Here is a 100,418-nt window from a genome sequence, read left to right on the forward strand (position 1 = left end):
ACATGGTAGCGATGCTTTCCATCGTTTCAACCTTTTGCTTCAATGATTCCGCATTGAGCGTCTGGACGTAGTCACCCGTCGTGAATGGGATCGCGTCCTGGATATACTTCATCGAATTCTCGATGTATTGGATCCGATTGACTTTGTTAACGGTCGATGCATCCATCATTTCTTCGAACACTTTGTCGGCATGCGGCTTCGTATTCGGGATCATGCCCATGTAATAGATGTAGGCACCGAGACACGCGACGATGACGAGCGCGATGCTCGTGAAATACAATTTGTTGTTTTTCAAATAAACCCCTCACAATTCCAAAATATACTTTAATTATATCAAAATATAGTGAAAAATTGTCACATATAGACTTTTTTCATTTCAGAGAGGAGCACCAATATGTTGAACGAACGCTATCAACACGGTGATTGGCTCTAAGGAACGTCTTTAAGCGGGTGGAGTCGGGTCGGTGAGGCTCGGGAACACAAAAATACGGATTTTTTATTTCATCTGCTGTAATTACTCCTGATCTCAGTGGGTAGGGCAAGGGACGTCCCTTTCGGAACCACCTATTCTTCCTTTTCAAGATCATGACCGCATCGTTCACATTCGAAGCTCAGCGGATTATGATGGATGATTTTGATGCTATTCTTGCTGCAACAGTTCATCGTAGTCCGCGCCTCACATCTTTCGAAAGTTGTTGGCGCCTGCTTCACTAATGAAGTCCTGTTCTGATAGATGAAAATAGGCATCGCGTCGGTGAAGCGATGCGAATCGGATCTTATTTGCGTGTCCCTCTCGCAGTTCTCGTTGGAACTGTGTCCAGTTCTTCTTATCTGCCGTAAGACCGAGTTCCTCATTCATTCCGTCCATTTGACCACGGATGGCGTTGCTTTGTGCCTGACTATACCAATAACGAATATTACGATCCTTCGCATCCAAACACTCACGTTCGTTAACGGCGTTCAGGTGATTCGCTCGATCGATTTCATTTTTGACGACGGGATAACCAGCAATCCCGGCTCCGGCGATAGCGCTGGTTACACCGCGATTCCGGTTGAAATAGGACTCAGGTTTTCTTTTTTCCTCTTTTGACGCCAATCGCTCGAATATTTTCCGATTTACCCATGCGAATCGCCCTTTCTTTGATTTCGCTCTCAGTTGCATCGATATACGTTCCCATGGCCACTCACCCGACTCGATGTAACTGAGCGGAAATATGAAAAGTTGTTTTAGTTATACTAATAAGTTTACATAACTTTATTATTCAAAACTTCACATACCTTGTACTAGGGGTCTTACCAACAAAACGCGGAAAACATACGCTAAGAGAATTTTGGGAGGAAAAAAGCCGATTTTCCCTACCTAAGGAATCATCGGCCTTTAGTATTATTGAATAAGAGGGCGTAGTGAATATAAACTTGCTACTTTCTTCATATCAAATGTGTATTCGCCAAGAAAATTAATATGTTCCCATCCCAATGGAGAAATATGTTTTAGCAGGTCTTCTCGTAAACTTATATTTGTACACAGCTGCCCTATCTTTTTCAATCCCTAGTCGTACGAGGGAACATCCGCAAGCAGGACAGATTAATGTTTGCATATTTTTCCCTCCTAGAATGATGAATTTTTTTATTCAATACCTCCATGATTTATGGATTTTAACTGTATTTTTGTACTGTTTTTCCGTCTTTAAAGCCTTCAATCGTAGCATCGAATAAATACTCCGGTACCATGGCATATACGGATCGGCTCCTTAGTACAGAAATACCGGGTATTTTTGTAGGTTTTACCACCTTTGCATACTTCGCGTAGTTAGCGGTCAGAGATATAAGAAATCAGGTATAAAAGAGGGAAACCTGTCCTGAGCTGGCCCTGGGTTTCATCTTTCAGACCTGTGGCTCCTTCTGGTATCGTGGTTACTTGCGACTAAATATCACAGCATGACCCATTGGCAGGTCTAGATTCCTCGTAACGCGTCCCCATTAGGCGACCCAGTTCAAAGGCATCTTCTACAGATAACACTTTTCCCCCTGGATGTTGGTCAAGCCAGTCTTCGGCTGCATTCGGTGAGCTGAAGAAATGGACTTCGTTGCAGAATGCCGTACGAATCGAGGACATATCATCTGGCGTCACGATTGAGACAACGGCAGTGGAAGGTTCCACGCTTACAATGTGGTCCGGTTCCACATTCAACCGTATAGGTTCTCCGGTGCTGTGACAGGGTGACTCGATGTTGACCGAACGACCGATGAGTGCTGGAAATATAAGTGTGTCAAGGGCGCACCAGGCATATAGTTGCTTCCCATCAACCGTAAAGTGGTGAGGGGTAGGGATAAGGGTAAGACCTAAACCAACGACACGGCCTTGTTCGTCGATTTCCACGCTTGGCAGAGACTGGAGAACTTTCTTCACCTCTTCAACAGGTTTTCCGGTCGTTGTCGCCATATCTTCAATGGTGACAGACTCCCCCCCTGCTAGCATTTGTAACAACGGGCGAAACAGCCACTTCATGGATTCTCCTCCCTCTCCCTTGTTCGACTGTTGGTCAAGTCGGGTTACGATTTCCTGAATTTCAGTTTTCATGTCTTTTTCCTCCTTTGTTATTTTTTGTTCCTATTATTATTTTCGATATTACTTTTCATTACCTAAAAACTCCATTTGTTGGACTAATTGACCGATAAAAGCATCCTTTTCATAGCTTGTCTGATTTTTGAAACTTCATGGGCTCTACCCTATGATAAAAATTTTTTCAATTCGTTTCCAAAAGAGAGAGCTTGTTCCAAAGTCATAATTTCCCCTTGCAATTTTGGATGTTCTTCTTTCCACTTGTTTGCATGCTCAACTGAGCTAAAATAGTGAATTTGTTTACATGTTCCTCCGGCCCATGGAGCCTCAGAATCAAACGGCACTGTCCAGATTACTGTTGAATCAGGAGTTGTTTTTGCTAATTTTCCATTTCGGACAGTTACCTCAATCGGTTCACCTGTGTACGCACAACGGGAATGTATATCGACATCAGCAACCAGAGCAGTTGACAGCTCCAATGTCGATATTGCACACCAGGCAAATAAAGTTCGTCCTCCTAAATGAATCTGGTTAGTAGTCGGTATAATCGATAAGCCCAATGCCCCTACTATTTTTTGATCCGCCTCCCGAACGATCATCTGCCGTTGGGCTAATATCTTCACTACTGACTGAACTGTTTTTGTATTAATTCCCGTTTGATTTATTAAAGAACTTTCTGTAACTGCCTGCCCATCACGAATGGAGAAAAAAATTGTCCGAAGAATAGGCACTGATTCTTTAGGCAGCTTAGCTAACAATAGTTCATAAAATTTTTTGAGTTCTGTTTTATTCTTCATTGTTTAAATCCCTCCATTTGATTGAATACCTCTTTCGGGGAATCAAGGTACGATTCAATGTGTTTACGCAACTTTTGTAGTTCGTTGATTTGTTCGTCTATCTTGGTCAGTTTATCTTTTAACAAATGTTGTAGATGCGGTTCTATCTCCACCGTATTTTTTTCGAAAATCACTATTAAATCTTTCATTTCCTCCAGTGATACGCCTAATGATCGGAGTTGTTTAATACCATTGATACAAAACACATGCTCTTGGTTATAAACGCGGTAATTACCTTCGCTACGCTTTATAGAAGGCAGTATCAATTCCTTTTCTTCATACAGTCGAATGGCTTTTCGACTGACTCCTGTTTGTTGGGCTAGTTGACCAATCGTTAAATCCTCCATTATCTCCCCCCTTTTCGTTAACTGGAAGACCATCACTGAATTAACTAGAGTTTACAACGTTCACCTTAGGGGAAGGTCAAGTGCAATTTTATAATTTAAATACAAAGTTTAATCAGGAGATAGAAGTAACATCATCTTTAAAATGGTGTTATTGCAACATTTCTATAATAAACTCGACATGAAAACCGTTTCCTTGATACTAGCGAGTATTATATGGTAACCCAAGGCTACCTTCGCGAATGGGTTTGCTTGGGGTAATGTAATTTATACATTCAGATTTTAAAGAATCTTCAATTAAAACAACTTATGGAAATCTATCGTCGGGATGTATGCGAACCCAATCTAACAGAGTTATATCAAATTTTAATTCGTCTTGGTTACACTGTTCCAGCTCCATATAATGCTATTTCGGAATCAAAAACAGTTAAGGAACTAGGAGATATTCAAACGCCTGTTTATAGATGACCAGAAGATACTCATTGGACATTATTTCGCCGTACAGGGATTTATGGACTTTGGAATACTGGGGCAATTTCGAGCCATCGAGCAGACGTAAGTGATGCATTTATTCGTAATTATCATCGTGCAAATCGTTGCACCTAGCCACTGACTCAATGGCTGTTAAAAAGGGATTTATTCCTCTGCCACCATTAGTCATTCCTCGATAATTTGTAGAGAAACTCAATCCTTTTTATTAAGTAAGTTTTATAGATTTCAATAGCAAGAAGACTTAACCAAAGTGCACAGATTGTTGACATAATAAACCGTGTAAAACAAATATGCTATATAAATATTTCATTTCCTTAAACAGTTTAAAGTTAATTTGGCAAAGTACGGAAAACCTTATTCATAAAACAGAAAAAAGATTCCTGAGCAATAATCAGGAATCTTTTTTCTAACTTATCCAGCACAGCAAGATAATTTCGAAACATCTTTATCAAAAGTTAGGACAGCCAGCTTCAATCCTTCTGCCATTGTTAGATATGGAGCCATCGTTTCTCTCAGATCTCCAACAGTTAAACCGAATTTCACAGCTAATGTTGCTGCATAAATTACGTCTCCTGCGTTTTCTGCCACTACATGCGCCCCTAACACTTTCAATGTTTTCGCGTCTGCCACTAATTTGAAAACACCTGTTGTTTCCCGATTAACGAGCGCTCTTGGAACAGCATCCAACGGCAATACCGATGTTTTCACTTCATATCCTTTTTCTTTTGCCTGTTGCTCCGTTAAACCAACCGTTGCAATCGATGGAGAAGTAAACGTAACGCCTGGAACCACTTCTAAATTGACCTTTTGATTTAGTCCTCCGATTGCATTACGAGCAGCAAGTCCACCTTCATAAGCAGCTACATAAACAAATTGGGGACCGAGAGTGACATCTCCAGCTGAATAAATTCGGGAATTGGTCGTTTTAAGATAATCATCAATGACAATTTCACCACGGGAACCAACTTCAACGCCTGCTGCATGTAAGTTTAATGATTCTGTATTTGGTTTTCTTCCAGTGGCAATTAGCAATTGTTCTGCTTCAATAATTCGCTTTTTACCATTTATCTCAACATGAACTTTTTTAATGTCTCCATCTTGCTCAACTCGTTCATAGGTTGCACCTGTTACTAAATTAATTCCCTGTTCTGTTAAGGCCTTAGTAATGGCTTCTGAAATTTCAGGATCGTATTCTTTTAATAGACGCTCGCTTCTTTGAATCAAAGTGACTTCTGACCCGAGGTTATGAAATAGTTGTCCTAATTCCATGCCGATATATCCTGAACCAATTACGGTAAGACGATTTGGAACCTTCTTTAATTCCAATAAGCTAGTGCTTGTTAAATAATCTACTTCATCTAATCCGGGAATATTAGGTGCAGTTGAAGAAGCACCTGTAGCTATTAAAAATCTTTTGGCTGTGATTTGATTGCCATTTACTTCAACTGTATTTTCATTTACGAATTTTGCTTCACCTTTTATTAATTCAAAACCATAATCATCAATTAAATTCACATATTTTTCATTTCGCATCTCGGTTACTAAATCATTCTTTTGTTTTACTAATGGCGCTAAATCAACATTTGAAGCCGAAGTGTGTAATCCCACAAATGGATTATTTTTTGCTAGATGATTGATTTCCCCTGCTCTTAATAAGGTCTTAGAAGGAACGCATCCGACATTAACGCAAGTTCCACCCACCGTTCCACGCTCAATCATAGCCACTTTTGCGTTCAAAGCAACGGCTTCAATGGCAGATGAAAAGGCAGCTCCACCAGAACCGATGATGATGTAATCATAATCATAGTTACCTTCATCATTTAAACTTACATCTGTCCTTTTTTCCGATTGCACTTGTATTTCTTCTGCTTCGCCCGGTTGATATTGTGCGTCAGTAATCGCTGTTTTCGCGATATCAATGTCTACATCATACGGTAGTTCAAACAGTGCTTCTCCGCGACGAAAGTCTACTTCAATCCCTTTTGCACCTGCATTTTCAAGAGCAACCGCAATATGTTCTTCACAACCAGTGCAGGTCATTCCTTCAACGTTTAGCCGATATTTTTTCAATAAATTCGTCTTTTGTTCCGATTGAAATTCTTCTGCTTCGCCCGGGTGATAGTTTGCGTCAGCAATCGCATTTTTCGCGTCTTCAACTTTCACGTCATCAGGAAGCTCAAATACAGCTTCTCCACGGCGAAAATCTACTTCAATCGCTTTTGCACCCATGTTTTCAAGAGCGACAGCTACATGCTGTTCACAACCCGAACATGTCATTCCTTGCACGTTCACTCGATATTTTTTCATGGTAAAAATATCCTCCTTTTATTCGACGGGGAGACCCAAGTCTGAAACCTCCGTCTTAATTGCATCTAAATTGGTTTTCGTATCATCAAAAGAAACCGTTACTTCCGCGGTGCTTCCATTAACTTTAATGGCTGTTTTGCCAGCACCTTCAACCTGTGCAATGGCATCTTCCACAACTGATGGCGGGCAGCAATCCATCCCTGCTATAACCATGAATGTCCCCGTCTTCTCAGCTTCAGTAATAGCTTTTACATCCTTCTCTGAATTCATAGCAGTTGTTTTCACTTCACTCTTAGATACTTCAGTTTTTTGGACTTCTTGTTCGTTACTGCATGCACTAACCACTAGCATAAGGGATAGCAACATCATAATCCTGATTATTTGTACTTTCACATAATACACCCCATTTTTTATAGTCAACTTTCAACTGAAAATAAGAAAAGAAACATGGTAAAAACAAGGAACGTTGTAATCCATAAGCCAATGACAGAACTTTTCCTTTTACCCTTTCTTCCATAAACCATATAAAAGGAGTACGCAAGAAGGACAATGGTAACGATGCTGAACAATAACCGATACTTCAACGAGTAGAATGCGATTGCGCCTGCAAACCCAGTGAGTCCAAGGGGAATCAAGATTAGTGGACCCAGGCAACAACCCGCCATAACAAAAGCTGAAAATACAGTGGCTACTTGTGAAACTTTTTCTTTCATGACTTGAACTTCTCCATGCTGCAACAATCATGTGTGGTTGTATCTTTCTTTGTTTCCTCTTTTTTTTCTGGATCAAGTTTTCTCCAGCCCTTGAAAAGAGCGAAAACGAATAACAGACCCATCATGATGAAAATAACATTTTTAAATTCCGTGAAGTATGATCCCAGTGCTGTTCCTGCAATCAACGGAAGTAGTAAAAACAGATGACACGGGCATGTGATGAGTGCGACAAGAAACCAACCTGAACTTTTTATTATGTTTTTCATTTCTGTTTCACCTCTTATTTCTTCATCAGTGTTTCAATAATGGAGCATTCGTAAATATCTTTGTTTTCGGGACATCTTTCTTTAAGATCCATCAGCATTCGTTCAATCCTTTTAAGATCTTCAATTTTACGTTGAATGTCCTCTATCTTCAAAATAGTGAAATCATACATATCACGACACTTCGCTTCATCGCGATCGACAACCCCTAGCAATTTATCAATTTCATTTAAGGTAAATCCTAATTCCTGCATTCGTTTTATGAAATGCAATCGATCGACCGTTTGTTGGGAATACATTCGGTATCCTTTTTCCGTACGTTCAGGCTCTGGAATTAAGCCTAAACGCTCATAATATCGAATGGTCTCCTTGTTAACACCGCACTTGTCAGCCAGTTCTCCGATACGAAATTTCATACGTCTCACCTCACTTACAGCATAAACCACGTACCTTAGTACAGGGTAAATATATAGTTTACTTCATTCATGAGATTTTACTTACCCTTAGAGCCAGATAACGTGCCGCCAAAAACAGCAGCCCCAACCTCAAAGGCTTCCGCAAGAGTCAGCTTGTCCTTCGCCGTTGTTGAATTCTTTTCATTCGCTTTTTGCCAATGTTCCTCAGAACAATAAAATTGAATGGCTGGGCAACAGCTGGTAGAAATGGACGTTGGCTCATTCGATTCGCAAGAAGAATCGCAGCATGCGTTGGTATCGGCAGCATCCGTTGTTCCCAAGCCTACAACCACGGTATCAGGATTGGCAACGGGCATGTTGTTTTTCACATCGATGGTAATCTTTTCACCGCAAAATGCACATTCCGATTCAATAACGGCATCTGTAAACATCGATGGAATGCCAAGGGCATCAATCGCACACATGGAATAAGCTGGCAACATTCCAGCCAATGTAACACGGTGTGGAGTCGGAACTCCTGAAAAAGGATACGCCACGTTCACATCCCCAGAGTTTTGGTCCCAGTGAATTAAATCCAATTCCCTTAAACGTTGAAGAGCAGATTGGACATCAATTTGTTCCTCTGTTGCAGTTAAATCATTGATGTTGACGATTTTTCCCTCAGCCATGAAAAGAAGAATGTCTAAACGGATACTATTTTCTGAAGGAGACAATAAACGGATTTTTCCCTCAAATCCTTCTTCTGGCAAACCAAGTGATTGTAACACCTTGTCCTTTAACGAAGTATTCAAATGATTTTGATTCATGTTGCTGCCTCCTCTATTTGATCTGCAATTATTTACAGGAATTTTTCTTCCTAGTACAGAATAAACCCTGTACCATAGTACAGGGTCAAGTATGATTTATTATTTTATCTTCTAAAACTAAACTATCCCATTAGTTAAGTATAACCTTACCATCTATTCTGAAATTTAACATAGATATCCAATTTTCTTTAAAAGTGTTGTTCCACAATCTGGCCCGATTATTGAACAAAATTAAAAAAGCCATTTAATTCATTAGTTCATGGACAAATCACCATAAACGACCGTTTTTGGTTATGAATAGAGAACTTCTCTAAAAACCTTAAAAACTACTTAAATACATAACCAAAAATATAACCAAAATCAAAAGACCAATATATCTATTTAAAACCCCTTTTTGGTATAGTTAACATATTAGAAAAGGGGAGATTTGTGTTGAAATTTGGATATGCACGCGTAAGTACACAAGATCAATCATTATCATTACAACTCGATGCATTAGCTCACTACGGAGTGGATCAGATTTTTGAAGAAAAAGAATCAGGAAAAATGAAAAATCGACCTCAATTAGATGAACTACTTAAAGTTTTACGTAAAGATGACACGGTCATTGTTTATAAATTAGATCGTATCAGTCGTAGTACCAAACATTTAATTGAGCTTATGGAATATTTCGAATCAAAGGAAATTCATTTTGTTTCCATACAAGACAAGATCGATACCACAACTGCTATGGGACGGTTCTTTTTCAGAATGTTAGCCAGCATAGCAGAATTAGAACGAGATATTATTAGTGAACGAACGAAGGATGGATTGACGGCTGCTAGAGCTAGGGGAAGAAACGGAGGCAGACCGAAGGTTGATTTAAAGAAAATAGAACTTGCTATAAAAATGTATGAAAGCAAAGATTACTCTTTATCTCAAATTAAGACGGCAACAGGCATTGGAGCGACAACCTTATATCGTTATCTAGAAAAGAAAAAAGATATCTAGCAAGGAGTTGTAGCATGAGAGGGAAAGAATTACTAACAGAAGATCAAAGAACGGAATTTGTACGAATTCCAGCTGATATGAGCGAAAGTGAACTAGAAACTTATTATACTTTTTCACAATATGACCTTGAAATTATTAAACGACACAGAAGAGATCATAATCGATTAGGCTTTGCTGTTCAATTATGTGTTCTACGCTATCCTGGATGGTCCCTTTCAGATGTTGGACCTATTCCAGATTACATAATCGAATACATAGCTAGCCAAATAGATGTTAATCCTAATTCATTTTCTTTATATGCCCAACGAGAGCCAACTAAACATGAGCATATGGAAGAAATCCGTCAAGTTTATGGTTATCAAAATTTTTCCTTAGGGAACTATCGCAAGGCAGCTCAGTTTCTTTTGAATCATGCCCTTCAAAATGGAAATTCAATGTATCTTCTTCGTACAGCACAAGAAGAACTACGTAATCAGAAAATTATTCTCCCTGGCATGACTACTATAGAAAGGCTTGTTTGGGAAACTCGTCAACGAGCAGAGGAAAGGATTTTTAAATCATTAACTTGTACTCTTTCCAAATGGCAAAAACAAAAGTTAGATAAACTTATAGATCCATTTGTAGACAATAGAAAAACCCCTTTAGCATGGCTGAGGGAGCTTCCCGGCCAATCTTCACCTGAAGCCTTTTTAAAAGTCATAAAGCGCTTAGAATATATTCGAGAATTAAAATTAGAAATAAATACAGAACAAATCCATCCCAATCGGTTACTTCAATTATCTCGTATTGGAGCACGGTATGAACCACACTCATTTCGAAGATTTAAAGAAATGAAGAAATATGCAATTCTTGTTGCCTATCTAGTAACACTAAGCCAAGATCTAATTGACCAAGCAATTGAAATTCATGATAGACAAATGATGATTTTACAATCAAAGGGTCGTAAAACACAAGAGGAAATGCAAAAAGAAAATGGAAAAGCAGTGAATGAAAAAGTCGTGCATTTTGCAGATATTGGTGCTGCACTTATTCAAGCACGAAATGAAGGGCTTGATCCATTTAATGCTATTGAAATGATTATGCCGTGGGATAAAATTGTTTCTTCCGTTGAAGAAGCCCAAAAATTAGCCCGACCGATGGATTACGATTATCTAGATTTGTTAGAAAATCGGTTTTCTTATCTAAGAAAATATACTCCTACTTTTCTTAAATCTCTTGAATTTCGTTCTACACAAGGTACAGAGCCATTATTGCAAGCCCTAAAAACGCTAAATGAAATAAATGAATCTGGTAAAAGAAAAATTCCAAATGATGCCCCGGTAGATTTTATTCCTAAACGTTGGAAGAAGCATGTTTATGGTGATGATGGAATAATTAACCGGCACTATTATGAGATGGCTGCACTAACAGAGTTGAAAAATCATATTCGTTCAGGCGACATATCCGTAGTCGGTAGTAGACTTCATAAAGATTTTGAAGAGTATCTTGTTCCTAAAAAAGATTGGACAACAACTCGTCTTACGAAAACTAAACTAGCCGTTCGTTCATCGGCAGATGAATATATTGAGGAAAGAAGAAAGTCACTAGCTCAACGCCTTACATGGGTTTCAAATAATCTTGATTCTCTAGAAGGAGTAAATATCGAAAAGGCTAAGATCCGAGTGGACCGTTTGGAGAAGAATACACCCGAAGAAGCGAGAGCTTTTAGCCTGTCTTTATATAATATGTTGCCAAGAATAAAGCTCACTGATCTTTTAATGGAGGTAGCACACTGGACAGGATTTGATGAAATGTTGATACATGCCTCAACCAATCGCCCACCAAAGGGAGAGGAAAAAGTAGTTCTCATGGCTGCTCTCATGGCGATGGGAACTAACATAGGTCTTACTAAAATGGCAGAAGCGACACCAGGAGTTACCTATCATCAAATGGCTAATGCAGCGCAATGGCGTTTATTCGATGATGCTATAAGTCGTGCACAAGCGACATTAGTAAATTTTCAACATAAGCTTAAACTAGCTTCCTATGGGGAGATGGAAGTACTTCTTCCTCTGATGGAATGCGCGTACAGGTTGGTGTTTCATCGTTACATGCCGATGCCAATCCACACTATGGGTCTGGAAAAGGGGCAACCATTTATCGATTTACCAGTGATCAATTTTCAAGTTTTTATACGAAAGTCATTAATACCAATGCTCGTGATGCTGTACACGTTATCGATGGATTACTTCATCATGAGACAGATTTAAATATTGAAGAGCATTTTACAGATACAGCTGGCTACGCCGACTCAGTATTTGGATTGAGTCATTTACTAGGATTTCGTTTTGCACCAAGGCTACGTGATTTAGCTGACTCTAAGCTATTCACCATCCAAACGCCGAATGAATTCCCAAAACTAGAAAATATACTCCGTGGTCGTATTAATACTAAAATTATTCAAGAGAATTTTGATGACGTATTACGTGTAGCTCATTCTATTCGAGAAGGAAAAGTGTCTGGTTCACTTATTATGGGGAAATTAGGGTCATATGCGAGACAAAATAAACTTGCAACTACTTTGCGAGAAATGGGGAGAATCGAAAAGACCATTTTTATTTTGGATTACATATCTAACGAAACACTACGCCGTCGAATTCAGCGAGGACTAAATAAAGGGGAAGCCATGAATGGGTTAGCAAGAGCCTTATTCTTTGGAAAACGAGGTGAGTTACGAGAACGAGGAATACAAGACCAACTACAACGTGCAAGTGCTTTAAATATTCTAATAAATGCTATTAGCGTATGGAATACCGTTTATCTTACAGAAGCAACAAAATTATTGAAGGAAAAGGGGAATTTGAGAGAAGATTTACTTAAACATGTTTCTCCGTTAGGATGGGAACACATTAATTTTCTTGGTGAATACAACTTTGATGCAAGTAAAGTAGCAAGTCTACATTCACTACGCCCTCTTATTCAATAATACTAAAAGCCGATGATTCCTTAGCGTAGGAAAAATCGGCTTTCTTTATGTCGAAATTTGCTTAGCGTATGTTTTCCGCGTTTTGTTGGTAGGACCCCTACTATAAAGCATTTAATTTTGATTGAGAAAATTTAATATAAATGTTTTTTTGTAATCTTCGCTATAAAAATACCAGTACTAAAAAAGCGTCATTCAAGACGCTTTTTTAGCTTATAGACAATATAAATATATTGGATATTTGAAACAAAAAAAATTCAAAAGTAATATTAAAAAAGTGAATTCGAAATTTTAGAATAAACTAAGTTGTTGACCGTCTTTATAAATTGATTGTAAAGCATAGTCCTTATTTTCTTCGGAATCGGAGTTAGTTAATGAAATCATATTGTATTCTTTTTGCTTGTTTTCTAACTTACTTAAAAAATACCAGAACTCGTTCGGATTTTTTAATAGATCAGGTATATACGTTAAATAATCTAAATTGTTAGGTTGTCGTGACAACACTAACTTATCTTTATATAAGTATTGACAGAAAAACAGAACAAAACTTTTTGAAAAGCAGTATTCGAAAGATCTATTGTTATAGTAAAATTTAGACAAATTTGTTTTAAAATTAATTTGTTTCCCCGGACTTAAACAATGACTTTTTTTAATTACACTTGTTCGCTCTATGATAGTAGAAAATTCTATATAACTTGAGAATACTTTTACTAAATAACCTGCTGCTTTATAAAGTTCTAATTCATTTGCTTTTACTATTGCCAAATAAATACCATCTATTGTTTTCGTATTTAGTACAAATGCTTCTTCTTCAATTTCAATAATAGGCTTTACTGATAAAACAGAAGACGGTATTGATTTGTCCTTAGAAAATTTAAATACAGTACTGCTCTTTTGAGAGTTAAATTGTTGATTTTTGTTCGAATCAATTATTAATGTTGTTATAAGAGACAGATGATCAATTTTATTAATTTCTATTAAATTAAATAAGACTGTAATCCATAAATCTTCATAGTCTTTATTGATTTCTAAATTGAATCTTTGATTAAAGATGCCTTCTGTTTCTTCTTCTATCATTCGTAAAATATTTTTTAAAATCGTCGTTTCATCCTGTTTGATGGAATCAATAACTAACTTTTTTAGTTCTTCAAAGTATATATTTTTGAAGTAATTAATGTTTTTGTTGTAAACTGAAAAATCAGTTGTTGAATTTTCTAATTTTGGAGGTAAAGCATTTAAAAAAGATTCGATTAACTTATCTTGCACTTCGGAGTGTTCATAATTTTTTGAAGTATTTATAATTAATTTCGCATGGAGGGACAAAGCATCCTTATACAAATCATTAATCAAATTTAATTTAATCTCATCAATATTCTCATCTTTAGAATAATCGGTATGAAATAAATGTAAATATAATTCTGTTATAGTGTCATTCCAATTTCTGAAGTAAGAATTTATACTATCCTTAGAATTTTGTGAAATTAAAAAATCTAGTTGTTGAGCATAAATTTCAATATCTATTTTTAAATTTTGATACTTACGTTTCTTAAGCGGTTTTAATATAAAAAAATTATTTTTGAATACAACTTTTAATAGAATGAAAAGTATAATGTTTTTGCGAAATCCACTCCCTCTTATTATATAGAAAATATAATAACCGATTACTGGAATATTAAAGACTTTAAAAAATTTTTTTGATAGTCCTTCTACTAAACTATCTACTTCTTTTGAGAGTAATTTTTGATTAGAAAATATCATGTCTAGTGGATTTCTTAAATATAGAGATCTTTTTATTCTTTTGGAATGTTTTCGTATATCTTTATTTATGTTAAATATTTCAACAAACTTAAATAAAGTAACTAGGTATATAGGTAATGAAATCATAAAGACAGAAAAATGAATTCTAGACCACATCATTAGATTATCTTTAGAAACGTCGATTCCATATGTGAAGCTTATATTTTTCAAAATAAATGCACTAAGAACTAGTAAGATATTTATGAAAACGCTTAAGTAAAGCCATAAAATCTGATCAGAGTATAGCTGAGAAGAAGAAGATATTTTATTTTTCATATTATATAGATATACATTCGCAGTGACTGTACTACCGAAAATAAAAATACTTAGACGGTTTGCCTCAACGATAACACTTCTCATATTCTCTAAAATCAATAAATTGGGTTTTTTATATGGAAAAGCGTAATAAATAGACACACACAGTAATATTGCGAATAAAACAACGTATAAAAATTTTCGAAAAAAAGTAGAGGGCATTTAAAAAGCACCCTCCACTTCGAAATTACTGTTGAAAAAATCTTTTATAGAAATTTCATCAATAAAAAGTTGATTATTTAGCATTGAATTTCTCCAAGGGGCCTCTTGATGTGTTTTGTCTACAAGTTCATATGCAGAAAGTGATTTTAGTTGGTTCCATACAGCTTCAATTGTCTCCCTGATATTTTGATCTAGTCTTTGAAATCTGCCTATATCAGAGAAAGTATCGATATAAATATCATTTTGGCCAAATTTTTTATACTTATGATATACGCTTCTGATAACAGGACCATAATCCCAAGCCTCAAATACATTATCAGTTATTAGTTGCTCATCATCCCAAATATAATGTGCACCTTGACAATAATATAGTATCTTTTGAAGTTTTAAATTAGATAAAGAAAAATCTTCTCCTGCACTTTTATTAAGATTTTTCAAATGTATTAAATATTCAGCTACTAGAGTTGCTTGTGCCATAAATGTCCTCCTTGTTAGTTTTTATATTTCCTATTTTAATTGTACAACAATATCTGCATACATTTCATACCTTAAACAAAAAAATAAATCAATACTTGATTATTTCATATTTCCATCGAGATTTTTTCGAGGAATATAAGTAATGTGTTAAAAATTACGGGGGAGTTTTCTCAACTATTGAAATATGCATTGTAATAATTGATAAAACTGAGTTTGAATTTTTGAGCAGAATGTATGATTGAGATTCTGTCGATTATCAATTAGAATTTGCCTTTGATTTAGAAAGTTTTTAGTTTTGAATCCCGAGAGTTAATCAGAACACACACTCTTCCTCTAGGCGTTACAATCACCTTGATAGCAAAAAGACTTTCACCGTCTTCAATCGTAATCCTTGAAACAGTACTAGGTAGATTTTTCATCGTAGTCAATCATCACTTCAAACATGCTCTCGAATGCTTCCTCAGCATGTTTGAAGGATTCTAACAGTATCTCCCTAAGTGTAAACATTCTTTAAATCAAGAAATTGAACTGAATAGCCATCACCCTCCAAGTCATGAGTGGTGACTGCATGATATTTAAATTTTTGCATGGATATTCCTACTCTATCAAAATTTTAAATCGCTTTAGTCATAAAACGTGTAGCTGATCTTTTACAATCTTCTAAAATATCTATTTTACAGTTTGAAGACACAATTCCCTTTGCGTCGATATATTACATCCACGAAGGTATTGCTATCACCTGTATCGTCAAAATTCGACACTCGTAACATGTTTGACACATCAAAATAACGATTGAATTGACAGAATAATCTGCTATATTCTAACTATCACCAGGAAAACATTGTCATACTAAGGTTCTCGAAGGAAAGGAGCATGTATATGTACCGATTCGGAGAGTGGTTACGACGAGAGCGTCTAGAACATGGTTGGAGTCAGATAGAGTTGGCCGAAAAGACGTATGGAGAAATCTCACAGGCAGCAATCAGCGCCTATGAGCGGAATCGTTCACTTCCTTCTATTCTAGATGTCCAAATCCTTGCGACAGCCTGTGAGCAGACGCTAGGATCCATTCCTTGGGATGAATTCGACTTAAGGACGGAGAAGAAACGGAACTGGTCGAACCTGAAGCAAGAACGCTTCGATATAGCAGAACTTCCGCTAGCGGATTCTGTGCGCACGTTCGACGGTAAGATCTATCAACTACATGGTCGTATTGCCATCGAACAAGAAAGCAAGAAGACACAAGAAATCTCGCAGATCTATTACCGTATTCGGACCGTCGTCGGAGAGAATCAAGTCATTGCAAAACGGAAGCACCCGAATGATGAGCTGATTCATGTCTCACGCCGTAAACTGGTTCATCAATGAATTATCTATGAATACGTATCTACTTATGGATTAACATTAATTAATGACAAGAGGAATTGATGACCGTAGCAGCATATCGCTAAGGACAGTCCTTCAATCACATAGTGGCGTGTCCCTCACGAGTGACCGGGTGAGCGGGATATACGCAGAAATGGTTTGGCGAGAGTCGCCTAAAACTCGCCCACAGGTCACGCATTCGTTGAGGGTCATCGAAAAACCCTAGACAGACGTCCAGTACCGGATGCCAGAGTTCGTGGGGGAACGCGCTTTAAACCCACCGTCTTGCTCGACTCCGACTGTCCTTAAGGATGTGCTGCTGCGCATCGACCTCAAGGAAGGAGTGTATGTTATGCCGACACGTGAACAGAAGCAGAACAAGAATTTTGCCGAGAAATTGCTCCGGATCCAAGGGAAAGACTATGAAGAGTGGCTCGACGCCCAACATCAGCTCGTCATCCAGGAGAACCAGGAACTGATTTTAGAAGCGCTCGACTCGAAACTGAACTTCACATCACCTGCATCCGCGTCACGGGATTGAGAGGAGGAAAACAGATGGGATTGAATGAGACAGGACTCAGCTTACTCCAGTTCTTCCAAGGACTCGCTGTCATCGCGGCAGCCATCGCCTTCGCAGTTGGTGGCTTCTACTTCATCTTCGGGGGAGATCGTGGACGCTCGAAGGCAGTCGGTTGGCTCGTCGGTGGTGCCGTCGGTCTGATCATCGTCATGGGTGCCTTTACATTGGCTGAGATGGTCAACGACAACATCAAATTCTAATTGAAAAAGTGATTGCACAGACCGTCATTCCAAATTGGATGGCTTTTTTTATTGCCCTCGTTACGATGTCTCGCTTCAAAGGAGGAGAATGTATGCTCTTCGTCCGTTTCACGGATATACCGAAAGAAGCCTTTCCGAACTATGAGCGTCTCCCTTATGAGGAGGCGCTTTTATTATCGACGCAAGTTCATCAAGAAGCCCAGCAAGCGAACGAACGGTTTGCGAGTGAGTTCCGGATTTTTGATGATGCGGACCAACTTGTATACAAAGGAATGTTCCAGTTTGGTGATCCGACCTATCCCAATCTTTATCTGCAGCTGAAGGATCGGATCCCGCGTATTCGGATCCGAAAGGAGGATGCGACGAAGAAGATCCTATTACTCGAGAACCTAGAACGTTTGACGCCGGAATCCTACAAGACGATGACGGCGTCAGCGATTCAGCAACAGCCGGATGCGACACACATCTCCCGCCTTCGTCGCGGACAACGTCGTCTCGTCTATGGTGTCAGTGGTGTGAGTCTCTTGCTCCTCGGTGCGTTGTCCGTTGTGCAACTTGTTCAGCCGGATCCACCAAGCGGTGTTCAAGCGGAAACATCCGATTGGCAACCGATCTATGAAGCAGCGTTGATAGGACAAACGGATTCACTCGTCGAGCGCCTGGAAAAACAAAAATCGCTGAACGATGAACAACAGCAATTCCTGATTACGCAGTATGTCGAAAAACAGGACCACAACCAAGCGGTCTCCGTGACGAAGGATCCAATCGATGTCGAGACAATCATCATGCAGTCGAAACGATTCGCGACCAATCGTCAGGATACGCTACAAGCCTTCCAAGCCGTTTATCCGACGGACGAAGGAACGTTCGACCTTGCCATCCTACAGAAAGACTATAAACGTGCCGTCTCGCTTACGGGCGTCGAGATGACGACAGCCCGTCAAGAAGCCAAAACACGCGCTTATATCGCATTGAAAGAGGTGACGAAGGCTCAAGAAAGTGTCAAGACGGTCCATAACGAAGAATTGAAGGAGCAAGTGGCAACACTCGTCCAACTGGACGAAGAGATTCAAGCACTCGAGGATCAAAAGCGCCAGTTATCCGAGAAGAAAGACAAGAAAGAACTCGAAAAGCTGAATGCGTCGCTCGAAGCGAAGCAACGACAAGCTTCTTCACTTCTTTAATGAAAGTGTGGTGACTGAAATAATGATGAACTTCTCACTTCGTTCTCTCGTTACCTCCGCTTGGCTGTGGCGATGTCTCACCTTTTTGATCGCTTTACCCATTGTATTGTTCTTAGTACTCAATGTGGCGTTTCAGTTCCTGCAGCAGACAATCCAAAATCTCTTCCAGAATGGGAAGTTAACGACGACCGGATCCCCGCTACAATACGATCCGAATTGGTGGACGACGCTTGCCTGGTCGACCTCCTTCGCTTTCGCTTTGTTCGGTGTCTGCTTCCTCTCAGGAGGATTTCTCTTATTGAAGTATTGGCTCAATTTCCGCGATCTCAAAGCAGCACAAAAAGGAAGTGCCCGCTTCACGACATTTCAAGAGCTGAAACAGCAGTATCGGGACGTGCCGGATCGTAAGGAGACTTATAGTGGATCTGGCGGTGTTCCGGTCGGGCGCTATCGTGATCGTCTCTACATCGACGACAGTGCCGTCAATAACCTCGTCATTGGGACGACCCGATCCGGGAAAGGCGAGACGTTCGTCTTCTCGACAATCGACCTCTACAGTCGTGCCGAACGCCAAGCGAGCCTGATCATCAATGATCCGAAGGGTGAATTGTTCGCCGCCTCCAAAGAGACACTCGAAGCACGCGGCTATCAGGTCGAGGTCCTGAACCTGATGAACCCGTCACAATCGATGTCCTATAACCTGTTGCAGCTGACGATTGACGCGTATCTGGACGAGAACTATTCGCTCGCCCAGCAATATGCGCGCTCGGTCGCCTACATGCTTTACCATGATCCGAAGGCAAAGGATCCGTTCTGGAGCAACTCTTCGACGGACCTTTGCACCGCTCTGATTCTCGGATTATGCGAACAAGCCAAACATGAACCGGAGAAGATCACGATGTATAACGTCGCTTTGATGTTGTCCGATCTCGGCTCACGGACGATCATCGATGAAATGGGACAGGAACAATCGGCACTCGATGCCTTCTTCGCATCGTTTCCGGAGAATCATCCGGCACGTATGCAGTACGCGACGCTTCATTTCTCCGGTGGGCAGACGCGCGCGAGCATCCTCGCTAATACCAACGCCAAGCTCGGGATCTTTACGCTTGATGCGACGGCACGTTTGACGGCACAGAACTCACTTGATATGAAACTGATCGGTTTCAATCGCTGGATTCGTGGACGTGCCCTTCCCTTGTCACGGTTGACGTTCTACTTTCCAAGTGGGAAACAACTCGCCTTGACGACGGACGACGATGGGAGTTTTGTACTCCATCACGAAGAAAACCTCGAAGTGGATACCAATATCACCGTAGAAAGTGAGGGACAGCAGTATACCGTGTCACTCTCAGGTTGGAGAGACGAGACGGTCGGTCTCTTCGACTGGACGACGGATGCACCGATCGACATCCGGGAGATTCGTCAGCATCCGCGTCCGGTAGCTGTCTTCCTGATCGTTCCGGACTATGATCCAACACTGAATGTCATCGCCTCACTGTACGTCAAACAAGTCTATACCTCCCTCGCTCGCGTCGCCTCACAAGCGACGAGCGGACGTTGTGAACGCCAGGTTATCTTCCTCCTCGACGAATTTGGGAACATGCCAGCGATTGAAGGGATGGCGAACATCATCACCGTCTGTCTCGGTCGGAACATCCGCTTCAACCTCGTCATCCAGTCCTACGCACAACTCGAGAACCTCTACGGGGAGGATTGGAAGACGATCGACGGGAACTGCGGGAACACGCACTACCTATTGACAGCAGATGAGTCGACGGCAGAATTGATTTCGAAGAAGCTCGGGGAGCAAACAATCGTCACGAAATCACGTTCCGGACAGACGTTCTCTCTCTCGAAGTCGAAGACGGAGAGTGTCGATGGTCGGCGCTTGCTGACAGCAACGGAAGTGATGGGACTGAAGGAAGGCGAGATGTTGATCATCCGCGTCATCAAGCGACAAGACAAACAACAGAAACGAATACAGTCCTATCCCCTCTTCCTGACCGGACGAACGGCGATGAAATACCGCTATGAATACTTGGCGGATGACTTTAACACAGATCGTTCCATCAATGATCTCGTCATTCCCTGCGCGCATGCCCATCTCGACCTGAATACGCTTCGTGTCTCCTTTCATCTCGGTGCCTCAGTTGCATCGAAAACGGTTGAGACGGAGGAGGAGACACCTGACGCAACAGAATGGCGCGTCTGCGATGTCCTGCAGCCGAAAATCCTGCGCTCGATCTTCGAGACGACAGAATACGATACGTTACCGATTGATCTGTTCGAACAAGGCATCCTAGATAAGACAATTCCTGTGACCGACAACCAGCGCCATTTCTTGAAGACAATCATCAGCAAACGACTCGAGAAACTTCGTCATGGCGTCTAAGGAGGGCATCAAATGACAGAACTGACACGCACGGAACGCGTCCAACGTGAACTTCGCGTCATCGCAACCATCATCAAGGAGAATAAAAAGCGTCTCCGCCGCGGTGAAGTCTTGAATATCCAGACCCGGGACGGATTCCTCGTCGTATTTGAGGAAGAAGACCCAGACTCAGGCGACCGAAAAACTGTTACGCTTATAGACACATTCGATTTTCGGGTTCACGTCAGTAATGGCGATTTAACGGATCCGGAACAGGTGTTATAAACGGAAAAGGGGTGGAGGCATGCAAGCGAAACGAGTACTCTCCGGACTATTGATTTCCTCTGCGTTACTTTTAGTCGGTTGTAGTGAAACTGAAGACTCTAGTCAGGCGAATCAAGTAAAGTTATCCAAGGTAGAAAATCTAATGGATGGAAAACAGGAAGGATTTCTACTAATTTTAAAAGAGGAAGACGGAGATATTGGCTCATATCAAAATAAACTCGATTCCATAGCGAAAAAAACGAAGTACCTATCAACATCTATAATACTTTTCAACCTGATACTAAAAAAATAGTGGATAGAGCAAACTTTGAATACACATCTACGCTACAAGGTGAACGTTTATATTACGTGTCGAAAGGAAAAATCAAAGATAAATTAAATATTAATCGCCTTACTGATGAGACTTTTACTAATACAGTCAATGAGTTTGTAACTAATAATAAATAGAATGAAACGGAGGTCTGGATAGATATGTCTGATGCTCAGGTTATCCAGAAACTTACCGAATTCGAACGTCTTTTCAATTTAAGTAATCTAGTTAACGACGCTTTACGAACTGTAGGGTGGATTTTTGTCAGAGGGCTTTCTTTATTGATTGATTCTCTCGAAAGTCTTACAGATGATATTTTGATGATCAAAACATTCTTTAATAATCCTCAAGTGGTTGAATTCGTTCAGACGATTCAACCTTTTTTGTATGTACTATTAGCCGGCAGCTTTATTTTTACAGGCTATCTCATCATTTTTCAAAAGAAATTCGATCGAGAAGGGCTTCTTATCAATATTTTCATTTCATTGATGATTTTAGGACTTCTCTCACCTACGATGAAACAACTAAATGAATTCACAGATCAGGCAGTCAATCAAGTCAAGAGTAGTAGTATATATGGTTCTGAAAAGGAAACTATATCTGAAACAATACTCAAAGAAAATTTAAATGATTTAGTAGCATATGATAAAAATGGTTTTGAAAACTATACAGAAACCGTCGTAAAAAATAATGTTCCGACCAAATTAATCAAAGGATTACAGATAAATGAGGTGTTCGATAGCAATAAACTAGACATCTCCACTACTGGATCAAAACTTTCAAAATCATTTATTGTTTGGGACGGTAGTGAGGAAGTACTAGGCGAACTCGATCAAAGCGGACTTGATTGGAATAACCAGTACTACTATCGCTATCATCCGAACTGGCTGACGATTCTTGTCACCCTTGGCGTGATGGGCTTCACCCTCTTCTCGATTGCCTACAAGCTAGCTCGACTTTCGTTCGAGTTGGCTTTTAATTATGTTCTAGCGATTTTAGTCGCCCCCGCTGACCTACACAGCGGACAAAAGACGAAGAAAGTCATTCAAAGCATCCTGAACACGTTCCTCGTCATCATCTTGATTTTCGTCTCGATCAAGCTCTACACGATTGGGACGGCTTATCTGGCTGATACACTCGACGGTCTTGCCTATTTGATCGCGTTGATTGCTTTCTCCGCTGCCTTGATTGATGGACCCAACATGGTCGAACGCCTCTTCGGGATCGATGCGGGTCTGAAACGCGGGTGGGGTGTCGCACTTGGTGCGTATGCTGTAGGGAAAGGAACGGCAAAAGTAGGGGCTCGTGTCGCTGGACAGACGATGAAGAGGACATCACAACCAACTACCCCATCCGCCTCAGAAGCTGCCAGTACAAAGTTACCACCGAACCCACCACATAATGGTGGCACACCGACGGGTCGTCCGGATCGTTCGTCTGACAGTTTGCCAGTTCGTTCGCAAGTACAAGAGCGCACTTCACGATCAACCGGACAAGAGAACCAGCGCATTGAATCCACTGATTTATCGACGCACGACACGAATTCGGAGAGTCCGACTGCAACAACATCAAAAGAGTCCATGCCAAGCCGTTCGAACTCCGTCTCACCACAATCACCTGCGACTACTCCGTCATCATCGCAAATACCTGTTTCACAACCGAAGATGCCCGATGGATCGATGAAGGCACAACCAACTACTTCATCTGATGCGTTCAATACCTCTGAAACAACTGTCGCATCGCAACCTACTTCACCGTCGGAACAACCTATTGGAACACGTGCACCTAATCCATCTTCTATTCACTCAGGATCAACATCTAACACGACACCTAAAGAGACAGCACATACTCTACCCTCTTCAGGCGCGAGCAATTCTTCACCTTCTATCACTGAGTCGCAAGAGATATCATCCGGAACACAGCGGCAACGAAAGTCGATCTATCAGACACTGGAGACGACGACACAAAAAGAACTCAAGCATGTCGAACAAACGCAGACACGTGTGACGTCAGAATCGTCCCGGATGTACTCGACCGATGTCCCGCGTCTAGACCCGAAAAAGGAGTGAGACCATGCAACAGCGCCAGTACCGGATTCCGAACGAAGTCACGACCGAGCTGAAGATCAATAAGATGCTCTATCTCTATGATTTACTGTTTCTCGTCGCTTTGATCATCGTCCGGTTGATTGCCCTGCCGTTCATCCCGGACGCCTTACATCTGCCATTCACATTCTTCCTCGTCGCGTTCGGACTCTTCCTCGTCATCCGCCCAACGACGAATCCAGAGAAACGGATGATTCACGTGCTCTATTACGCGCTGATGAAGAAGAAAGACACGTATATCGCATTGACAGACGGTAAGGACGGATCGAAAGGAGCGTGATGGCATGAGTTTATCGGAAGAGAAACGATCTAAAACAATTCCGACGACAGACATTACTTGGCTCGATGAGATGCAATTGACGACACCTCCAACACGGAAGGAAAAACGCATCCGGATCCCGCCTTCTGTCGCCTCTCTGCTACCAATCATTGATGCCACGGCGCTCGATGGGTTCGAGATGCAGGACGGGACATTCTGCGACATCATTCAGCTGACTTCAAAGGATATCTACGGGTTGTCCGAGACGGAGAAGGACCATGATATCTTCTCCCTCGCCTATCTGTTGCAGGCATATATTCATCCGTTGAAGGTGATTCCGCTCAATACACCGCTTAATTTGGAGAAACAGAAACAGCGCATCGAACGACAGCTTCGGCAAAATCAAAACGCCGCCTATCATCCGTTTTTGCAAAAGAAGAAACAGGAACTGATCTACCTCGAGGAGCATCGCACGAATCGCGATTATCTCCTCTTTTTTTATGCACCGGATGAGGCGATGCTCCGGGAACGAAAGCATCAATTGACGAAACTGCTTCGACGCAGCAATCCGATGGTCGAACTGACACTAGAACAAAAAATGCATGTGTTATTCCAGCTACACAACCCAAATACGAAACCGACTCAGGAAGGAAAGGAGTGATGGCGTCATGTGGCGTACGCGTTTTCTACGGAAGCAGGACCCGGAGACAATCAAACAACAAGACGGCTATAATCCGACATTCGTTCAAGCGATCCAGCCGCAAGGCGGACTCCGCTTCGAGCCGAACTATGTCCGGACCGGTGACGGGTATCTCGCCTGTCTCCATGTCTATAAGTATCAATCGACCGTCTACGACTTCTGGCTCGAACCGATCCTCAATCTCCCTGGCGTCCTGACGACGCTCGACATCGGGACGGCAGACAAACGGGAGATGATCCGGACGATCAACAAGTCGATGGCCGAGCAGAATACGCGCTTCGAGAATGCGAAGGATAACGTCGACCGGATTGATGCGCGGGAAACGTATAAGGAATTGAATGAACTCTACGAACAGATCACGCAAGGCGAAACGATGAAGTACCTGCATCTCCGTCTCTACGTTAAAGCGAAGACACTCGACGTACTCGAACACCAAGTTCAGGACGTAATGGAAGAACTCGAAGCACGGAATTTCCGTGCAACCGTCTTCCTGAACGAACAGGAATGGGAATGGCGAAGCCTGTTCCTTAACTATGAGCAACAGCAAAAGCTACCGAACCGTCGTCGCGGGAAAGAGATTCCGTCGCTCTCAATCGCAGGAGGTTATCCGTTTCATTTCACGTCGCTACAGGATCCGACTGGGACCTATTACGGGACGACCGATACGAACGGAAGCGTCATCTTCGACTTATTCCACAAGGACAAGCAGCGGAAGTTCTACAACGCCTTGATGATCGGTAAGATGGGCTCCGGGAAGTCGACTTTGCTCAAGAAGACGGTCCTCGATCAAGCGATCAAAGGGAATCACGTTCGCATCTTAGACGTGACGGGCGAGTTCTCCGACCTCGTACGACAGCTCGGTGGAAAGGAGATCGCACTTGACGGTTCTGCCGGACGGATCAATCCGCTCCATGTCTATAAGACGGTCACACATGCCGACGGCTCGGCGGATGAGGCACTCTCGTTCATGCAACATCTATCGAAGATTGCGGTCTTCTATCACTACATCAATCCAGCAGCTACACAAGAAGAAGCGAACGAGTTCGAAATCCTGCTCCGGCAACTCTACCTTGAGAAAGGGCTCTGGAATGAGGACGGTGACGCGCCAATCACGACGCACCCTGCAAACACCTATCCGGTCTTCTCTGACTTCTTAGCGCTCGTCCGCTCTGAATTGTATGCGGACGATTCGCGGACGACGATCCGCGAGACGATCAGTACGAACCGTGTCCGCCGTCTTGAGAATATCGAGCTCGCGATTACGAACCTCGTTCACAACTACGGCAACATCTTCGACGGACATTCCTCGATCGAGCGATTTGACGAGGAAGCGATTGTCTCATTCCCGCTACGCAACCTGACCAATCTGAAAGACGAAATCTTTCAGGCACAGGTCTTCAACCTGATGAACATGCTGTGGGACGGGATGATCCTCAACGGTGCCGGACAACTCCGTAGCTACAACCAGGGTGAGCTATTGATTGAGGATGCTTTCAAATATCTGATTGTCATCGATGAGGCACATCACCTAATCAATACGCGTGACATCGCCCAACCGGCGATCCTTTATCTACAACAGTTCATGCGGGAAGCACGGAAATACTTCGGTGGCATCTTCTTCGCCTCCCACTTGATCACGGACTTCGTCCCGACCGGTTCGAAGTCGGAGAACGCAGAGAACGTCAAGACGTTGTTCCAGCTGACACAGTATAAGTTCATCGGCGAGCAGGATGCCGAGAGCATCCCGACGATCCAGACCGTCTTCGACGGACAGTTGACGGAGAGTGAGACGCGGTTGATCCCGTCGCTCGAGACGGGACGAATCGTCCTCAGTATCTCCGGTGTGAAGACGCTGATCTTCGATGTCGATGTCTCACCTGAGGAGCTGACCTTGTTCGGAGGTGGTGCCTGATGTGGAGTACGGTCCGGCAGTCGGCACGCGTCGCCGTCCGGATGAAATGGCGGCTCCTGACCTTAAAGTATCGTCTGATCGCTCTCGGAATCGCGCTTCTTATTCTCCTACTGATCATCATCGTCGCAGGGATTCTCGATACGTTGACCGGGATCGAGAACGAACAAGCAACGGAGACACCGATCGCTTACTCGGACGCAAGCCTACAAGTCAGTGATGATGTTCTACAATACCGGGAAGCGATTTCGCGTGAATTGAAGAAGGAGCAACTCGAGGGACAGACGAACGTCGTCCTTGCGTTGATGATGCAAGAAAGCGGTGGACGCGGGAACGATCCAATGCAAGCGAGTGAATCGAAGTGCGGACGGATTGGTTGCATCACCTCTCCTGACGAGAGCATTCGTTACGGCGTGAAGCACTTCGCATCTGTCTTCCGGCAAGCGAACAAGGACGTCAAGCTGACACTCCAGAGTTACAACTTCGGGGGTGGCTTCATCGATTACGTCAAAGAAAATGGAGGACGCTATACGAAACAACTCGCGATTTCTTTTTCACAGATGATGTACCAACGCGTCAAGAAGAGCGGCATCTATCAGTGTCATCGTCCGAGCGCGATCGAGCATCAAGCCTGCTACGGTGACATCGAATATGTCGATGCTGTCCTCCGTTATCTGACACCGACCGTACTAGCGGAAGGCAAGACAGGACCGATTAAAGGGAAACTTCATGCTCCGCTCGACATCCCACTGCAGATGACATCGGGTTTCGGGTCACGGATCGTTTTCGGAAAGACGGATATCCATACGGGCATCGATTTCAGTTGCCACGATACGGATACCGTCCACGCCGTTCGCTCCGGTACCGTCACCTATAGCGGTTTACGCGGACCGTATGGGCAACTGATTCAGATCAAACAAGGCGACTGGATCACCGCTTACGCCCACCTTTCTGCACGCCAGGTTAAGACGGGGCAAAAGATCGAAGCTGGACAAGCGATCGGGATGTGTGGGTCGACCGGACGTTCGACCGGGAATCATCTGCACATCGAATTTAAGACGAGTGATTGGTCCGGTCACATTGATCCGGCACCACTGTTTTCGCTATAGGGAGGGATGAACTATGGCATTGACGAGTCGTCATCTCCTATGGCTCGTGTTGTTCTGTCTGTTGCTGTCGATCAGTGCCAATGTCTATCAATATCGTTCGATGGCAGCAGATGAATCGCATCGAATCGTCGAGAAAGACGAGAAAAGTGTGTTACCAAAAACGACGGTGTCAGATCCGTCCATCTCAACTAATGAACAAGAGCAAGAACAAAATTCAATCATTTCGAAGAGCGCGGAACGCTTTATCACGTTCGCCTTCACATGGGAGGATGGGACCTATCCAACACGCAAACGACAAGCCGATCAGTATATGTCGGAGTCCATTAAACGGACGCTGTTTGCGAGTAGCGGAAGCGATAACAAGTTCACCGCCTCCGTCTCGGACATCGAAGTCTTTCCAAATCGGGACGATCCAGAGCATTGTCTCGTCCGCTTCCAACGGACATTGACGATTGATGCCAATGGTTATGAAGAGACGTCTGAAGAATTAGTTGAACTGACCTTTACGCATCAAGATAAACGTTACGTTGTCGATCAGATGAAGAGCCTTCAAACGTCAGGAGGTGTCTAAATGCATCCAGGAAAACGAAAGACGCTGACCCGTGATTGGTCGCGACTGTGTCTCGGAACAGGACTGTTCTTCTTGATTGGTTTTCTGTTTTTCGGCTTCTCTTCCCTTTTCTTTGCCGAGGAACAACCGATCAATGCGACACCCATCGGCGAAGAACAACGGTTAACGAATGGACAGACCGTCACGCTTCTCGATTGGTCCCATGATGTGCAGCGAAAACAAATGCGCATCCGTCTCCAGTTCGATCAACCTCAAGATTACGCGACGAGACTTGTTACGCGTATCGCTTATAAGGAACGCCCGACGGATGAGCAACGCGTCCGTGTCGTCTATCAGCAGGACGAGCACTACATCTTTGAAATCGAAGATGTACCGCGTGACTTTGATCAACTAGCACTCCGCTTGTATGTCATTAAACCTGAACAGTCACTCGAGAAGCTGAGTGTGACGAAGCGAGAAGATGCGCTCGTCGAATCACTCTATATGGATCAACGACGTGTACTAAAGACGTCACTTTCTAAACAACAAGCGGACGATTATGCACAACTTTTTCTCGCTGACGAGCACCTACAAAGTCAAAAACGGATCAAGAACATGAAGCGCGAACAGACGGAACTAGCTTCTCTCATCCAACAGATTGAACAAGACATTGAGATGAAACAAGCCACCTTACCCGACCTGACACTCGATGAACAAGTCGAACGTGAGGATGAAATCTTCAATCTGAAGCAAGACAAAGAAGACGCACTGTTACGACAAATAGAATTGAAAAAACAACTCACGCAAGAAGAAAAAAGACAAGATCAGCTGCGCATTAAAGCACGTGAAATGAAATGGTAAGGTGGCAAACACCGTGCCAAAATGCGGTTTTTAGTGGCACGCGGTGTGACCTTTTGGCGATTTTGATGATATCAGGGAAACACTAGGCTCCGCCTAGGCTAGCACGCTGAGTGATAGCAGTTTCCCCTTATGCTCTTTTCACGATTTTAGATCCACTTTGCTTTTTACTGCTTTTGATTTTTGGTTGGAAAACTTGATCGTTCTTCTATCGAGTTCAATAAAAAAACGAGCATCTCGGCTCGTTGAATGTGTTCTAGGATTATCTTTTTAACGACTCAAATACTTTCAACATGACATAAAACGAACCAAAACTAAAAGCTAATCCGAACAACGCGAGCACCCAAACCGACATCTTCCATCCCCTCCTCTCATCCTTATACAGCATTCGGAAGCGTGCGGTTTCAACAAATGGAAAATTTATTAATTCATACCGATTGATTCTTTCATTGCACTAGAAGCGTCACTCATATCAACTGAGAGAGAGTCACGTGTGCGTGTCTTCGCATACAGGACTTTTAAAAGTTCCACAATCAAGGAGACGCTCACGGCTTCTCCAAGTGCGTAACTCTGTTCGATGATGAATTGCATATGTTTCCTCCGTTCTTTGTCTAAGTAGGATTGCCTTTCTCACTTCTAATGACAGGAGGAACGAGTGAATTGTTCGGAAAACTTTTTATTTTTTTAATCATTAAGACTGACTTTCCTGATGGAAGGAGGAAGACGAATGGATCTCTTGATACGCGACATTGATCCCTTATTCGTCAAACAACTCGACGAACAGGCGGAGAAACAAATGTGTTCCCGACAGGAATTATTAAAAGGATTGTTGACAACCTGGTGCGCGGACGGTATCCAGTCAACACAGATCGCACGCCTTGAACGACAGCTCGAAGCGAACACCTTGCACCTGAAGCGAAGTGCAACCGAACTCGAACGATTGACTACACTCTTCCGTGAGGTGATGCAGGATGAGTAACATTCCCGGCGTCATCATCAAGTCGAAGTTCAAGTTGCCGCAAGCAACACGACGTGCGCGTCGTTACACGACCTACCTCAGCTACATCGATCGTCCGGAGACAAAAGCGCGGTCGCATCAATTCGAAAACTACCACGACTATATGGAAGATGAACTGAAATCAAGTGGTCTCTTCACAGCGACGCAAGACCGATTAAATGCGAGGGAACGAGAGCAGTTACGCGATATCTTCCGACGGGCACAAGAGAACGGCAGCATCCTCTGGCAAGATGTCATCTCGTTCGATGAAGTGTGGTTACAGGAAGTCGGTGTCAAAGAAAATCGTTACATCGATGAACAACGGTTGATGCAGGCGACACGGAATGCGACCGCGCTGATGATTGAAAGGGAACAGATGTTGCACGCAACATGGACCGCTGCGATTCATTACAACACGGATAACATCCACGTCCATATCGCGACAGTCGAGACGATGCATCCACGCGAACGTGGTAAACGGAAACCAAAAACGATTGAGAAGATGAAGGCACAAGTCGTCCAAACACTCGCCGATCGGACACGGGAACAGGAGAAGTTGAATGCCTTCATCCGTGATGAAGTCCTCGCGCACAAACGAAATCATGCAACACTATCCGTTTCAAATCGCGTGCTACATCCGGAACTCGTACGCCAGTATAAAGCGATTCAGAAACAATTACCGGACGACAAGCGGCAACGGTATTACAACATGAACAGCATGCACGAACTGCGTCCTTCACTCAACCAGTTCACCGACACATATCTTGCGACACACTTCGAGAAAGAACACGCCGCGTTCAAGCAACGACTTGATACGGAGGTCGCATTCTACGAGCGAAGTTACGGATCGGCATCGCAAGCATCGGCTTATCGGAAGACGAAAGAACAGGATCTCTACACGCGCATGGGAAACGCCATCCTGTCCGAAATGCGTGAATCGTCTAAGTCACCTCAGGAGCTTGCAAAGATGAAGACATCCTCACCTAAACAAAAAATCCAAGCAGCGTTTCGACGTGAACGGATCATGCAAGAGACACTCTATCGAATCGGACGACACATGAACGATGAGTGGGAACACATACAAAATCAAAAAGCGTTTGAACTTCTGCAGCAAGAAATCGATCACGATCGGTAAAAGAAAAAGTCATCCTTACGACAAAAGGATGACAACTAGCAATTTATTTATCGACGATTCATTTGGATCGCATAGTCACTCAAACGCTGAAATTCTTCATTGTACATTCGATTCAATCTTGATCTGGAGAGTTTGTAAAGAATAGCATAAGCCCATTTCGGTGTATCCACTATTAAATCGATTTGTAGCTCTGTTTGATTCTGTTTCGATTGCAAATGATATTGACCAATCATCGTTCCGATCTCATTCGCAGTTCTGAGATCAATGAAGGAAGGTGCTTCGATTTTCTCGATCCAAGCATCAGCGGAATACCTTTTTCCACGATGCTCTTGGATGACTTGAAGCTTCTGACCCGCGTATGAATATTGCAATGGTTCTCCGTTTGCATAGATATGATCCTTAGTCATATTACTCCAACTCAGAATGTGTTCATTCTTCGTCAGGTAATCGTATACCTCTTCAATAGGGGCATCAATCAATAAAAAATAGAATCGTAAAAATGAACTTTTGACATGTTTGTACCTCGCTTTAACTAATTTATCTGTTCATCATACCATTCAAACGAAATCCTGTTTCTTTGGCAGCCGTTTTTATAGTTCATGATTATAGGAGGGAGCATACAGATGGAGGAAACAAAACAAGTCCGGATCAAGATGAGTGCCGTGACCGCTGAATTTTTAGAGGAATACCGGGAAATAGAACGGTTGTCTGGGATCGGTCCGGCAATCGATCACATCATCCGCGACTATCAAGAAATGATCAAAAAGCAATGGGACTTGAACTATGTCAGTCGCTCCGTCTCGAAACAGATTGAACAAGAGTTGACGACGTTCTGGGAAGAACAGATTTCAAAAAGTCTCTCTCCTTTACGAAAGAGTGTCCAACAAACAGACCTCCAAACACAGATATTGATCGAACTGGTACAAGCTTTGATGCAGACGGAGAGCATCGAGGACATCATCCCGACGACCGAATACCGTCCCTCTTTCCTCGAGACAGCAGAGACGGCTGTTAAAAAGCGAATCGATCAACGAAAGCAACATAAACATTCGGATGAAGAAAGGATGATCCACAAATGAAACGAATCGAAGCCTTCACACTCGCAACGCTTCTCGAATTGCATCCGACCCACGTCACCGTCATGATTCATCAAGCGCATTATGATATTCCGGTTTCTCGGGATGAACGAGCGTTCCTTCAGCTCTTGCAGGAAGAACCCTTGATATTACTTCCGGTATCACGTGATCGCCGTCAGTTACTACTCGATCGACTGGTTAGCGACCCGATGGTATCAGAAGAGTTGAACGATTTTGAAGGTGCTGCTGATTCGTCCGTTTCGTCGGAAGGAGCGTGATTGACATGGCATACAAGAAGAAAACGCGTGAGGATTACCAGAAGGAAGTCCAAGCGTTGACCGATAAGATGGAGACGCAGCTCGCCTCCCATTTCGTCAGTCAGGAGAGCATCAAGGAACACCTCGACTTCATGAGCCGGTTTCATCGCTACTCGACACGGAACATGCTGTTGATCGAGGAACAGTTCCAAGGCGCCCGTGCCGTCGGTTCCTATGCGTACTGGGAGAAGCAAGGTGTCCAGGTCCAAAAAGGAGAGAAAGGAATCAAGATCTTCGTTCCCTCTCCCGTTACATTCATCAAACGAGAGACGGATTGGGTGGCTTGGAAGGACGCGACGAAGACGGAGCAAAAACGCGCCAAGGAAGGGGCTCTTCCGAAGCGGAAAGCAATGTACTACAAGATTGGTCATGTCTTCGAGTACACACAGACCGATGCACGGGAAAAGGGACTTGAAGTCTCTGAGCTCTTCGCTTCCTATCATCGGAATGGATCGCTTCGTGAGGCGGAAGCGTTTCGGCGCGCGTTGAACGGGATTGCTGAGACACAAGACGTAAAAATACTCGATCAGCCGTTAAGCGAACTTGGTACGGCGAAAGGATGCTTCTATCCGGAACTGAACGCGATCGCCCTCAATCCGCGGAACTCGGATATTGAGAACGTGACCATCCTGATTCATGAACTCGCGCATGCCAATCTGCACAATATGAAACGGAATGAAGAACGCGGAATCGAGTTGAATCCGCACGAGAAGGAATTCCAAGCGGAGATGGTCGCCTACACGGTCGCGGCGCACTTTGGTTTTCCGACGGACGAATTTTCATTGTCGTATCTCGCCAACTGGACGCAAGGGAGAGACTTGCGCGATAAAGAAGACCTGTTGCACGAAGTCCATCAGACATCCGGTCATTTCATCCGTGAGATTCATACTTCGCTCGAGCAGGAGCAAGTCTTGGAACGCGAAGCATCACCTCTGAAGATGATTGAGTATATCGAACAGAAAACACAGATCACAGAACACGGATTACCGTTAGCTGAACGGTTAGAACGAATCATGCAACATTCACCGGAGGACGTCGGTGCTTACCTGACGAGCATCGCTAAGCAGGATACGCAACAAGACCTGTCATCGTTTGACGAACCGATGATGCTCGTTCATGGGGCGACAGACTTCTTCGAACCGTTCGCGAAAGCCAACGACCGTGACTTTGACGAACATGAGACTGTCGCCTATACGCTCGTCATCCCAGGCGAAGAAACGATTAGCCAACACTTCCGCATCCTCGACGATGCGATGGGTCCATACCATCATATACTAAACACAGAGGTCGTCAGTAAGGAGACTGAACAAGTCCTCGAAAAGGCATGGTATGACGAGATGATTTCGACAGAAGATCGTGACTTAGAGAAGGTCCGACAAATCGTAACGCGTCACTTCAATGTACCCGAGCAAGATTTCCGTAGCCGTTAAAAACATGTCCTCTCCTCTTTTAAAATCAAGTACTATAAAAAAGTAGGATAAAACTGACAATACACAGACAAGACGGAGGATTGACCATGACTAACAATCAAGCAATTGCTTATGCTGTTATCGCAATGGAGCAACTTGGCTATACGCATGAACAAATCGAAAAGGTTCAAGCAAGTATGTTGTCTGAGATGGACTGGACAGATGAGAAGACAGCTGAGAAAAAAGCTAGCGAAATCCTTAGTATCTAAATAGAAGGAAGCTCACTAATTTGAAAGTGAGCTTCCTTCTTAAATTATCTGTATTAATTTATCTAGTAACTTCAATTTTTTCGTCGTTAGCATTAAACACTTCATATTCCTCACCATTTATTACCTTTGAAACTAGAACAAATGCTTCTTTAGAGTATCGGTGAAGAGGAGAAACTACTCCTAAGTCAACATGATAACGATTGCTTGAATCTTTGATAGAGAAACCTGTCTCTTCTTCAATTTTCACTAAAGCCTTATTAACTTTATGCCATGAACTGAAGCCGAGCTTTGTTCCTAGATCACTTAGTCTGTAAGGATAAGTAGCTTTCAATTGCTCTGGATCACTTATTGTTCCTAACCCAAGAATTGTTTGTTCAATTGTAGATTGAGTTTCTTCTTCGTCATGACTTTTTATGCCTAACATATTAGCCAAAGAATTTTCATCTTCAACTCTACTCATAGTGATCAAGTCAACTTCAAGATCAGTAATAGACTTACTTTTAATGATGTTGTAAACTTTTTCTTCAAGTATTTTCAAAGCAGATATATCTGATACGTCTTTCTGATTTAGATTCTCAAATAATTCTTCGTATGAATGCACTATTAAGTAGTTTACTCTAATACTTTTTCCTGATCCTAGGTCGATACTTTTTTCTGTTAATGGCTTTTGGTCATAACCAATAGGAACTTCGCTCCATTCAACAAACCAAATGTTCTCTACAATTTCTGAATCTGATTCAGCTACAACTTCAGAAATATCAGCCAGTATTTTTTTTACGTTAGGATCAGAAATAGAATACCCTAAAAATATTATTGGATGCTCCATAAAGAAAGTTAAAAGCTTAGCTACTAAATACTTACGCTTTTCATGGAAATGTATATAATCTTCTGAAGAAATTACTATTTCTTGTGGAGTATTAACACATCCATGTATTTTTAAAATTTGTCCAATATCTAAAGCTTTTTTAGATTTGATAACCTGTTGTCCTACAATAACTGAATGCTTAGGAAATAACGATTCAATTAACATGTCATAATTGGTCGTTATAATAGCATGTGGTTGCAATTTTCTAAGTAATTCTATTTCTGTTGCATATTCATGGTTTTCTAAATCAATTGAATGGCTTAGGTTTTTGAAAAAAGAACTGATTTCATGTTTTAAAAACATACTGGATGAAGTGTCTGCTTCAAATAGTTCATCTGGAAATATTGATTCTTTGTAATTGTCCCAAGCATATGTTTTGTACTCTTCAACTAGTAAACTTGCAATTTCTGGATTATCAGCTGTATTTTGAATATAGTATGCAACTGGGTACTTACAATTCGGATTTTTTTCGATTAAATGTTCTAGCAAACCAATCCATGATGGAGCCCCAATGTATCTTCTTGAAATTCCAGTACCTACGAATAATATCGGTCTAGTTCCACTGTCATCAATTATACTTTTTAATCTTCGATATGAATCTTCTAAATATTGTTCATACACAGCAGTTCACCCCCATTAATTTTTCTTTGACGATCATTAATCACTATTTTATTCGTATATGCTCCGAAATTATTTATTCTGTTAGTCTTCCCATAGTTCTTCCATCAACTCATCGATTTCACTGGAGAGTCGTTCCCGTTCGCGATCATCCTTCTCGATATGACCGTATTCATCCATCCAGATGACATCGCCGGATTCTACCGTCATCGGGAAGCGGGAAATCAGGATGTCGCGCATCCCATCGTCGAACTCGACGACGACCCACTTCCCCTCAATCCGGTCGATGATTCCTTTTCGTTTCGTCATTTCGACTTCTTGATCGTGTAGGACGACCCGTTCCCTTCAAAGACAATCGTGCCGCTCTTATCGGTCCGCAGCATCGTCGCCTTCGCTCGCTTCAGGTTCGTCACGACCTCCTTCGTCGGATGACCATACGCATTCTTTCCGACACTGATAACGGCATACTTCGGTTTGACATACTTGAGGAACGTCGCGCTCGTTGATGTCTTCGCCCCATGATGCCCAACCTTGAGGACGTCTGCACGTAGCGTCTTCTTCTTCGCAATCATGTCCTGTTCTGATTTCAGTTCCGCGTCTCCCGTGAACAGGAACGTGTTCTTCTTATAGGCGACATGTAGTACAGCACTCCAGTTGTTCAAATCACTCTTCGCATAGTCTTTGACCGGTCCGACGAATTGCGCCTTTACGCCTCCTTTGACCGGAAGCGAGACGCCAGCCTTTGCTGTCTTAATTGTCAGCTTCTCGCGCTTAACCGCCAACAAGAAGTCCTTGTAGGCTTGCGTCGTATGCTTGACCTTCGGTGCATAGACGCTCTTGACTTTGAACGAGTCGAGGACTTCATCAAGCCCCCCGATGTGATCAGCATCCGGATGCGTCGAGATCAACACCTCAATGTCACCGACCTTCTGTTTCTTCAGATAGGCGACGAGCTCATCGCCTTTCCCTTTGTTGCCACCATCGATGACGATGTCTTCACCGCTCGGCATCTTGATGTAGATTGCGTCGCCCTGACCGACATCGATATAGTGGACCTTGATTTTCGGTGTCGCTGCCTCTGCGCCTTGCAGTGGTCCAACGAGCAATCCAATACTTGCGAGCGCTAAACTAGCACCCATCCATTTACGTTGCATCTTTCATCGCTCCATTCCTGATTTGTAAGTTATCTTCAGTATACAGGGAATACTAGGAGATAGTTGGTTATTTTTTCTACCTAATCATTTTTCTTAATAGGTTAACCGGTGTATAGATCGATACACAAAAAACAGACCTCAAAGGGTCTGCTTAGTAAAGTGATTCTGCATAAAGTGTGTCAATCGATCGACATCGATAAACCACGTCACGTGCTCAACCGAACCATCCACTTCTCGCACGAAACGAAGCTGGGCATCGATCAATGTCACCTTATCTGGTATCTGTTTTCCCTTCGACAAATCCATGACCTCAAACATCTCAATTATACTCATATACTCCACCCCTAACCGATTTGTTAAGCACAGCATAGAATGATTTAAAAAGCTGTACGAATTACCTTAGATAAGATAAGCGAAGTAATATGTAAAATAACCGAGTCGTTACGAAACAATGCACGATTAATTTTTCACGCAAAAAAAAAGAAACGACCTTTTTAAGATCGTTTCTGCCATAAAAATAATCATTCTTCCTACGCACATCGAATCAATAGAGATAAATGAGGACACCTACGATCAGAATGAGCGGAACCAAAAGCATTTTACCTGTCCTGCTCAAAAAGTTCTTCTTTTCTTTTGTAAACAAGAAATCGATCAATAAGAAAAGTCCGAATGCAATCGAAACGAGGTAAAGTAGATTGACATTTGTAAGTGCTGCACCTAATACATCAGTCGATCCATCAAAGTTCATATGTAGTTTCTCCTTTTTAGATATCCTCGCATACGATACATCATTCACGATCGAAGAACTAACGACGATCTCATACGTGGACAAGCCTCTTTCCTTTAGTATGCCATTCCTTCGACTAAATCCTAACCTTTTATTTTTCTTTTTAGAATTCTATGGAACGCTCCGTGCCTTCCGTCGTAAGGAACAGGAACATAGAGATGCCTCGCGCAAGCGATGTGCAGCTCTCGTTATCGGTCCGGCAGGAGGGCAGCGGTGCGATGAGGGTGTCGCTGCGTGCAGCCTACAGCCTCACGCATGAGCCCGAAAATTCTTCTTCTGTTGTACATCCAGTAGAAAGAGCATCACTACCTATCTACAAGAGGATCGATTCACTTCAATCAGCTATCTCTCCTCGAACCTTCGTACACTCCACTACTGTCTCACTACTGCATCCTCCATAACACCCTTCTACATAGAACAGACCAGATGTACGTTCTCACCCGCAGTGGATCATCCGTCCACTGCGGGTCTCTCATTGCCCTTGGATTCGGGACGAATCCATTCCTTACTCGCTTGCGCTCTCTCAAAAGAAAAACGACGTCGTTTTTCGTCCATACTCTTGCGCGCGCGGACAGGACGGAGGTATCCCGTCCGTCTACGCTCTATCGTCTCTTTACAGCACACCTTGTGCTTTCAAGCTGACGTATTCGTCTCCGGCACCGACGATGATGTGGTCAAGAAGCTGAATACCGACGATGCGTCCGACCTCGACGAGCCGTTCGGTCACCTCGATATCTTCCCTCGATGGATGCGGGTCACCGCTCGGATGCTGATGGCTGACGATGAGCGACGTCGCATTGTTGAGGATGGCGGACTTGAAAATTTCTCTAGGGTGGACGACGCTCGAGTTGATGCTACCGACGTGTGCCCGATGGACGGCAATGACGCGGTTCTTCGTATTGAGTAGGATGACGAGGAACACCTCACGGTCATCGTCCTGGATGAAGCGTCTCGCGACACAGAACGCGTCCTCTGGGGACGTGATGTGTGTCGTCTCGAGCGCGACGTCCGGTTCACGGACCTCTTGGCGGATACGGGTGATTTCAACGAGTGTAGTCAGTTTCATGGAAAAGCTCCTTTCGCGAGTGGGATGCAGTCCGACACGGCGCCGTCCTGTTGACGGGAACGTAGCGAGCGTCGCGAGACGGCGCAAGGGTGACCGCAGGGAAAGATCAAAAAAAGCGGACAGCGCACCGGGACGAAGGCTTCCGAAGCCCGCGAGCGAAAAGCTTTGCTTTGAGCCAAAACGCGGAGGAAGACAAGGAACGGCAGCGGCTTTTTTTGATGACCCTTGCGCCGACGAGGAGCGAGCTAGAGTACGGAAACAGGACGGCTTGCGGTCTCTTTCCATCAGACAGAGCGGGGCCGCTCTGTTCCATGCTTTTATCTATGGGATCCTATCTGATTGAAAAAAAGAACACACCCTAACTCATGAAGTGAGATAGGGTGTGTTCATACACAAAAAAGAAAAATATACCAAACTTCTATTAAATTCTTAATGTTTTCGCATTGATAGCTACGATGACCGTACTCAAACTCATCAAAACTGCTCCAATCGCTGGTGAAAGAATAATGCCGTATGGTGCTAAAATACCTGCAGCTAAAGGAATCGTAATGATATTGTAACCAGCTGCCCACCATAGATTCTGAATCATTTTATTATATGTTTTTTGCGATAGTTCGATGACAGATAAGACGTCCTTTGGATTACTTTTGACAAGGACAATATCAGCCGTTTCTACAGCTACATCTGTTCCACTACCAATCGCAATCCCTACATCCGCTTGTGCGAGAGCTGGTGCATCGTTAATTCCATCCCCTACCATCCCTACTTTTTTTCCTTCTGCTTGCACCTGTCTCACTTGACGTGACTTATCATCCGGTAATACTTCTGCGTACACTTGATCGATCTCAAGTTGGGAAGCGACCCACGAAGCGACTTTTTGATTATCCCCAGTCAGCATGATGGATTGAATCCCTTTCTCCTTTAATTCCTGTACAGTCTTCTTAGCTTCCTCGCGAACGAGGTCGGCAAGGGCGATCATACCGATTAATTCTGTGTCCTTTAAGACAAAGACGACCGTTTTCCCTTCTTCAGACAAATCTTCGAATGTCACTTCGTCGATTTCGAGTTGTTTGTCCCGTACGTATCGCGGACTAACGACGCGGACTTGCTTTCCTTCGACTGTTCCTTCCAATCCTATGCCTGTCATCGATCCAAATCCTGCGACCGATGGTAAATCAAGCTTTCGTCTTTGAACTTCAGTCAAGATCCCGCGAGCAAGTGGATGTTGCGACGACTGTTCGATGGCTCCTGCGAGTCGTAATACTTCTTCCTCACTTATACCTGTACTTGCCATCACATCCGTTACTCCAAAATTACCTTGCGTTAAAGTACCAGTCTTATCAAAGATAACCGCATCTAGTTTTCGTGCCTCTTCGAATTGTGTTCGATTTCGAATCAAAAGACCTCTTTTAGCGGAAAGTGCTGTAGAAACGGATACGACAAGAGGGGCTGCTAAACCAAGAGCGTGTGGACAAGAGATAACCATAACCGTTACCATGCGCTCGATTGCTGTACTAACCGAATATCCAAGTACAATCCAAATCGCGAAAGTCAGAACACCTGCTCCCACCGCGAGATAAAAAAGAATTTTTGCTGCTCGATCAGCTAAGTTTTGAGTCCGTGATTTGGAAGATTGCGCTTCACTTACTAAGCCGATGACTTTTGAAAGGTAGGTGCCTTCACCAGTACCTGTCGTCTCGACTGTCAGACCACCTTCTTGATTGATAGAGCCAGCAATCACGGTGTCATTCTCCTGTTTATCTACCGGAAGTGATTCACCGGTAAGCATTGATTCGTCAATCGTTGTTGTTCCTTCGACGATTTTTCCGTCTACCGGTACCTGTTCTCCCGGCTTGATCCGAATGAGATCTCCTGCCTCTAATTCATTGACCGGCACCTCTTCAACCTTCCCATCCTTCACTCGATGCGCCACACTCGGAAGTAACTTTACTAATTCCTGCAACGCATTTGAGGCACCCATGATTGATTTCATTTCAATCCAATGCCCTAATAACATGATGTCGATCAAGGTCGCTAACTCCCAAAAGAAATCATGTCCTTGTCCGAAACCGAATATGATAGCGACACTATAGAAATAGGCTACACTAATCGCTAATGCAATCAACATCATCATTCCAGGATTTTTTTGGCGTATTTCATTAATACTACCTTTTAGGAAGGGCCATCCACCGTAGAAGTAGACAATTGTGGATAGCAAAAGCAAAACAACGTCGTCATATGGAAAGCTAATGTTGATACCCGACCATTCTTGAATCATTTTGGAAAGTAGCAGGATTGGAATGGTCAACATTAACGATACGAGAAATCTTTTCTTGAAGTCTCCGATCATTCCTTCATGTTCATGATGTGAAGCACTCATTTGTTGGTCTTCATGATGAGTATGTTCGTGATGGATATGGTGATTCATAAGAAAACCTCCTTTTACGTACTATATACCTGTATGGTGTATATAGAGAGATCATGACTATATAGAGCTACATCTCGTTTTTACTTCCAGTTAAACTTATATATATAAATATAAAATGTATTTTGACACACTAAAAAATAAAAATTATCATACAAGTATAGGATATATTTTAAAAAATGAGACCATTTGTTTGAATAGGACTATTTAGCGCCAAAATCACAAGTACTGAAACTTTAAAAAGAATTAAAGGACAAGTTCGAGGTAGACATCAAATGATTGATGACAATTCATGAATTAACTGAACTGATGAAGACTATGGTCAAATGAACGAATAGGTACTATCGTGAACAGACAAATGAGCTAATACAAAAAACGCAATTAAAAAGCTTTGTTTTATGCACCTACAAAATTATCTCTAAGGAGAATCCAATCGTGAAACTTAACATACTCTTAAAAAGCGTAAGTCTTATTAGCCTATCCCTAATTGCGGTCGGCTGTGCTCAATCCCCGATGAAGTCTTCTACTCCCAATCATTCAAAGGAGGTAGATCATGCGAAACATATGAGCGGTGACAAGATTGAAGAAACATCATCATCGTTGATACTTCCCACGTTTTTAAAAACTCAACCTGAAGATGTACGAAATGTTTATCAAGCTGTAGGGAAAAATCGTAAACTACTAGAGAAAATACCTTGCTATTGCGGTTGCGGTGAAACAGTCAATCATAAAAATAATTATGATTGCTTTATAGAAGAAAACGCGACGAATGGATCGGTGAAATGGACAAGTCACGGAACGACATGCAGCACCTGTCTCGAGATTGCTGTAAAGTCTATTTTGAAGCAACGGGACGGAGAATCGGTTAAAGATATTCGTTCTGCAATCGATTCTTCATATAAAGATGGATACTCGAAGCCGACACCGACTCCCTTATGATTTTTATGATGACACTTTTGCTCCTATAGTAAGAGTGTCATTTCGTTTCATTCTCACTCCAACGATATCCTCTCCCCCCAAATTGTTTTCAGATGCCTATCGATCGGGTAATCTAACTCTCTTAACTTTTCTCTAATCATCTTAATATGAGAATCAACTGTCCTCGGATCCGATTCTGACGTATAAGACCAAACGAATTCATAAAGCTCTAGTCTGTTGAACAGCCTTCCAGGATGTTGAAGGAATAGTCGCAGTAATGCATGTGCTTTTGGTGTAAAGTCAATCGACTTGCCATCTAGTAAAATTAAATTGTTGCTCTCATCGAACGTAAGTCCGTGGTAGATAACGGGTTCTTTTGCTTTCCTTCTCATGACAGACCGAACTCTTGCTAAAAGTACGTCCCCGTTAAACGGCTTTGTGACATAATCTGTAGCTCCAGCATCTAGTCCTTTGACGATGGATTCAGCATCATTTAGAGCCGTTATCATGATGATAGGGACTTCCGGGTGAGAATCCGTTATTTTCTTACATACTTCGAATCCATCGTACATTGGCATCATTACATCCAATAAAATCAAATCGAAGGTTTCTTTTTTCACTTTCTCTAAAGCTTCGATCCCATCATTCGCCATACTACATTCATATCCTATTGGTTCTAGATAGAGTCTTAATAATTGCCTCATTCTTATTTCATCATCAACAATTAATATTTTATCCATCCTAGTCACCACCTCTTACATTAAAATTTTTTAATAATAAATGATTGTTAGTCTATTTCCTCATAAATTTCACGAACTTTCTATATAATCAATTCAACCTATAGAATGGAGTTGATTTTCATGAAAGTGTTTATGAAGAGTTTGATCGTTATCCTCTATGTATCCTTATTTTCTCTCACCATACTACTGGTCTATAAGGGTTATGAACTTTTTCATAACTAAGTATCTTAGTGCTTATAAATAATGAAAGAGCATCAGCTTTTTAGCTCATACCTTTTTCGGCATGGCGACATAGATGCTCCTTCATTTTTAACACTTCGCTTTAAGCAATTAATTTACGACAGACTTTTGCACATTCATTACAGGCCTCAGCGCACTTTTTACAATGATCATGATCATGTTTCGAACATTCTTCGGCACATCTTTCACAAATTTCAACACAGCTTCTTGCAAGAACATCAATATTGCTGCTGTTTCGAGAAATAGCTTGTACTAAAAGACTACAAATTTCAGAACAATCTCTGTCTAGACGTATACACTCTGCCATCGAAGAAACATGATGTTCACTCAAACACGCATCAAAGCATTCATTACAAGTCACTATACAGTTGTGTAGGGCACCTAAGATTTCTTGTTGTCCAGTATTCATTCTAAAATACCTCCATTTTCCGTCTTTTTTGACTTACACAAAGCCTATTTCCTTAGTTTGTGAAAAAAAGATGAAAACATTCACCTATTTTTTAGTCCACTTTCAACTGACCCATCATTCCGTTCTCTTCATGTTCAAGAATATGGCAATGGTACATGAATACCCCTTTTTCCTTGAAAGTCATCTGAATCTTAACTCGTTCATCTGGTTTTATAGCGATAGTGTCTTTTAGACCTGCTTCTTGATTATCCAGTTTCTGTCCGTTTCGCTCTAATACTTTGAATTGGACTCCATGAATGTGGAAGGGATGAGTCATTCCACCCATCATGTCTTTTTTATTATAGACCTCCCAAATTTCGGTTTCTCCTTGTTTCGCTTTAATATCGATTCTCTTCTCATCAAACTTTTTCCCATTGATTTCAACATTTTTGCCCATCCCGAAAAGAGTTAACTTTTGATTCACTGTAGACAAGGTCTTTAGCGGCTTTTCATATCCACTTTTCGGCGCCAATGCACTTAGGTTCGTCCCTTGTTTATCCTTCAGCTTGAAGTTAACGACCCTTACTCCATTCGTCTCAAATGAAACAGTCTCACCAATTTTTCTTTTTGAAAAGTCTACCAATACCTCTATACGTTCGCCTGGACTTAATTCAATTTTCTTTACGTTTTTCGGTTTTGAGATGTAACCACCATCATCAGCAATTTTTTTAAAGGATGAACCGTCAGATAGCTTCACTACGTAGTTACGTGCATTGGAGCCATTTATCAATCTGACTCTAAGTTGCGAATATTTTACGTTGAAATATGGATTAATCGTACCGTTTACGAGGAGGGTATCACCTAAAGCCCCATCTGTTTTTTCTACATCAGCATATCCAAGGACATTCCTGTTTTTAACTTTTCGATCTTGAAGAATTAATGGAATATCATTTTCACCATATTTTTGAGGTAGCATCGTCTCTTTATTTTTTTCATCTTTTACGTACAACAATCCTGCTAACCCCTTGTATACTTGTTCAGCAGTTTTCCCCATTGGATGTGGATGAAACCACAATGTCGATTCATCTTGCTTCACTTTAAACTTTACTACCTTCGTTTCACCAGCTTTCACGACTTGATGTGGTCCGCCATCTACGGATGATGGTACAACAAGACCGTGCCAATGGAATGTAGTCGCTTCTGATAAGCGATTCACCGTACGGATTGTTACCATTTTTCCTTTTTTCAATTCCACTACAGGACCTAAATAATTTCCGTTATATCCTAGAGTTTCAGTTTTTTTACTATCTCGGAAGAACTGTGTCTCCCCTTGTTTAGCGACAATCGTGTATTGAATGGAATTCTTGGTTTCACGATCGGATTTTAGCATCTTAGGGATGTTCAATCGTCGCTCTTTTTCTTCAGTTGATTTTAAATCGACACTCGCGCCATGTCCCATACCTTCCATCATAGTCTGATTTGTAGTAGTGTTCCCTCCATTCATCATAGATTTCATGTGCTGTTTGTTATTTGGCATAGTACCTCGGATAAAAAGTAAATACGAACCGCCCACTATAATCATGAGAGTAAAGATACCGATAGTTGCGATTAACCATCTTTTCTTCACATGGATCATTCCCTTCAATTAATTATTATCTTTAACTTAAAGAATGATTGTGAAAAAAATATGTCTTTCCACCCATGAATTTTATAGTTTTTTTCAATGTGTTACTTTTCTGCTCTCTGCAATGTTTCTGCAAATTTATGTGATAGAGTTTATGGAAAGCATAAAAAAATAATTGGAGGTAATTTTTATGAAATTAAAGAAAAAGATTTTTATGACAACTATGGCTGCTTCGCTTTCTTTAGCACTCGCTGCGTGCGGAAGCAATGGTGATGATTCTAAATCAACAGGAAGCATGGATAAAAATATGGACGGTATGGATCATTCGACGATGGACATGTCTGGATCGAAAGAGGTTCCGAAAGGGCTCCAAGAGGCTAAAAACCCTAAATTTAAAGTTGGCGACATGGCGATGATCAAAGAAGCACATATGGAAGGCATGAAAGGGGCCGAGGCTAAAATTGTAGGAGCTTATGATACTACTGCTTATAGCATTTCTTATGACCCTACAAATGGCGGGAAACGCGTCACGAATCATAAATGGATTATTCAAGAAGAGATTGTAGATGCCAAGTCATCTCCTTATGAAGTAGGCGATGAAGTAAAAGTAGACGCGGATCATATGAAAGGAATGAAGGATGCTACGGCCACTATCGACTCAGCTAAGCAAACAACAGTGTATATGATTGATTTCGAATCGACTACAGGTGAAGAAGTGAAAAATCATAAATGGGTGACTGAAGACGAACTATCTGCAGAATAAACGATAAACAAGAGAGGAACGGTTTTTTAACCGTTCCTCTCTTGTCTTATTTCTCCTTATTTAAGGAACCCACTTGTAACCAATTCCCCATACTGTGCGAAAGTGTTCTTCAATAGGAAACTCGAGTTTCCTAAGTTTTTCTCTTAAGTTTCTTACATGAGAGTCGACCGTTCGTTCATCTGTCCACTCATTTGCTAACCATAAACTTGAGAGCAGTTCCTCTCTTGAATAGACACGTTCTGGATTTTTTAATAACTTAGCAAGTAATGAAAATTCCTTTGGCGTGACTTTGACTAAATGATTATCATAATACAGCTCATGGGCGTCTTCATTTAAGATTAGACCCGACGATTCGATTTTTGATCCTGAAGAAACTGTAGTTCGTCTGAAAATCGATTGAATTCTTGCCTTCAATTCCGCCTCGTCGAACGGTTTCACAATGTAATCATCTGCTCCCAGTTGTAATCCTTTTACGATTTCTTCTTTTCCGTCGAGTGCTGTCAATAAAATGATTGGTACATTCGAAACTTCCCTTATCCTTTGACAGGTCTCAAAACCATCCATTAAAGGCATCATCACATCCAATATGATTAAGTCAGGCTCATCTACATCAATCAAGTTCAATATCTCTCTTCCGCTGTTCAGCTTAATACAGGTATAACTGTCTTGCAGATAGAGTTCAATCAGTTCTAACATTCGATTCTCATCATCTACCAAAGCAATGGTTCTCATCCTGGAATCCCCCTCAAGTCAATGACAACTTTCAGCCCGTTTTCTACATTCATAGCTACGATGGTCCCTTTGTGCGCTTCAACTATTTCTTTCGTGATAGCCAAACCGAGCCCAGTACCTCCTGTTTCACGATTTCGTGAAGAATCTACTCGATAAAAACGATCAAAAAGATACGGGAGTGATTGCTCATCCACACCACCACCTTCATCCGTAACTTCAATAAAGTTTTCATCAAGTTTTAAAAATACGCGTTTGTTCGCATGTGTATATTTTAGCGCGTTATCCAGTAAATTTAAGAGAACCTGATCAAATCTAGCTTGGTCTATCTCTTTGTAGATGGGAGTTTTATTAATTTGAAGAATTAATTTCACTTGTTTCTCCTCAAATTTAAAAATTATTCTTTCACTGATTTTTTTTAAGAAATCATTCATCTCTGTGATCTGAGGATCTATTTGAAAATGTGGCTCTTCCAATCTAGCAAGTTCAAACAAATCCTCAATCAGTTCTTGAAGTCTTTCGGATTCCTCATAGATAATATCTCCAAATCTCGATTCGTCTTTTTTGAGGAGTCCTGCATATCCCTTAATGTAGGTAATCGGCGTACGCAATTCATGTGTGATTGAAGTCAGAAATTGCTTTCTTGTATTTTGAATGTGACGTAAATCAACAGATAACTTAGTGATCGCTCGTGCTAAATCTCCTACTTCGTCGCTTCTCTCAGCTTCTCTGATTTTCAGCACCTCGCCTTTACTTAACTTTACCGTTGCCTCTTTCATTGATAAAAGTGGCTTTATAATGATATAACTCAAAAAATAAACACTTACTAATAGAAAAAGTACTAACAAGAATAGAGAGAACACTACTTGTTGTTTCAATTCCCCCATCAAATGCTGTATATACTTCGTCGGCTCTAACATAATTATTTGACCGCCATCTTCAATATTACTCACCGTCACTAAAAATTTGCCCTCTCTCCAATTACCTTCTACGATTCCATCCTTTTTTGAATCCAATCCGGGTTCAAAAATTGTTCAGCGTCGTTAGATGAATCGACGACTTGATTATTTTTGTCTAAGATAATCACATCAGTCATCGCCTTTTCCTCCATTAAAACAACGTGTTCAACTGTTTGCTTGTCGAAGTTAGTGGAAAGAACATCTCGATGACTATTGCCTCTCTCTTGAAGGCTCTCCAGTTCACTTTCTACTTGTTGATGCTCAAGAATGTTGTATACAATAGCAGATGAGAGAATGAAAATCATGAGAATCCCGAAAAAATAAAATAACGTTATTTTAAATGAAAGTTTATTCATAAAGTACCTTTCTCATTTAAGATGATTACATATAAAAACAAACTGTTGAGATTTAGAAAAGAAAGTATTCTTCATTTAGGCGATACACAAAAGAGCTTTTATCATTTGATTCTTTTAAAAGGACAATTCCTTGAATATTGCTCCACAAATAATTAGCGAAATCATAATCACTAAAAATAGCCTCACGAGTAGAATGCGTCATGAAACATTCTATTTTTGTAATCGTATACATTCCCTCCGAATCACGTTGATAATCGAAAGAAAAAGAACCCTTTATATTAAGCCTTTGAGCAATTATTGCTACGCACTCCTCTAAAATTGAGTTGGCAAACACCTCGTATGAAAGAACAGTATCTTGGTACCGTTCATACTCTTCTCTCATAAAACAGCAAATCACTTCACTAGATCGATAATCGACATATGCATCAATTTTCCCCACCTTTACACCTTCAGGCGCATTCTTTATCTGGTCAAAAGAATAAGTGAAAGTATTACCTTGAACCGAAAATGAATCATGAAGTACTGTTTTATCCCAGTCAAAGGATGTTATAAACGCTACGTTATTTTTTCTCATTTTCAACTTATGTTTTGATAACGTAGATGCTTCTTGTTCGCTTAAAGGGATAATCCAGCCTATTTCTTGAGAAGTACAATATTCAATCAGATTACTAATATACCCTTCTTCTGATTCTTTTTTTGAAAATGAATCAAAATATTTAAAATCAGGAAATAGCTTTCGAACCCATCCTTCTTTTGAAGAAATATGAATATCTATACTTACAAGTTTAAGTTGTTTTATGTTCTCCATCACTTTCCAGTTTTCCTCTACTCCCATTATCAGGACATTTTCACGAGACATTTACGATGCATCTCCTTTCGAAATAGAAAATAGAGCGTCAGAACCCTCTAAACCCTGTAAAATCAATCAATATTGTAGTTAGTTTCGTCAGACCATCGAAATACAATATGATACCTAATAAAATCATAAACCAGCCACCTATTTTCATAACCTTTGAAGAATAATTCATTAAGTATCTGGATTTCCCGACCAAAAACGACATCAAGAAAAATGGAATAGAAAAACCTAGTACATAAAAGAGCATATATAAAAATCCATTACTAGGATTCGTGGCGATCAAAGCAATAACTCCAGCGAGGATTGGTCCTGTACAAGGAGTCCATCCAGCAGCCGATCCGACTCCGACAATAAACGTTCCGATATAACCACGCTTTCTTTTTCCTAAGTTCATTCTTCGCTCTTTAAGTAAAAATATTGGGGTCCACAGACCAGTTAAAATAACACCGAATATGAATAAAATAAGTGCACCGCTCATCCGTAGAACATCTTTATACACTATAAAAAAATCAGCCAAATATGACGTTGAAAAACCCATCACTAAAAATACGCTCGAAAATCCAAGTAAGAAAACGAATGTATGGGGAACACCATTCCAGTTCCACTTTTTATTTTCTTTTAACTCTGTAACTGAAATTCCTGTAATGTAAGATAGAAAAACAGGATACAAAGCTAGGCAACATGGCGAGATAAAAGATAAAAACCCTGCTCCAAAAGCTAACAAAAAAGATAACTCCATCAAATTCCTCCCGAACTCTAAAAAATAAATCTTTTTTTAAGATGTATAAAAAAGAAATGTGTTTAATTTTAAACATAAAATCTGTTTGTGAAAAAAACTATGCATTTTTTGATTAAATCTCGTATCAATTTTTGAAATGAATTTGATACACTTTTTTGTAATATAGTGATGCTATACTCCTTTTAACAAATCGTTTGTCACCGTATCTTTATCTTTAAAGGAGTACAACTAATGAAAAACAAGGTAATACTTATCGCTTCTAGCGTCTTACTCACAACAACTTTTTCAATGCATAGCCCAAAAGTTGAAGCAAGTAGTGCATATAAAGTAAAAGTAAAGACAGACAATCTCCGTGTTCGGACTGGTCCTTCTCTCAATTACAATATAGTCGGCGTGACTAACACTGGTCAGACTTTTTCTTATTTAGGAAAAAAAGGAGCTTGGACAAAAGTACTTTACAAAGGGAACACACGGTATATCTATAGTTCTTACCTAAAAAAATATAAGAGCCACGTTGCAAAAAAAATGACGTATAATGAGTCTCTTTTTGCTTCTCCTACTAAAGGGAGGCTGACCCAAGGATACGGAAAATCTAATGGCGCTTACGGTTATACATTCCATAATGGCGTTGATCTAGCTGCAACAAAAGGCACACCTGTCTATGCTTCTGCGAGTGGAAAAGTCACTACCTCTAAAAACAGCGGTGCATATGGTAAACACGTTATGATTTCACATAGTCTAAAGAATCAAAAATACGTAACCGTTTATGCTCATATGAATAGTCTTTCGGTAAAAAGTGGTCAGACAGTCTCTAAAGGTATGAAGATTGGAACAGTTGGGAATACAGGAAACTCGTTCGGAAATCATTTACACTTTGAGATTCATAAAAACAGTTATAAATACAGCAGTTATTCTGCAGCGAATAGTGTCAACCCATTGAACTATTTGTAACCTAAAAAAAGAAGAGAGGATGTCCTAAGACAGCATCTTTTCAGATCATAGAAAAACCCTCATTTCGACGTCGAAATGAGGGTTTTTCTATGATCTGAAGCGACTTCATCAAGTCATTTATTTTGAAGTGGATTGCTGTGATCTAGCGTCTCATAAGACTTGTCTCAAAAGTGAGGTGATATTTTGCGGAAAATTGGTTATGTACGTGTCAGTTCAACTAGTCAAAACCCTTCAAGACAATTTCAGCAGCTAAGCGAATTCGGAATGGATATTATATACGAAGAAAAAGTTTCTGGGGCAACGAAGGAACGTGAGCAACTTCAAAAAATGTTAGAGGACTTACAAGATGGTGACACCATTTATGTTACAGATTTAACTCGAATTACTCGTAGTACACAAGATTTATTTGAATTGATCGATTACATACGAAGGAAAAAAGCCAGCTTAAAATCACTCAAGGATACATGGCTAGATTTATCAGAGGATAATCCATACAGCCAATTCTTAATTACAGTAATGGCTGGTGTTAACCAGTTAGAGAGAGATCTTATCCGTATGCGTCAACGTGAAGGGATTGAGCTGGCTAAGAAAGAAGGAAAGTTTAAAGGTCGGATAAAGAAATATCATAAAAATCATGCGGGAATGAATTATGCAGTAAAGCTATATAAAGAAGGAAATATGACTGTAAATCAAATTTGTGAAATTACAAATGTGTCTAGGGCTTCATTATATAGAAAGCTATCGGAAGAGAACAAATAGTTCAGTCCTATTCCATTAATTGGCCAGATAATGTTATGTACTTAAAGTCTTATGCAGTTTGGTTATTTTGTTATTAGAATTGGGTACTCCAATTCTTTTTTTATGAATTTTTTTACTCATTCAAATAAACACTTGAATGAATTATTAAAAATGGTTATACTATATTCAAATAAACACTTGAATGATATTGGGGTGAGAATGTGATTAAGAAAGATACTTGTGAAATTTATTGTTATGACGAAGAAAAGGTCAATCGAATACAAGGTAATTTACAGACAGTAGATATTTCTAGTGTTGCCCAAATGTTAAAAGCTATTGCAGATGAAAATAGAGCAAAAATTACCTATGCTTTATGTCAAGATGACGAACTGTGTGTGTGTGATATAGCAAATATTATAGGTGTTACGGTTGCAAATGCCTCTCATCACCTGCGAACGCTCCATAAGCAAGGGATTGTTAAGTTTCGAAAAGAGGGAAAACTTGCATTTTATTCATTAGATGATGAGCATATCAGACAAATTATGATGATTGCATTGGCACATAAGAAAGAGGTGAAGATCAATGTCTAGTGGGAAAGCAAAACTGTCTGAAGAAGAAATGAAAGCCTATCGTGTTCAAGGATTTACTTGTACTAACTGTGCAGCCATTTTTGAAAATAATGTTAAAGAACTTCCCGGTGTTCAGGATGCGAAAGTAAATTTCGGAGCATCTAAAGTTTATGTTAAAGGGACGACAACCATTGAAGAATTAGAAAAAGCAGGAGCATTTGAAAATTTAAAAATTCGAGATGAAAAAGAACAAAGGGTAGAACGAGAACCTTTTTGGAAGCAGAAAGAAAACATTAAGGTATATATATCAGCTCTTTTACTTGTAGTTAGCTGGTTCTTAGGAGAGCAGTATGGTGAAGAGCATGTTCTACCGACAATTGGTTATGCAGCGTCCATTTTAATCGGTGGATATTCGTTATTCATTAAAGGTCTCAAAAATCTAAGCAGATTAAATTTCGATATGAATACGCTTATGACTATTGCAATTATAGGAGCTGCAATCATTGGTGAATGGGGTGAAGGGGCAACCGTTGTTATCCTATTTGCGATTAGTGAAGCATTAGAGCGTTATTCAATGGATAAAGCACGTCAATCTATTGAATCTTTAATGGATATTGCCCCAAAAGAAGCGTTAATTCGACGAGGCAATGAAGAAATGATGATTCATGTTGATGATATTCAAGTTGGAGACATCATGATTGTTAAGCCCGGTCAAAAGTTAGCAATGGATGGAATAGTGGTTAAAGGTACATCGACATTAAATCAGGCTGCGATTACAGGTGAAAGTGTTCCAGTAACGAAAACCACAAATGATGAAGTATTTGCAGGAACCTTGAATGAAGAAGGGTTACTTGAGGTTAAAGTAACAAAACGAGTTGAAGATACTACTCTTTCAAAAATCATTCACTTGGTAGAAGAAGCCCAAGCAGAACGGGCCCCTTCTCAAGCGTTTGTCGATAAATTTGCAAAATACTATACACCAGCTATTGTCATACTTGCTCTTTTAATTGCGGTAGTTCCACCATTATTTGGCGGAGACTGGAGCCAATGGATTTATCAAGGCTTAGCTGTATTAGTGGTTGGTTGTCCTTGTGCCTTAGTAGTCTCAACTCCAGTTGCTGTGGTTACAGCAATAGGAAATGCAGCGAAAAATGGTGTTTTAATTAAAGGTGGTATCCATTTAGAAGAAGCAGGACACTTAAAAGCGATAGCCTTTGATAAAACAGGAACATTAACCAAAGGGATTCCTGCTGTAACAGACATTGTGACATATGGTAGAAATGAAAATGAATTAATGACCATAACAGCAGCCATTGAAAAAGGATCACAGCACCCTCTTGCTTCAGCGATTATGCGAAAAGCAGAAGAAAATGGATTAAAATTCAACGAAGTAACAGTAGAGGATTTTCAATCCATTACAGGTAAAGGCGTTAAAGCCAAAATAAATAATGAAATGTATTATGTGGGAAGTCCAAATCTTTTTGAGGAATTACACGGAAGCATTTCAAGCGATAGGAAAGAAAAAATTGCCGATATGCAAACTCAAGGTAAAACGGTGATGGTGTTAGGAACAGAAAAAGAAATTCTTTCGTTTATTGCCGTAGCCGATGAAATGAGGGAATCGTCTAAAGAAGTTATCGGCAAGTTGAACAATATGGGAATCGAAACAGTGATGCTAACAGGCGATAACCAAAGAACGGCAACAGCCATCGGAAAACAAGTTGGTGTTTCGGATATTAAAGCTGACTTACTTCCAGAAGATAAGCTAAATTTTATTAAAGAACTTCGAGAAAAACATCAAAGTGTGGGGATGGTCGGAGATGGCGTGAATGATGCTCCAGCCCTTGCGGCATCTACCGTTGGTGTAGCAATGGGTGGTGCTGGAACTGATACAGCTTTAGAAACGGCTGACATCGCCTTAATGTCTGATGATTTGAGTAAATTGCCATATACAATAAAATTAAGCCGTAAGGCTTTAGCAATCATCAAGCAAAACATTACCTTCTCTTTGGCGATTAAATTAGTGGCATTACTTTTGGTCATGCCCGGTTGGTTAACACTTTGGATAGCTATATTTGCTGATATGGGAGCAACTTTACTTGTAACATTAAACAGTTTACGCTTATTGAAAATCAAAGAATAGGTTCTAAAATGGGCGTCAACTATCGGGTGCGATCATTGAAAACAATGTTATGCTTCAAAAGGGATATTAACAGGAAATATACAACTAAAGGACGCTTTAACTGAGCAACGGAAAAAGCCAAATTTCTCAATTGATGTTGAGAAATTTGGCTTTTTAGTATGGGAATTTCCTTAGCATTGTAAATCCGCATTTTCCTGACGCTACCCCTTATAGAACCACTCTCCCCAACTACCAAGTTGGAGTAAAGGTGGGACGATCATCAGCAACAATGCACCTAGGAAGACGAACGGTGTATACACTTTCGCGAAACGATCAATGAACGCTTCACTCGGTGCTTTATTATCCTGCGCTTCCTCGACCAGTTCAATGATGTGCGCAAGCGTCGTCTCTTGATACGTCTTCTCGACGATCATGTCGAACGAACGATCCATGTTGAGCGTTCCGGCAAATACGTGATCGCCTTCCTTCTTATCGACAGGAATCGATTCGCCCGTGATCGGTGCTTGATTGATGGTCGTCGTCCCGTTCAAGATCGTGCCGTCCAGTGCAACCTGATCACCTGGTCGAATCCGGAGGATTTCTCCGACTCGCACCGCTTCCACCGGTTTACGTCTAACGTCCCCGTCCGTCAGCACGAAGGCTTCCTTCGGAGACAGTTCGATCAGTTTCTGAATGGAATTGCGCGTCCGCGCAAGGGAGCGATTCTGAAGCAAATTGCCGATGGCAAAGAGGAAGACGACGGTCGCTCCCTCGAGCCACTCCCCGATACATGCGGCACCGATGGCTGCTACGCTCATCAATACTTTCATGTCGAGTGAGCGGGCACGGACGGCATAATAGGCACTCCGGAAAACTCTCCCCCCACTGAGGATCAAGGCGATACCGTACAAAACATTCGGAAGATACGCCACTCCGCTCGTTTGGATGAGCAATCCCAGACCAATCAAAATCCCGGACAGGATCAAGGAGATCCCCTCGAACGACCGGACCGGTGCCTCGGACGTTTTCTTTCCCTTGACGTATCCATCGAAACCGATCTTGTTCAGCTCGCTTTGGACTTGTCGAGCATCCAGCTGATGGTCGATTTCCATCTCCCCACGGGCAAACGAAACTGTGACGGTCTGGACATTTTGCATCTTTTGAAAGTGTTGTTCGATCGTCTTAGCACAGCTACTACAGTCCATCCCGGAAACGGTGAATGTTTGGACGAGCTGATCTGATTTATCGGGAAGGGGCGGAAGCGATGACCGCGCTCTATCTGATCGGCGATACGCTCCTCTACGGTTGTCTTGCGCTGTTGATCGGTTTCTTTTCCGTCCATCTCATCCCTCGTTCTTACCGACCTGACGTATCGCTTTCAATCCGCTGGGTTCGCATGCTCATCGTGCTGATGCTGTTATCCTTTTCCCTGTCCGTCTTACGAATCGTACTGTATTTATATGAAGAGATCGGTTTTTGGATAACACTGCAATCCGTGTTACTTACATTCGAGGCAGGGAACGCTTGGATTCTGATGGCTCTCTGGAGTGTACTCCTTCTCATCGTCATCAATCGTGCATCACTCAGTCCTGGACGTATAAAACTAGGAGTATTCCTTGTTATGGCGATGGTCGTTACGTTCGCGTGGTCCGGGCACGCCTCTAGCATCAAAGGGGCAGAAGGCATGCTCGTACATTCTATTCACGCACTCGCCGTCTTCATCTGGACCGGTGGATTGCTCATGCTCGGCTTTTGGAGTCCATCAGACCGTAACTGGGGCATCTTCCTCGAATGGTTCAAACCACTCGTGACGCTATGTTTCTTACTAATCGTCGGTTCCGGCATCTATCTGATGTCTGTCGTCGTGCAGGTAGAGGAGTATTCCGATTCCTGGATTTTACCGTATGGACAAGCCTTACTCTGGAAACACGTCCTGATTCTACCCGTGCTGATCATCGGTATCATGAACGGGAAGTGGAGTTACGCGTCTCCTGAACGATCGTTTGAAGTCCGACGGATGCGGATGCGCATGGAAGGCATCTTGATCCTGCTTCTCTTCACAGCGACTGCGTGGCTCGGTCAACAGGAACCCCCTCACTCGATCAAGGATACTCTTCAATCCAGCGGGGCTGGTCCACTGTCAGGGTTTCTTTTCCCTAGCTTGCGTTTCACCTATTCTGATATCCGGTTCGAGCCGACCATGATATCCCTCTTCTTGATGGCAATCAGCCTCCTTTTCGTGGGATTGTTGGTGTACGTCATCCGATCAACCCAAGACTCCATCAAGACCCTCTATCTTGGATTAGGCGTCTCGATCTCATTATTTTTCGCAGCGTTGTATAGTATTTCCGTGTATTTATGATCCTCCACATGAGCATTTCAGCGTGTGCGACGTCTTATACAAAAAGAAAGGCATGCGATACAGCAGTCTTTCTTTTTTCATACTTATTCATCATTTTCATACTAGTTATAACAGGTTCAATCCTATTTTAAATCGGTGCCATTTCTAGACTACTACTGGAATATGTATTACAATGTATTACAAAGGAGCTGATAATCATGAGTACCATTTCCGTACGTCTGGATGACCAGGATACACGACTCATCAAAGAATATGCGAAGGCAAAAAACATCACGATTTCTACACTCGTTCGCGATGCCGTCCTCGACCGCATCGAAGACGAAATCGATTTACAACTCTATCATGATTCGATGGCAGCACACCGTAAAAAATCAGAAGCGATCTCTTTCGACGATATGATGAAGGAACTTGATTTAGAATGACAGCATTTACGGTAGAGTTTGAGCGCGGAGCTCAAAAGTCTCTCAAGAAGATGGATCCTCAACAAGCGCGGATCATCATGTCCTGGATCAAGAAGAATCTGGTCGGGACGGATGATCCGCGTCGTCATGGTAAAGGACTCGTCTCGAATCGCTCGGGTGAATGGCGGTATCGCATCGGTGATTATCGTCTGATTACTGACATTCAAGATGAAAAAGTCGTGATTTTGATTCTCGAGATCGGGCATCGTCGTGATATCTATAAATAAGACAGGTAGAACTCACATCTGAGGAAATATGTGAGTTTTCTTTTTTTTGTTTTTAAAACGACCGTTATGTATACAAAAATGATTATTCTCTCACAATGATGTATCTAGCTGATTAATTGTGCTATTAAGAGTTCTATAAACTCATCTTTTTATCAATGTGCTTTAAATAACCTAGAATACGTATTTACGATAAAAATTTATTTTTTGAATAGTGTTTCGTCCAACCGTTGTTAGTCAAAAAATATAAAAGTCTTTTCAGAGCTCCAATCAGTCTTTTTCAAACAACTGTATGAAAAAGACTGATTGGAGCTCTGCATTAATCTTCTGATTAATATCGCTTAAAGTAGATTTCTTTTTATCTATCTAGTTATCCTCAATTATGTTCGTAAAGACAGCTCTAAAAATCATAGAGAAAGGCGTATACATTTCGATGTCGAAATATGTATACGCCTTTCTTATTAATCATCATCGAACGCTCTAATAGCATCTTTCAAGTTCAACCAGAACGAAAAAGTTCATCTACTTGCCCATCATCCTTCATCGACCGATGTGAACGGAAGTGAAGACGAACTTATCGTAACGGTTCCTCGAGAACGAGTACTCGAACGGCTTCCCGTTCCCGAGGAAGACGACTTGCTCGACCTCGATGATTGGATCGGTATCCTCGTTCCCGAGATAATCGCGGTCCCACTGGTTCGGTTTATCCGCGCGAATCATCTTGTGTGAGCTCGTAATCGTGTAACCGAGGTCTTCCTGGATGTATCGATAGATTGAACTATCGAGGACCTCCTTCGTCACACCAGTGATCAACGAGGAGGGCATGAACGTATGCTCGATCACGTAAGGTTCGTCATCAACATAACGGACGCGCCGGATTTCATAGACGGGATCGGTCTTCTCGATCATCAGGTGACGGGCGACCTCCGTATCCGGGAAGCGCACCTCGAACTGGAGGACCTCACTCCTGACGGTCCGCTCACCGAGCAGCTTCGTCAACCCTTGGAATTCTTTGTTCAACACGTTGATTCTACCCTGTGAGAAGCTCGAAGGCAGGATGAAGGTCCCCTGTCCTCGCTGGCGATAGATGATGCCTTCCGATACTAGGATTTCGAGGGCCCGCTTCATCGTCATCCGGCTGACTGCGAACTCCTCCGCGAGTTGGATCTCGTCCGGCATTGCTTCCTCGACATCATAACCTCCGTTAAGGATTCGTCCGCGCAGTTCATCTGCGATTTTCTCATACTTTGGTTTCTTTTTAGTAGACATGATTACACCCCATGTATAGACATATACGTATAATATAACAAAAAAGGATGACCAGGGCTAGATATACCCTGATCATCCTTCCTCATCTCACGAACCCCTTCTCTTCGATCACGCGCTTGAACCAATGACCACTCTTCTTGACCGTCCGGCCCTGACTCGTAAGGTCCACGCCGACGAAGCCGTAGCGATTCTTGTAGGCGTTACTCCAAGACCAGTTGTCCATGAAGGTCCAGAGGTGATAGCCCTTGACGTTCGAACCTTCCTCCATGGCCAGATGCACCCACTTCAGGTGCTCCGCGATGAAGTCAATCCGGTAATCGTCCTGGATGCTGCCGTCCGCATCACGATAGCGTTCCTCCCCTTCGACCCCCATCCCGTTCTCCGAGATGAAGCACTCGATGTTCCCGTAGTTCTCACGAAGGTTCGTCAGGATGTCATAGACGCCCTTCTCGTAGATCTCCCAGCCACGATGACGGTTCATCTTCCGCCCTGGCATCTCATAGTAGTCGAACAGGTGCTCCGGCATGAACGGTGCCTTCGGGTTCGGAAGATGTTCCTTCACCTTGATCCGTCTCGGCTGATAATAGTTGATGCCGAGCAGGTCGACCGTGTGGGTCGCGATCTTCTGTCGATCCAGTTCCTCCATCAGAGGAAGCGCATCCTGTTCCTTCAACAGGTCTATCAACTCTGACGGGAATGTCCCGAGGACGGACGGGTCCAGGAAGGAACGGTTGAACAAGATGTCCGCCAGATGAGCGGCATGAAGGTCCGCCTCGTTCCGGCTTCTCGGATAAGACGGCGTCAGGTTGAGGATGATGCCGATCTTACCAGCCTGGCCCGACTCCTTATACGCCTCGATGGCCAAGGCACTCGACAAGATCGAATGATAGGCGACCTGGACGGCGCGCTTGAAATCCACCACGTTCGGATAATGGAAGTCGTACAGATAGCCCCCCTCGACCGGGACGATCGGTTCGTTGTGCGTGAACCATTTCGTCACGCGGTCCCCGAACAGCTCGAAGCAGACCTTGGCATAGTCGACGTAACGTGCGACGACGTCCCGGCTCTCCCAGCCACCTTGATGCTGCAACGCGAGCGGCATGTCGAAGTGGTACAGGTTGACGAAGGGCTCGATGCCGGACTGGATCAGCTCGTCAATCACGCGATTGTAGAAGTCGACTGCCTGGGGATTGACCTCCCCTTCCCCGGTCGGGAACAGACGGGACCAGGAGATCGACATCCGGAACGAGTTGTGACCGAGTTCCTTCATCAGGGCGATGTCCTCTTTGTACTGGTGATAGAAGTCGGATGCCACCGTCGCACCGACTCCGTCGAAGAAACGATTCGGCTCCTGCTCGTACCAGTGGTCCCAGATATTCGGTCCCTTCCCTCCCTCATACGCAGCGCCTTCCATCTGCGTCGCGGATGCGGCCGTCCCCCACCAGAAGTCGGTCGGGAAGGTATACTTCTTCTCCTGCACGGTCGTGTTCTCTGTCTGATTCATCCTATGCACATCCTATCTATAGTTGTTTTTCACTCAACCGACGTCGTTCAGCCGATTTGTTCCTTCTTTTCCTGTGTGGCGTTCGCCTCCTCGCGCTCCTTCTTCAGGTTCAGGCGATCGATGAAGACGAGGAACGGGAACCATACCGCCATGATGATGGCGAAGTTGACGAGCTGTAACAGACCTCCGGCGAGAGAGTTGGTCGCCATCATGCCGCTGATGAACATCGGCACGGTCCACGGCACGGCTACGCCGGTCGGAGGCGGGACGATGCCCGTCGACATGGCGAAGTATGTCACGGTAACCGTGATCAATGGTGCGACGATCCATGGAATCATGATCAACGGGTTCATGACGATCGGGAGCCCGAAAATCATCGGCTCATTGACGTTGAAGACGCCCGGTCCGATCGATAGTTTCCCGATTTGCTTCAATTGCTTGGAGCGCATGAACAACAGGATGGCGACGACCACCGCCAGTGTAGAACCCGAACCTCCGATTCCGACGGTGTAGATTTCGATGAATTGTTTGCTAATGATGTTCGGGATTTCCCCGTTCGCGGTATAGGCGTTCAGGTTCTCGAGGGACAGCGTGTTCCAAATCGGGTCCATCACCGAGTTGACGATGACCTGTCCATGAAGACCGAAAAACCAGAACAATTGGACGAAGAAGATGGCGATCAATGTCGGGACGAGACCATTCCCTAGGTTGACGAGTGGTTTCTGGACGAGATTGAAGATGAGATCATGTAGATTCGTGTCCAAAAGTGAAGTGACTGCGATGTTAATCCCGAGGAAGACGGTGAGCGTAAGTAATGCCGGTACGAGTGCCGAAAACGATTTGGCGACCGCAGTCGGTACACCAGCCGGCATCTTGATTGTCCAGTTCTTTTGGACGATAAAGCGATAGATCTCTCCTGCTAGGAATCCTGTGATCATAGCGAGGAACATGCCCTTCGCGCCGAGTCGGTCGAGCGGGATGACGTTACCCACCGGATCCGTGACGTTTTCTACCGAGACGAAGAATGGCGTAAGTAATAGGAACGAGACGAGGGCAATGACACCGCCGAAAACAGCTTCGACCTCATAACTTTTAGATAGATAATAGCCGATTCCGAACACGACGAACAATGACATGATGCCCATCGTCGCGGATGGTGCATTCCCGAGCGACGTCTTGAAGGCATCGAGCACGCCAGGGGACATGAACTTGTCGAGGAACGGTAGGTTGGCGACGACGACGATCAAGGAACCGAACATCGTAATCGGGAAAGCAAGCATGAATGCGTCACGTAACGTCTGCAGGTAGCGACTGTTGTTCAAGAATGCCGCCATCGGCATCAGGAAACGGCTCAACAGGTCGAACCACTTACTATTCTCTGTCATCTCAAACACTCCTTATCATTTTTTAGAGAACTTATGTTCCATGAGCTCGATGAGCCCAGCCGTCAGATCTAGCATCGTCTGAGTCGACATCAGATGGTCCTCCGCGTGTAGCAACAGGAGGGACAGCGTCGTCGGTTCACCGCTTGCTTCCTTCTGGACTTGTCCGAAATGGACCTGATGTGCTTCTTGTAGTTGAGCGCGTGCATCCGACAGCAACCGCTCGAACTCCTCGAACGTTCCTTCCTTATAGGCTTCGATCGCCTCACGAATCGTACTTCTGGCATTCCCGCTGTGTAGGATCATCATGAATGCGACTTGCTCAATCGTCTGTTCGTTCGTCTGCATGTCGTTCACCCCATCAACTTCACGGCTTGTTCATAGGCCGCTTTTCCGTCCGCCATGCCGTACGCCATCATGTCGATCACCTCGACGGGCTTGTCCGTCGCCTGCTGGAACTTCGAGAGAAGGAACCGCATCTGTGGTCCGATCAATATGACGTCTGCGCCATCCATCTCCTTCATCGCCTGGTCCTGTCCGACCGCCCAAATCTTCGCTTCTTCTCCGATGCCCTTCGCATGCTCCTGCATCTTCGACACCAGGATGCTCGTCGACATTCCTGAACTACACGCCAACATGATTTTCTTCATCTGAAATCTCCTCCTTTTTTGTAACCGCTTACAAATATGATTATACGTGTTTTTATTTCCATGTCTATACTTGATATTTAATTTGTTTATTTTTATTTTACAAAAGTGTAGAGTTGTAATTGAAAATAAGATGAAGGAGGAGTTAGCATGCAGGAAGCGATTTATTTCGAACCGATCGTCAAGGAACGGATATGGGGCGGACAGAGACTTCGCGAGTATGGATTTTCCATTCCCGAAGACGTTCCGACGGGAGAGGTCTGGACACTCGCGAGTCATCCAAACGGGACTACGCGCGTCGAAACCGGACCGTTCGTCGATTTCGATTTGGAAGAGTTGTGGTCAAACCACCCTGAAATCTTCGGCATGGAGACGGATTCCGATTTCCCGCTCCTGTTGAAGTGGATCGATGCCTCGACGGACCTATCCGTCCAGGTCCATCCGAACGACGCCGATGCCAGACGTTATGAGCAACAACCTTACGGAAAGAACGAATGTTGGTACATCATCGATTGTCCGGAGGACGCCTCCCTCATCCACGGTCATTCCTTGTCCTCCCCGAAAGAGTTCGACGAGGCCGTCCGTCAGGGGACATTGTTGCAGTCATTGCATCACGTACCGGTATCGAAGGGTGATTTCCTCTATGTACCGGCGGGGACCGTCCATGCCCTGACGGAAGGATGTGTCGTCCTCGAAATCCAACAGAACTCGGACACGACCTATCGTCTGCATGACTATGATCGTCTCAATCCAGTCACCGGCACTCTGCGTACGCTCCACATCGAACAAGCCCGCCGCGTGATACGGTTCCCTCACTATCGTTACTTAGAGCCTTCCGTCACGTTGTCTTCATCCAGAAGACGGTTGACGCGGAATCCTGATTTCTTCGTCGAGGAATGGACCATCCGTCAGACCCATGCACTAGACCCGAGTCCGTCGTTCCGTATCATCACCGTCGTCGAGGGGACCATCGAATTGGACGACGTCGTGTTATCGGTCGGGGCGACCGCACTCCTCCCTGCCGGCAGCAAGCATGTCGTCTCTGGGGACGGTCTCATGTTGGTCACCGGACCTGCTCCGAAGACGACGAAGCCATTCCGGATCGGTGTCGACCTCGGTGGTACGCAGACACGCGTCGCCGTCGTCGATCAGGAGAACGTCATCAAGCAGTTGTCCTTCCCGACTAATCCGGGCGCCGGCCCTGGGCAGACCATCTCGCACATCGAACATGCCATCCGATACTTCTCGGAAGAGTTCCATCTGACGAACATCGGCATCGCCGCGCCTGGTCCACTCGACGCGAGGACCGGACACCTGTTATCCCCACCGAATCTGCCTGGCTGGGACGACGTCGACCTCGTCACCCCCATCGCCTCCCGATTCGAGCTCCCGACCTGTCTCGAGAACGACGCGAATGCAGCGGCGCTTGGCGAGGCGTTGTTCGGAGCAGGAAAAACATCCTCTTCCGTCTATTATGTGACGGTCAGCACTGGGATTGGCGGAGGCTATGTCCATGAGAAGAAGCTCATTCGTGGAGCCAATGGATATGCGGGAGAAATCGGCAACACTATCATCGATTCATCCGGTCCCGTCCATCCGGTGCTCAACACCGGATCTCTTGAGGGATTGGCGAGCGGGACGGCACTCCAATCACGCGCCTCGGAGAAGGAAGCCTCGTCCGTCGAGATGCTACTCACTTTACCGTCAGAACGAACCCGGTTCATCAACCACTTGGCGATCGGACTCGCGAACATCATCCACACGGTCGACCCCGAGGTCATCATTATAGGAGGCGGCGTCACGGAATCTGCCGATGTCTTCTGGGAGGAATTGATATGTCGAGTCCGCGAGCTCGTCTATTCTGCTCTTCGTCCGAGCATCGACATACGTCTCGCGACGTTGAAGGGTCATGCGGGGGTCATCGGTGCTGCCTATCTCGGCTGATTCTGATCATGTAAAAGAAAGTCTCGAACATCGCACTCATTGGCTAATCAATCGTAAGTGATGTTCGAGATTGAATGTATTAGTTGATAATGAATTAGAGAACAAAAAAAGATTGTATATATTTCGACATCGAAACGTATACAATCTTTTTCCTTGAATGTAGATTTTTCTTAAGATTAGAAATAGACATACCGCATATATAAGGAATTTAGATAATAAATACAAGGAAACAAGCGGACCCTTTTTTTATTCTAATAGAATATGATGTATACAAATTTCTCTCAATTGATTGAATGCATAAAAGGTCATAAAACTAGAATTATTACGCAGAATACAAGACTGAACCTCTTCATGAAATGAAGTCGTATACGACTCACCATCATTAGTGATGTTCAATGCCTTCTCCTTTTCAGTATTTCAAGCAACTGTTCGACTGTCAAAACTTTATTTTTTTCTATGGATCATCATGTGGAAGTTAACGTATAACGAGATTAAATGTATTCTAGGATTAATTTTAGCGAGGTTTTCGAGCTCACTCAATTATTAGATGGGTGTCATAGAAATGAGCGATGAATGGAGATACTAAATTACTTTCAGTCGCAATCCAACATTACTGAATTCAAAAAAATATACCTTTCATTTATTAAGTTAAGGGTAACGCGTACATCTTTTTTTATAATAGAGTTAGTCACTACCGATAAAAATAGTTGAGATAAGATAAATTAAAATAAGATGTATCTATCGTAAGTTCACGATAAATACATCGGTCTACATATTTTAACCATTCTTTACATCATGTTTTCCTTACATATAAATCTACTTGACTAATGACTTTACGTATCGCTGGTAAAGAATACTCTAAATCAATCAAAGCTCTCAAATCATGGTCGTAATACAATTTTTTATTTCTAATTTTATCGAACGAATTTTTATCATCAAAATCTAACAGCCAATCTAAGTTGTCATGGTTTATTTCTGACTGTTCTTCATCCAAACTGATTTTTAAATCAATCCAAGCCTGATAAAACCATTCCCAAATAATCGTCCACTTTTGAACAAGCTTATCTATTAAATAATGGCCCCATTCAACATCCTTTTGATTAAAACCAAAACCACATGTATGATTTCCTAAATTCGAATTTGTATACATCTCTACTTTGATGTCTTTAAACTTTTCAGGATGTTCAACCAGATAAAAACCTCTCTCGAATTGTGAAGAAAAACTTTCGATTGATTGAATGGTTCCATCTATAGACTTAAATTTCAGTTCTATCGAATCAATTTGTAATTTGATAGTGTTCATCATTTAAAGCCTCCATAATTGGTGTTTCGGATAAAACTGATCAATGATTAATTTTCAAAGTACGTATAATCGTGTCCGTTGTAAATCATCACTTGGTATTTAAGTGCCTTCGGTACGGGTTTCCATGAGACAGAAAGGTCACTTGCGAGATCGATTTTCTCCTCGTCGCCATCTAGTTTGATGACTTCAAGTATTGGCTCTTCCATAGGACCAAGACTACTAGCTAACTCGACCAGTCCGTTATCGAAATCGCTCATGTCTAAGGTTAAGCTGGAGTTTTCTGATTCGATATCACTTTTTACCAAATATCTATTTGAGGGTAATTCCTTTTCCTCACTATCCTCACCTAAAATTAAAAACCCAAAAATATATCCTTACATAATTGGATAAAAATATGTTAAATAACTAAAAATGGTTGTTTTCGATAGACATATATGTAATATTTGTATAGTTGCTTTACATATTTAGGATTATTTAAATATAATAAAATACTGAATGATTGGAGAAAAAAATGAACAATTTCAACAAGACATTATGTTTATCAGCAATTTCTTTGGGGTTATTAGCTAGTATTAGTGATGAAACATTTGCAGCTGAGAGTAAAGTAAAAGCTATAGAAACAAGTAGCTCTATTTCTTTAAGTTGGAATGCAAAAGGTGCTTATCATAAAGTTTATGAAGGAAAAAAACTAATTTATAAAGGTATTAAAAAGAAATTAAGTATTAAAGGTTTAAAGCCTGATCAACTATACAGTTATCGAGTTGCAACTTACACTAAGTCTGGAAAATTAATAGGATTTTCTACGATAAAAACCTCTACAACTAAGTCAAAAAATCAAAATTCTTTTAATAAATTCTCTGCCAATACTATTCAAGATGACGTAAGTTCGGAAGAGGATGCTCCAAAAGAAGTTATTCTAGAAACAAATGTAGGAACTGATTATGCCGATATTAACTGGGAAAAAATGGAAGATAATGACGGTGTATATGAAATTTACCGAGATGGGGATTTGATTGGATCGACTACGAATTTATCATATAGAGATGAAAATTTGACCCCTGCAACTATTTATACTTATGAAATTGTTGCAAAAAAAGAAGTTTCTCAAGAAAAAAAGATGAAATTAATGAAAAAATCAAGGAACCAAATATTTCACTTTCTTCAAACGAGCTTGACGGTTTATATGATAGACAACAATCTATTATTAGATCCATTAAAACAAGCGAAAATATTAGTGAAAAAGAACTACTTTCTCCTGTTTTCCCATCATTTTCAAATGATTCTGATGACAAATCATATAAAATGAGTTCCAGTTCTATTAGCCCTTCAAAGAGATCGTATTTCTTTAGATATACAACATTTATCCCTGATAAAACAGTAAAAAATAAAAATTTCCTTGATTACTTGGGTACTAGTTATCTTCATGGTGATAACCGTGGATATGATATTTGGTCGTCTAAATATAGAACACGCTCAGATGTCTATGCCGGTTGGGCATTCGGCTCACCAGCAATTGACCATAGTCCAAGTGTTGGGCAAAGTATTTTATACAAAGATAAAGCAGGAAAAAATGTAATAAAAAAAGCTACTGCTTCAACGAATGGAATTAAACTTTCCAAAGATGTTTTATCGAAATCAAAAGTTGCTTGGAGAGTAAATCATGATGTAGGAGTACCTTTCGCAAAATCGTATCCTAACATTACTTATTACTACGAAGGTACTCAATATAGTAATGGAAGTATGAAAATTAGAGGGGCCCATGATAATGCTCCAAACCATGAATTTTATTGGGGATATGCTTACAGTGACCTTACACCTAAAACTGTATTTCGTCATACGGGGGGAAGCTTTTTTAATCTAGTTCCTGGAATGAAACAAAAATATTTTGAATTTTCTATGTAAATTAATAAAATATATTTTTTAATTAACTATAAGATAGTTTTTAAAGATGTTTTATAATTTTCTTAAACTTGAAAGATTATAACCTACTAGACACGAAATATAATCCTTTTCTTATTTAGAAAGGATTATATTTTTGTTTTATCCTAAATAAAGTTTCTTCGAGCAAAAGATTGTCTGAAAGCTTTATGTTAAAATACAAATATTCTGTATTGCATTTTTAAATTTTCTTTTCAAACCTAATTTAAAGAGGAGAACTAATCATGTTAAAGAACCTTTATTCTACATTTCTTTTTTTGCTTCTTAAATCACTTCTTACAGCGATTACAGCATCAGCTATTTTAACAGTAATTATATCTTTAGTTCCAGAACCAGAAAATGATTTTTATTCCATAGTAGTTGATACATTTTTTCTATATATAGTTTACTCTTTCCCATTAATCTTTATTGCCGGTTTTATAGCTGATGTATTAATAAAAAGAATTCTTAATTTGTTTTTATCAACTGATAAATTCATTTTTTTAAATTTTTAATATACATAGTTTATGCTCTCCTATTAAGTTTTGTCCTTTTGATGATTTTCAATGACGATGATTCATTTAATTTCTTGCTTTTTTTAAAATCATTTTTAACAGTCGGATCTACCGCTTGTATATTTTATCTAATGTCTACTTTAATTTATCGTTTTAAAAAATTATAAAAAACAAATCTCTTTATTAGAAATTTAACGTAATAAATACCTTATTTAAATTTTTTGAAGCTTTGTGTCCTTTCCCTTACATGTTTTTCTTGCAAAATCTCTATCCATAAACGATTAATTAACAAAGCGAATACCTATGACATCTTTTTTTATTCAAAAAGCATCATTTGGTATAAAATTTAAAATATATGGCTTTTATTGATTTTTTTATATTTAGATTTAATAAATTTATAAAATCCTAAGAGGTTGTCATGACAACCTGAGCTAACCTAAAATTTTGAGACAATATAAAAATCTTCGGAGGGGTACACTTTTAATAAACTTAGCCTTAGAGTTTGGATAGTTTAATAAAAGTACTCTTAACGTTTTAAGCTGCTATGAGATGGCTTCGGTATTATACCGGAGCCATCTTTTGTAGTCTCCATTGTCTTCGTTCACTATTGTAATAATCAATGTAAACATCGACCATGGTACAGACCTCATCGAGGTCAGATGCTAATTTATAATCGACATAATCTTTCAAGTGCCTAAAGAACGATTCCATCGGGGCATTATCCAGACAGTTTCCTCTACGAGACATGGATTGAAGCATTCCCATCTCACGGATGCGTGTTTGATAAGCAGGATGCGTATAATGGAATCCTTGATCGGAATGTATCATGGCTTCCGGGTGTACATTCCCTTGAAGTCGTTCTGCGAGTTTATTCGCTGTATGAAAGACGAGTTCCATATGGAGGCTTTTAGATACATGATGTGCCATAATTTCACGTGTGGCGATATCCTTCACACAAGAAAGATAAACCGTTTGGCCAGATCCAATACGGAGATAAGTGATGTCTGTGACGAATACTTTACCAGGCTCCTGCTGATCGAACCGACGGTTCAAGTGATTTGGTACCGTCTTATGTTCATATGTCGCTTTAGCGATTTTACGGTAGGCGTTCTGTCTACGGATTTTCGTCACGATTCCAAACTTCCTCATGATACGCAAAATACGTTTATGATTCATCGGCCCCCCGATAAGATCAAGCATCTCCATGTAAAGACCACGATAGCCGATTTTTCCCTTATGACGATCATGAACATATTTCAGAAGGAGGTAGTCCGCATAGTCGCGTTCTTCCCGAAGGGACACACTATCTGTACGTGCGAGCCAGGCGTAATAACCGCTGCGGCTCACTTCAGCGAGCATACATAGCTCCGTCACGAACCGACTCGACGATTGTTTTCGTAAGACAATATTGATTGCCTGATAGCGTTCAGATGCCGTTAGTTTCGGTACTTCGCCTCTCTTTCGAGAGCTTCTAACTTTTTTAGTAATTCATTCTCCGCTGTGAGGTACTTGATTCGTGCTTCAGCTCTCGCAAGTCGTCGTTCGACGGAATCATCTTTTTTCGGTCGACCTCCAAGATTAGATTTTCCACGTCTCTCATTCAAGAGTCCTTCTTCTCCATAAATGCGATATGTCTTCCGCCACCGTTTCAACGCTTCGTTCGGCGTTTGCTTACCGATCATGTCCAGGTCAAAGCCACTTTCCTCAAAGATTTGTATCGGTCGCTTACCAGCTAAATTCTCACGTACAGCGTGAATCTTAAATTCTCCATTGTATTGAATCGTACGATCTGATACAGAGGCTACGTGAAGATTCGCTTCAAGTTGTCTGATTTGATCTGGATTGAAGGTGCGTCTGTTCATGAATAGTTCTCCCGTCTAAATTGAATAGGTACAGTATATCGATATCTTTAAACACAAAAAACCCCGAATGGAGTCTTTTCAGATTGTAGACAAATAGTGAAGAAAAAATGATCTACCACGATTACTTGGGTAAATCATTTTTCATTCATTAACGACTACGTTCATCTAGGCATTTAATATTTTTTATTATCCTGAATTTTGTTTATCTACTCTCATCACACAAAGGTACCTTATTATTTTCTAACACTATATCGCCCTGATCACCCATGCTACAGATAAAAATTTAACCTTACACAAAAAATCATTTCCCATGTTCATCAATTTCTCTCTACTAAAAAAATGGAAAGTTCAGTACATTTAACTAAGACCTTTATAGTTCTATAGTATTAATTGAATAGATCGGCTTAAACTAAAAGCATCGGGCTATGTAATTGATTCAAGAAGTATATATGACTAATTCCTTATATATCGACTAAATCCCCTCTCGTGGAAGTAAGCAAGGAGTAGATTGTACGAATGATTGGTCAAAAAATTAAGGAGGCTCGTCTTGAAATGGGACTATCCCAACGCCAATTGGCAGGCGACGATATTTCAAGAGCCTATATCAGTATCCTTGAAAAAGGAGCTGCTACACCATCCGATAAAGTACTTCATGTTATTGCGACTCGTCTTGGAAAACCAGTAGATTTCTTTTTAGGTAGCGTAGATGAAGAAATGCAAGAAGTCGCCTATGCCTTGTTGGAACGAGCACGACATCAGATGAACAGCGAACAATATGACTTGGCAAAAGGACTACTTGATCGAGTTCATGCAGCCACACAAAATGAACAGGTATTGCTCGATTCTTATGATTTATACATCGATATTTTACTCATCCAAGAAGATTTTTCAACCTGTAATGAGTTTGGAGTGTCTGTCGAACATGCTTTTAAAACGTGTGAAGATAAAGCGCGTGTCATCTCTTACTACATGCGATTGGGAAAGGCAAATTTTAAAAATGAGAATTATCCTCTCGCCCATCATCATTATCTTCAAGCCATCCATCATAGTACTTCATTAAAGCGTTTATATGAGGAGCGTATCCAGTGCTTCATCTATCTTGGAACCATCAATGTCCGACTAGGAAAATACCAGGATGCAAAAACGTATTATGAAACAGCTTTAAGCGAAGCTTCTCTCACTTCTCATTATGCAAGTATCGCTGATGCTCATTTGGGTCTTGGACGTGTCTATCACCTTAGTGCCGATAACGTATCGGCAATCCTCCATACTCAAAAGGCAGTTGAATATTATGGTCAAGCAGGTGATGAAGATTATGCTACCTATGCAAAGAACAATTTGATTGTAATGAAGAATGAAAACCTAAAAGAAATCATCATCGAACTTCAAAAGTACCTTGAAACTTATGAACGTCAACAAAACGTTATGAAACAAGCAAATATTTTAGAAGAATTAACTACACTTATGCTTCAACTTCATCGATTTGATGAAGCAAAAGTGTATTGTCTGAAAGGTCTTCGCTTATTAGATCAACAAGAAAATGCTTTATTGGCTGCTAAATTTTATCGTGCAGCCGGTGTTATTCATCATGCATATGATGAAGTTGATTATGCCTATTTAATGTTACGATCTAGTCGCGATCTCTTTGTTCGTCTCGCTTCGCAAACTGAAGTTGATATCACACGTCAACTCTTACAATTTGTTGATCAAGAGAACCTTGTAGACCGGTACGTCGCATTAATTCGATAAAGGTTTTGAGTCAAATACCCCACTTCATCACATGTGTTACATCATGGTGAAGTGGGGTATTTTAATGACCAATTTCTAGTTGCTCCTCTTCTATCAATTCTTCTTTCATTGTGAGGTGACGATATGCGAGGACGGTTCCAGTAATCCCTAGACTAATGATGAGAAAAATGGAATCTCCGATAAGTGCATATAACGCATCGAACACAAAATTTCCAACTGGAATAAATAGAATGGCGATTGTGAAGATAATGCTGAATACTCGTCCAATATACTCCGGTGCTGTGTGTTGTTGAATGTAGGAAACAAACTGAATATTAAACAGTGCAAGACCTATACCGTAGCAAGCAGTTCCCATCAACATGATCAATGGATTTAGATGTAGTGTTACAATCAAAAAAGTTAACAAAATACCTATAGCCGGTATGAGCAAGTAATTGCCAATCGAATGTGCAGAAAGACCTATCTTTAATCGTTGGCATAGAATTGCTCCTAAGATTCCACCAATCGCTTGTGCTGTTAATAGCCACCCGTACAGATTTTCAAGAAAGACATATTGTTTCGCAACGAACGGTAGCAACAACAGATAACCTGCAATAAAAAAATTAGCACCCGAGGCAAGAAGAAGGATCGCAAAGATCCGCTTCTCACGTCGTACATATTTCCATCCTTCTACAAGCTCTTGCTTAAACTCTTCGATCGCTCCATCAAAAGTTGCCTTCTGATCAGCCCCTTCGTTCTCTTCAATAGGGGATCCTTCTATCGCAAAGAAGCTCTGTAATGCTGCTGAGAGGAAAAATGAAATTGCGTTAATTAAGAAAGCGAGCTGAATACCACCGACACCGATCAACAATACACCCAGTGCCGGTCCAGCAATTTTTACAACTTCTCCTAATCCGTTAAATAATGCATTAGCCGATGGAATTTCCTTCTTCTCAAACAATTGGACGACGATGGCTTTTGAAGTTGGTGCATAGATTGAATACGTGACGGCAAGCATCGTATTTACAATCAATAATAGAACCAGCCCCGATGATCCTCCCGCAAAAAAAATATAACGCAAGTGCACCGATACCACTGATAATGTCTGTTCCAATTAACAGCTTCCTTCGATCGTAGCGGTCGGCGAAAACTCCACCGATCATATTGAATAAACTACTGACCAGCGTCTCAATGGAAAGGACGACTGCGAGAAACGTCGCACTTGTACTGATACTCGCTATCCACCATTTGATCGCATACTCAAAAATGACATCGCCTAGATGAGTTGATGAAGAGGCTGTCGCCATTAGCCATTTATTTCGATTTGTTTTCATGATGAATTACACCACCTAGTCTAGTAATGAATTCTTCCGATAAAATAGGTTGGCTGAGTGGTACGATGATCAATTGCTTTCCTGTATAGAAGATGGATGCATAGAGTTTATGAGTCGAGAAATTCTGAAGGATAGCGTGAGAAGCTTTGAGTTCCTCTAGCATTGCCGGAATTTCTTGTTCTCGAATCGCACCAAGAAAGCTCGAGCTAACTTTCAAATTATCATCCAGATCGTGTTCAAACGTACGATGCATGTCTTGGACACGTGGATAATCACGATACAAGAGATGATTAAAATTGATTCCAGACTCGAACTGTTTATACCAGCCGTCAAACTTCTCGTTGAAAGTCTCAAATGATTCTCCGCGCTCAAGGCAAAGCGGAATGGTAGTATGGACATCTCCAACGACTCCCTTAATGTCGAGACCGTCAAATGATCGTAAGTCAACAATAGTCGATCCGCTCATCTGTTGTCGTGATTGTCCAGCTGCTAAAGCACCTAAGATGATGTAATTGGCATAAGCGATGTATTCTTCTGGTGTGTCTCGCTTAAGCTGGAACGATAGGTAGCGGACCGGTCGACCTTCATTGACGTCAAACACGTCACTTGTGACATCGGAGAATCCAGCACGACTCACTTGCTCGATTTCTAATTCTGCTCGATTTCTATTTGCATCGATGTAGTGAATGTAATCCCAGTAATCGATAGTTAGAGGAAGCAGTGTCTTGCCTTGAAGCAACGCGGAAAGATCTTGCTTTAAGATGTTCATCGATGCCTGGTCCGCGATATGATGATTGATGAACAATTCGACACGATTCGTAGATACATCATGAACGAAATATGCCATTAGGTTTTCTAAGTAGTGTTGTTTCATACGGTCTATCCAGTTCTGCCGTTGCTCCTCAGTAACTCTTGGAACAGATAACAGACGGAATGACGCCGTTTCTTCATGTACGGAAAATTGTAGACGATCCTCTTGTACCGTTAAAAAGCTTCGTAACATGGGATGACGTGCAATTAAAGTATTAATTGATTCCTGCAATTGTGTACGATCGCATCTTTCAGGTATCGAGACGACTTCGTGCAGCACCTGTCGGAACCCATCGACATGATAACTCTTTTGCAGATAAAATGTTTCTTTCAGTTCTGTTGTCGCTTGTTCGTATCGTGCTCGATTCGCCAACATGTTGTCTTCGACGATCCCATTCCAATAGGATTCATCTACTTCAATGATGTTCTTCACCGGTTCTTCTTCTCGCGACAATTGTGTCTGAACTTGACGAAGCGTCGGATACATCACTACAAAATCATCTACTAGCGTTACATTGAAGTGGTCCTCTAATAAGAGGAGAAGATCAAGCTGATCCAGCGAGTCTAAATGTAATTCATGGATGAGGTTCATATCAGGTGTGACAGGACGACCGTAGTGGTCCGAAATACGCGCTACAAGTTGATCTATCTCTTGATTTGATTGCTTCTCAATGAGATTTCCTAACTCCTTCGTCTCAATGAATGACTCGAGATAACGACGATCTAGTTTTCGGTTAGCCGTTATTTTGAATTCTGGTACGGTTACGTACATGCTCGGAATCATATACGATGGAATTCGTTTCTTCAATTCTTCTTTTAATATTTGCGTATCTTCTACCGTGAATGCATGTGTATCACTAAAGACGACGAGTCGATTTGCTAAATATAATGTTTCAAAGGTATCTGTCGGATGAATCGAATGAAGTGCCGCGTTGATTTCTCCAAGCTCGACTCGAATTCCGTTCACCTGCACTTGATCATCTTGTCTTCCTTCGTAAAAGATGATGTCGTTTTCATCCTTACGTCCATGATCTCCTGTCGCGTAATAGCGTGCGCCATCGATGGTCAAGAATTTTTCTTCGGTCAATGATGGATTTCCCAAATAACCACGACTCACGCCGTTTCCTCCAATTAATATCTCCCCAGTAGTATCGTTCAATTGTCCTTGTTCATCACGAAATACAATAGAAGCACCATCAAGCACTTTTCCAATTGGTATCTCATCATTTGTCCCTTTATCAATCTTTAAACAAGTTGCGTAAACGGTTGTTTCCGTCGGTCCATAAAGATTATAGACATCGACATTTGGAAAATGTGTATGCAATTTTTGGACGAGTGGTACACCGAGCGCTTCTCCCGCTAATAGTACTTTACGTAAAGTAGACAGCTTTATGCGTTCATTTTCACGGTTCAAGATTTGCGTACAAGCAGATGGTGACAAAGCGATATGCGTCACGTCATAACGGTTAACGAAGTTTGGCAACTCCTTAATCTTTTGGATATTCGAATAGGCCGGGAAACAAACGACTCGTCCCTGTCCGTACAGGAATGCCAACATTTCATGGAGGACTACATCGAATGCAGGTGGCGTCGAGACGAGAAAACGATCGTTCTCCCCAAAAGGGATGATCTGTTCTAACGTACGCAGTAACCAATCCAAATTGGTGTGTGTTACTTCTACTTTTTTCGGTTCGCCAGTGCTACCGGACGTCATTAGAATATATGCAACATCTGTTCCCGTCACGTTAACATCATGTTCCATTCGTTCTTTAGAAAAAATGACTTGCGGCATATCATATTCTTCTGGTAGTCCGTCCGTCCAGATCGACTCACAGTGAAGCGTGGACATGAGTTGACGGATTTTCGGTGCAGGAGTCTGTGGATTCAACGGAACATATACTTTCCCTGCTTTCCAACATGCCAGCATACTGAATATCGATTGAATGTTATCGGTCGTGTAGACCGGGATATACTGTTGCGTCATAAATGATTTCTCAAGTTGACGTGCCATCGCATTAGAACGTACTCGGATATCTTCCAAAGTATATGTTGCGCCTTCTGTCAATAATACTTCCTTCATTGGAGTTTGTTTTGTGATCTTAGTTAATGTTTCCAATAGGGGTGATCGGAGTGAAGTGATTGTCATATTGATATCCTCTTTTCTGTTTTTCAACTGGTAATACATGCATAAGTGGATTCTTCATTTTCTCTAGTCCATAGATAGCAGATAATTTTTCGGCATATCCTCGATCAATTCGACCGACAAACTCGTCATCGAAGATTGCCCGTGCAAAGCGTTGCAGCTCTTCTGCGGAGTGGTTGTCAAACAACTGCTTCATACTGATGGAGCCAAATAGATAGTCGAGTCCAACTCTTGTTTCTGCTGTTACGTCCTCTTCTACAGCCATTCCGAGCGTTCGATAAATCAGATGCACACGTTGACATTTCAGACAACGTCCACAATCTTTCCCATCTTGCAACGGTGACCAACAAGATGACATGTTACGTAAACCTACTTCACCATGAAGGTGTCGATGAATGTCGTAAATAGCGATCGAACTAATGGATGCGATAGGTGAAAAAATCTCGAAAGTTTTGAATCCAAGTGCGTGCATCAAATCTTGAAAATTAAAAAGCGACTGATAGGTCTCACTACAGACGTACTCTTCGATCGGATATCCATCTGTACGAAAGACATGACGATTCAGTACGTCCCAAGGTAATCCTACTGCAAGATGTTTTGCAGGAATCTCTGCATCGACATATGGAGCAGCGAACACGGCATGCAGATCTTCCTCTTGATAGTAAGGAACGTTCTCAACTTCAAACATTGATCGCGTCGAATGCCGACTATATTCTTTTTCGTCTTTGATGTTTACAGCTAAGTGATAATCAGACTCAAATAACTCATCATCAAAATCGATTTTAAAAAGACGTAACTGTTCGAAGTCTGATTCGATTAACTCTCTAACAAGCGTAGAATCCTTTCCTCCTGTGAATCCAAGGAAGCAACTCGATTGTTCTAGCTCCCGCGGCTGCATCATCTCATGTTCGATCATCTTGAAATGTACCTGCTCGTTTATGACTTTTAATCCATGATATAGAATAGTCTGCTGTTTAAATCGCTTCAGCTCTTTCAACAAATAAGCTCTTGAGACTGGTTGCATGACGGACTAAATCCGTATTTCTTTTACTCCGAGGAGATCCATCAATGCAAACCGACAAAGCGTTGTTTGAATAAGATGAAGGGAATTGATTGAGTTAATCTGACGTTTCGACTTGAATGTATACTCTGCGAACAACCGTCCTTCATACTTCGCCTGCCATGTACATGTATCTGAGGTTATTACGACACGAAGATCAACCATGGCGAACTCCATCGATATAACGGAAAGCGTCGTCCGTAGCAATCAAAGCAATATTTTTTCCTTTAAGATCATATTTCTCGATATAGTCTTGAATGGCACTCGTCATAAACCCTGTAGCCTCTCCTACGAGCACACCCTCTTCCGTCTCAAGGCGCTTCTGCATCGTACGCATCTGTTGATCCGTGTATTGAATAACATCATCGAAACGATACGTCGGATTCAAGTTTTCAGGTACAAAACAATCACTTAATGCCTCGACACCGTGATCAACATATACTGATTCATATTCATGGTAATAACCATGTAATAGTCCGCCGACTGGCTCGACACCGATAACACGAGTCGATTTTTGATGTTTTTTGTAAAAGTTCAAAATTCCTTGTGCAGTTCCCCCGCTACCAACGCCGACGAAGAGATAATCTAAAACGATTTCCTTTTCAATCATATGATTTTCTAGTTCTGGCGCGGTCGTTTGCTCATGAACGCATACGTTCTGCTCATTATTAAATTGATTTAATAAAATACTAGAAGTAGTTTTCTCATGAAAACGATTAGATTCGTATACCCATCCTCCTGGTTCAGTCGACACGTCACCATCGCAAGTAATAACATTCCCTCCAAAGTGCTTGATCAAAGCGATTTTGATGGGAGCGATATCTGGTGAAGCAAAAATCGTACACTTTTGCTGGAACACTGAACACAAGTAAGCCAGACTAATACCTGCGTTCCCACTTGATGGAAGAATAAAGTGCAAAGATTCTTCCTTTCCTGTCTTTAAATATGGCTCCATCATCGCGTAGACAGCTCGATCTTTAACAGATCCTGTAGGGTTATGTGACTCCAGTTTTAGATAGATGTTATTTGTTTTTGAAAAGCGCTGACTGAGTTGTATAACTGGCGTTTTGCCAATATGAAAAGGTAGAACTCGAACCTCATGTTTTTGAAGCTGAATTTCGGCATCTTGCTTTAATAATGAAACCATTTCGTAATTCCTCCACAAATCATTCTTACTCGAGTAGAAGTTGATGAATTCATATCTGTACCTTAGCATCGGAATCTTTTAACCAATAGACGTAAATGGAGGTAAATAATTAACTTTTTCATTTACATGGAGTAAATACGTATTAACGTCTTATGCGACTAAACATTAACTCGCATAATCAACATATAGACTACAAAAAAGGAGACAATCACTCATGAAATCACTGAAAAAAGTTTTTGTTCGCACACTTGTAACCGCAACATTAGTAGGTATCCTCGCTTCACTGCCTCAAACATCAGTTTCAACTAAGGCCGCAGACCTCAATTTACCTGAGCCACGTTCTAGTAAATTAGAACGATAAAATTTTAAAAGTACAAAAAACTTCATCGCACTATACCGATAAAAACGATATAGCGCGATGAAGTTTTTTCATTTTACATTAAGACGATTCATCACTATAAAAATCATTAACACAAAGGGACTTCACACAAGTGAGCAAAGTATTAAACAGGGAACAGAGCGGTAATTTTGCTGAATCATTAGTATTTTACAAGCTATTATCATTAGGGTATGTAGTAAAATTTGCTACCAAAAATCAACGTGGTTATGACTTAACAATTGAAAGACAAAATAATCAAATTAATAAAATCGAAGTAAAGCATATTCAATATACTGGTTCATCAAGCAGTGACAGCTTTAAGTTATCTAGAAACCAAGCAGAAAACAAAGCCTTTGATTTTTTAATTTTAGTCATAAGTGACTGTAGTAAAAATCAACGCATTTCAAAGATAAATTTTTACGTTTTTACTTATCCGGAGATTAATTCAATTCTTGATTCTAAAAATAAAGCATATAAAAATTCAAAATCAAGTATCCCAAGAAACTACACTTTTAACCTGAATAGTAAGGGTGACTCATTAGCGGGTAACTCACTAAAAAAGCACTTTAGTCATTGGGGAAAAATATAAGAGAATTTCTGTTATGGAATAGAATATATTTTTAATTAATAGCATTCACCGAAGCTTTTTTGTACTTTAGTTATTAAACGCCATAAGGAGTGTTTCTAAAATGTTCGAACATGTTTGGGTACCTATAATTGTATTACCATTCGCCTTGCTACTTATTAATAGATTTACTTATTTGTTTGATCTTGAATGGGATAAATTTACTATAACTAAATTCGATAAAGTAAAATACAGATTAGTTGATTCACTTTTATTATCATTACTTTTTTTGTAGCGATTGGAATTACTGTTGTTAAAACTGAGAATATTGATCTACTTAAACTATTTAAGAGTGATCCTAAAAACTCAATTACTTATGCAACACTCATAGCATCTTTAATTTATGTTTCAATTTGCAATTATGCAATGTTACGTATCTATTCTATTTTTATAAAGTCGAAAAATAATATAAAAATTCTACTTCCGAATAATGAAGGTATTGAAGAAGAGTATAACTTTATTAAGGGCATAGATGGTTCATTCCATTTATTTAAAGATACGTATGGAGTTAATAAAACCATAATCAAACAGGGTAAAGCATTAATTGAAGAATCTACTATCAAATACAAAATTGCAAGTTCGAGAAGTAAAATTGACTTACTCATTCTAAATCGACTAACTGGAATTAAAAATAATTTAAATTATGAGATAAATAGTGTAAGAAAAAAATAACTCACTATGCGATATCAATTATATTCTTTGTGATTATGTTATTCTCTGTTGATGATAGCTGGGAAACCATCTTTAACTTCTGGTTCATTTGGATAATATGGCTATTTTTAATTTATCTTACGGTTGAGTTATTATCCGTTTTTTTCATTCCTATAATGGTGAATAAATTTAATGAATATACACTTTATTTTTTATACGGAATAAGAATTGAGTCTAAAAAAGAAGTTAAGCAGAGAGATCCAGGGGCCGTACTCTAACATAATTTTTATGATGATTTTTAATTCGTATATTCATGATATGCTAAAGTTAAATAATTATTTATAAGAGCGAGGTAAGTCTATTGTCTAATGAAATGAAGAATAAATCTTTCCGCCTTTCTGAAGAAGTTACAGAAAAAATTGGTGAATTAATAAAAGGACGCCAGATTACAACCAATCAGCTATTCGAAGAGTTTATTGTACTAGCCGAACAAAAGGAAATTGATCCCAAACTCAGTGAAGAGGATGCTGTATTAGAAGCATCACTTAAGCAGATCACTCTTCTCTTTCAAGAACGTGCAGCACGTCTTGAAACATTCCAACATGAAAATCAACGCATCCAATCTCGTCATCTAGACACAGTCACTAAGTTAGAGTCCGAAGTGCTCCAAGCTAAAGACGACTTAGAAGCAGAGTATTTAGAAAAAGTCTCTTTCCACCAGCAAGAACTTCAAGACATGAAAGCAAAACTGGAACAGACAGAAAATGAATTAGTTCACATAAGACAACAACAGGAAAAACGAGAAGTATCTAACAAGGAAGAAATCACGTCATTAAAACGAGAAGTCTTTCATTTGGAAGGAAACATCACTAAACTTGAGGAAGAACGCGATCAATTGTATCGCCAAAACAAAGCCTTAACTGATCGAATCGATGAACTGAAAGCACGTACCGAGCGTTCCGAACAGTTAGAAGAAGATAATCGAAAATTGTCGTTAGCGTTGACCATTGCCCAGCGTGATCAAGAATCGTTTGAACGTCGACTTCACGAACAAGTTGAGCTAGCTGTTTTACGAGAGCGTACACAGACATCTCTCGATAGTGAAAATTAGTAATCCATTAAGCTGGAATTATCAAAAGACCGTTCTACTAAGATGTAGAACGGTCTTTGTTATCCAATTACGTGCGTAAGTATTGTTCTAATGCAGCTCGAATAATTTGATCGGGCTTTATCCCCTGATCTTGCGCTCGTTTTTTCAGAGTTTGGTACAATGGATCATTTTTGTCGGAAAAATCTACATGCACACGTGCTGGTTTTGGCTGTACAGGAGTTGCATCAATCACGTTTTGTTCTTTCCGTTCATTCAACATCTTTTTCACTTCACGTAATTGCTCACGTGTCATTTCATAGACCGTGAACTCCCCATCGTTTGTCTTATACTTTCGTTCTTCGAGCAATGCGACTTTTGGGTCTTCTGGCCATGTCAGTAATTCAGCTAACTTAGAAGCACTGAAGTCCTGTTGAATCGCCTTGTCTAAGATCGTTGGTCCAAATACATTCCAGAATGAAATAAACCGATTGACTTGAGGATGAGACATTCCGATTCGATTTAAAAATGATTTCCAACTTCCTTGTTCTTGCTGAAACGCTTCTTTAGTTTCAGCATCACGAAATACTTCATTCGCATGTGCTAGAATACGACACTTCTCAACAAAACTTGTCGCTTGGATTGTATCAATGTGATTGTAATATTGAATAATACCTTCCATGTCTTCTGGAAGCCGTTTTGATAGCACACGTGATAAACCGACAGCCGGAAGCGACTGGTACGGATTTGACATCGCAGGCGCAGCAAACTTTTTCACCGCTTCGACTTGCTCTTCTCGTAACGCTTCTGTGCTCTCTTCTTGAACAGGTTTTTCAGCTACTGTGCTCTGAAAGCTTTTGAACGTTGCTTGTCCTTTTTTACGTCGACTGCTCATAGTGAGAGTACCTCCTCTGCTAGCTGTAAGTAGGCATCTGTCGCTGGACTTTTATGGTCAATGACAGGACGTGCTTCTCGTTGTAAGGATTGGATTTTTACAATGTATGGGATTGTCGTTAGTACAGGAATTCCAACTTCTTCCCCTAACTCCTTTAACTCGTCTACAGTCGTCATATCTCCTTTAGAGCGGGCATTCACCATTGTTGGAATAAACGCTGAGATATGAATATCTTCCTTGTATCCGTGTCTCATTTCTTCCAATTCTTCTGGAGCTGTATAGACAGCATCCATCGAGAACTTCTGCATCTGTACCGGCATGACAATCCGGTCTTGCGCAACAAGAGCACAACGAGCGTATGGGTTTAAAGCGGACGTTGATCCCGGGCAATCAATCAAACAAATATCAAATAAGTCTTCAAGTCGCGCTAGTTCTTCAATCAAGCGGTATTCATATCCCATCTGACTCGTCAGTCCGGTAGGAGAAGCAGAGCGACGCGTTGGTACTAAGTGAATCGTTCCTAGTTCATAATCACAGGTAACAATCACTTGTTCAATCGGTGCGTACAACGGATCGTATTCTTCAATCAGACAATCAAGGAGCACTTTTCCATCGTAATCATCGGTTAAGCCTAGTCCGTTTGTCGTCGATGCTTGGTCATCTGCATCAATGACTAGAACGCGCAATCCTTGGCGAGCATATGCGTGGGCTAGATTAATTGTGGTCGTTGATTTTCCGACGCCACCCTTTCGATTATATAAGGCAATTTTTTTCACTGTTCCTTCTCTCCTTCCACGATCTCACTCTGATCTTCAATAATGTTTCGCTGAATTGTCTCTTCGATCATCTTTGAAATGTATTCACTAATGCTGAGTCCTTTAGCACGGGCTAACACATGAATCTGTTCTGATGTTTCTGTAGGAACTCGTGTAGAAAGGACGGTCGATGTCACTTCCGGTTGTTGAAACGATTTGACTTTTACTTTAGGTGTCGTTGATCGAGCAGCACGGATTTCTCGTACTGTCGCACTGTCTAATGACTTCCGTCCTTCTTCTACAGGTAAACCATTTAAAACAACGTCTTCTGGATCATCGACATACATCAGTTCGAATACTTTGGAAGCCGGTAACGTTTGGAGTTGTTCTTCAAATGGTTCTAGGGTGTCAAACGCTTTAACATATCGGGAGGCAAGTGAATTTGACATGTTGACGACTTCTAAAAACGTGCGCCATTCTTGTTGATCGTGCATTTCAGATTTAGCAATCGACAAGCGCTTACCAATCTCGAAAACAGAGATCGTTTGAATCTTCGCTAATTCTTTAATCTCGACTGCGAGATTTTCTAAATCGCGGGAAACCGGTAACTTCTGAACGACAGAACTCAGATCAGTCAATCCACTCCGATAAGGATGTTGGTCTTGTGGTCTTACTTTATGAATTTGTTTATTCCGCGCTTTCATGTTTCGGACCTCCTGTCATCAAAAGTGCTAGCTCACGAAACGGCTGTGCCAGTTCCATGCCTTCTTTCGACTTGTACTGTAAAACACTCTTTCCGCTATCTGCTGCCTTCTCAATAAAAGCAGCACGTCGTACAGAAGGCAGCACATGTAATTGTTCTGTTGTTGCCATCTGCTCCATCGCCTCTGCGTATTCGCGATCCCCTTTTAAACCAAGATCAATTGCGACTGGCATAATGCCTGTTAGCTCTAGCGAAGCATTATAGTACTTCTTCACTTGTCGAATCGTTCGAACCGTACTTCCTAACTGATCAAAAACGAGCTTTTTCGGCATGAATGGAATAACAACCTCGTCTGCGCACGATAAAACTACTTTCGATAATTCATTGATTGAAGGAACTGAATCAAGAATGATCCAATCAAACTCATGGGCAAGAGGAGATAGTAAATCTTTTAATAGAAAAATCTTATCTTGTTCAGAAATTAAATTGATTAAACGTGCATTTCGTTCATTGGAGGGAAGAAGACTAATGTTGTGTTTTTCATCATCAAATAAGATCTCTTCAATCGCTAATCCTTTTGCTTGGACGTCGTACAGCGTCATGTATTGAATCGTGTCCGACTCTTTCAGCATTAACTTACTTAATGATCCCTGCGGATCTAAGTCAACGAGAAGCGTCCGATACCCGAGTTCACCAAGCGCATGACCCATATTGAGCGAACAGGTTGTCTTACCGGATCCTCCTTTTGATATGTAAAACGTCATAATATTCATTATCTCTCCCCTTTCTTCATTCATCATGGCACATGGATGTCATAATTTCAATGATTATCAGAACTCAAAACATAAATATGAGAATAATTTTATGTATACATTATTAAATACGCTGTAAACATTTCGACATCGAAATGTTTACAGCGTATTTAATCTTTCCTAAGTAGATGTTTTTGTCTACGTTTTTAAAAGGTTTCTCTATATTTTAATTTTATTCTTTATCATAATAAGCCGTGATCTACCAGATTATTATCATTCAACACATTGGAAGAGATTAAAAAGATTAATAAAGAATTAATAAGAATTGGAAAAAGACTTCACCGCCTTAATCCTGCAATACCAACAAAAATAAGACATTTTGCGATTCGGGAAACGAACAGCACAATTTGCAGAAATTCAAAGAGTGTTGTTTTTTGTGAATGCATTCAATGATTTCGTTCAGAATCAGTTGAATATGCAACTCGAGAAACTGGTTTTTTAACTACAGAATTTGTTTTTTTTCCTAAATAGTATGGCATATTGATATTGTCTTTGAATGGATTAATAAAATGAGTAGCATGACGATGAATTCGATCAAAAAGACTTAAAATGGCGCGGCTTTGTTGTCTTTTCACGATTATTTTCAAAAAAAAGCATGACAAATAGACCATCATGCAATGGCCAATTTTTCCGATACGACTCGGAGTCGTTCGTTTAGATAGAGGATTGGTGATTCAAAGAAGAGGCGATAGAGTTCTGCATCTTCGAGACGGTCCCCGTATTGGTAAAAATCGTTTCGAATCGAACGAATGACTTCATCACAGGCAGCAAATCCGTACGTATCACTCAACGACTGCAGCGATGTTTGCGGAACTTCCAGTGCATCAAAATCTACGTAGTCACGAGCGACTTCTCGAAGATCGAACCAACTGATCAACGTACGCGCCCGTTCCGCTTCCCGGATACGCTTACTGTTGATCTGGTCTTCGAGTTTCACGTGAAACATTAAAGGACGTGTTACGGTATGTATGCGCTTTTTAAGCGAGACATTCTCTTTAACAGCAGATAAGAAATCTTTCGTGTTCTCAACCAAATGCACATTAAAGAACTGCGATAGTTGATCGAGCATCCCTTTTACAGCCAAGCGATGTCCACAGTAACGCGGTAGGAATCCGCGTACTTCATCATAGGTTAAAGTTGCCTTCTCCTGAGACTGGACATTCACGTCCCGCTCTACTTGTACAAGAGCACGTAACGCGACGCGAAGGATATTCACATGCTCAATATCCATCAGTTGGCGCACCATTTCACACCAAAGAGACGTATAACCGGTCTTCGATGTATACGTACCACCTTCTTCAAAAAGATCACGGTAGTTTTCAAGATAATCTACGAGTTCAATGGTGACGACTCCAGAGAAATGAATCGAGTAGCGAATAAGTCCAACTGATTCAAAAAGGCGTAGGTTATTGTGTAACGATCGAACGGAAGTACGCGCATAGTGAGCCAATGCTTCACTTTCCATCAATGAGAGAACACCTTGATCATCGCAATGCGATAAAAGCGTCAACAAATGACGAATACGAGATTTTGTCCATTTCAATGCCAAGAAAGGTCCTGGAATGTTATAGTGATGCTGTTCATATAAGAAACTGTCTTGACGTTTTGTCCAACGTGTTAAGCCGCTCATTGCGATCAGTAATTTATTGGCGACCAATACGTGACGATTTTCATGTTGAAATGACATACCTACACCTCCCCTACTCTGAACTGTTATTACTAGTATCCTGTTCAGAAAAGGAACTGTCAAAACGCGTTTTCGGTACGGTCAAAAACGACCAATGGTCTACAAACGTTGATATGAAGCCGTTTTAAAGTACAAAAAAGATGTCATTTCAGTACGGTCAAAAACGACCAGAATCTCTGAAATCCTTATATGATGCGCTTTCTAGAGGTTTATCTCGAGTAAATTCATACATATAGCGATGCAATATGTCATTCTGGTACGGTATTTAACGACCAAATGATTAAAAATGTCATTTCAGTACGGTATAAAGCGACTAAAATGTCCAAAAGTGTCGTTTGAGTACGGTATATGACGACCAAATGGATAAGATAGTCGCTTTAAAATAATTTTTAAAAAGTTTTGTAAAGTGCAAAATAGTCATTCTGGTACGGGAGACAACGACCAAAACCACAAAACTGTTGTTTTGGTACGGTGATCGACGACCTAAATCGATGAAGTGTTGTTTCGGTACGGTCAAATCCGACAAAAATGCTAAAAATATAAGAAAAAATGCTGTTTCAGTACGTTAAATATCGTCTGAATTTAAAAAATGGTCGTTTTCCGACACGATTCGACATGTATGATTAATAGATATTCTGGAGAACGAGACAACCAAGTATACGTGAGTTCTTACAACAAGAAGAAAAATAGAAAAATTAAAAAGAACATATGTTCCTATTTTGTGTTTGTTACTTCAAATACAAACATCCATGTTGGTACTACACTACAAATCTTTTGATATGATAGTTTATATAAATATATGATTGTGATTAGCGAAGTGTACATGAGCATGGCTGAGTGCTTGATGCTGATTATTTTTGATTATTGTATTGCTGTTAAAACGATCATAAAGCGACCTTATTTTTCAATGGAAACATGACACGATAGCTAATCTCGATTTAGTAGGACAAAGACAATGTAGGTTAGGCATATGAAGAAAAACGCTTATTTACTATCATATAGTTTCAAGGAAAATCATAACTAGTATTCAAAAGAGCGTACGAGATTCATGATCTCATACGCTCTTTTATTTGAATCTATGAAGAATGGAAGAAGACTACTTTCTATTGATCTGCTTGATATTCCTTATAGGAGAAGGGCATTGCGGCGATCATCATGTTCCCAGCGTTCCAAGGGATGGAAGAATAAGAAATAGTAGTCACCGGACCGATGCCAATCTTGAATGATAAAATCAAGTTCTTTGATACGATCCAAGTTAGTTTCAAGCTCTTTCAAGTTTTCTGCTTTTCGACTCTTATTAAATCGAATTGAGTGTGTAAACTGACGCCAATGCCGTTTCGCGGGCATTGCTTCGTTTAACTGATAAGAGTTAAGTCGTTCCTTTTGAAGTACAAAGGATAAATGATACGCGAACGTTCCTTTTAACCGCTCAATCTGTTCTCCATAGATACTGATGATCTGTTGTTTTAATAAATCATCATAGACTTCCTCTGAGACAGTGACAGTGATTTGCGTGTCCCGCTTAACAGAAGAAGCATTACTAATTTTAACAGAGGAGAAGAGACCGAAGATCGAGAGGTCCCCTTCCTCATTTCTAACAGCTACGCGATAATAACCGAGTTTTACAAGACGTTGAGTTGTGAGGGTGTAGCTTTTCCCGCTATCGTTTCCATAAATCTTTTTGACAAGTTTTGAGATTGGGAAGACGATCTTTCGACTCGTTTGAAATGTTACATCGCGATATGACAGAATTTCGTTAAAAGCCTCAAAATCACGAGCATCAAGATCCGGGACTTTTCCGTCGAGTTCTGCAAGAAACTCGTTACTGACGAGAACCGATAAATTCGCCGGGATACCTTGTTTGTATTTAGGAACGACAGCGGAGAAGTCGTGGAGATCAAGAGATAAGTCCGTCAACATACTTTCTCCTTGATTGAACTTTTCCGTCGTATTTTTCATGCGATCAGCGATTCCAAAGAACGGTACCGTAATCGAGGTAGAAGTGGCAACGTGTGCTTTTGGTTGCGCACGTTTCAATTCCTTCGCAACCTCGCCAATAACCATTAAAATATCGGTCCGCATTGTTGTCATTTGCTGATTCTTCGTTTTTTGTCCCCAATGCGGATACGTATGAATCAGTAAGTTATTATTTTCAGCCCATTCTTCAAGTTCTTGTATGTGTTCCTGCATCAATTTTTCAACGCTATTAGCGGAGAACTTTCGCTGGAAACCTTCTTTTCCCGCAATATCCCAATACTCAAGGTACATTTTATGAAGTCCTCGTAGTTCTTTCATCGGACCTTTATTCTCAACATAGTTTTTAACGGCTGCTCGTACCCAGCGCCGTTTTAATTTCTTAAAGGAATAATAACGAAGCTTGGTATAAACATCTTCTTCATTTTGAAATTCATAAAATTCTTCATAAAGTTGATTGACATAGGCTTCGACATCAATGATATCGATGGAGATTAGTTGTTCGGTAACATCGTTCTCGAGCAGTGTCTTTGCTGCTTGAGAGACAACAAGTTGTCTATGTTGGACGGATGAGGTAGAGTCCATAATGCACGCCCCCTTAATTCGATATAGCTAGCATAGCATGTCTGAAGAGGAGTGGGGAAATTAGATAAAAAGTGTGCGCCGGCGCACACTTTTTGAAAAAAGATATTGATCTAGATTTATCTTGCAATAGTTAAACTTTAGAGTATTTGGCTGTTATCAATCACGAAGACTTTTCTCGTTATGAACGATTATATTAACTGAAATAAGAAAGTATCTGTGATATCCTCCAGTGTAGAAATTCTTTTCAATGGAAGTTGACCCGCTAAACCATGCATCCGTTCCTCATTCCCAGCCCACCAACGCATGGCGAGCGATCCCGGAGAGATACAATTAACGCGAATGTCAGGTGCGAGTGAGATAGCAAGTGAGCGTGTCATCGTATGAATGGCCGACTTAGTGGCTGCATAAGGAATGGAAGAACCGATACCGTTCCCTCCCGCTACGCTCTCAAGGTTAATGATAGCACCTGCGGATTGTTTTTTCATATGTAGTACGACTGCCTTCACACAGTGGAAGATGCCCTTTACGTTAACAGCAAAGAGAGAATCCCATATCTCTCCCGTCACTTCGTCCAGTTCATTCATAGGAATCTGATACGTGATGCTTGCGTTGTTCACCAGAAAATCAATTTTTTCAAACACCATGAAGGTATGGGTGACCATATCCTGAACCTCGTGTTCTATTGAGACATCTGCTCGAAATGGAATTGCTACACCACCATCGTTCCTAATTTTTTCTACGACCTCTAGCGCTCCTTCTTCAGACTGGCTGTAATTAGCGATAACCTTTACTCCTTCTGCGGCTAAACAGATCGCTGTCGCACGACCTATACCGGATCCAGCTCCTGTCACTATGGCTACTTTATCCTTCAAATTCATTTACAATCTTCCTCTCATTCGATGTGATTGATATATTGATTTTCAAGCATGTAGTAGATCTACATTCGATTTCGAGAGCAGCTGAGAAGTTGGATTATGTTCAATCGAACGTCAGTCAGCGGATGAAGATTCTTGAAGACGAGCTAGGTGCTCGTTTATTGATTTGGAATAATCGTGGAGTGAAATTGACGGAAGAAGGGACTACGCTGTGCAAATATGCTGAGGACATTCTGAAGAGGATGCAGGATGCAAAATCGGCAATCAATAAAAATAAATGGAAAGAATACTTGGCGATAGGTGCAACACAGACTGTATCAGCAGCGATGCTTCCAAAACTCTTTTTGCTCTTCATGAAAGAAAACAATGACATTGATATGTCGATGAAGACACAAGACAAGCAACGATTGCAGGAAATGCTCTTCTATGGTGAAATTGACGGCGTGTTTGTCAACGGATTATTCGACGAAGAACGCTTTGAGTCCGTACATAGTTTAACTGAAGATATAGTAATCTTTTCAAATCAGGACTTCAAGTTTATAGAAGATGGATGCCCGACGCTCATCGTCAATAGTGACACTACGTGTACGTACCGGAACAAAACATTCGAAGTCGCCAAGGACAAGGGATATACGGATCCTAAAATAATGGAGTTCGATATACTCGAGTCCATTTTAAGTGCTGTAGAGTCAGGAATGGGCATGAGTGTCGTACCGAAGCGGATTTTAGATAATCGAAAAACGATGCAGGGAATCATCCAATCTGATTTACCTATGCCTGTTCGAATAGAATTCATAGTTATCCTGAAAAGGAAACGTAGCAAAAGTCTGCAGAAGTTCATTCGCTTTATAAAATCATTATCTCTGAACGTATGAGACTAAGGTATGATCATGTAACATAGAGAACAATTTAAAATTGAAATTCAAAACTAAGCATAAGAAAGGTAAGTCTTCCTCAAAAGTGAAAGTGAAATAACAAAAAGTATGCGCCGGCGCATACTTTTTGTTATTTCACGTACCATAGTAAACATAAAAAATTGATTTACCACGAGGAATAGCTGATGTTTAATTTAACCTTCGAAAAGAAACGAATAGTCATTAATATATCATTTATTCTTTAATTGACTGGAGTGAAGAGGTTAAAGATCATCATCACGATGTTCATAAAATATGATGAGAAAAGTTCAAGGACGGTACATATGAATTAAAAACCTTGAATGGATAAAGAGGTTTCACGTGAAACAAGATAATATTAACTCTAATACACATTTTTTAATGAGATGATTTGATCGTTTGAAGAACGAAGTGGATTGATGGAAGGTGAATGAAAGGGTCATCCGATTGGCTACTTGAGACATAATTCATGAGTCTTTCAGGATTACCATAAATTATGTAATAAAAAAGTGTGCGCCAGCGCACACTTTTTGGAATGAATAAGACAACAAATTGATAGAGATAAAGCGGTAGAGATTTGATCTGAAACCTCTTCAATAGAGAACGTATGATTGATATCTTCTGTGGTTTTATTCATCGTATATCAATTTTAAATTGTGTACATAAAATAAAGTTAAATTAGAATAAAAAAGGCATTTGTGTAGTTCAAATACGAAGGAGAGTTTGTTACTGACGTCAGTTCCAATCACATGCATTTCCATCGTTATCGCGGTCTAAATCATGAGGATCAACTGCCGGACCACCGGCAGCTAGATAAAAATCTTGAGCGGCTTGGGCGCTGGAAAAATCACCACAGTCGCGATCTGCTCCAGAAGGATCGTATTCAAGATCAGTTGCTACTTCTGTATCTGCTTCATCTACGTATTCCTCATCAGAGATACTCTCATCTTCATCTATCATTTCGCTACTTGCTAAAGAGGCTCTGAGTTCATCAATGTTCTCTTCTGCAGCAATGCGTTTCGTCTCTTCTTTTTTAAGTTCACTCTCTAAAGCAGCACGTTTATCTGCTTCTTCCTTGTAGCTTTCAACTGTTTGCAAACGTAATTCTTTTTCTCGTGCTAACTCCTCTTTCAATTTTTTCGTTTCTTGTTGTTGCTCTTTTAGTTTAAGTTGCGTGTCCTTTAAAGACGTTTGTAACTCCTTTGACTCTACCTTTAAAGAATCCAACATCTTTATTTCCTCAGTAGAAGACCCGGCTTCTATTTTTTGAGACTCATTTATTCTGTCTACCATATAGATAGAAATTGCAAAAGCAATGAATACGCCTAGCCAAACGACAAAGGTTGCGTACTTCACTGGATTTCGAAGCCTTGGTTTAAAGTAAAAGTATAGACCAATTGCTGAGATCAATAAGCCAATGAGACTCCAAAAGGTGATAGTGAAGAGTAAAAGATAGACAATAGCAATCATGACGAGAAATAATACTTTTCGGATGTTCATAAGTTCAGCTCCTTTAAAAATATTTGTATTTGTATTGTACATATTTACAAGAAAAAATAGATTAGAAATTTATAGTTCTTCTCTAAAAAATCACTTGTAACGCTCGAGTACTAATTTAAATAAAAATTTAAGCCATTACTGATCAAACATAGTTGATAGCTTTTAAAAGAATAGACTTACACCAATCAACGCGACTTAAAAATAATCAGAAAAGCCTATATGTCGTAGTCGAGACATAAAGGAATGTTTATCAGAAAATTGGGGATGACGCGGTAGAGAAAAAAATGATTCATTACCTTGATAATGAGACAGGCTTTTAACGTATCAAAGCACTTACTCTTACGCAGTTGAGAAGAACTTCAATGCTAGTATGGTAAAGAAAATGAATCGTCGATTGATTTGGTACGTTTTTATTCAAAAAATAATAAAAGCATCAAATAGAGCACGTATGACTTTCCGAAGAAACAAATCAAGTCATCAATAAGAAGAGGGAAGACGATATACTTACGGCTTAATTGGTCCCATACAATGATTACACAAGATAAGTTTTACTTATATTGCAAACATCAATGATTCGAACTTCTAGGTCACGTAATCGATCTGCAAAATCAAATCGCTCGTATATTAAGACATCATCAAAGAAAAAAATGATAATTAGGATTGTCTAGTACAAGATATGACCGTAACAAAGCAATCTGGAAAAGTAATGAATCTATTTTTATGCTGCATATTTTTAGAAAACTATTATCGAATCAATTTCATCATCAGTGACAGGTGTTCACTAGAGCACTAAAGTGAAGGTAACTTAAATAGAATCACTAGGGGTGTTATTTAACTGAGATGAGTAGCTACTCAAACCCTTTGAACCTGAACTAGGTAGTACTAGCGTAGGGAAGTGTAAACTCTGATGAACAAGCGGAGACGATGATGTCGTTCTTTGCTATGTGATTATTTAGACGTGTGCAATAGATTTAAAGTGGTGATAGTTACTATAAAAGCAAGAATGCGGTAGAAAAGCTTATGAGTGAATTTCGTACAGAAAATGCTATTACCTTATATGCAAATGTACGAAGCAGGAAGATGTCGAGAGCATGATGCAATCCGCAACAGCACACTATGGTCAAATCGATGTTGTCGTGAATATTGAGTTAGTAGACTTCAAATTTGATCCGGTTGCTCAAAAATCGTTTATCGACTTGCAATGGAAAGATTATCAAAAGAAACTGAATGAAACATTAAAAGCGGCTTTTCACATCATCCAAAGTGTCTTGCCACAATTCATGGAACGAAACAGTGGTGGCATCATCAGAATCGGAACAAGGACATTGGATGTGATGTATTTACCTTTAATGAATGTCTTTAATTCTTTTCTCGAGAGTCCCCAGTGGTTTACGGCTTCCATATGACTTACTAGGATTTTGGCTTTTAGAGCGGCTTTGTACACCTTCTAGGAATTGATTCTGTCCTCCGTTCAAAATAAAAATCTCTGGTTTACACGTATCGATATTTTTTCACTTCCGAATACCAAACGGTATCACCTGCTACATATAAAGTTTTTTCTTTGGGATGCTGAAAGATAACGCCCATGACATTTCCCATTTTCTTTGCCATCTTTCCGTAGCCATAACGACCATCTACTTCCGTCAGTTTGACGCCTTTAAAGATCGTCGCTTGGCCTTCTTTCATGACTTCGATATTTGTAAAGGCTGTTTTTCGTGCCATATCTGCATCTTTTTTATCTTGCATTAACATTTTGATGTCTTTTGGAATTTGTTCTTTTTGCTGCTTGATCAAAGTAATCTTCATGTGTGTGGGTAATGATGACAGCGTCTACGTCATCCATAATCTTATCCACAGAGAATGGAAGGTCGACTACTGGATTTCGATCATCCCTTGTAGCGGGATCGAACGAATCAAATTCGTCCTTTTTAGAAAACATGGGATCTACTAAGAATTTTCGTCCTTTGTATCCAACTGTCACGATCGCATTTCGAATTTGTTGGACCACCACGTCCTGTTTTTTCGGTTGTAATGGATTATTGTGAAGATCCGCAAGCGGCTAATACACCGCTCAATGTGAGTGTGGTTAGAATTGCAGCTTTTTTTAATTTCGTCATTGATAAAGCACTCCTTTGTGAATAGCTGATTTTTTATTGAGTAGGTAGTATCTATCCTATGAGTCGTTTGATCCCCCTTTTATTTTTGAATAGAAAAAAGCTTGATCCTGTTTATTCGCTATGAAATTTAGTATATGGTCAGTATAAGAAATCAAACAAGTATGTACTTTTTTTGCACATAATATCAGAAAGAATAGTGTTACTATGAAAACTTCAAAAGGGAATGTAGCTTATAATCAGGAAACGTTTTTTGGTTATACGCTTTCTCTTATCAATGGAAAATGGAAATTGAGGTGCAGTTATGGAAATGAAGCAGGTAGTGAATGGTTTATCTGAAATAATGGTGGAACATTGGAATACATTGAAGGAAGCTTTGTACAGTGGAGAAACAGAAGGGCTTTCATTAGAAGAAATAATTGAAAAATATACTTTTTTCAAAGTTTTTGATGATGTAGTTAATTCTATGGCATCACAATTCGAAATTTCAATTAAGGATTTAGGAAAGATTTATAGGGGCGTTGGGGTAAATGAGAAGATTGAATTAGATTTCTATCAAAGAATGATTCCTCATCTTGATTATGTGACAAATCATAATAGAATGAACCCTCCAGGTAAAGCATTTATATATTTAGGGGTAATTCCTGTTAGGAAGGGAAGATCTGAGGAAGCGGAAAAAAAGTTTATTTTAAGAACGATAGAAGCAGAACTGAGAGTTGAAAAAGGTGACTTTTATACAAGTGCGCGATTTGAATCCAATAGTGACAACAATATTTTCAATCTGGTAGGAGATTCAAGTCTGCCGATGGATATATATGATTTTGCTAGAATTTTAAAGAAAAAATCAACTGAGGAAAGAAGTCGAATTACTGCATTATTTTACTTTAACTTATTTAATAATGACCAGATATTTAAGCCTGTTCATAGTACAGAACATGATGTAAGAGCAAGGGAGTACGCCCCTTTTCAACTTTTAGCTAAATACTTTATGAGCAAAGGGTATGCAGGAATAAAATATAGAAGTACTGTACATAGAGAAGGAACGAATGTAGTAATATTCAATCCGAAAAACGTTAAATTAGTAGAATCTTCAATGGAGAAAATTGTTCGTTAAATATGAATAATTTAATTGGAAAGAAGCTGACATATAAAAGACGCCACTCTTCTTCATATTTTCAATGATCTTAAATATTTTCTGCTAAGGCATTAAATCTATATTAGTTAACATATAAGGCATTATTGGTAGTTGCATAAATAGAAGGGGAGAGAAGTTGCATTTTGACTAGCATCTACTCTCCCTTTCTGTTTGCAAAAGTGTACTTTTACGAACGCTTAAAAAGTATCTTAAAACTAAATAATTTCGTTTTATGATTTTTTTATCTATTTAATTTTTCTGGAAAAGTATTAATTACAATTTATAACATTATTTAAAAAAATGGTACAATAAAAAGAAGTGTTTAAAGGAGGCGGTCATATGAAACTAAAAAAAGTTAAAATAAACAAGTATAAAAGTTTTTTGCAAGAACAGAATGTTGATATAGAAGATAAGACTACTCGTTTAGTTGGTAAAAATGAATCAGGTAAAACTTCTTTCCTAGAAGCACTTGCTAAATTTAACTACTTCGAAGAAGATACCGAAAAGGAATTCAATGAAACTTTTGATTTTCCTAAGAATGAATTAAAAAGCTATCAGAAGAAAAAAGACCAGGTAGAGGTAGTGGAATGTACATTTGAACTTCTTCCATATCAGTTAGAGGAAATTGAAAAAGATTTAGGTAAAGGAGTTTTTCTCTCAAAAGAGATAACAGTGTCTGTTAAGTACGGTAGTAAATTAAAATCATTTGGTTATGTAAAATCTGACGAGAAAAAATTTTTGAGAAATATTTTAAAGAATTATTCTATTTATGAAGTGTCTTTGAAGGAGTTAGAAAAAACGAATAAAATAAAAGAAGCTGTTGCGTTATGTGAAGGTAATGAAGACTGCCAAGAAATTCTAGAAGAACTTAACGAAATCATAGAAAAATCAATGGAATGGAACGAACCTCTAAATGGATATATTGTATCTCAATATTTAAGAGGATGGATACCTAAGTTTTGGTACTTCGATGAGTACTACTCTATTCCTTCACGAATTAGCATTTCTAAAATGAAGGCCCAGCAAATTGATGCTACTTTTACAAAAGAAGAGTTCAATACAGCAAAAGCTTTGTTTGATTTAGCTAATATAGAAATTGATGAATTAAATGATGCGGATAGCTTTGAAGCATTTATTTCTGAATTAGAGGCAACATCCAATGAGATTACTGACAAGTTTTTAGAGTATTGGACTACAAATCAGAATCTTGAAATTAAATTTGAAATAGAACCAATTACTACTTTTGATCCTAGTAATAGAACAATCATTAGACAAGACAAAATATTAAACATCAGGATTAGAAATACTAAGCATCGAGTTTCTTTGCCTCTTAAAAACAGAAGTAAAGGTTTCATTTGGTTCTTTTCTTTCTTAGTATGGTTTAGCAGAATTGAGAGTGAAAAAAACGATAGCTTCATCTTACTTCTCGATGAGCCTGGACTTAATCTTCATGCTTCTGCACAAAAGGATTTATTAACATTTATAGATAATGAACTATCTGAAAATTATCAAGTCATCTATACAACACATTCTCCGTTCATGATCGATTCTACAAAACTACATGAAGTTCGAACAGTTTATGATTCATTGGACGCTAAAAAAGGCAGTTTAATTTCTAGTGCTATTCAAGAAAAAGATTCAGAAACATTGTTTCCATTACAAGCAGCGTTAGGGTATGATATTGCTCAAAATCTGTATATATCTAAAAATAATCTTTTAGTTGAAGGACCAGCAGATCTTATTTATATAACAGTCATGTCAAGTCTTTTAGAATCTATAGGGCGAACATCCCTTACTGATGTTGCAACAATAGTCCCGGTAGGAGGATTGGATAAAGTATCAACTTTCATTTCTCTCTTAAGAGGAAGCAAATTAAATATTGTATGTCTTTTAGATTCGTTTACCGATCAAAAAGGAAAACGAAAAGTAGAGAATATGATTTCTCAAAAAATCGTGAAAGAAAAAAACATCAGATTTTTTGATGAATTTGCTGATATTGAAGGTACGTATGCTGATATCGAAGATTTATTTGAGAAAGAGGAATATCTGAAGTTATTTAATGATGCATTCGAAGAATATGAAGATATTTCTATTGAACAATTGGGGTCTAATGAAAATCAAATATTAAAGCAAATTAATAAAAAAATTGGAAAATCTCATTTTAATCATTTTAGACCTGCTAATAAATTGGCTCGAATGGGCGTGGATAGTAAGTTTTTTACAGAACAAACACTTGCTCGATTTGAAAATATGTTCAAAGAAATCAACAAGTTATTTTAAACAGTTAAAAGATATTAGAAGAGTAAAGAAAAATGTTTTATAAATCATAATTTTATGTGAAGTAGTGTAAAAGGAATTTAATTGATTTAGCAAAAGACGGAGAATAGTTAAAAACCATTCTCCGTCTTTTGCTAACATGGCATGAAAGTGATGATTTTTATTCAGTGTTTTTAATTTTCAGTGATTCTACATCTACCCAACTATAGTCCTTGAAATAGATTTTAATATATGTTAAATTAATAACAGAATAAGTGTAGTAAGTGCAGCTGCACGTTAAATATTAAAGTGTACTCAATGTAGAATTATGTGTGGTAGAGTTAGCCACACGTCACAAAAATAAGACTCAGCAGAACTATATTCAGTCGAAAACCTCCTACTTATCTAAGTTAGGAGGTTTTCGATTCTTAAAAGGGAAGAGGGACTTCTTTGAATACTGAACATTTTCCATTAAGGCAACTCACAGATCAGTTCTATGAAGAGAATGGTCATTTAGAAAGAGTCATGGATAAACGAAAAGACGCGACGGAATATTTTAAAAAAGACCGTGGATACGGAGTTATCTTGATCGAAGCTTATGGTCAACGATTTGGCATTCCTCTGCGCTCGAATATGACACATAAATTTTGTTTCTCGACGAAAATCACATCTAATCCTGAATCAGGTAGAACGCAGAGAAAAGGGCTAGATTATACAAAAGCCGTTATATTAAATGAGGGCCATTACGTTACAGAAAGGTCATTTAAGATCCCGGCAGATGAATTTGATAAGATTAACGATTCTCAGGAAATGATTAAAAACCAGTTCACCAAATTCATAGAGAAATACATAAAAGCAGTTGAAAAGAATGATCAAAATGTATTAAGTCGAAATTATCGTGATTCTTCATTGATTAACTATCATAAAGAATTAGGCATAGAAAACAAGGATGTAAACAGTACAGACTGAAAATCCCTTTACATTTCTTATTGTTATAACATTAAGCCGTTCTGAAATACTCCATAGAAGTTAGACATAACAGTCCGACTTTTATGGAGTGTTTTTATGGTCAATTTTAAGAAGCTAAGGGTCTTAATCAACGTGAGCATCCTTAGAACAAATACAGGTAAAATAATCAAACATCAGACTAAGCTTCCTTAGAGTTCATAGTTAAAAAAAGATGTATATGAAACAGTCGTTTAATATAAAGAACTAATATGCCAATAAATTTAATATAATGGGCAGGAAGCCTTATATTTTCTAGTATATTAATCAATGTCTATTTATTAATAAGATTTGACGTTTTATATAAAAAGTTCCTTAATCATACGGTAGCACATTTAAATTAGCTTTTTTTAATTGTTGAAGATACGTATTAGTAGTCGTGATGGACTCATGACCAGAAAGATTCATGACTTCATATAAAGGAATCCCGTTTGCTAACAGTTTTGTGATGAAAGAGCGTCGGAACCAGTGAGGCGAATTGTTTTGTGACATTAAGTGGGTAGAAGCTGCTTGAGTGATGAGTCTCAATGCTTCATACGAAATAGGGGTATTCTCTGCTCGTACATTGAAACAAATATGAAAGTTCATTACTCCTTCAATATGCATTAATTTTTCACACGATTAATAAGATGGATTGATTTTGGGAGAGTGGGATACGTCGCCATTTTTCACGCTTTCCTTTAAATTCGATATAACTTAAAGAAGATGTTTCATGAACATGGCTGAACTGAAGCGATAATAATTCAGAAGCGCGCATTCCTGTCGTCAGTAAGAGATATCCCCATTGTCTCATTACGCAACTGCAACAGCTCGCGATGCTTTTTCTGCTTTACCGTGTGACGGAAGGCGAGGGCGATCGCTTCCATCTCGTCGAAATCAATTTCACGCCGTAATGGCTCCGGCTTCATCTGATCCTTCACTTGCAGCGACAGGTCGCGCGCGTGATAATCATTGACGTGCAGGAAGCGCAGGAAGCGCCGCAGCATAGCATTACGGCGTTTGACAGTCCGCGGCGCATATTGTTCGTGGACGTCCTTCAGGTACTCATGGAGGTTGAGGATCGTCAGTTGTTTGACGCCCTGTGTCTTCGTCACAAAGAACCGCAAAATGTAATCGAGGTCTTGTTTATAAGCCCGTTTTCGTATGCGTGCTTTTTTGACTATAAATCGGAAACAACTCCGTCGCCCAGAACAGCTCAAAAATCTCGAGATCGCTCAATGCCTCCATGTTTAAGTGATTATTCTCAAGTACCGCTAGCAGCTTCTCCCGGCTATCGGCAAATGCCAGTGCTGCTTCTTCTCTGATTACAATTTCATTTAATTCCTCTTCGTTCATGGTCCATCCTCCCATCGATCTTCTCAACGCTTCCTCTTTTAAATCCTTTTTTGTTCATTTGCTAAGTAAATAATCCACTATTTGTGTATTACATCAAATTACAACTTGTGTATGTGGTATTTATAATATAATTGGGTGATTAATAATTGTATTACATAATATCTCTTTGTTTAGTATATCAAATGACTACTTGTGATAACAGGTAATTATCACAAGTAGATTTTTTAGTTAACATAAATCTTTTTATATTTGAAAATGGGATGATGAGGACAAGTTATAAAAGCCAAATAATTGTATATTCTCTATAAAAGTCTTTAAAGTGTTAAATAGATTTTTGATTCTTCAAACAGCGGAAGACTGGATTATGACATTACTCATGTATGGATTCGCCCGATTGACGAGCAAGAACATCAATGCCATCACGAAGATGGTTAAGTCTCTCCGCGTGTTCCAGGCACAATTCAGAGGGGGCGAGGACTATGAGTTCACCTTGCGAATTTCGTCGACGACTGTGTTCGGGGAAGACAGCCCGGCGGTCGCGTTCCTGAATAAGAAGGCAGCGGACGCTCCGAACGGTGAGAACGAGGAAGTGATTGCCTAAGAATCATAAGTCCTAGCCTTGCTCGCGCACCTTGCGCTGATTCGCCGAAAGAGAGAAGAGGTTTCAGATAGATGAAAAAACTGACGAATGCCAAGAATCAATAAGAAGTATTGCGTTCCCAGTTCGACGTCGCGACCCATAAGGCAAGCGTTCATCAATTACCTCGAGGTCGTCATCACGGCTGACGGGAAGATCCATTATTCGGTACCGAGTCACCAGCAATTCCTGCTGAACCGCTTGATGAAGGAACGCAATTTGACGCACAAAGAACTCGACGACTGTGCCCGGAGAAGTGTCACTTCGACTATAACCGCTGGCTCGCACAAGAATACGAAGCGGTGCTCGTCTTCAACAACGGGTTCCAGGGTGACCCAAACGAACGAGCAGCTGGATGCGATCCAGATGTTGAGGGACGAAGAGTTGCTCCATACGGTCGTCCCACCGAAGACAATCAAATATCTGTACCGCGAACAATATCAGAAGGTGATGGCGCATATGACTCGCTGATCAAAGAAAAACAGATCGACGTCGCCCTGAAAGAAGAACTCGAACGTGCAGCGTTCCGACAGTTCTCCGGTACCGGTCCACGTAAAACCGAGTATACAAAAAAAAGGAGAGGTTCGCCCTCTCCTTTCCTGTAATCACCAAGCATCTTGAATCGCATCACGAAACTCGACGGCTTGCTCGTACTGCATCTTGCCGACCTCGAACTCCATCTCTTTCGCTGGTTCGTACATCTTATCCCAGCGCACTTCGAGATAGGCGGCTTTCGTCTCGTCCATGTGCTCCGCGCCATGGAGGTTCTCTGAGACATACTTCATCGCCTCGATATATTCTTTATAATACTTCGCGACTTGCTGGAGCGACTTCGTCTCCGAGTCGTCCTCATAGTATTGGA

General features: G+C 40.7%; 101 protein-coding genes, 5 pseudogenes and 1 riboswitch. Of the genes and pseudogenes, 47 read left to right on the plus strand and 59 right to left on the minus strand.

Annotation, left to right across the window (positions count from 1 at the left end):
* The 13 genes and pseudogenes from P401_RS17950 to P401_RS0116905 form a co-directional block, all read right to left on the minus strand.
* Window positions 1-295, minus strand: a 295-nt coding sequence (locus tag P401_RS17950; protein ID WP_034786398.1) for a hypothetical protein, incomplete at its 3' end; no start/stop codon positions are given.
* Between the two features lie 381 nt (window positions 296-676).
* Window positions 677-1,162, minus strand: coding sequence for a hypothetical protein (locus tag P401_RS0116855; RefSeq protein ID WP_029343393.1), 486 nt, complete (start codon window positions 1,160-1,162; stop codon window positions 677-679).
* Between the two features lie 222 nt (window positions 1,163-1,384).
* Window positions 1,385-1,510 (minus strand): annotated as a pseudogene (locus P401_RS18485) (Tn3 family transposase); the annotation flags it as partial.
* A gap of 414 nt (window positions 1,511-1,924) precedes the next feature.
* Window positions 1,925-2,581, minus strand: coding sequence for an organomercurial lyase MerB1 (locus tag P401_RS0116865; protein ID WP_000845541.1), 657 nt, complete (start codon window positions 2,579-2,581; stop codon window positions 1,925-1,927).
* Between the two features lie 149 nt (window positions 2,582-2,730).
* Window positions 2,731-3,360 (minus strand): organomercurial lyase MerB2, encoded by a 630-nt coding sequence (gene merB2, locus P401_RS0116870; RefSeq protein ID WP_000792368.1) that lies wholly within the window; start codon window positions 3,358-3,360, stop codon window positions 2,731-2,733.
* Window positions 3,357-3,746 carry a mercury resistance transcriptional regulator MerR2 gene (gene merR2 / locus P401_RS0116875; protein WP_029343396.1) on the minus strand — a complete coding sequence of 130 codons (390 nt, stop codon included), beginning with the start codon at window positions 3,744-3,746 and terminating at the stop codon, window positions 3,357-3,359. Before merR2 ends, merB2 begins: the two co-directional genes overlap by 4 nt.
* Window positions 3,747-4,646: 900 nt before the next feature.
* Window positions 4,647-6,305, minus strand: coding sequence for a mercury(II) reductase (merA, locus tag P401_RS0116880; RefSeq protein WP_029343397.1), 1,659 nt, complete (start codon window positions 6,303-6,305; stop codon window positions 4,647-4,649).
* A gap of 57 nt (window positions 6,306-6,362) precedes the next feature.
* Window positions 6,363-6,542: pseudogene (locus tag P401_RS19230) on the minus strand (heavy-metal-associated domain-containing protein); the annotation flags it as partial.
* 18 nt (window positions 6,543-6,560) lie between these two features.
* Entirely contained in the window at window positions 6,561-6,935 is a 375-nt protein-coding gene (gene merP / locus P401_RS0116885) for a mercury resistance system substrate-binding protein MerP (RefSeq protein WP_000867937.1), read from the minus strand.
* A gap of 23 nt (window positions 6,936-6,958) precedes the next feature.
* Window positions 6,959-7,255: a mercuric transport protein MerT gene (merT, locus tag P401_RS19190; RefSeq protein WP_000660891.1), complete on the minus strand. Its 297-nt coding sequence runs from the start codon at window positions 7,253-7,255 to the stop codon at window positions 6,959-6,961.
* Window positions 7,252-7,539, minus strand: coding sequence for a mercury resistance MerE (gene merE, locus P401_RS17955; RefSeq protein WP_268871264.1), 288 nt, complete (start codon window positions 7,537-7,539; stop codon window positions 7,252-7,254). The genes merT and merE overlap by 4 nt, the downstream gene beginning before the upstream one ends.
* Window positions 7,536-7,934 (minus strand): mercury resistance transcriptional regulator MerR1, encoded by a 399-nt coding sequence (gene merR1 / locus P401_RS0116900; protein WP_029343398.1) that lies wholly within the window; start codon window positions 7,932-7,934, stop codon window positions 7,536-7,538. Before merR1 ends, merE begins: the two co-directional genes overlap by 4 nt.
* A gap of 77 nt (window positions 7,935-8,011) precedes the next feature.
* The gene (locus P401_RS0116905) at window positions 8,012-8,740 is read right to left on the minus strand and encodes an organomercurial lyase MerB3 (RefSeq protein WP_001073002.1); all 729 of its coding nucleotides are present in this window, start codon (window positions 8,738-8,740) and stop codon (window positions 8,012-8,014) included.
* Between the two features lie 432 nt (window positions 8,741-9,172).
* Between P401_RS0116905 and P401_RS0116910 the strand changes: the two genes are divergently transcribed.
* Window positions 9,173-9,730 (plus strand): recombinase family protein, encoded by a 558-nt coding sequence (locus P401_RS0116910; RefSeq protein WP_029343401.1) that lies wholly within the window; start codon window positions 9,173-9,175, stop codon window positions 9,728-9,730.
* 14 nt (window positions 9,731-9,744) lie between these two features.
* Window positions 9,745-12,695: pseudogene (locus P401_RS17960) on the plus strand (Tn3 family transposase).
* 288 nt (window positions 12,696-12,983) lie between these two features.
* Here the strand turns inward: P401_RS17960 and P401_RS0116920 are convergent.
* Both P401_RS0116920 and P401_RS0116925 read right to left on the minus strand, forming a co-directional pair.
* A complete protein-coding gene (locus tag P401_RS0116920) occupies window positions 12,984-14,906 on the minus strand; it encodes a thioredoxin domain-containing protein (RefSeq protein WP_152548217.1) in 1,923 nt (640 codons plus the stop codon).
* A gap of 60 nt (window positions 14,907-14,966) precedes the next feature.
* Entirely contained in the window at window positions 14,967-15,443 is a 477-nt protein-coding gene (locus P401_RS0116925; protein ID WP_029343403.1) for a Panacea domain-containing protein, read from the minus strand.
* 879 nt (window positions 15,444-16,322) lie between these two features.
* Here P401_RS0116925 and P401_RS18180 point away from each other — a divergent pair.
* The 14 genes from P401_RS18180 (at window position 16,323) to P401_RS0116995 (ending at window position 29,234) form a co-directional block, all read left to right on the plus strand.
* Window positions 16,323-16,811 (plus strand): helix-turn-helix domain-containing protein, encoded by a 489-nt coding sequence (locus tag P401_RS18180; RefSeq protein WP_051656368.1) that lies wholly within the window; start codon window positions 16,323-16,325, stop codon window positions 16,809-16,811.
* Between the two features lie 349 nt (window positions 16,812-17,160).
* Window positions 17,161-17,349: a hypothetical protein gene (locus P401_RS17965; RefSeq protein ID WP_034786402.1), complete on the plus strand. Its 189-nt coding sequence runs from the start codon at window positions 17,161-17,163 to the stop codon at window positions 17,347-17,349.
* Window positions 17,350-17,363: 14 nt separating this feature from the next.
* Window positions 17,364-17,588, plus strand: a complete 225-nt coding sequence (locus P401_RS0116940) for a hypothetical protein (RefSeq protein WP_050678812.1) — start codon at window positions 17,364-17,366, stop codon at window positions 17,586-17,588.
* A gap of 92 nt (window positions 17,589-17,680) precedes the next feature.
* A complete protein-coding gene (locus P401_RS0116945; RefSeq protein ID WP_029343406.1) occupies window positions 17,681-18,772 on the plus strand; it encodes a hypothetical protein in 1,092 nt (363 codons plus the stop codon).
* 124 nt (window positions 18,773-18,896) lie between these two features.
* On the plus strand, window positions 18,897-21,167 hold the full coding sequence (locus P401_RS0116950; RefSeq protein WP_160171470.1) for a VirD4-like conjugal transfer protein, CD1115 family: 2,271 nt from the start codon (window positions 18,897-18,899) through the stop codon (window positions 21,165-21,167).
* 12 nt (window positions 21,168-21,179) lie between these two features.
* On the plus strand, window positions 21,180-21,431 hold the full coding sequence (locus P401_RS0116955) for a hypothetical protein (protein ID WP_029343409.1): 252 nt from the start codon (window positions 21,180-21,182) through the stop codon (window positions 21,429-21,431).
* A 19-nt stretch (window positions 21,432-21,450) separates the two neighbouring features.
* Window positions 21,451-21,723, plus strand: a complete 273-nt coding sequence (locus tag P401_RS0116960; RefSeq protein ID WP_029343410.1) for a hypothetical protein — start codon at window positions 21,451-21,453, stop codon at window positions 21,721-21,723.
* A 179-nt stretch (window positions 21,724-21,902) separates the two neighbouring features.
* Entirely contained in the window at window positions 21,903-23,810 is a 1,908-nt protein-coding gene (locus tag P401_RS18185; RefSeq protein ID WP_342357946.1) for a pLS20_p028 family conjugation system transmembrane protein, read from the plus strand.
* Between the two features lie 4 nt (window positions 23,811-23,814).
* Window positions 23,815-24,126, plus strand: coding sequence for a DUF5592 family protein (locus P401_RS0116970; RefSeq protein ID WP_029343412.1), 312 nt, complete (start codon window positions 23,815-23,817; stop codon window positions 24,124-24,126).
* A gap of 4 nt (window positions 24,127-24,130) precedes the next feature.
* The gene (locus P401_RS0116975; protein ID WP_051656371.1) at window positions 24,131-24,766 is read left to right on the plus strand and encodes a hypothetical protein; all 636 of its coding nucleotides are present in this window, start codon (window positions 24,131-24,133) and stop codon (window positions 24,764-24,766) included.
* Window positions 24,767-24,773: 7 nt separating this feature from the next.
* The gene (locus tag P401_RS0116980) at window positions 24,774-26,717 is read left to right on the plus strand and encodes a VirB4 family type IV secretion system protein (RefSeq protein WP_029343414.1); all 1,944 of its coding nucleotides are present in this window, start codon (window positions 24,774-24,776) and stop codon (window positions 26,715-26,717) included.
* Window positions 26,717-27,823, plus strand: a complete 1,107-nt coding sequence (locus P401_RS18190) for a lysozyme family protein (RefSeq protein ID WP_051656372.1) — start codon at window positions 26,717-26,719, stop codon at window positions 27,821-27,823. Before P401_RS0116980 ends, P401_RS18190 begins: the two co-directional genes overlap by 1 nt.
* 13 nt (window positions 27,824-27,836) lie before the next feature.
* Window positions 27,837-28,394, plus strand: a complete 558-nt coding sequence (locus tag P401_RS0116990; RefSeq protein WP_029343416.1) for a hypothetical protein — start codon at window positions 27,837-27,839, stop codon at window positions 28,392-28,394.
* Window positions 28,395-29,234: a hypothetical protein gene (locus P401_RS0116995; protein ID WP_029343417.1), complete on the plus strand. Its 840-nt coding sequence runs from the start codon at window positions 28,395-28,397 to the stop codon at window positions 29,232-29,234.
* 420 nt (window positions 29,235-29,654) lie between these two features.
* Here P401_RS0116995 and P401_RS18625 read toward each other — a convergent pair whose 3' ends face one another.
* Window positions 29,655-29,822, minus strand: a complete 168-nt coding sequence (locus tag P401_RS18625; RefSeq protein ID WP_160171472.1) for a hypothetical protein — start codon at window positions 29,820-29,822, stop codon at window positions 29,655-29,657.
* Between the two features lie 136 nt (window positions 29,823-29,958).
* On the opposite strand from P401_RS18625, the gene P401_RS0117010 reads away from it, so the two are divergent.
* Together P401_RS0117010 and mobP2 are read left to right on the plus strand one after the other, a co-directional pair.
* A complete protein-coding gene (locus P401_RS0117010; RefSeq protein WP_029343418.1) occupies window positions 29,959-30,210 on the plus strand; it encodes a hypothetical protein in 252 nt (83 codons plus the stop codon).
* Window positions 30,203-31,363: a MobP2 family relaxase gene (gene mobP2, locus P401_RS0117015; RefSeq protein ID WP_029343419.1), complete on the plus strand. Its 1,161-nt coding sequence runs from the start codon at window positions 30,203-30,205 to the stop codon at window positions 31,361-31,363. Before P401_RS0117010 ends, mobP2 begins: the two co-directional genes overlap by 8 nt.
* A gap of 47 nt (window positions 31,364-31,410) precedes the next feature.
* On the opposite strand, the gene P401_RS0117020 is transcribed toward mobP2, so the two are convergent.
* On the minus strand, window positions 31,411-31,842 hold the full coding sequence (locus tag P401_RS0117020; RefSeq protein ID WP_081834795.1) for an SRPBCC family protein: 432 nt from the start codon (window positions 31,840-31,842) through the stop codon (window positions 31,411-31,413).
* Window positions 31,843-31,986: 144 nt separating this feature from the next.
* Here P401_RS0117020 and P401_RS0117025 point away from each other — a divergent pair, with 144 nt between their 5' ends.
* The 4 genes from P401_RS0117025 (at window position 31,987) to P401_RS18630 (ending at window position 34,434) form a co-directional block, all read left to right on the plus strand.
* Complete coding sequence (locus P401_RS0117025) at window positions 31,987-32,442, plus strand: hypothetical protein (protein ID WP_029343421.1); 456 nt, start codon at window positions 31,987-31,989, stop codon at window positions 32,440-32,442.
* The gene (locus P401_RS0117030) at window positions 32,439-32,717 is read left to right on the plus strand and encodes a hypothetical protein (protein WP_029343422.1); all 279 of its coding nucleotides are present in this window, start codon (window positions 32,439-32,441) and stop codon (window positions 32,715-32,717) included. The genes P401_RS0117025 and P401_RS0117030 overlap by 4 nt, the downstream gene beginning before the upstream one ends.
* 5 nt (window positions 32,718-32,722) lie before the next feature.
* Window positions 32,723-34,186, plus strand: a complete 1,464-nt coding sequence (locus P401_RS0117035; protein WP_051656373.1) for an ArdC-like ssDNA-binding domain-containing protein — start codon at window positions 32,723-32,725, stop codon at window positions 34,184-34,186.
* Window positions 34,187-34,272: 86 nt separating this feature from the next.
* The gene (locus P401_RS18630; protein ID WP_160171473.1) at window positions 34,273-34,434 is read left to right on the plus strand and encodes a hypothetical protein; all 162 of its coding nucleotides are present in this window, start codon (window positions 34,273-34,275) and stop codon (window positions 34,432-34,434) included.
* Window positions 34,435-34,492: 58 nt separating this feature from the next.
* Here P401_RS18630 and P401_RS0117045 read toward each other — a convergent pair whose 3' ends face one another.
* The 7 genes from P401_RS0117045 to P401_RS0117080 all read right to left on the minus strand — a co-directional run bounded on the left by P401_RS0117045 (window position 34,493) and on the right by P401_RS0117080 (window position 41,352).
* Window positions 34,493-35,920: an SIR2 family protein gene (locus P401_RS0117045; RefSeq protein ID WP_051656374.1), complete on the minus strand. Its 1,428-nt coding sequence runs from the start codon at window positions 35,918-35,920 to the stop codon at window positions 34,493-34,495.
* A gap of 81 nt (window positions 35,921-36,001) precedes the next feature.
* A complete protein-coding gene (locus P401_RS0117050) occupies window positions 36,002-36,226 on the minus strand; it encodes a DUF3006 domain-containing protein (protein ID WP_029343425.1) in 225 nt (74 codons plus the stop codon).
* Window positions 36,223-37,071 (minus strand): ComEC/Rec2 family competence protein, encoded by an 849-nt coding sequence (locus P401_RS0117055; RefSeq protein ID WP_029343426.1) that lies wholly within the window; start codon window positions 37,069-37,071, stop codon window positions 36,223-36,225. Before P401_RS0117055 ends, P401_RS0117050 begins: the two co-directional genes overlap by 4 nt.
* A 138-nt stretch (window positions 37,072-37,209) precedes the next feature.
* On the minus strand, window positions 37,210-37,404 hold the full coding sequence (locus P401_RS0117060; protein WP_029343427.1) for a hypothetical protein: 195 nt from the start codon (window positions 37,402-37,404) through the stop codon (window positions 37,210-37,212).
* A gap of 211 nt (window positions 37,405-37,615) precedes the next feature.
* A complete protein-coding gene (locus P401_RS0117065) occupies window positions 37,616-37,819 on the minus strand; it encodes a hypothetical protein (protein WP_029343428.1) in 204 nt (67 codons plus the stop codon).
* A 652-nt stretch (window positions 37,820-38,471) separates the two neighbouring features.
* Complete coding sequence (locus tag P401_RS0117070) at window positions 38,472-38,924, minus strand: JAB domain-containing protein (RefSeq protein ID WP_034786403.1); 453 nt, start codon at window positions 38,922-38,924, stop codon at window positions 38,472-38,474.
* A 421-nt stretch (window positions 38,925-39,345) separates the two neighbouring features.
* Complete coding sequence (locus tag P401_RS0117080; protein ID WP_029343431.1) at window positions 39,346-41,352, minus strand: heavy metal translocating P-type ATPase; 2,007 nt, start codon at window positions 41,350-41,352, stop codon at window positions 39,346-39,348.
* Window positions 41,353-41,784: 432 nt separating this feature from the next.
* Between P401_RS0117080 and P401_RS0117085 the strand changes: the two genes are divergently transcribed.
* Window positions 41,785-42,288, plus strand: coding sequence for a PCYCGC motif-containing (lipo)protein (locus P401_RS0117085; protein WP_029343432.1), 504 nt, complete (start codon window positions 41,785-41,787; stop codon window positions 42,286-42,288).
* 53 nt (window positions 42,289-42,341) lie between these two features.
* Here P401_RS0117085 and P401_RS17970 read toward each other — a convergent pair whose 3' ends face one another.
* From P401_RS17970 to P401_RS0117095, 3 genes are all read right to left on the minus strand, one after another.
* On the minus strand, window positions 42,342-43,007 hold the full coding sequence (locus P401_RS17970) for a response regulator transcription factor (protein ID WP_051656375.1): 666 nt from the start codon (window positions 43,005-43,007) through the stop codon (window positions 42,342-42,344).
* Window positions 43,008-43,329: 322 nt separating this feature from the next.
* Window positions 43,330-43,656, minus strand: coding sequence for a four-helix bundle copper-binding protein (locus P401_RS18390; RefSeq protein WP_081834796.1), 327 nt, complete (start codon window positions 43,654-43,656; stop codon window positions 43,330-43,332).
* A 91-nt stretch (window positions 43,657-43,747) separates the two neighbouring features.
* Window positions 43,748-45,262: a multicopper oxidase family protein gene (locus tag P401_RS0117095; protein ID WP_081834797.1), complete on the minus strand. Its 1,515-nt coding sequence runs from the start codon at window positions 45,260-45,262 to the stop codon at window positions 43,748-43,750.
* A 187-nt stretch (window positions 45,263-45,449) separates the two neighbouring features.
* On the opposite strand from P401_RS0117095, the gene P401_RS0117100 reads away from it, so the two are divergent.
* The gene (locus P401_RS0117100; protein WP_029343434.1) at window positions 45,450-46,022 is read left to right on the plus strand and encodes a YdhK family protein; all 573 of its coding nucleotides are present in this window, start codon (window positions 45,450-45,452) and stop codon (window positions 46,020-46,022) included.
* A gap of 60 nt (window positions 46,023-46,082) precedes the next feature.
* Here the strand turns inward: P401_RS0117100 and P401_RS0117105 are convergent, their stop codons facing one another.
* The 5 genes from P401_RS0117105 to P401_RS0117120 form a co-directional block, all read right to left on the minus strand.
* Window positions 46,083-46,754, minus strand: a complete 672-nt coding sequence (locus tag P401_RS0117105; protein ID WP_029343435.1) for a response regulator transcription factor — start codon at window positions 46,752-46,754, stop codon at window positions 46,083-46,085.
* Window positions 46,751-47,767 (minus strand): HAMP domain-containing sensor histidine kinase, encoded by a 1,017-nt coding sequence (locus P401_RS17975; protein ID WP_160171474.1) that lies wholly within the window; start codon window positions 47,765-47,767, stop codon window positions 46,751-46,753. Before P401_RS17975 ends, P401_RS0117105 begins: the two co-directional genes overlap by 4 nt.
* Window positions 47,740-48,015 (minus strand): hypothetical protein, encoded by a 276-nt coding sequence (locus P401_RS18195; RefSeq protein WP_160171475.1) that lies wholly within the window; start codon window positions 48,013-48,015, stop codon window positions 47,740-47,742. Before P401_RS18195 ends, P401_RS17975 begins: the two co-directional genes overlap by 28 nt.
* Window positions 48,016-48,118: 103 nt before the next feature.
* Window positions 48,119-48,925 carry a hypothetical protein gene (locus P401_RS0117115; RefSeq protein WP_029343436.1) on the minus strand — a complete coding sequence of 269 codons (807 nt, stop codon included), beginning with the start codon at window positions 48,923-48,925 and terminating at the stop codon, window positions 48,119-48,121.
* Window positions 48,926-48,962: 37 nt separating this feature from the next.
* Window positions 48,963-49,661, minus strand: coding sequence for a cytochrome c biogenesis CcdA family protein (locus P401_RS0117120; protein ID WP_034786404.1), 699 nt, complete (start codon window positions 49,659-49,661; stop codon window positions 48,963-48,965).
* A gap of 231 nt (window positions 49,662-49,892) precedes the next feature.
* Here P401_RS0117120 and P401_RS0117125 point away from each other — a divergent pair, with 231 nt between their 5' ends.
* From P401_RS0117125 to P401_RS0117140, 4 genes are all read left to right on the plus strand, one after another.
* Window positions 49,893-50,612 (plus strand): peptidoglycan DD-metalloendopeptidase family protein, encoded by a 720-nt coding sequence (locus tag P401_RS0117125; RefSeq protein WP_029343438.1) that lies wholly within the window; start codon window positions 49,893-49,895, stop codon window positions 50,610-50,612.
* A 183-nt stretch (window positions 50,613-50,795) separates the two neighbouring features.
* On the plus strand, window positions 50,796-51,371 hold the full coding sequence (locus P401_RS0117130; protein WP_017474137.1) for a recombinase family protein: 576 nt from the start codon (window positions 50,796-50,798) through the stop codon (window positions 51,369-51,371).
* Window positions 51,372-51,571: 200 nt separating this feature from the next.
* On the plus strand, window positions 51,572-51,940 hold the full coding sequence (locus tag P401_RS0117135; RefSeq protein WP_017474136.1) for an ArsR/SmtB family transcription factor: 369 nt from the start codon (window positions 51,572-51,574) through the stop codon (window positions 51,938-51,940).
* Complete coding sequence (locus tag P401_RS0117140; RefSeq protein WP_017474135.1) at window positions 51,933-54,062, plus strand: heavy metal translocating P-type ATPase; 2,130 nt, start codon at window positions 51,933-51,935, stop codon at window positions 54,060-54,062. Before P401_RS0117135 ends, P401_RS0117140 begins: the two co-directional genes overlap by 8 nt.
* Before the next feature lie 200 nt (window positions 54,063-54,262).
* Here the strand turns inward: P401_RS0117140 and P401_RS0117145 are convergent, their stop codons facing one another.
* Entirely contained in the window at window positions 54,263-55,246 is a 984-nt protein-coding gene (locus P401_RS0117145) for a heavy metal translocating P-type ATPase (protein WP_034786414.1), read from the minus strand.
* Window positions 55,247-55,260: 14 nt separating this feature from the next.
* Here P401_RS0117145 and P401_RS0117150 point away from each other — a divergent pair, with 14 nt between their 5' ends.
* The 3 genes from P401_RS0117150 to P401_RS0117160 all read left to right on the plus strand — a co-directional run bounded on the left by P401_RS0117150 (window position 55,261) and on the right by P401_RS0117160 (window position 57,091).
* Window positions 55,261-56,403: a copper resistance D family protein gene (locus P401_RS0117150; RefSeq protein WP_029343441.1), complete on the plus strand. Its 1,143-nt coding sequence runs from the start codon at window positions 55,261-55,263 to the stop codon at window positions 56,401-56,403.
* A gap of 197 nt (window positions 56,404-56,600) precedes the next feature.
* Complete coding sequence (relB, locus tag P401_RS0117155) at window positions 56,601-56,825, plus strand: type II toxin-antitoxin system RelB family antitoxin (RefSeq protein ID WP_026829710.1); 225 nt, start codon at window positions 56,601-56,603, stop codon at window positions 56,823-56,825.
* On the plus strand, window positions 56,822-57,091 hold the full coding sequence (locus P401_RS0117160; RefSeq protein WP_029343442.1) for a type II toxin-antitoxin system RelE family toxin: 270 nt from the start codon (window positions 56,822-56,824) through the stop codon (window positions 57,089-57,091). The genes relB and P401_RS0117160 overlap by 4 nt, the downstream gene beginning before the upstream one ends.
* A 537-nt stretch (window positions 57,092-57,628) precedes the next feature.
* On the opposite strand, the gene P401_RS0117165 is transcribed toward P401_RS0117160, so the two are convergent.
* The 5 genes from P401_RS0117165 to P401_RS0117185 form a co-directional block, all read right to left on the minus strand.
* Window positions 57,629-58,357 carry a GntR family transcriptional regulator gene (locus P401_RS0117165; RefSeq protein WP_029343443.1) on the minus strand — a complete coding sequence of 243 codons (729 nt, stop codon included), beginning with the start codon at window positions 58,355-58,357 and terminating at the stop codon, window positions 57,629-57,631.
* Window positions 58,358-58,439: 82 nt separating this feature from the next.
* Window positions 58,440-59,861, minus strand: coding sequence for a glycoside hydrolase family 1 protein (locus tag P401_RS0117170; RefSeq protein WP_029343445.1), 1,422 nt, complete (start codon window positions 59,859-59,861; stop codon window positions 58,440-58,442).
* Window positions 59,862-59,908: 47 nt separating this feature from the next.
* The gene (gene celB / locus P401_RS0117175; protein WP_029343446.1) at window positions 59,909-61,246 is read right to left on the minus strand and encodes a PTS cellobiose transporter subunit IIC; all 1,338 of its coding nucleotides are present in this window, start codon (window positions 61,244-61,246) and stop codon (window positions 59,909-59,911) included.
* A gap of 15 nt (window positions 61,247-61,261) precedes the next feature.
* A complete protein-coding gene (locus tag P401_RS0117180; RefSeq protein WP_029343447.1) occupies window positions 61,262-61,591 on the minus strand; it encodes a PTS lactose/cellobiose transporter subunit IIA in 330 nt (109 codons plus the stop codon).
* Window positions 61,592-61,596: 5 nt separating this feature from the next.
* Window positions 61,597-61,893, minus strand: a complete 297-nt coding sequence (locus tag P401_RS0117185) for a PTS sugar transporter subunit IIB (RefSeq protein WP_029343448.1) — start codon at window positions 61,891-61,893, stop codon at window positions 61,597-61,599.
* Between the two features lie 147 nt (window positions 61,894-62,040).
* Between P401_RS0117185 and P401_RS18200 the strand changes: the two genes are divergently transcribed.
* A complete protein-coding gene (locus P401_RS18200; protein ID WP_051656379.1) occupies window positions 62,041-63,834 on the plus strand; it encodes a type I phosphomannose isomerase catalytic subunit in 1,794 nt (597 codons plus the stop codon).
* A 793-nt stretch (window positions 63,835-64,627) separates the two neighbouring features.
* Here the strand turns inward: P401_RS18200 and P401_RS0117195 are convergent.
* Both P401_RS0117195 and P401_RS0117200 read right to left on the minus strand, forming a co-directional pair.
* Window positions 64,628-65,137, minus strand: a complete 510-nt coding sequence (locus P401_RS0117195; RefSeq protein ID WP_152548222.1) for a hypothetical protein — start codon at window positions 65,135-65,137, stop codon at window positions 64,628-64,630.
* 47 nt (window positions 65,138-65,184) lie between these two features.
* Window positions 65,185-65,394 (minus strand): hypothetical protein, encoded by a 210-nt coding sequence (locus P401_RS0117200; RefSeq protein WP_152548223.1) that lies wholly within the window; start codon window positions 65,392-65,394, stop codon window positions 65,185-65,187.
* Window positions 65,395-65,648: 254 nt separating this feature from the next.
* On the opposite strand from P401_RS0117200, the gene P401_RS0117205 reads away from it, so the two are divergent.
* From P401_RS0117205 to P401_RS0117215, 3 genes are all read left to right on the plus strand, one after another.
* On the plus strand, window positions 65,649-66,443 hold the full coding sequence (locus P401_RS0117205; protein ID WP_029343452.1) for a fibronectin type III domain-containing protein: 795 nt from the start codon (window positions 65,649-65,651) through the stop codon (window positions 66,441-66,443).
* Window positions 66,440-67,039: a DUF3238 domain-containing protein gene (locus tag P401_RS0117210; RefSeq protein WP_029343453.1), complete on the plus strand. Its 600-nt coding sequence runs from the start codon at window positions 66,440-66,442 to the stop codon at window positions 67,037-67,039. The genes P401_RS0117205 and P401_RS0117210 overlap by 4 nt, the downstream gene beginning before the upstream one ends.
* Before the next feature lie 260 nt (window positions 67,040-67,299).
* Entirely contained in the window at window positions 67,300-67,569 is a 270-nt protein-coding gene (locus P401_RS0117215; protein ID WP_029343454.1) for a hypothetical protein, read from the plus strand.
* 561 nt (window positions 67,570-68,130) lie between these two features.
* Here P401_RS0117215 and P401_RS18395 read toward each other — a convergent pair.
* Window positions 68,131-69,431 (minus strand): IS3 family transposase gene (locus P401_RS18395; protein WP_412767693.1). Its coding sequence is split into 2 segments (ribosomal slippage): window positions 68,131-69,044 and window positions 69,044-69,431, totalling 1,302 coding nucleotides; the frame shifts between segments, so codons are not numbered across the junction.
* Window positions 69,432-69,947: 516 nt separating this feature from the next.
* Between P401_RS18395 and P401_RS0117230 the strand changes: the two genes are divergently transcribed.
* A complete protein-coding gene (locus tag P401_RS0117230; RefSeq protein ID WP_029343459.1) occupies window positions 69,948-71,180 on the plus strand; it encodes a helix-turn-helix domain-containing protein in 1,233 nt (410 codons plus the stop codon).
* Between the two features lie 61 nt (window positions 71,181-71,241).
* Here P401_RS0117230 and P401_RS0117235 read toward each other — a convergent pair.
* The 4 genes and pseudogenes from P401_RS0117235 to P401_RS0117255 all read right to left on the minus strand — a co-directional run bounded on the left by P401_RS0117235 (window position 71,242) and on the right by P401_RS0117255 (window position 77,653).
* Window positions 71,242-72,493: pseudogene (locus tag P401_RS0117235) on the minus strand (MFS transporter).
* Window positions 72,474-75,488 carry an AMP-binding protein gene (locus tag P401_RS0117240; RefSeq protein WP_081834798.1) on the minus strand — a complete coding sequence of 1,005 codons (3,015 nt, stop codon included), beginning with the start codon at window positions 75,486-75,488 and terminating at the stop codon, window positions 72,474-72,476. The pseudogene P401_RS0117235 and the gene P401_RS0117240 overlap by 20 nt, the downstream one beginning before the upstream one ends.
* Complete coding sequence (locus P401_RS0117245) at window positions 75,403-76,470, minus strand: hypothetical protein (protein ID WP_152548225.1); 1,068 nt, start codon at window positions 76,468-76,470, stop codon at window positions 75,403-75,405. The genes P401_RS0117240 and P401_RS0117245 overlap by 86 nt, the downstream gene beginning before the upstream one ends.
* A gap of 193 nt (window positions 76,471-76,663) precedes the next feature.
* Window positions 76,664-77,653: a pyridoxal-phosphate dependent enzyme gene (locus tag P401_RS0117255; RefSeq protein ID WP_029343465.1), complete on the minus strand. Its 990-nt coding sequence runs from the start codon at window positions 77,651-77,653 to the stop codon at window positions 76,664-76,666.
* Between the two features lie 214 nt (window positions 77,654-77,867).
* On the opposite strand from P401_RS0117255, the gene P401_RS18635 reads away from it, so the two are divergent.
* From P401_RS18635 to P401_RS0117275, 4 genes are all read left to right on the plus strand, one after another.
* Window positions 77,868-78,014, plus strand: coding sequence for a hypothetical protein (locus P401_RS18635; RefSeq protein WP_160171477.1), 147 nt, complete (start codon window positions 77,868-77,870; stop codon window positions 78,012-78,014).
* Window positions 78,015-78,144: 130 nt separating this feature from the next.
* Window positions 78,145-78,621, plus strand: a complete 477-nt coding sequence (locus P401_RS0117260) for a protein NO VEIN domain-containing protein (protein ID WP_051656380.1) — start codon at window positions 78,145-78,147, stop codon at window positions 78,619-78,621.
* A 402-nt stretch (window positions 78,622-79,023) separates the two neighbouring features.
* Window positions 79,024-79,329, plus strand: coding sequence for a hypothetical protein (locus tag P401_RS0117270; protein ID WP_029343467.1), 306 nt, complete (start codon window positions 79,024-79,026; stop codon window positions 79,327-79,329).
* A 340-nt stretch (window positions 79,330-79,669) separates the two neighbouring features.
* The gene (locus P401_RS0117275; RefSeq protein WP_152548226.1) at window positions 79,670-80,419 is read left to right on the plus strand and encodes a hypothetical protein; all 750 of its coding nucleotides are present in this window, start codon (window positions 79,670-79,672) and stop codon (window positions 80,417-80,419) included.
* Between the two features lie 67 nt (window positions 80,420-80,486).
* Here the strand turns inward: P401_RS0117275 and P401_RS0117280 are convergent, their stop codons facing one another.
* The 7 genes from P401_RS0117280 to P401_RS17980 all read right to left on the minus strand — a co-directional run bounded on the left by P401_RS0117280 (window position 80,487) and on the right by P401_RS17980 (window position 88,684).
* On the minus strand, window positions 80,487-81,290 hold the full coding sequence (locus P401_RS0117280) for a hypothetical protein (protein WP_029343469.1): 804 nt from the start codon (window positions 81,288-81,290) through the stop codon (window positions 80,487-80,489).
* Window positions 81,287-82,066: a ParA family protein gene (locus P401_RS0117285; RefSeq protein WP_029343471.1), complete on the minus strand. Its 780-nt coding sequence runs from the start codon at window positions 82,064-82,066 to the stop codon at window positions 81,287-81,289. Before P401_RS0117285 ends, P401_RS0117280 begins: the two co-directional genes overlap by 4 nt.
* A complete protein-coding gene (locus P401_RS0117290; RefSeq protein ID WP_029343472.1) occupies window positions 82,063-82,749 on the minus strand; it encodes a DUF3102 domain-containing protein in 687 nt (228 codons plus the stop codon). Before P401_RS0117290 ends, P401_RS0117285 begins: the two co-directional genes overlap by 4 nt.
* Entirely contained in the window at window positions 82,733-83,521 is a 789-nt protein-coding gene (locus tag P401_RS0117295) for a ParA family protein (protein ID WP_160171478.1), read from the minus strand. The genes P401_RS0117290 and P401_RS0117295 overlap by 17 nt, the downstream gene beginning before the upstream one ends.
* Window positions 83,522-84,170: 649 nt before the next feature.
* A complete protein-coding gene (locus tag P401_RS0117300) occupies window positions 84,171-85,247 on the minus strand; it encodes a hypothetical protein (protein ID WP_029343474.1) in 1,077 nt (358 codons plus the stop codon).
* Between the two features lie 1,125 nt (window positions 85,248-86,372).
* Entirely contained in the window at window positions 86,373-87,806 is a 1,434-nt protein-coding gene (locus tag P401_RS0117305; RefSeq protein ID WP_029343475.1) for a hypothetical protein, read from the minus strand.
* Window positions 87,807-87,994: 188 nt separating this feature from the next.
* On the minus strand, window positions 87,995-88,684 hold the full coding sequence (locus P401_RS17980) for an SDR family NAD(P)-dependent oxidoreductase (RefSeq protein WP_051656381.1): 690 nt from the start codon (window positions 88,682-88,684) through the stop codon (window positions 87,995-87,997).
* 23 nt (window positions 88,685-88,707) lie between these two features.
* Here P401_RS17980 and P401_RS0117315 point away from each other — a divergent pair, with 23 nt between their 5' ends.
* Window positions 88,708-89,556, plus strand: a complete 849-nt coding sequence (locus P401_RS0117315) for a LysR family transcriptional regulator (RefSeq protein ID WP_029343476.1) — start codon at window positions 88,708-88,710, stop codon at window positions 89,554-89,556.
* Window positions 89,557-90,309: 753 nt separating this feature from the next.
* Here P401_RS0117315 and P401_RS0117320 read toward each other — a convergent pair.
* Window positions 90,310-91,074, minus strand: a complete 765-nt coding sequence (locus tag P401_RS0117320; protein ID WP_029343477.1) for a hypothetical protein — start codon at window positions 91,072-91,074, stop codon at window positions 90,310-90,312.
* Window positions 91,075-91,884: 810 nt separating this feature from the next.
* A riboswitch (TPP riboswitch) is annotated at window positions 91,885-91,985 on the plus strand.
* Window positions 91,986-92,168: 183 nt separating this feature from the next.
* Here P401_RS0117320 and P401_RS19195 point away from each other — a divergent pair.
* The gene (locus P401_RS19195) at window positions 92,169-92,480 is read left to right on the plus strand and encodes a hypothetical protein (RefSeq protein WP_236627156.1); all 312 of its coding nucleotides are present in this window, start codon (window positions 92,169-92,171) and stop codon (window positions 92,478-92,480) included.
* Here the strand turns inward: P401_RS19195 and P401_RS17990 are convergent.
* Window positions 92,387-93,085 (minus strand): annotated as a pseudogene (locus P401_RS17990) (MBL fold metallo-hydrolase); the annotation flags it as partial. The gene P401_RS19195 and the pseudogene P401_RS17990 overlap by 94 nt on opposite strands.
* 407 nt (window positions 93,086-93,492) lie before the next feature.
* On the opposite strand from P401_RS17990, the gene P401_RS0117335 reads away from it, so the two are divergent.
* From P401_RS0117335 to tenpIN, 3 genes are all read left to right on the plus strand, one after another.
* Entirely contained in the window at window positions 93,493-94,302 is an 810-nt protein-coding gene (locus P401_RS0117335) for an RES family NAD+ phosphorylase (RefSeq protein WP_029343478.1), read from the plus strand.
* A 360-nt stretch (window positions 94,303-94,662) separates the two neighbouring features.
* A complete protein-coding gene (locus P401_RS0117340; RefSeq protein ID WP_029343479.1) occupies window positions 94,663-96,603 on the plus strand; it encodes an ATP-dependent nuclease in 1,941 nt (646 codons plus the stop codon).
* 426 nt (window positions 96,604-97,029) lie between these two features.
* A complete protein-coding gene (gene tenpIN, locus P401_RS0117345; protein WP_029343480.1) occupies window positions 97,030-97,548 on the plus strand; it encodes a type III toxin-antitoxin system TenpIN family toxin in 519 nt (172 codons plus the stop codon).
* 351 nt (window positions 97,549-97,899) lie between these two features.
* Here tenpIN and P401_RS19200 read toward each other — a convergent pair whose 3' ends face one another.
* Genes P401_RS19200 through P401_RS18495 form a run of 4 tightly spaced genes read right to left on the minus strand, consistent with a single transcriptional unit; the run spans window position 97,900 to window position 98,919 of the window.
* Window positions 97,900-98,190, minus strand: a complete 291-nt coding sequence (locus P401_RS19200; protein WP_081834801.1) for a tyrosine-type recombinase/integrase — start codon at window positions 98,188-98,190, stop codon at window positions 97,900-97,902.
* A gap of 7 nt (window positions 98,191-98,197) precedes the next feature.
* The gene (locus P401_RS19205; protein WP_081834802.1) at window positions 98,198-98,377 is read right to left on the minus strand and encodes a tyrosine-type recombinase/integrase; all 180 of its coding nucleotides are present in this window, start codon (window positions 98,375-98,377) and stop codon (window positions 98,198-98,200) included.
* Window positions 98,328-98,678: a hypothetical protein gene (locus P401_RS0117350; protein WP_236627155.1), complete on the minus strand. Its 351-nt coding sequence runs from the start codon at window positions 98,676-98,678 to the stop codon at window positions 98,328-98,330. The genes P401_RS19205 and P401_RS0117350 overlap by 50 nt, the downstream gene beginning before the upstream one ends.
* 31 nt (window positions 98,679-98,709) lie before the next feature.
* Window positions 98,710-98,919: a hypothetical protein gene (locus P401_RS18495; protein WP_029343483.1), complete on the minus strand. Its 210-nt coding sequence runs from the start codon at window positions 98,917-98,919 to the stop codon at window positions 98,710-98,712.
* A 364-nt stretch (window positions 98,920-99,283) separates the two neighbouring features.
* Here P401_RS18495 and P401_RS0117360 point away from each other — a divergent pair, with 364 nt between their 5' ends.
* Window positions 99,284-99,520: a hypothetical protein gene (locus tag P401_RS0117360; protein ID WP_029343484.1), complete on the plus strand. Its 237-nt coding sequence runs from the start codon at window positions 99,284-99,286 to the stop codon at window positions 99,518-99,520.
* 87 nt (window positions 99,521-99,607) lie between these two features.
* Window positions 99,608-100,027 (plus strand): hypothetical protein, encoded by a 420-nt coding sequence (locus P401_RS0117365; RefSeq protein WP_029343485.1) that lies wholly within the window; start codon window positions 99,608-99,610, stop codon window positions 100,025-100,027.
* A gap of 134 nt (window positions 100,028-100,161) precedes the next feature.
* Here P401_RS0117365 and P401_RS18640 read toward each other — a convergent pair.
* On the minus strand, window positions 100,162-100,418 hold a 257-nt coding region (locus P401_RS18640; RefSeq protein WP_029343486.1), incomplete at its 5' end, for a hypothetical protein.

It is taken from the genome of Exiguobacterium acetylicum DSM 20416, from assembly GCF_000702605.1.
In the GTDB taxonomy this organism is placed as follows: Bacteria; Bacillota; Bacilli; order Exiguobacteriales; family Exiguobacteriaceae; genus Exiguobacterium_A; species Exiguobacterium_A acetylicum.

Coding starts and splice junctions, on each gene's coding strand:
- P401_RS0116855 (WP_029343393.1), bottom strand. CDS start 1,162: ATGCAACTGAGAGCGAAATCAAAGAAAGGGCGATTCGCATGGGTAAAT.
- P401_RS0116865 (WP_000845541.1), bottom strand. CDS start 2,581: ATGAAAACTGAAATTCAGGAAATCGTAACCCGACTTGACCAACAGTCG.
- merB2 (WP_000792368.1), bottom strand. CDS start 3,360: ATGAAGAATAAAACAGAACTCAAAAAATTTTATGAACTATTGTTAGCT.
- merR2 (WP_029343396.1), bottom strand. CDS start 3,746: ATGGAGGATTTAACGATTGGTCAACTAGCCCAACAAACAGGAGTCAGT.
- merT (WP_000660891.1), bottom strand. CDS start 7,255: ATGAAAGAAAAAGTTTCACAAGTAGCCACTGTATTTTCAGCTTTTGTT.
- merR1 (WP_029343398.1), bottom strand. CDS start 7,934: ATGAAATTTCGTATCGGAGAACTGGCTGACAAGTGCGGTGTTAACAAG.
- P401_RS0116905 (WP_001073002.1), bottom strand. CDS start 8,740: ATGAATCAAAATCATTTGAATACTTCGTTAAAGGACAAGGTGTTACAA.
- P401_RS0116925 (WP_029343403.1), bottom strand. CDS start 15,443: ATGGCACAAGCAACTCTAGTAGCTGAATATTTAATACATTTGAAAAAT.
- P401_RS18180 (WP_051656368.1), top strand. CDS start 16,323: ATGTACCGATTCGGAGAGTGGTTACGACGAGAGCGTCTAGAACATGGT.
- P401_RS17965 (WP_034786402.1), top strand. CDS start 17,161: ATGCCGACACGTGAACAGAAGCAGAACAAGAATTTTGCCGAGAAATTG.
- P401_RS0116940 (WP_050678812.1), top strand. CDS start 17,364: ATGGGATTGAATGAGACAGGACTCAGCTTACTCCAGTTCTTCCAAGGA.
- P401_RS0116945 (WP_029343406.1), top strand. CDS start 17,681: ATGCTCTTCGTCCGTTTCACGGATATACCGAAAGAAGCCTTTCCGAAC.
- P401_RS0116955 (WP_029343409.1), top strand. CDS start 21,180: ATGACAGAACTGACACGCACGGAACGCGTCCAACGTGAACTTCGCGTC.
- P401_RS0116960 (WP_029343410.1), top strand. CDS start 21,451: ATGCAAGCGAAACGAGTACTCTCCGGACTATTGATTTCCTCTGCGTTA.
- P401_RS18185 (WP_342357946.1), top strand. CDS start 21,903: ATGTCTGATGCTCAGGTTATCCAGAAACTTACCGAATTCGAACGTCTT.
- P401_RS0116970 (WP_029343412.1), top strand. CDS start 23,815: ATGCAACAGCGCCAGTACCGGATTCCGAACGAAGTCACGACCGAGCTG.
- P401_RS0116975 (WP_051656371.1), top strand. CDS start 24,131: ATGAGTTTATCGGAAGAGAAACGATCTAAAACAATTCCGACGACAGAC.
- P401_RS0116980 (WP_029343414.1), top strand. CDS start 24,774: ATGTGGCGTACGCGTTTTCTACGGAAGCAGGACCCGGAGACAATCAAA.
- P401_RS18190 (WP_051656372.1), top strand. CDS start 26,717: ATGTGGAGTACGGTCCGGCAGTCGGCACGCGTCGCCGTCCGGATGAAA.
- P401_RS0116990 (WP_029343416.1), top strand. CDS start 27,837: ATGGCATTGACGAGTCGTCATCTCCTATGGCTCGTGTTGTTCTGTCTG.
- P401_RS0116995 (WP_029343417.1), top strand. CDS start 28,395: ATGCATCCAGGAAAACGAAAGACGCTGACCCGTGATTGGTCGCGACTG.
- P401_RS18625 (WP_160171472.1), bottom strand. CDS start 29,822: ATGCAATTCATCATCGAACAGAGTTACGCACTTGGAGAAGCCGTGAGC.
- P401_RS0117010 (WP_029343418.1), top strand. CDS start 29,959: ATGGATCTCTTGATACGCGACATTGATCCCTTATTCGTCAAACAACTC.
- mobP2 (WP_029343419.1), top strand. CDS start 30,203: ATGAGTAACATTCCCGGCGTCATCATCAAGTCGAAGTTCAAGTTGCCG.
- P401_RS0117025 (WP_029343421.1), top strand. CDS start 31,987: ATGGAGGAAACAAAACAAGTCCGGATCAAGATGAGTGCCGTGACCGCT.
- P401_RS0117030 (WP_029343422.1), top strand. CDS start 32,439: ATGAAACGAATCGAAGCCTTCACACTCGCAACGCTTCTCGAATTGCAT.
- P401_RS0117035 (WP_051656373.1), top strand. CDS start 32,723: ATGGCATACAAGAAGAAAACGCGTGAGGATTACCAGAAGGAAGTCCAA.
- P401_RS18630 (WP_160171473.1), top strand. CDS start 34,273: ATGACTAACAATCAAGCAATTGCTTATGCTGTTATCGCAATGGAGCAA.
- P401_RS0117050 (WP_029343425.1), bottom strand. CDS start 36,226: ATGACGAAACGAAAAGGAATCATCGACCGGATTGAGGGGAAGTGGGTC.
- P401_RS0117055 (WP_029343426.1), bottom strand. CDS start 37,071: ATGCAACGTAAATGGATGGGTGCTAGTTTAGCGCTCGCAAGTATTGGA.
- P401_RS0117060 (WP_029343427.1), bottom strand. CDS start 37,404: ATGAGTATAATTGAGATGTTTGAGGTCATGGATTTGTCGAAGGGAAAA.
- P401_RS0117065 (WP_029343428.1), bottom strand. CDS start 37,819: ATGAACTTTGATGGATCGACTGATGTATTAGGTGCAGCACTTACAAAT.
- P401_RS0117070 (WP_034786403.1), bottom strand. CDS start 38,924: ATGAAACTGACTACACTCGTTGAAATCACCCGTATCCGCCAAGAGGTC.
- P401_RS0117080 (WP_029343431.1), bottom strand. CDS start 41,352: ATGAATCACCATATCCATCACGAACATACTCATCATGAAGACCAACAA.
- P401_RS17970 (WP_051656375.1), bottom strand. CDS start 43,007: ATGGATAAAATATTAATTGTTGATGATGAAATAAGAATGAGGCAATTA.
- P401_RS18390 (WP_081834796.1), bottom strand. CDS start 43,656: ATGAATACTGGACAACAAGAAATCTTAGGTGCCCTACACAACTGTATA.
- P401_RS0117100 (WP_029343434.1), top strand. CDS start 45,450: ATGAAATTAAAGAAAAAGATTTTTATGACAACTATGGCTGCTTCGCTT.
- P401_RS0117105 (WP_029343435.1), bottom strand. CDS start 46,754: ATGAGAACCATTGCTTTGGTAGATGATGAGAATCGAATGTTAGAACTG.
- P401_RS18195 (WP_160171475.1), bottom strand. CDS start 48,015: ATGATTTTCATTCTCTCATCTGCTATTGTATACAACATTCTTGAGCAT.
- P401_RS0117115 (WP_029343436.1), bottom strand. CDS start 48,925: ATGTCTCGTGAAAATGTCCTGATAATGGGAGTAGAGGAAAACTGGAAA.
- P401_RS0117120 (WP_034786404.1), bottom strand. CDS start 49,661: ATGGAGTTATCTTTTTTGTTAGCTTTTGGAGCAGGGTTTTTATCTTTT.
- P401_RS0117125 (WP_029343438.1), top strand. CDS start 49,893: ATGAAAAACAAGGTAATACTTATCGCTTCTAGCGTCTTACTCACAACA.
- P401_RS0117140 (WP_017474135.1), top strand. CDS start 51,933: ATGTCTAGTGGGAAAGCAAAACTGTCTGAAGAAGAAATGAAAGCCTAT.
- P401_RS0117145 (WP_034786414.1), bottom strand. CDS start 55,246: ATGGACTGTAGTAGCTGTGCTAAGACGATCGAACAACACTTTCAAAAG.
- P401_RS0117150 (WP_029343441.1), top strand. CDS start 55,261: ATGTTTGGACGAGCTGATCTGATTTATCGGGAAGGGGCGGAAGCGATG.
- relB (WP_026829710.1), top strand. CDS start 56,601: ATGAGTACCATTTCCGTACGTCTGGATGACCAGGATACACGACTCATC.
- P401_RS0117160 (WP_029343442.1), top strand. CDS start 56,822: ATGACAGCATTTACGGTAGAGTTTGAGCGCGGAGCTCAAAAGTCTCTC.
- P401_RS0117165 (WP_029343443.1), bottom strand. CDS start 58,357: ATGTCTACTAAAAAGAAACCAAAGTATGAGAAAATCGCAGATGAACTG.
- P401_RS0117170 (WP_029343445.1), bottom strand. CDS start 59,861: ATGAATCAGACAGAGAACACGACCGTGCAGGAGAAGAAGTATACCTTC.
- celB (WP_029343446.1), bottom strand. CDS start 61,246: ATGACAGAGAATAGTAAGTGGTTCGACCTGTTGAGCCGTTTCCTGATG.
- P401_RS0117180 (WP_029343447.1), bottom strand. CDS start 61,591: ATGCAGACGAACGAACAGACGATTGAGCAAGTCGCATTCATGATGATC.
- P401_RS0117185 (WP_029343448.1), bottom strand. CDS start 61,893: ATGAAGAAAATCATGTTGGCGTGTAGTTCAGGAATGTCGACGAGCATC.
- P401_RS18200 (WP_051656379.1), top strand. CDS start 62,041: ATGCAGGAAGCGATTTATTTCGAACCGATCGTCAAGGAACGGATATGG.
- P401_RS0117195 (WP_152548222.1), bottom strand. CDS start 65,137: ATGAACACTATCAAATTACAAATTGATTCGATAGAACTGAAATTTAAG.
- P401_RS0117200 (WP_152548223.1), bottom strand. CDS start 65,394: ATGAGCGATTTCGATAACGGACTGGTCGAGTTAGCTAGTAGTCTTGGT.
- P401_RS0117205 (WP_029343452.1), top strand. CDS start 65,649: ATGAACAATTTCAACAAGACATTATGTTTATCAGCAATTTCTTTGGGG.
- P401_RS0117210 (WP_029343453.1), top strand. CDS start 66,440: ATGAGTTCCAGTTCTATTAGCCCTTCAAAGAGATCGTATTTCTTTAGA.
- P401_RS0117215 (WP_029343454.1), top strand. CDS start 67,300: ATGTTAAAGAACCTTTATTCTACATTTCTTTTTTTGCTTCTTAAATCA.
- P401_RS0117230 (WP_029343459.1), top strand. CDS start 69,948: ATGATTGGTCAAAAAATTAAGGAGGCTCGTCTTGAAATGGGACTATCC.
- P401_RS0117240 (WP_081834798.1), bottom strand. CDS start 75,488: ATGTATTACCAGTTGAAAAACAGAAAAGAGGATATCAATATGACAATC.
- P401_RS0117245 (WP_152548225.1), bottom strand. CDS start 76,470: ATGCAACCAGTCTCAAGAGCTTATTTGTTGAAAGAGCTGAAGCGATTT.
- P401_RS0117255 (WP_029343465.1), bottom strand. CDS start 77,653: ATGGTTTCATTATTAAAGCAAGATGCCGAAATTCAGCTTCAAAAACAT.
- P401_RS18635 (WP_160171477.1), top strand. CDS start 77,868: ATGAAATCACTGAAAAAAGTTTTTGTTCGCACACTTGTAACCGCAACA.
- P401_RS0117270 (WP_029343467.1), top strand. CDS start 79,024: ATGTTACGTATCTATTCTATTTTTATAAAGTCGAAAAATAATATAAAA.
- P401_RS0117280 (WP_029343469.1), bottom strand. CDS start 81,290: ATGAGCAGTCGACGTAAAAAAGGACAAGCAACGTTCAAAAGCTTTCAG.
- P401_RS0117290 (WP_029343472.1), bottom strand. CDS start 82,749: ATGAAAGCGCGGAATAAACAAATTCATAAAGTAAGACCACAAGACCAA.
- P401_RS0117295 (WP_160171478.1), bottom strand. CDS start 83,521: ATGAATATTATGACGTTTTACATATCAAAAGGAGGATCCGGTAAGACA.
- P401_RS0117300 (WP_029343474.1), bottom strand. CDS start 85,247: ATGTCATTTCAACATGAAAATCGTCACGTATTGGTCGCCAATAAATTA.
- P401_RS0117305 (WP_029343475.1), bottom strand. CDS start 87,806: ATGGACTCTACCTCATCCGTCCAACATAGACAACTTGTTGTCTCTCAA.
- P401_RS17980 (WP_051656381.1), bottom strand. CDS start 88,684: ATGAATTTGAAGGATAAAGTAGCCATAGTGACAGGAGCTGGATCCGGT.
- P401_RS0117320 (WP_029343477.1), bottom strand. CDS start 91,074: ATGAACATCCGAAAAGTATTATTTCTCGTCATGATTGCTATTGTCTAT.
- P401_RS19195 (WP_236627156.1), top strand. CDS start 92,169: ATGCAATCCGCAACAGCACACTATGGTCAAATCGATGTTGTCGTGAAT.
- P401_RS0117335 (WP_029343478.1), top strand. CDS start 93,493: ATGGAAATGAAGCAGGTAGTGAATGGTTTATCTGAAATAATGGTGGAA.
- P401_RS0117340 (WP_029343479.1), top strand. CDS start 94,663: ATGAAACTAAAAAAAGTTAAAATAAACAAGTATAAAAGTTTTTTGCAA.
- P401_RS19200 (WP_081834801.1), bottom strand. CDS start 98,190: ATGCATATTGAAGGAGTAATGAACTTTCATATTTGTTTCAATGTACGA.
- P401_RS19205 (WP_081834802.1), bottom strand. CDS start 98,377: ATGAGACAATGGGGATATCTCTTACTGACGACAGGAATGCGCGCTTCT.
- P401_RS18495 (WP_029343483.1), bottom strand. CDS start 98,919: ATGAACGAAGAGGAATTAAATGAAATTGTAATCAGAGAAGAAGCAGCA.
- P401_RS0117360 (WP_029343484.1), top strand. CDS start 99,284: ATGACATTACTCATGTATGGATTCGCCCGATTGACGAGCAAGAACATC.
- P401_RS0117365 (WP_029343485.1), top strand. CDS start 99,608: ATGCCAAGAATCAATAAGAAGTATTGCGTTCCCAGTTCGACGTCGCGA.